The sequence below is a fragment of the Actinomyces sp. HMT897 genome (assembly GCF_016626125.1).
Taxonomy (GTDB): Bacteria; Actinomycetota; Actinomycetes; order Actinomycetales; family Actinomycetaceae; genus Actinomyces.
In genome coordinates, this window is the sequence record NZ_CP067336.1 from 343,652 (window position 1) to 458,994 (window position 115,343).

Annotated in this window: 90 protein-coding genes, 4 tRNA genes and 3 pseudogenes (2 of these 97 running past the window's edge); 42 read left to right on the forward strand and 55 right to left on the reverse strand. The window is 72.7% G+C overall.

Annotated elements, in window-relative coordinates:
• Window positions 1-1,109, forward strand: partial view of a chloride channel protein gene (locus tag JJJ15_RS01375; RefSeq protein ID WP_348641484.1) — the 3' portion only. The gene continues 823 nt to the left of window position 1, outside the view; 1,109 of the gene's 1,932 nt are visible here — the last part of the coding sequence; its start codon lies beyond the left edge, outside the window; it ends in the stop codon at window positions 1,107-1,109.
• 43 nt (window positions 1,110-1,152) lie between these two features.
• Here JJJ15_RS01375 and JJJ15_RS01380 read toward each other — a convergent pair whose 3' ends face one another.
• The gene (locus tag JJJ15_RS01380; RefSeq protein WP_200511188.1) at window positions 1,153-1,629 is read right to left on the reverse strand and encodes a hypothetical protein; all 477 of its coding nucleotides are present in this window, start codon (window positions 1,627-1,629) and stop codon (window positions 1,153-1,155) included.
• A gap of 25 nt (window positions 1,630-1,654) precedes the next feature.
• On the opposite strand from JJJ15_RS01380, the gene JJJ15_RS01385 reads away from it, so the two are divergent.
• The 3 genes from JJJ15_RS01385 to sucB all read left to right on the forward strand — a co-directional run bounded on the left by JJJ15_RS01385 (window position 1,655) and on the right by sucB (window position 6,253).
• Complete coding sequence (locus JJJ15_RS01385) at window positions 1,655-3,184, forward strand: leucyl aminopeptidase (protein ID WP_200512092.1); 1,530 nt, start codon at window positions 1,655-1,657, stop codon at window positions 3,182-3,184.
• 210 nt (window positions 3,185-3,394) lie between these two features.
• Window positions 3,395-4,768, forward strand: coding sequence for a dihydrolipoyl dehydrogenase (lpdA, locus tag JJJ15_RS01390; protein WP_200511874.1), 1,374 nt, complete (start codon window positions 3,395-3,397; stop codon window positions 4,766-4,768).
• A gap of 39 nt (window positions 4,769-4,807) precedes the next feature.
• On the forward strand, window positions 4,808-6,253 hold the full coding sequence (sucB, locus tag JJJ15_RS01395; RefSeq protein ID WP_200511189.1) for a 2-oxoglutarate dehydrogenase, E2 component, dihydrolipoamide succinyltransferase: 1,446 nt from the start codon (window positions 4,808-4,810) through the stop codon (window positions 6,251-6,253).
• 53 nt (window positions 6,254-6,306) lie between these two features.
• Here the strand turns inward: sucB and JJJ15_RS01400 are convergent, their stop codons facing one another.
• On the reverse strand, window positions 6,307-7,833 hold the full coding sequence (locus JJJ15_RS01400) for a protein kinase (protein ID WP_200511190.1): 1,527 nt from the start codon (window positions 7,831-7,833) through the stop codon (window positions 6,307-6,309).
• A gap of 128 nt (window positions 7,834-7,961) precedes the next feature.
• Here JJJ15_RS01400 and lipB point away from each other — a divergent pair, with 128 nt between their 5' ends.
• From lipB to JJJ15_RS01455, 10 genes are all read left to right on the forward strand, one after another.
• Window positions 7,962-8,750 carry a lipoyl(octanoyl) transferase LipB gene (gene lipB / locus JJJ15_RS01405; protein WP_200511191.1) on the forward strand — a complete coding sequence of 263 codons (789 nt, stop codon included), beginning with the start codon at window positions 7,962-7,964 and terminating at the stop codon, window positions 8,748-8,750.
• A 75-nt stretch (window positions 8,751-8,825) separates the two neighbouring features.
• Complete coding sequence (locus JJJ15_RS01410; protein WP_106109203.1) at window positions 8,826-9,851, forward strand: lipoyl synthase; 1,026 nt, start codon at window positions 8,826-8,828, stop codon at window positions 9,849-9,851.
• A gap of 43 nt (window positions 9,852-9,894) precedes the next feature.
• Window positions 9,895-10,695 (forward strand): DUF4191 domain-containing protein, encoded by an 801-nt coding sequence (locus JJJ15_RS01415; RefSeq protein WP_200511192.1) that lies wholly within the window; start codon window positions 9,895-9,897, stop codon window positions 10,693-10,695.
• Between the two features lie 615 nt (window positions 10,696-11,310).
• Complete coding sequence (locus JJJ15_RS01425; protein WP_200511194.1) at window positions 11,311-11,910, forward strand: hypothetical protein; 600 nt, start codon at window positions 11,311-11,313, stop codon at window positions 11,908-11,910.
• 527 nt (window positions 11,911-12,437) lie between these two features.
• Window positions 12,438-13,325 carry a hypothetical protein gene (locus JJJ15_RS01430; protein WP_200511195.1) on the forward strand — a complete coding sequence of 296 codons (888 nt, stop codon included), beginning with the start codon at window positions 12,438-12,440 and terminating at the stop codon, window positions 13,323-13,325.
• Entirely contained in the window at window positions 13,247-14,458 is a 1,212-nt protein-coding gene (locus JJJ15_RS01435; protein WP_200511196.1) for an RICIN domain-containing protein, read from the forward strand. The genes JJJ15_RS01430 and JJJ15_RS01435 overlap by 79 nt, the downstream gene beginning before the upstream one ends.
• 224 nt (window positions 14,459-14,682) lie before the next feature.
• A complete protein-coding gene (glnA, locus tag JJJ15_RS01440) occupies window positions 14,683-16,107 on the forward strand; it encodes a type I glutamate--ammonia ligase (protein ID WP_200511197.1) in 1,425 nt (474 codons plus the stop codon).
• Window positions 16,108-16,341: 234 nt separating this feature from the next.
• A complete protein-coding gene (locus tag JJJ15_RS01445; RefSeq protein ID WP_200511198.1) occupies window positions 16,342-17,274 on the forward strand; it encodes an ABC transporter substrate-binding protein in 933 nt (310 codons plus the stop codon).
• Window positions 17,275-17,276: 2 nt separating this feature from the next.
• Entirely contained in the window at window positions 17,277-18,242 is a 966-nt protein-coding gene (locus tag JJJ15_RS01450) for an amino acid ABC transporter permease (protein ID WP_200511199.1), read from the forward strand.
• A gap of 49 nt (window positions 18,243-18,291) precedes the next feature.
• Window positions 18,292-19,083 carry an amino acid ABC transporter ATP-binding protein gene (locus JJJ15_RS01455; RefSeq protein ID WP_106109209.1) on the forward strand — a complete coding sequence of 264 codons (792 nt, stop codon included), beginning with the start codon at window positions 18,292-18,294 and terminating at the stop codon, window positions 19,081-19,083.
• 84 nt (window positions 19,084-19,167) lie between these two features.
• On the opposite strand, the gene JJJ15_RS01460 is transcribed toward JJJ15_RS01455, so the two are convergent.
• The 6 genes from JJJ15_RS01460 to JJJ15_RS01485 all read right to left on the reverse strand — a co-directional run bounded on the left by JJJ15_RS01460 (window position 19,168) and on the right by JJJ15_RS01485 (window position 27,470).
• The gene (locus JJJ15_RS01460) at window positions 19,168-19,809 is read right to left on the reverse strand and encodes a histidine phosphatase family protein (RefSeq protein ID WP_106109210.1); all 642 of its coding nucleotides are present in this window, start codon (window positions 19,807-19,809) and stop codon (window positions 19,168-19,170) included.
• Between the two features lie 108 nt (window positions 19,810-19,917).
• A complete protein-coding gene (locus tag JJJ15_RS01465) occupies window positions 19,918-23,451 on the reverse strand; it encodes a bifunctional [glutamine synthetase] adenylyltransferase/[glutamine synthetase]-adenylyl-L-tyrosine phosphorylase (protein ID WP_200511200.1) in 3,534 nt (1,177 codons plus the stop codon).
• Window positions 23,452-23,473: 22 nt separating this feature from the next.
• Window positions 23,474-24,811, reverse strand: coding sequence for a type I glutamate--ammonia ligase (gene glnA, locus JJJ15_RS01470; protein WP_200511201.1), 1,338 nt, complete (start codon window positions 24,809-24,811; stop codon window positions 23,474-23,476).
• Between the two features lie 94 nt (window positions 24,812-24,905).
• Window positions 24,906-25,415, reverse strand: coding sequence for a zeta toxin family protein (locus JJJ15_RS01475; RefSeq protein WP_200511202.1), 510 nt, complete (start codon window positions 25,413-25,415; stop codon window positions 24,906-24,908).
• The gene (locus JJJ15_RS01480) at window positions 25,412-25,708 is read right to left on the reverse strand and encodes a hypothetical protein (protein ID WP_106109214.1); all 297 of its coding nucleotides are present in this window, start codon (window positions 25,706-25,708) and stop codon (window positions 25,412-25,414) included. The genes JJJ15_RS01475 and JJJ15_RS01480 overlap by 4 nt, the downstream gene beginning before the upstream one ends.
• Before the next feature lie 136 nt (window positions 25,709-25,844).
• A complete protein-coding gene (locus tag JJJ15_RS01485; RefSeq protein WP_200511203.1) occupies window positions 25,845-27,470 on the reverse strand; it encodes an ATP-binding cassette domain-containing protein in 1,626 nt (541 codons plus the stop codon).
• Between the two features lie 491 nt (window positions 27,471-27,961).
• Between JJJ15_RS01485 and JJJ15_RS01490 the strand changes: the two genes are divergently transcribed.
• The 4 genes from JJJ15_RS01490 (at window position 27,962) to JJJ15_RS01505 (ending at window position 32,359) form a co-directional block, all read left to right on the forward strand.
• Window positions 27,962-29,125 (forward strand): hypothetical protein, encoded by a 1,164-nt coding sequence (locus JJJ15_RS01490; protein WP_200511204.1) that lies wholly within the window; start codon window positions 27,962-27,964, stop codon window positions 29,123-29,125.
• The gene (locus tag JJJ15_RS01495; RefSeq protein WP_200511205.1) at window positions 29,118-29,822 is read left to right on the forward strand and encodes an ABC transporter ATP-binding protein; all 705 of its coding nucleotides are present in this window, start codon (window positions 29,118-29,120) and stop codon (window positions 29,820-29,822) included. The genes JJJ15_RS01490 and JJJ15_RS01495 overlap by 8 nt, the downstream gene beginning before the upstream one ends.
• 172 nt (window positions 29,823-29,994) lie before the next feature.
• Window positions 29,995-31,635, forward strand: coding sequence for a DUF349 domain-containing protein (locus JJJ15_RS01500; RefSeq protein WP_200511206.1), 1,641 nt, complete (start codon window positions 29,995-29,997; stop codon window positions 31,633-31,635).
• A 163-nt stretch (window positions 31,636-31,798) separates the two neighbouring features.
• The gene (locus tag JJJ15_RS01505) at window positions 31,799-32,359 is read left to right on the forward strand and encodes a hypothetical protein (protein ID WP_200511207.1); all 561 of its coding nucleotides are present in this window, start codon (window positions 31,799-31,801) and stop codon (window positions 32,357-32,359) included.
• Between the two features lie 52 nt (window positions 32,360-32,411).
• On the opposite strand, the gene JJJ15_RS01510 is transcribed toward JJJ15_RS01505, so the two are convergent.
• The 21 genes from JJJ15_RS01510 to hemH all read right to left on the reverse strand — a co-directional run bounded on the left by JJJ15_RS01510 (window position 32,412) and on the right by hemH (window position 55,547).
• A complete protein-coding gene (locus JJJ15_RS01510; RefSeq protein WP_200511208.1) occupies window positions 32,412-34,757 on the reverse strand; it encodes a bifunctional (p)ppGpp synthetase/guanosine-3',5'-bis(diphosphate) 3'-pyrophosphohydrolase in 2,346 nt (781 codons plus the stop codon).
• Between the two features lie 124 nt (window positions 34,758-34,881).
• A complete protein-coding gene (locus JJJ15_RS01515) occupies window positions 34,882-35,433 on the reverse strand; it encodes an adenine phosphoribosyltransferase (RefSeq protein WP_106109221.1) in 552 nt (183 codons plus the stop codon).
• Window positions 35,430-36,533: a protein translocase subunit SecF gene (gene secF / locus JJJ15_RS01520; RefSeq protein ID WP_200511209.1), complete on the reverse strand. Its 1,104-nt coding sequence runs from the start codon at window positions 36,531-36,533 to the stop codon at window positions 35,430-35,432. Before secF ends, JJJ15_RS01515 begins: the two co-directional genes overlap by 4 nt.
• Window positions 36,530-38,500, reverse strand: a complete 1,971-nt coding sequence (gene secD, locus JJJ15_RS01525) for a protein translocase subunit SecD (RefSeq protein ID WP_200511210.1) — start codon at window positions 38,498-38,500, stop codon at window positions 36,530-36,532. Before secD ends, secF begins: the two co-directional genes overlap by 4 nt.
• A gap of 87 nt (window positions 38,501-38,587) precedes the next feature.
• Complete coding sequence (locus JJJ15_RS01530; RefSeq protein WP_200511211.1) at window positions 38,588-39,016, reverse strand: preprotein translocase subunit YajC; 429 nt, start codon at window positions 39,014-39,016, stop codon at window positions 38,588-38,590.
• A gap of 124 nt (window positions 39,017-39,140) precedes the next feature.
• Window positions 39,141-40,145, reverse strand: a complete 1,005-nt coding sequence (ruvB, locus tag JJJ15_RS01535; RefSeq protein WP_200511875.1) for a Holliday junction branch migration DNA helicase RuvB — start codon at window positions 40,143-40,145, stop codon at window positions 39,141-39,143.
• A 13-nt stretch (window positions 40,146-40,158) separates the two neighbouring features.
• Window positions 40,159-40,791: a Holliday junction branch migration protein RuvA gene (ruvA, locus tag JJJ15_RS01540; protein WP_200511212.1), complete on the reverse strand. Its 633-nt coding sequence runs from the start codon at window positions 40,789-40,791 to the stop codon at window positions 40,159-40,161.
• A 130-nt stretch (window positions 40,792-40,921) separates the two neighbouring features.
• Window positions 40,922-41,533, reverse strand: a complete 612-nt coding sequence (locus JJJ15_RS01545; RefSeq protein ID WP_106110655.1) for a crossover junction endodeoxyribonuclease RuvC — start codon at window positions 41,531-41,533, stop codon at window positions 40,922-40,924.
• 90 nt (window positions 41,534-41,623) lie between these two features.
• Window positions 41,624-42,385, reverse strand: a complete 762-nt coding sequence (locus JJJ15_RS01550) for a YebC/PmpR family DNA-binding transcriptional regulator (protein WP_200511213.1) — start codon at window positions 42,383-42,385, stop codon at window positions 41,624-41,626.
• Window positions 42,386-42,464: 79 nt separating this feature from the next.
• The gene (gene pdxT / locus JJJ15_RS01555; RefSeq protein ID WP_200511876.1) at window positions 42,465-43,163 is read right to left on the reverse strand and encodes a pyridoxal 5'-phosphate synthase glutaminase subunit PdxT; all 699 of its coding nucleotides are present in this window, start codon (window positions 43,161-43,163) and stop codon (window positions 42,465-42,467) included.
• Window positions 43,164-43,216: 53 nt separating this feature from the next.
• On the reverse strand, window positions 43,217-43,840 hold the full coding sequence (locus JJJ15_RS01560; RefSeq protein ID WP_246742214.1) for an NUDIX domain-containing protein: 624 nt from the start codon (window positions 43,838-43,840) through the stop codon (window positions 43,217-43,219).
• A 146-nt stretch (window positions 43,841-43,986) separates the two neighbouring features.
• Window positions 43,987-44,883, reverse strand: a complete 897-nt coding sequence (gene pdxS, locus JJJ15_RS01565; RefSeq protein WP_200511214.1) for a pyridoxal 5'-phosphate synthase lyase subunit PdxS — start codon at window positions 44,881-44,883, stop codon at window positions 43,987-43,989.
• A 62-nt stretch (window positions 44,884-44,945) separates the two neighbouring features.
• Window positions 44,946-46,262, reverse strand: coding sequence for a PrsW family intramembrane metalloprotease (locus JJJ15_RS01570; protein WP_246742104.1), 1,317 nt, complete (start codon window positions 46,260-46,262; stop codon window positions 44,946-44,948).
• Between the two features lie 90 nt (window positions 46,263-46,352).
• Window positions 46,353-47,948 carry a hypothetical protein gene (locus tag JJJ15_RS01575; RefSeq protein ID WP_200511215.1) on the reverse strand — a complete coding sequence of 532 codons (1,596 nt, stop codon included), beginning with the start codon at window positions 47,946-47,948 and terminating at the stop codon, window positions 46,353-46,355.
• Between the two features lie 2 nt (window positions 47,949-47,950).
• The gene (locus tag JJJ15_RS01580; protein WP_106109229.1) at window positions 47,951-48,622 is read right to left on the reverse strand and encodes a hypothetical protein; all 672 of its coding nucleotides are present in this window, start codon (window positions 48,620-48,622) and stop codon (window positions 47,951-47,953) included.
• 1 nt (window position 48,623) lies between these two features.
• Window positions 48,624-49,805, reverse strand: coding sequence for a glycosyltransferase family 4 protein (locus tag JJJ15_RS01585; protein ID WP_200511216.1), 1,182 nt, complete (start codon window positions 49,803-49,805; stop codon window positions 48,624-48,626).
• Window positions 49,802-50,824, reverse strand: coding sequence for a phosphatidylinositol mannoside acyltransferase (locus JJJ15_RS01590; protein ID WP_200511217.1), 1,023 nt, complete (start codon window positions 50,822-50,824; stop codon window positions 49,802-49,804). Before JJJ15_RS01590 ends, JJJ15_RS01585 begins: the two co-directional genes overlap by 4 nt.
• On the reverse strand, window positions 50,821-51,495 hold the full coding sequence (pgsA, locus tag JJJ15_RS01595) for a phosphatidylinositol phosphate synthase (protein ID WP_200511218.1): 675 nt from the start codon (window positions 51,493-51,495) through the stop codon (window positions 50,821-50,823). The genes JJJ15_RS01590 and pgsA overlap by 4 nt, the downstream gene beginning before the upstream one ends.
• A 63-nt stretch (window positions 51,496-51,558) precedes the next feature.
• On the reverse strand, window positions 51,559-52,278 hold the full coding sequence (locus JJJ15_RS01600) for an HIT domain-containing protein (RefSeq protein ID WP_200511219.1): 720 nt from the start codon (window positions 52,276-52,278) through the stop codon (window positions 51,559-51,561).
• The gene (thrS, locus tag JJJ15_RS01605) at window positions 52,271-54,304 is read right to left on the reverse strand and encodes a threonine--tRNA ligase (protein WP_200511220.1); all 2,034 of its coding nucleotides are present in this window, start codon (window positions 54,302-54,304) and stop codon (window positions 52,271-52,273) included. Before thrS ends, JJJ15_RS01600 begins: the two co-directional genes overlap by 8 nt.
• A gap of 277 nt (window positions 54,305-54,581) precedes the next feature.
• The gene (hemH, locus tag JJJ15_RS01610) at window positions 54,582-55,547 is read right to left on the reverse strand and encodes a ferrochelatase (RefSeq protein WP_200511221.1); all 966 of its coding nucleotides are present in this window, start codon (window positions 55,545-55,547) and stop codon (window positions 54,582-54,584) included.
• 311 nt (window positions 55,548-55,858) lie between these two features.
• On the opposite strand from hemH, the gene JJJ15_RS01615 reads away from it, so the two are divergent.
• A complete protein-coding gene (locus JJJ15_RS01615; RefSeq protein WP_200511222.1) occupies window positions 55,859-57,430 on the forward strand; it encodes a plasmid pRiA4b ORF-3 family protein in 1,572 nt (523 codons plus the stop codon).
• A 93-nt stretch (window positions 57,431-57,523) separates the two neighbouring features.
• Window positions 57,524-58,300: a hypothetical protein gene (locus JJJ15_RS01620; protein ID WP_200511223.1), complete on the forward strand. Its 777-nt coding sequence runs from the start codon at window positions 57,524-57,526 to the stop codon at window positions 58,298-58,300.
• A gap of 359 nt (window positions 58,301-58,659) precedes the next feature.
• Here JJJ15_RS01620 and hemW read toward each other — a convergent pair whose 3' ends face one another.
• Complete coding sequence (gene hemW, locus JJJ15_RS01625; RefSeq protein WP_200511224.1) at window positions 58,660-60,177, reverse strand: radical SAM family heme chaperone HemW; 1,518 nt, start codon at window positions 60,175-60,177, stop codon at window positions 58,660-58,662.
• Window positions 60,178-60,734: 557 nt separating this feature from the next.
• Here hemW and JJJ15_RS01630 point away from each other — a divergent pair.
• The gene (locus JJJ15_RS01630) at window positions 60,735-61,466 is read left to right on the forward strand and encodes a YwaF family protein (protein WP_246742105.1); all 732 of its coding nucleotides are present in this window, start codon (window positions 60,735-60,737) and stop codon (window positions 61,464-61,466) included.
• Window positions 61,467-61,626: 160 nt separating this feature from the next.
• Here JJJ15_RS01630 and trmB read toward each other — a convergent pair whose 3' ends face one another.
• Both trmB and lepA read right to left on the reverse strand, forming a co-directional pair.
• Entirely contained in the window at window positions 61,627-62,583 is a 957-nt protein-coding gene (trmB, locus tag JJJ15_RS01635; RefSeq protein ID WP_200511225.1) for a tRNA (guanosine(46)-N7)-methyltransferase TrmB, read from the reverse strand.
• 37 nt (window positions 62,584-62,620) lie between these two features.
• Window positions 62,621-64,498 (reverse strand): translation elongation factor 4, encoded by a 1,878-nt coding sequence (gene lepA / locus JJJ15_RS01640; RefSeq protein ID WP_200511226.1) that lies wholly within the window; start codon window positions 64,496-64,498, stop codon window positions 62,621-62,623.
• Between the two features lie 190 nt (window positions 64,499-64,688).
• Here lepA and JJJ15_RS01645 point away from each other — a divergent pair, with 190 nt between their 5' ends.
• Both JJJ15_RS01645 and trpB (JJJ15_RS01650) read left to right on the forward strand, forming a co-directional pair.
• Window positions 64,689-65,474 (forward strand): hypothetical protein, encoded by a 786-nt coding sequence (locus JJJ15_RS01645; protein ID WP_200511227.1) that lies wholly within the window; start codon window positions 64,689-64,691, stop codon window positions 65,472-65,474.
• Window positions 65,475-65,827: 353 nt separating this feature from the next.
• Window positions 65,828-66,994, forward strand: a pseudogene (trpB, locus tag JJJ15_RS01650) (tryptophan synthase subunit beta); the annotation flags it as partial.
• Between the two features lie 38 nt (window positions 66,995-67,032).
• Here trpB (JJJ15_RS01650) and JJJ15_RS01655 read toward each other — a convergent pair.
• The gene (locus JJJ15_RS01655) at window positions 67,033-68,325 is read right to left on the reverse strand and encodes a type II toxin-antitoxin system HipA family toxin (RefSeq protein WP_246742106.1); all 1,293 of its coding nucleotides are present in this window, start codon (window positions 68,323-68,325) and stop codon (window positions 67,033-67,035) included.
• Window positions 68,322-68,591, reverse strand: a complete 270-nt coding sequence (locus JJJ15_RS01660) for a helix-turn-helix domain-containing protein (RefSeq protein ID WP_200511230.1) — start codon at window positions 68,589-68,591, stop codon at window positions 68,322-68,324. Before JJJ15_RS01660 ends, JJJ15_RS01655 begins: the two co-directional genes overlap by 4 nt.
• Before the next feature lie 302 nt (window positions 68,592-68,893).
• Here JJJ15_RS01660 and JJJ15_RS01665 point away from each other — a divergent pair.
• The 11 genes and pseudogenes from JJJ15_RS01665 to JJJ15_RS01715 all read left to right on the forward strand — a co-directional run.
• A pseudogene (locus tag JJJ15_RS01665) lies at window positions 68,894-70,591 on the forward strand (anthranilate synthase component 1); the annotation flags it as partial.
• Window positions 70,592-70,906: 315 nt separating this feature from the next.
• Entirely contained in the window at window positions 70,907-71,560 is a 654-nt protein-coding gene (locus JJJ15_RS01670) for a gamma-glutamyl-gamma-aminobutyrate hydrolase family protein (protein ID WP_200511880.1), read from the forward strand.
• A gap of 24 nt (window positions 71,561-71,584) precedes the next feature.
• Window positions 71,585-72,670: an anthranilate phosphoribosyltransferase gene (gene trpD / locus JJJ15_RS01675; protein ID WP_200511231.1), complete on the forward strand. Its 1,086-nt coding sequence runs from the start codon at window positions 71,585-71,587 to the stop codon at window positions 72,668-72,670.
• A gap of 11 nt (window positions 72,671-72,681) precedes the next feature.
• Complete coding sequence (gene trpB / locus JJJ15_RS01680; protein ID WP_200511232.1) at window positions 72,682-75,126, forward strand: tryptophan synthase subunit beta; 2,445 nt, start codon at window positions 72,682-72,684, stop codon at window positions 75,124-75,126.
• Window positions 75,126-75,983 (forward strand): tryptophan synthase subunit alpha, encoded by an 858-nt coding sequence (gene trpA / locus JJJ15_RS01685; RefSeq protein ID WP_200511233.1) that lies wholly within the window; start codon window positions 75,126-75,128, stop codon window positions 75,981-75,983. Before trpB (JJJ15_RS01680) ends, trpA begins: the two co-directional genes overlap by 1 nt.
• Before the next feature lie 185 nt (window positions 75,984-76,168).
• Window positions 76,169-77,698, forward strand: coding sequence for a hypothetical protein (locus tag JJJ15_RS01690; RefSeq protein ID WP_200511234.1), 1,530 nt, complete (start codon window positions 76,169-76,171; stop codon window positions 77,696-77,698).
• A 96-nt stretch (window positions 77,699-77,794) separates the two neighbouring features.
• The gene (locus JJJ15_RS01695) at window positions 77,795-78,496 is read left to right on the forward strand and encodes a type II toxin-antitoxin system PemK/MazF family toxin (RefSeq protein WP_200511235.1); all 702 of its coding nucleotides are present in this window, start codon (window positions 77,795-77,797) and stop codon (window positions 78,494-78,496) included.
• Window positions 78,497-78,946: 450 nt separating this feature from the next.
• Window positions 78,947-80,785, forward strand: a complete 1,839-nt coding sequence (locus JJJ15_RS01700; protein ID WP_246742107.1) for a hypothetical protein — start codon at window positions 78,947-78,949, stop codon at window positions 80,783-80,785.
• Window positions 80,778-81,482: an ABC transporter ATP-binding protein gene (locus tag JJJ15_RS01705; protein WP_200511237.1), complete on the forward strand. Its 705-nt coding sequence runs from the start codon at window positions 80,778-80,780 to the stop codon at window positions 81,480-81,482. The genes JJJ15_RS01700 and JJJ15_RS01705 overlap by 8 nt, the downstream gene beginning before the upstream one ends.
• A gap of 197 nt (window positions 81,483-81,679) precedes the next feature.
• Window positions 81,680-81,940, forward strand: coding sequence for a 30S ribosomal protein S20 (rpsT, locus tag JJJ15_RS01710; RefSeq protein ID WP_106109249.1), 261 nt, complete (start codon window positions 81,680-81,682; stop codon window positions 81,938-81,940).
• Between the two features lie 178 nt (window positions 81,941-82,118).
• Window positions 82,119-83,606, forward strand: coding sequence for a DUF1846 domain-containing protein (locus JJJ15_RS01715; protein ID WP_106109250.1), 1,488 nt, complete (start codon window positions 82,119-82,121; stop codon window positions 83,604-83,606).
• A 208-nt stretch (window positions 83,607-83,814) separates the two neighbouring features.
• Here the strand turns inward: JJJ15_RS01715 and holA are convergent, their stop codons facing one another.
• The 12 genes and pseudogenes from holA to JJJ15_RS01775 form a co-directional block, all read right to left on the reverse strand.
• Entirely contained in the window at window positions 83,815-84,849 is a 1,035-nt protein-coding gene (holA, locus tag JJJ15_RS01720; protein ID WP_200511238.1) for a DNA polymerase III subunit delta, read from the reverse strand.
• A gap of 126 nt (window positions 84,850-84,975) precedes the next feature.
• Window positions 84,976-86,760 (reverse strand): ComEC/Rec2 family competence protein, encoded by a 1,785-nt coding sequence (locus JJJ15_RS01725; protein WP_200511239.1) that lies wholly within the window; start codon window positions 86,758-86,760, stop codon window positions 84,976-84,978.
• Window positions 86,761-86,837: 77 nt separating this feature from the next.
• Window positions 86,838-87,611, reverse strand: a complete 774-nt coding sequence (locus JJJ15_RS01730; protein WP_246742108.1) for a ComEA family DNA-binding protein — start codon at window positions 87,609-87,611, stop codon at window positions 86,838-86,840.
• A 126-nt stretch (window positions 87,612-87,737) separates the two neighbouring features.
• Entirely contained in the window at window positions 87,738-88,580 is an 843-nt protein-coding gene (locus JJJ15_RS01735) for a DegV family protein (protein ID WP_200511240.1), read from the reverse strand.
• Between the two features lie 110 nt (window positions 88,581-88,690).
• Window positions 88,691-91,672 carry a class I tRNA ligase family protein gene (locus JJJ15_RS01740; RefSeq protein ID WP_200511241.1) on the reverse strand — a complete coding sequence of 994 codons (2,982 nt, stop codon included), beginning with the start codon at window positions 91,670-91,672 and terminating at the stop codon, window positions 88,691-88,693.
• A gap of 219 nt (window positions 91,673-91,891) precedes the next feature.
• Window positions 91,892-92,317 carry an HIT family protein gene (locus JJJ15_RS01745; RefSeq protein WP_200511242.1) on the reverse strand — a complete coding sequence of 142 codons (426 nt, stop codon included), beginning with the start codon at window positions 92,315-92,317 and terminating at the stop codon, window positions 91,892-91,894.
• 143 nt (window positions 92,318-92,460) lie between these two features.
• Window positions 92,461-93,201 (reverse strand): metal-dependent transcriptional regulator, encoded by a 741-nt coding sequence (locus JJJ15_RS01750; RefSeq protein ID WP_200511243.1) that lies wholly within the window; start codon window positions 93,199-93,201, stop codon window positions 92,461-92,463.
• Window positions 93,201-93,929, reverse strand: a complete 729-nt coding sequence (locus JJJ15_RS01755) for a vitamin K epoxide reductase family protein (RefSeq protein ID WP_200511244.1) — start codon at window positions 93,927-93,929, stop codon at window positions 93,201-93,203. The genes JJJ15_RS01750 and JJJ15_RS01755 overlap by 1 nt, the downstream gene beginning before the upstream one ends.
• Before the next feature lie 59 nt (window positions 93,930-93,988).
• Complete coding sequence (locus JJJ15_RS01760) at window positions 93,989-95,605, reverse strand: serine/threonine protein phosphatase (protein ID WP_246742109.1); 1,617 nt, start codon at window positions 95,603-95,605, stop codon at window positions 93,989-93,991.
• A 185-nt stretch (window positions 95,606-95,790) separates the two neighbouring features.
• A pseudogene (locus tag JJJ15_RS01765) lies at window positions 95,791-96,570 on the reverse strand (HAD-IIB family hydrolase); the annotation flags it as partial.
• A gap of 42 nt (window positions 96,571-96,612) precedes the next feature.
• Window positions 96,613-96,786, reverse strand: a complete 174-nt coding sequence (locus JJJ15_RS01770) for a methionine/alanine import family NSS transporter small subunit (RefSeq protein ID WP_106109258.1) — start codon at window positions 96,784-96,786, stop codon at window positions 96,613-96,615.
• 1 nt (window position 96,787) lies between these two features.
• On the reverse strand, window positions 96,788-98,401 hold the full coding sequence (locus JJJ15_RS01775) for a sodium-dependent transporter (protein ID WP_200511246.1): 1,614 nt from the start codon (window positions 98,399-98,401) through the stop codon (window positions 96,788-96,790).
• A 176-nt stretch (window positions 98,402-98,577) separates the two neighbouring features.
• Here JJJ15_RS01775 and JJJ15_RS01780 point away from each other — a divergent pair, with 176 nt between their 5' ends.
• Window positions 98,578-99,306: a purine-nucleoside phosphorylase gene (locus JJJ15_RS01780; protein WP_106109260.1), complete on the forward strand. Its 729-nt coding sequence runs from the start codon at window positions 98,578-98,580 to the stop codon at window positions 99,304-99,306.
• 81 nt (window positions 99,307-99,387) lie between these two features.
• On the opposite strand, the gene JJJ15_RS01785 is transcribed toward JJJ15_RS01780, so the two are convergent.
• Both JJJ15_RS01785 and def read right to left on the reverse strand, forming a co-directional pair.
• The gene (locus JJJ15_RS01785; RefSeq protein WP_106109261.1) at window positions 99,388-99,888 is read right to left on the reverse strand and encodes a DUF3145 domain-containing protein; all 501 of its coding nucleotides are present in this window, start codon (window positions 99,886-99,888) and stop codon (window positions 99,388-99,390) included.
• Between the two features lie 338 nt (window positions 99,889-100,226).
• On the reverse strand, window positions 100,227-100,718 hold the full coding sequence (def, locus tag JJJ15_RS01790) for a peptide deformylase (RefSeq protein ID WP_200511247.1): 492 nt from the start codon (window positions 100,716-100,718) through the stop codon (window positions 100,227-100,229).
• Window positions 100,719-101,017: 299 nt separating this feature from the next.
• On the opposite strand from def, the gene JJJ15_RS01795 reads away from it, so the two are divergent.
• The 3 genes from JJJ15_RS01795 to JJJ15_RS01805 all read left to right on the forward strand — a co-directional run bounded on the left by JJJ15_RS01795 (window position 101,018) and on the right by JJJ15_RS01805 (window position 102,448).
• Window positions 101,018-101,533 (forward strand): hypothetical protein, encoded by a 516-nt coding sequence (locus tag JJJ15_RS01795; protein ID WP_200511248.1) that lies wholly within the window; start codon window positions 101,018-101,020, stop codon window positions 101,531-101,533.
• A gap of 91 nt (window positions 101,534-101,624) precedes the next feature.
• A tRNA-Asn gene (locus tag JJJ15_RS01800) sits at window positions 101,625-101,699 on the forward strand.
• A 667-nt stretch (window positions 101,700-102,366) separates the two neighbouring features.
• Window positions 102,367-102,448: transfer RNA gene (locus JJJ15_RS01805), tRNA-Leu, on the forward strand.
• Window positions 102,449-102,523: 75 nt separating this feature from the next.
• On the opposite strand, the gene JJJ15_RS01810 is transcribed toward JJJ15_RS01805, so the two are convergent.
• From JJJ15_RS01810 to JJJ15_RS01825, 4 genes are all read right to left on the reverse strand, one after another.
• The gene (locus JJJ15_RS01810) at window positions 102,524-103,885 is read right to left on the reverse strand and encodes an MFS transporter (protein ID WP_200511249.1); all 1,362 of its coding nucleotides are present in this window, start codon (window positions 103,883-103,885) and stop codon (window positions 102,524-102,526) included.
• Between the two features lie 125 nt (window positions 103,886-104,010).
• Window positions 104,011-104,101, reverse strand: a tRNA-Ile gene (locus tag JJJ15_RS01815).
• A gap of 212 nt (window positions 104,102-104,313) precedes the next feature.
• Window positions 104,314-104,386 (reverse strand) — tRNA-Val (locus JJJ15_RS01820).
• A 176-nt stretch (window positions 104,387-104,562) separates the two neighbouring features.
• A complete protein-coding gene (locus JJJ15_RS01825; RefSeq protein ID WP_200511250.1) occupies window positions 104,563-104,967 on the reverse strand; it encodes a DUF3052 domain-containing protein in 405 nt (134 codons plus the stop codon).
• 345 nt (window positions 104,968-105,312) lie between these two features.
• Here JJJ15_RS01825 and aceE point away from each other — a divergent pair, with 345 nt between their 5' ends.
• Window positions 105,313-108,066, forward strand: coding sequence for a pyruvate dehydrogenase (acetyl-transferring), homodimeric type (aceE, locus tag JJJ15_RS01830; protein ID WP_200511251.1), 2,754 nt, complete (start codon window positions 105,313-105,315; stop codon window positions 108,064-108,066).
• Between the two features lie 57 nt (window positions 108,067-108,123).
• Here aceE and aspA read toward each other — a convergent pair whose 3' ends face one another.
• Entirely contained in the window at window positions 108,124-109,596 is a 1,473-nt protein-coding gene (gene aspA, locus JJJ15_RS01835; RefSeq protein WP_106109267.1) for an aspartate ammonia-lyase, read from the reverse strand.
• 170 nt (window positions 109,597-109,766) lie between these two features.
• On the opposite strand from aspA, the gene JJJ15_RS01840 reads away from it, so the two are divergent.
• The 3 genes from JJJ15_RS01840 to JJJ15_RS01850 all read left to right on the forward strand — a co-directional run bounded on the left by JJJ15_RS01840 (window position 109,767) and on the right by JJJ15_RS01850 (window position 112,609).
• Complete coding sequence (locus JJJ15_RS01840) at window positions 109,767-110,945, forward strand: helix-turn-helix domain-containing protein (RefSeq protein WP_200511252.1); 1,179 nt, start codon at window positions 109,767-109,769, stop codon at window positions 110,943-110,945.
• Between the two features lie 147 nt (window positions 110,946-111,092).
• Entirely contained in the window at window positions 111,093-111,338 is a 246-nt protein-coding gene (locus JJJ15_RS01845; protein ID WP_246742215.1) for an acyl carrier protein, read from the forward strand.
• Window positions 111,338-112,609, forward strand: a complete 1,272-nt coding sequence (locus tag JJJ15_RS01850; protein ID WP_200511254.1) for a beta-ketoacyl-[acyl-carrier-protein] synthase family protein — start codon at window positions 111,338-111,340, stop codon at window positions 112,607-112,609. The genes JJJ15_RS01845 and JJJ15_RS01850 overlap by 1 nt, the downstream gene beginning before the upstream one ends.
• 21 nt (window positions 112,610-112,630) lie before the next feature.
• On the opposite strand, the gene JJJ15_RS01855 is transcribed toward JJJ15_RS01850, so the two are convergent.
• The gene (locus tag JJJ15_RS01855; protein ID WP_200511255.1) at window positions 112,631-114,259 is read right to left on the reverse strand and encodes a hypothetical protein; all 1,629 of its coding nucleotides are present in this window, start codon (window positions 114,257-114,259) and stop codon (window positions 112,631-112,633) included.
• On the reverse strand, window positions 114,256-115,343 hold the 3' end of the coding sequence (locus tag JJJ15_RS01860; RefSeq protein WP_200511256.1) for a DUF5682 family protein. 2,287 nt of this gene lie beyond the right edge of the window; 1,088 of the gene's 3,375 nt are visible here — the last part of the coding sequence; its start codon lies off the right edge, out of view; its stop codon occupies window positions 114,256-114,258. The genes JJJ15_RS01855 and JJJ15_RS01860 overlap by 4 nt, the downstream gene beginning before the upstream one ends.

The following is a 115,343-nucleotide window of genomic DNA, read 5'->3' on the forward strand; positions in this document are numbered from 1 at the left end:
GGTGGGTGGGCCTGCTGGGCGTGGCCGGGGGCGTCGTCGGCGTGCTGTTCTCGCGGTGCCGCTTCCTGCTGGCCGACGCCGCCGCCCGTCTCCTGGCCCGGGTCCCGGTCTGGCTGCGTCCGGGGGTCGGGGGCCTGGGGGTGGGGCTCTTCCTGCTGCTCGTCCCCGAGGTCTACGGGGAGTCCTCGGCGGTCCTGGACCGGGCCCTGGACAACCGGTACACCGTCCTGATGCTCGTGGGGCTGACCGCGGCCAAGGTACTGGCCACCAGCCTGACCCTGGGGGTCGGCTTCGTGGGCGGGGTGTTCGCCCCCTCCCTGTTCGTCGGCGGGACCCTGGGGGCCGCCTTCGGCACGGCGGTCATGCCCGGGCTGCCCGCGGCACCGACGGTCTTCGGGGTCATCGGCATGGGGGCGGTCTTCGCCGGGGCGGCCCGGGCCCCGATCACCGGGGTCATCCTCATTATCGAGATGACCAGCCAGTACCGGCTCCTGCTGCCCCTCATGCTGGCCGTGGTCCTGGCCACCACGACGAGCCGGTTCCTGACCCGCACCACCATCTACACCGAGGAGCTGCGGCGTCGGGGCGAGGACGTGGACGACCCGGTGCGCGGGACGGTGGTGGGGCGCAGGACGGCCGGTGACCTCATGCAGGACCCCCCGGCCCTGCTGACCCCGGCCATGAGCCTGCGCCAGGCCGCCAACGTGCTGCGCTCCTCGGGCTCCTCGGTCCTGCCCCTGGTGGACCCCGACGAGGGCGGCCACGGGCGCCTGCGGGGCTGCGTGAGCGCCGTGGCGGTGGCCGAGGCGGTCCTCTCGCGCTCCCCGGAGGAGCCGGTCGGCGACCTGGAGGTGGTCACCGACCACCTGGACGTGCACGACGGCGCCACCGCGGTCCTGGGCGCCCTGGTGCGGACCCGGGCCGACGGGCTGCCCGTGACCCGTCGGCGGGACGACGGCTCGTCGGAGCTGGTGGGCTGGGTGGACCAGGAGGAGATGGTGCGGCGCCTGTACCGCCACCAGCACGCCGCCCTGGAGGCCGCCCAGACGCGCACGAGCCTGGGGGCCCGGACCCAGACCTGGTGGCGCGCCCGGCGCGCACGCCGCTAGGGCGCGGCCCCGCCGGCCCGCCAGCCGCCCCGCCGGTGGGCCCTCAGCGGTCCTGGCGCTCGGCGCGCACCACAATGCGCCGCGGGTCGCTCATCCACATCCACACCCCGGCGACCACGGGGGCCACCAGGGGCACGAACCACAGGTGGCGGCCGCCGTCGAGCCACACGGAGGACTCCAGGTCGGGGGCCAGCCCGGCGGCGGTGACGACGCCCAGGAGCACCGCGCCGGTGAGCAGGGCCGTCAGGCAGATCCAGCCCACAATGCGCATGCGTCGCCCGTTGTGGGCCACGCACACCGCCAGGAGCAGGTAGAGCAGGCCGGCCACGACGTTAATGACGCCCACCACCGGGTCCTGGGACGGCTCGCGGATGAGGGCGACGAGCGCGGGCACGAAGATGACCAGCCCGACCAGGGCGAAGAAGGCCACCAGGAGGCGGCCCCAGCCGTGGGCGGGACGACGGCGGTCCTCCACCCCCCGTACCTGGGGCCTGCTGGTCTGGTGCTCCTCTTTCCTCACCGGACCGACGTTACCATTGGGTCCCGTGACCACTCTCAGCCTCGCCCCGACCCCCTGCGACCCGGCCCCCCAGGTCCTGGTCCTGGCCGCCGTGCCCGCCGGCCCCGACGCCGTACACGTCCTGGCCGACGGCGCCCTGACCGACGGCCTGGACCTGCCCGCCCTGGAGGCCCTGCTGCCCACGCTCGGCTTCACCGGCGACCTCGACGCCGTGGTGCGCCTGCCCGCCTCCGCCGTGGCCCCCCGGCCCCCGGCCCCGACCCTGCTGGTGGTCGGTGCCGGCCGTGAGCTGGAGCGGGCCCAGGGCGACGCCGCGGCCCAGGGTGACGCCGTCGCCCTGGGCGGGGACGAGGCCGGTGTCCTGCGCCGCCTGGCCGGTCGGGCCGCCCGGGAGCTGGCTGGCGTCGACACGGCCGCCCTGGCCCTGCCGGCCGACACCCCGGCCCGCGCCGCCGCCCTGGCCCAGGGGGTCCTGCTGGGCGCCTACGCCTGGGCGGGCAAGGTCCCCGCCCCGACCCCGCCGCTGTCCCAGGCCACCGTGCTCACCGGCCTGGACGACGCCACCGGCGGGATCCGGGCCCGCGCCCAGGTGCTGGCCGAGGGCGTCGCCCTGGTGCGCGACCTGGTCAACGAGCCCCCGAACCGCCTGACCCCCGCCCGCCTGGCCGCCCAGGCCGCGTCCCGGGGGCGCCAGGAGGCCCTGGACGTGGAGGTCCTGGACGAGGCGGCCCTGGAGGAGGGCGGGTTCGGCGGCCTGCTGGGGGTGGGCCAGGGCTCGGTGAACCCGCCCCGCCTGGTGCGCCTGGAGTGGGCGCCCGACCACGCGGCCGCCCACGTGGCGCTGGTGGGCAAGGGCATCACCTTCGACTCCGGGGGCCTGAGCCTGAAGCCGGCCGCCTCCATGCCGGAGATGAAGTCCGACATGGCGGGCGCCGCCACGGTCCTGGCCGCCGTCACCGCCGCAGCGCGCCTGGGCCTGCCTGTGCGGGTGACCGCCTGGCTGGCCCTGGCCGAGAACCTGACCGGCGGCGGCGCCCAGAGGCCCAGCGACATCCTCACCATGTACGACGGCACCACCGTGGAGGTCACCAACACCGACGCCGAGGGCCGCCTGGTCATGGCCGACGCCCTGGCGCGCGCCGTCCAGGAGCACCCGGACACGGTCCTGGACGTGGCCACCCTCACCGGCGCCCAGCTCGTGGCCCTGGGCGAGCGCACCGCCGGGGTCATGGGCACCCCCGCCGTGCGTGACGCCGTCGTGGACGCCGCCCGGGCCGCCGGGGAGGCCTTCTGGCCCATGCCCCTGCCCGAGCACCTGGGCTCGGTCCTGGAGAGCCCCTACGCCACCCTGCGCAACGCCGCCACGGGCACGCGCTGGGGCGGGATGCTCACCGCGGGGCTGTTCCTGCGCGAGTTCACCGCCACCACCCCGTGGGCGCACCTGGACATCGCCGGGCCGGCCTTCAACGACGGCGCCCCGTGGGGCCACACCCCCACCGGGGGCACCGGCATGGGGGTGGCCACCCTCGTGGCCTTCCTGGAGGCCCAGGGCTGAGGCCACCGGACCCGCTGGTGGCGCGGGCGCCCCGACGGCGTATGCGGACGGGTGCGCACCCAGTAAGTGATAAGTATCATATCACTTCTGGGACTCTCGTCCCGCGCACCAGCCTCCTCACGGACGTGGACGGGGTGGCGGGATGGAAGAATGACCGGCGTGCCGCACCGCCCCGACCAGGCGGTGGACGTCGATCACAAGGAGTTTTTCGTGACAGACACCGTCTACGACATGGTCGTCCTGGGCGCCGGCTCAGGCGGCTACGCCGCCGCCCTGCGCGGTGCCCAGCTGGGTCTGAGCGTCGCCCTCATCGAGGCGGACAAGGTCGGGGGGACCTGCCTGCACCGGGGCTGCGTGCCCACCAAGGCGCTGCTGCACGCCGCCGAGACCGCCGACGCCGTGCGCGAGGCCGCCGCCGTCGGTGTCAGGGCCGCCTTCGAGGGCGTGGACATGCCCGGCGTCCAGGCCTACAAGAACGGCATCGTCTCGCGCATGTACAAGGGCCTGCAGGGCCTGGTCTCCTCCCGGGGCATCGACCTGGTCCGGGGCTGGGGCCGCCTGGTGGACGCGAGCACCGTCGAGGTCGACGGGCGCCGCGTCACCGGGCGCAACGTGGTGCTGGCCTCCGGCTCCTGCGCCAGGACCATGGGCCAGGAGATCTCCGGGGGCGTGATCACCTCCGAGCAGGCCCTGGAGATGGACCACGTGCCGGCCTCGGCCGTCGTGCTGGGCGGCGGGGTCATCGGCGTGGAGTTCGCCTCCGCGTGGGCCTCGATGGGCAGCCGGGTCACCATTATCGAGGGCCTGGACCACCTGGTGCCGGGTGAGGACGAGGCCGTCTCCAGGCAGCTCGAGCGCGCCTTCCGCAAGCGCAGGATCGCCTTCAGGACGGGCACGATGTTCGAGTCCGTGACGCGCCACGACGGCGGCGTGAGCGTGCGCACCGCCGACGGCAGGACCTACGACGCCGAGGTCCTCCTCATTGCCGTGGGCCGCGGTCCGGCCACCGCGAACCTGGGCTACGAGGAGGTCGGGGTCGCCATGGACCGCGGCTTCGTCCTGGCCGACGCTTACGGGCGCACCAACGTGCCGGGCGTGTGGGCCGTGGGCGACATCGTCCCCGGCGTCCAGCTGGCCCACCGCGGCTTCGCCCAGGGCATCGTGGTGGCCGAGACGATCGCGGGCCTGGACCCGCGCCCGGTGGACGACGCGCTGGTCCCCAGGGTCACCTTCTGCTCACCCGAGATCGCCTCGGTGGGGCTGAGCGAGGCCAGGGCCGTCGAGATCCACGGCCGGGAGAACGTCGTCACGGCGGAGTTCAACGTGGCGGGCAACGCCAGGAGCCAGATCCTGAGCACGCAGGGGTTCGTCAAGCTCGTCTCCCTCAAGGACGGCCCGATCCTCGGCTTCCACGCCATCGGCGCCCGTATGGGCGAGCAGGTGGGCGAGGGCCAGCTCATGGTCTCCTGGGAGGCCTGCGCCGACGACGTCGCCTCCCTGGTGCACGCCCACCCCACCCAGAACGAGACCCTCGGCGAGGCCGCCATGGCGCTCGCCGGCAAGCCGCTGCACAACCACGGCTGACCCAGTACACCAGGCAGACAGAGAGTAAGGGAGACAGCAATGTCCAAGTCCGTGAAGATGCCCGCCCTGGGCGAGTCCGTCACCGAGGGGACCGTCTCGTCCTGGCTCAAGGCCGTGGGGGACACCGTCGAGGCCGACGAGCCCCTGCTGGAGGTCGCCACCGACAAGGTGGACACGGAGGTCCCCTCCCCCGCCTCCGGGGTCCTGCTGGAGATCCGCGTGGCCGAGGACGAGACCGTCGAGGTCGGCACCGTCCTGGCCGTCATTGGCGACCCCTCCGAGGCCCCGGCCGCACCAGCGCCCACCCCGGCACCCGCACCGGCACCGGCGCCCGCCCCAGTACCGGCACCAGCACCTACGCCCACGCCGGCACCCGCGCCTGCTCGGGTGCCCGCCCCGGCACACGTGGTCCCCGCACCCGTGGCGACCACCCCCGTGGTCGCCGCGCCCTCGGCCCCGGCCAGGGCCGTGAGCGAGGCCCCGGCCCCCTCCGCCTCGGCGGTGGCCAGCGCCGCCTACGTCACCCCGATCGTGCGCAGGCTCGCCCGCGAGAAGGGCGTGGACCTGACCACGGTCACCGGTACCGGCGTGGGAGGCCGCATCCGCAGGCAGGACGTCGAGGCCGCCGCGAAGGCCCTTGAGGCGGCCCGCCGGGCCGAGGAGGCCGCGAAGGCCGAGAGGGAGGCGAAGGCCGCGAAGGCCGCTGCCGGCCCTGAGCCCGTCGCACCGGCGCCCGCCAAGGCGGCCAAGGTCGTGCCGGACACCACGCTGCGCGGCAGGACCGAGAAGATGAGCCGCCTGCGCCAGGTCATCGCCGAGCGCATGATCAACTCCCTGAGCACCTCCGCCCAGCTGACCACCGTGGTCGAGGTGGACGTCACCCGCGTGGCCGCCCTGCGGGCCCGGGCCAAGGACGACTTCCTGACCAGGAACGGCACCAGGCTCACTTTCCTGCCCTTCTTCGTGGCGGCGGCCACCGAGGCCCTCAAGGCCCACCCGAAGCTCAACGCCACCATTGACGGCAAAGACGTCACCTACCACGACGTCGAGCACGTGGGCATTGCGGTGGACACCCCCCGCGGCCTGCTGGTGCCGGTGGTCAGGAACGCCGGGGACCTCAATATCCCCGGCCTGGCCAGGCGCATTAACGACCTGGCGGCCCGCACCCGGGAGAACAAGGTCAACCCCGACGAGCTGTCCGGCTCCACCTTCACCATTACCAACACCGGCTCCGGCGGGGCCCTGTTCGACACCCCGATTATTAACCAGCCCGAGGTGGCCATCCTGGGCCTGGGCGCCATCCAGAAGCAGCCCAGGGTCGTCAAGGACGCCGACGGTGGCGACGTCATTGCCATCCGCTCGGTGTGCTACCTGTCCCTGTCCTACGACCACCGCCTGGTTGACGGAGCCGACGCCGCCCGCTACCTCATGGCCGTCAAGCGGCGCCTGGAGGAGGGCGACTTCGCCGGCGAGCTCGGCCTGTGAGACCGGGCCGCTAGGGGACGCGGTCGGGGTCACGCCACCGGAGCGGCCCCGGCTCAGGAGCCAGCGGCTCTCACGTCGGCCACCCGCCACGGCCCGGGGACGAGGACGAGGACCACGTCCCGGGCGCCCTGGGCCGGGACCGTGCGGGTCCCGTCCTGCGAGGTGCGGGTGGAGGGGTCCTGGGCCTGGGTGACCCGCACCGCGACCGCCCCGGGCCAGGTGGCCGCCGCGTCCGGCGGGACGGTGACGGCCTGGACCTGGGAGACGGAGGTATGCAGGTCCCCCACCTGCTCCCCCGCCTGGGTCAGGGCGTCGAGGAGCCCGGCGTCCGCCGCCGCGGCCGGGGAGCCGGGGACCGTGGTGGCGGCCAGGGCCTGGGCGTCCCCGGCCACCAGGGCGGCGTCACGGGCCGCGCACAGGGCCACGACGACGCCGCTCAGGGGCTCACCGGCCTCCGCGGAGGCGGTGGCCGGCACCTGCGGGACCGCCTCCGGTCCCGCCTGCCCCGGCCACCACAGGCCCCTGGTGGCCGCCAGCGCCAGGCCGGTGGCCACCACCGCCACCAGGACCGCCAGGACCGCGCGGCGCCTGCCCGGTCGGCTACGGCCCCCGTGGGCGGGCGCCACCGCCCCGGGGTCCTGGCGGTGCCCGCCGCGCCGCCCGCCGCGCCCCCGCCCCGTCTCAGGGCGCCGGGATCCTCCGGGGCGACGTCGGCTGGGCACCTCCCGCGTAGGCGTGGCGGCGGCGGCCCGCAGGGCCCCGGCAGCCAGGTGCGCGCCGTCGGGCAGCTCAATGGTCCCGACCTCGCCGACCTCCGGGGCGCGGGCGGCCAGGTCCCGTGCGCTGGGGCGGCGCTCCGGGTCGGGGTCCAGGGCGTCGGCCAGGATCCTCTCCAGCTGCTCGCCACCGGCCCCGGGCCCGGCGCAGTCGCGCACCAGGGCCGCCAGGGAGTACACGTCCGAGGCGGGTGTGGCCGGGCTACCGGCCAGGCGCTCGGGAGCGGCGAAGCCCTCGGTCCCGGTCTCCATGACCCCGCCCAGGAGGTCAATGAGCACGGGGTGCCCGTCCAGGGCGACGACCACGTTGCCCGGCGCCACGTCACCGTGGGTCAGGCCCTGCTCGGCCAGGTGGGCCAAGGCCGAGCCGACGACGTCCAGGAGCGTGGCGCACTCCTGGTCGCCCAGGCACCCCCGCGCCCCGAGCACCACGGCCAGATCCGCCCCCGCCACGAGCTCGACGCTGACCACCGCCCTCTCCCCGGGCAGGGCGATGACCTCGTGGACCGGGGCGATCCCCGGGTGCCGCAGGCGGCGCAGGGCGCTGAGCCGCTCCAGGACCCGGTTGCCGGCCGGGCCCCGGGGCAGGTCGAGGAGGTGGACGGACACGGCCCGGTCCCGGCGGTCCAGGCCCCTAACGGACGTGGGCCGCCCCGGACGCCTGCCGCCCAGGGGCTCTCCCAGGGTGAGCCCGGCGGCGGCGAGGATCCTCAGGGCGTCGGCGTCCAGGCCCAGGGACGGGTCCGGGGCGGGACGACGGCGTCGGGAACCTGAGGACGGACGGACGCGACGGTGCGTGCTCATGCCTCTATGATGACCCACCCTGAGTGCCGACGCCATCCTTTCAGCATGTTTGCCACTAGTCTCTGTCGCTGAATCCTCTCCCAGCCGGGCCCGGGCGGGCCTGACGTCCTACGGCGTAGCCTGCGGGCGTGGAACGTATGGAGGTCGGCCTGGGCCGACGGCTGGTGCCCTACCGGGAGGGCTGGGACCTCCAGCGCGCCGTCCACGCCCAGGTGGCGGCCGGGACGCGCCCCTCGACGCTCATCGCCCTGGAGCACGAGGACGTCTACACGGTGGGGCGGCGCACCCGCTCCTGGGAGCGCCCGGCCGGGGACTTCGTGGAGCCCGGCCACGTCCCGGTCATCGACGTGGACCGCGGAGGCAAGACCACCTGGCACGGCCCGGGCCAGCTCACCGTCTACCCCGTGGTGCGCCTGGCCCACCCCGTCGACGTCATCGCCTACGTGCGCGCCCTGGAGGCCGCGGTCATGGAGGTCTGCGCCGCCCACGGGGTGGGCACCACCCACGTGGAGGGGCGCTCGGGGGTGTGGGTGCCCCCTCCCGACGCCTCAGGCGCGCCCGGGCCGAACGCGGACCGGGGCACGCGGGCCAGCGGGGGCACCGACGTGGCGAGGGGGCGCGGAGAGAAGAAGATCTGCGCCCTGGGGGTGCGGGTGGCCCGGGGCGTGACCATGCACGGCATCGGTCTGAACGTGTGCCCGGACCTGGCCGTCTTCGACCTGGACCGGATCGTGCCCTGCGGCATCCGGGACGCCGGGGTCACCTCCCTGGCGGCGCAGGCCGGCCCCGCGGCGAGCTCCTGCCTGCGGGCGGCGGACCTGAGCGCGCAGGTGCTCACCGCCCTGGAGACCCACCTGGCGCCGCTGGTGGCGGACCCCACACCCCGGCCACCCAGCGACCTGGGCCTGAAGTCCTAGACCGGGTGCTGGCGGGCATAGACTCGACCCGTAAGCGTCGGCGCCCGCACCGCGGCCACCACCGAGGAGGACCGGATGACCAACACCGTGGCCCCTGAGGGGCGCAGGCTCCTGCGCGTCGAGGCCCGTAACGCGCAGACCCCCATTGAGCACAAGCCCGACTGGCTGCGCACCCGGGCGGTGGTCTCCTCCACCTACCAGGAGGTGCGCGGGCTGGTACGTCAGAAGCGGCTCCACACCGTGTGCGCGGAGGCCAACTGCCCCAACGTCTACGAGTGCTGGAACGACCGCGAGGCCACCTTCCTGGTGGGCGGGCAGACGTGCACGCGCCGCTGCGACTTCTGTGACATCGCCACCGGCCGGCCCACCGAGTTCGACGCCGACGAGCCCCGCCGCGTGGCCGTGTCCGTCCACGAGATGGGGCTGCGCTACGCCACCGTCACCGGCGTGGCCCGCGACGACCGGCCCGACGGCGCGGCCTGGCTCTACGCCGAGACCGCCCGCCAGATCCACAGCCTCTGCCCGGGCACCGGCGTGGAGCTCCTGATCCCCGACTTCAGGGGGGAGGAGTCGGCCCTGGCGGAGGTCTTCTCCTCCCGCCCCGAGGTGCTGGGCCACAACCTGGAGACGGTCCCGCGCGTCTTCAGGCGTATCCGTCCGGCCTTCTCCTACCGGGGCTCCCTGGAGGTCATCCGGGCGGCCAGCGAGGCGGGCCTGGTGACCAAGTCCAACCTCATCCTGGGCATGGGCGAGACCCGGGAGGAGGTCGAGCAGGCCCTGGCGGACCTGGTGGAGGCCCGCTGCGACATCCTGACCATCACCCAGTACCTGCGCCCCTCCAGGCTGCACCACCCCATTGACCGCTGGGTCAAGCCCCAGGAGTTCGTCGAGCTCAGCCGCCTGGCCGAGGACCTGGGGTTCGCCGCCGTCATGAGCGGGCCCATGGTGCGCTCCTCCTACCGCGCCGGCATGCTCTGGGGCCGGGCCATGGTCAGGCGCGGCCTGCCGGTCCCGCCCCACCTGGCCGCCCTGGCCGAGCCGGTCACGGCCCGCCAGGAGGCCTCCTCCCTCGTGGCCCGGGGGCTCGGGGGCTCGTCGTAGGGGGCGGGGAGAAGGGCGACGCCGTCGTCTATCCTTGGGGACCGTGAGCACCTCTCCCGCCTCCAAGCCCAAGAAGAAGCGCCGCCTGGCCACGTACCTCCAGAACATCAAGGACTCGTACACGATCTCACGGCGCACCTACCCCTGGGTGGGGTGGGCCATGCTCGGGGCCGTGGCCGCGGTCCTGGCCCTGGCGGTGCTGCTGACGTTCCTGACCAGCATGTCCCTGTGGTACTGGCTCTTCCTGGGCGTCCTGGTGGCGCCCGTGGCGGCCCTGGTCATCCTGTCCTGGACGGTCCGGCGCGCCTCCTACACCCAGATCGAGGGGGTGCCCGGGGCCGCCAAGGCCGTCCTGGACCAGATCAAGCGGGGCTGGTACATCGAGGAGCAGCCCGCGGCGGTCAACCCCAAGACCCAGGACGTGACCTGGCGCGCCATCGGGCGCCCCGGCGTGGTGCTCATTGTGGAGGGCCCGGCGGGACGCACCCAGAAGATGGTTACCGACGAGCGCAAGAAGGTCACCCGCGTCCTGCCCACCGTGCCGCTGCACGTCATTAACGTGGGCACCGCCCCGGGGCAGGTGCAGCTGATCGACCTGGAGAGGACCATGCGCAGGCTCGGCACCGGGCCCTCCCGGCTCACCCGCCTGCGCCGGACCCTGGTCTACATGGTCCGGCACCGTCGGCGCCCCGAGCGCACGCCCCGGCCCACCCGGCTCACCGACGCCGAGATCACCCAGGTCTCCAACCGCCTGTCCTCCCTGTCGGCCAAGGGCCTGCCCATCCCCAAGGGCGTGGACCCCGCCCGCGTCCGCCCCGACCGCCGCGCCCTGCGCGGGCGCTGAGGGCCGGCGCCCGGCGCCGTTGAGAAGTCAAGGTACTCGTAGCTACGCCAGAGGACGTGGACGACGATGACCGAGAAGGTAACCACCCTGATCCGGACCCGCACCACGACGTCCGGCACGCCCTTGCAGCCTCAGCCTTTTCCCATGCAGGGAAGTAGGCGCCAGCAGGCCCCCTCATCCTCAGCCTCGTCCCCGGTGACACGGCACGGTTGCTTGAGCCGTTCTGCGGCTCCGCAGCGGTCAGTATCGGTGCGCGAGCCCGTCGCCCCGGGCTCCCGGTGACCATCTCCGACACGAACCAGAGCATTACCAACCTGTGGGAGTCAATCGTCAGGTCACCCAACGCACTGGCAGACGGGTACGAGACGGTGTGGGAGGCCCAGTTCTCAGGGCCGGAAACGGATCCCGGCGCCTACTTCAGCATGGTACGAGCACGTTATGGCTGGAGTTATACAAGGTCAGTGTGTGGTTGGTGGGTGGTCGGGGGTGGTGGGGGTGAAGCACCCGTAGCGGGCGGTGCCGGTGGCCTTCACTTGATGTCGCAGAAAAATGGTCTGATAAAACAGGGAATAGAATAGTCGAAATAAATTTATCCACAAGTAAAAGGAGAGTGAGATGATAAACCAAGATCTGCGAGAGCACGCAATTAATATTGCAGTAAAGCTGCGCATGGGAGAGAATGTGGACTGTCAAGAGCATACTGCCCTAATAGACGAACTCGTGAGTGCAGGGCGTCTATGGAGAAAGACGCATCAGGTGGACCTAAAGACCGCACAGACGCTCGCTTCACTATATCCTTCAATGTACGGTGCGGCAGCTCTGTACGAAGAAGATAAAAATGAGGTTGAAGCAGCTGCCTATAAAATCCTTAAAACAATGATTCATGAAATGTCTGAACAATATGACTCCGAAATCTATAATACGTTCCTTACAGATTACGACATAAGAATAAAGACCGTACTGGATGAAACAATTGTGAGCATAAAAAAGCATCAGGGCGTTTCCCTCGAACGTCTGACAAATGAGATAAGACTGGCGTCAAGATACTGGAAAAAAGCGGGTTTCATAAACCCTTACATACTCTGTAAACTAATTTCTGTGTACCCTTTCCTGGTGCACAAGTATGTCTGTGACACAAAATTTACTGAGATTTTCCATGCCGAATCCGTGGAGAGACTTCAAGATCACATTGAAATTGCATTAGAGGCGAATTGATATCGTTTGAACAGAATAAGATCTGGTTGTGGGGTGAATCGGGGCGGGAAGGTGTCTCCCCCGTAAGGTACGGTCCCTGGTTCTCTTAAGTGTGGCTGCCTGAATGTTGCCTGTGTCCTTCTCGGCCCCGCCCCGGACATGTTCTACGGGGCCAGAGGCTTAGTGCGTAGGAGGACGTGCCTGACCGGGCGCACCCGGTGAGGGCCCAGGCCGGTCCTCCCGAGGTCCTCCTGGACCCCCTTGGACGTGTGCCAGCCTGCGACTGCCCGGACGCTCATTCCTCGGATTGTTCACCTGCTTTCCCGGTACTTTCCCCAGCCGACTTACACGACCACCTGTCATTTCCGTGAGCGGCCGCCTCCGCACCTGCTCGCAGATTCCTCGCCACGGCGGTGCACGTTCTCACAAACCGTCCAACACAGCCTATGGGGGAGCGTCTTCTGGCACCTCGCCACGATTTTGCCGGGAGCAGGTCAGGGGGCTAGCCTGGAGGACGCCGTTATCCTCCAATGACGTTAGGAAGCGCGATGTTCCCTCATCCCAGGCCCCTGCCTGCCTCCCGAGCCCGCAGACTGTGCGCCGCGGCCGCCGCCCTGGCCCTCGTCGGCACGGCGTACTCGCTTAGCACCCCCCTGCCCGCCCAGGCCGACCCCGCGGACGCCGCGACCTACACGGTGACCGTGGGCTCCGTGGGCGAGTGGACCCACCCGGACGACACCCCCGCCAGCATGATCATCGACGAGAAGGGCGACTTCCACATCCAGGGGGCTCACGCCCTCTACGGCAAGAACGACGAGCGTCGCTGGACGTTCTGGAAGGGCACCACGATCGACGACATCACCTGGGACCAGGAGGCCTCCTCGGCCGACGACAACTGGGACACCACCACCCGGTGCAACGAGGGCCCCACCGGGCGTGAGTCCACCAGGGCCCCGGGCGCCACCTCCCACTCCGAGGCCAACTACTGCGACCTGACCAATATGTGGGTGGACCCCGACACCGGCGACTGGTACGGGCTGGTGCACAACGAGTTCACCCCGCGCCCCTTTGACGACGGCCTCCACTACGACTCCATCGACTACGCCGTCTCCCACGACAAGGGCGTGACGTGGACCATTGTGGACCACGCCATTACCTCCCCCTACAGCACCAGGCGCGGGGACACGGACGCCTTCCCGGAGAAGACCTACTACTACGGCGACGGCGACCCCCGCCTCTACGTTGACTACGCCTCGGGCTACTTCTACGCCTTCTACGGCTCGCGCGTCGTGGACAAGGGCTACAGAGCTGGGTCGCCTTCTACCAGCACGTCGCCCGCGCCCCCATCTCCGGCAAGATGGCCGCCGGCACCTGGCAGAAGTGGTACAACGGCACGTGGACCGAGGCGGGGATCGGCGGCAGGGAGTCCAATATGACCCCGGTCACCGCCGACAGCCCCACGGGCTACACCGCACCCGAGAACGAGTACAAGCCGACCACGCCCGGCTGGGCCGGCCAGCAGGTCGCGAGCGGGGCTGCCCCCGCCACGTCCCCGCTCTTCGTCATGGACGTCACCTACAACGCCCACCTGGGCCTGTACATCGCCGAGCCGCAGAACCCCGACCAGTCAGGCAACGCCCCGCAGGAGATCTACGCCACTCGCGACCTGAGCACCCAGAAGTGGTTCAAGCTGGGTGACACGGGCACCTACACCAACGCCTCGTGGTACCGCTGGTTCCTCGACTCGGCGAACGGGACGAGCAGCGCCATCGTGGGCGGGTCCTTCCGCGCGTACTGCTCCTACGGGTGCAGCACCGAGCTCATGTCCTTCCAGTACGTCAACCTGACCATTGACACCGACTCCCCCGCCCAGGCGGTGGACACCTCCAAGCGGTACACGATCACCAACGCCGACGGGCTGCTCCTGTCAGCCGCCCCCGACGGCACGCTCAGCGGGGCCACGACGGTCACCGAGGACACCGGCGCCTGGACCTTCCACGCCACCGGCGACGGCTCCTACACGATCACCGGCGCGGACGGCAGGGCGCTGGGCGTGGACTCCTCGTCGACGGCGGGACGGGCCTGGGACGCCCCGCTCACCCTGGCCGCCGCGGACAGCACCGACGTGGGGCAGCAGTGGTTCGTCGTCCCCGCCACCGGGGACGCCGGTAGCGTCCGCCTGGTCAACCGCTACAGCGGCCTGGCGCTGGGCATGAACGGGACCGCCGCCCTGACCACGCCCCAGCGCACCTGGGACCGCGGCAGCGACGCCGGCGGGGTCAGCTCCGTCCTGACCACGGTGGCGGCCCAGACGCTGACCCTGGCCGAGTTCAGGCCGTCCCCGGCCACCCCCACAGCCGCCCCCACTCAGGCACCGACCACGGAGCCCACCCAGGCGGCTCCCACGCAGGCGGCCCCCACCCAGGCGGCGGACCCCACGGCCGCCCCCCGGGCCTCCCAGGGCCCGCTGGCGAGCACGGGCACCAACGTCCTCGTCCCGGTGCTGGTGGCGGTGGTCCTGACCGGGGTCGGTGCCCTGGCCCTCAGGCGCCGGGCCCGCAGGGGCTGACCCCGTAGGCGGGGACCGGGCCGGCGCTCCGGCCCTTCTCTCCCGGCTCCCCCGTCGGTGGCCGGCAGGATGCCTGCCGGCCACCGACGGGGGAGCCCGCCACGTCGGGGCGGGGGCCGAAACATCGGGGACACATCCACGGCACGCCCGTGTCACCGTAGGTCCCCTAGGCTGTCTTCCAGCCGCGGTGCGCGGACCCCTGTCGCGATAAGGAAAGACCCCGTATGTTCAAGGACGCTTCTGAGGCCCTGGCCTACATCGAGAAGGAGGACGTCGACCTCATTGACGTCCGCTTCTGTGACCTGCCCGGGGTGATGCAGCACTTCACCATCCCGGTGGCGGCCTTCAAGGACGACGCCCTGACCGACGGCCTCATGTTCGACGGCTCCTCGATCCGGGGCTTCCAGGCCATCCACGAGTCCGACATGAAGCTCGTCCCCGACGTGACCACCGCCTTCCTGGACCCCTTCCGCACCCACAGGACCCTGGTGGTCAACTTCGCGATCGTGGACCCCTTCACCGACGAGGTCTACTCCCGCGACCCCCGCTCCATCGCCGCCAAGGCCGAGGCCTACCTGCGCTCCACCGGCATCGCCGACACCTGCTACATCGGCGCCGAGGCCGAGTTCTACCTGTTCGACTCCGTGCGCTACGACTCCACGCCCGCCGGATCCGCCTACGCCGTGGACTCCACCGAGGCAGCCTGGAACACCGGGCGCGAGGAGGAGGGCGGCAACAAGGGCTACAAGACCGCCTTCAAGGGCGGCTACTTCCCGGTCTCCCCCAACGACCAGATGGCCGACGTCCGTGACGCCATGGTCGCCACCTGCCAGGCGGTCGGCCTGCAGATCGAGCGCGCCCACCACGAGGTGGGCACCGCCGGGCAGCAGGAGATCAACTACCGCTTCAACTCCCTGCTCGCCGCGGGCGACGACATGATGAAGTTCAAGTACGTGGTCAAGAACGAGGCCTGGAGGCAGGGCAAGACGGCGACCTTCATGCCCAAGCCGATCTTCGGGGACAACGGCTCGGGCATGCACTGCCACCACTCCCTGTGGAAGGACGGCAGGCCCCTGTTCTTCGACGAGCGCGGCTACGGCCAGCTCTCCGACCTGGCCCGCTGGTACATCGGCGGCATCCTGGCCCACGCCCCCAGCCTCCTGGCCTTCACCAACCCCTCGGTGAACTCCTTCCACCGCCTGGTCCCCGGCTTCGAGGCCCCGGTCAACCTGGTCTACTCCGCCCGCAACCGCTCGGCCTGCATCCGCATCCCCGTGACCGGCTCCTCGCCCAAGGCCAAGCGGGTGGAGTACCGCGTGCCCGACCCCTCGGCGAACCCCTACCTGTGCTTCTCCGCCGTCCTCATGGCCGGGATCGACGGCATCCGCGGACGTATTGAGCCCCGCGAGCCCATTGACAAGGACCTCTACGAGCTGGCGCCCGAGGAGTACTTCGACATCGACAAGCTCCCCTACAGCCTGGACCAGGCCCTGGACGCCCTGGAGGCGGACCACGACTACCTCACCGAGGGCGACGTCTTCACCCCCGACCTCATTGAGACCTGGGTCGACTACAAGCGCTCCAACGAGATCGAGCCGCTGCGGCTGCGCCCCCACCCCTACGAGTTCGCCCTCTACTACGACCTGTGACCTGCCAGCTGGCCCCGGGGCCAGCTGGCGACCGGGTCCCGGGGCCCTCCCGCCCCTCCCCGGGGGCGACGCCGCACGCTTCCTGTCAGGCGGGAGGCCCCGGATCCTTCCCCCCGGGGGCGACGCCGCACGGGCTAGGGCCGGAGTGTGTGGCACACCACGAATATAGGATTTCTATCCAGTTTTGTGTATGCATATGCTTGCGTCGTCCATTCCCCGACCCGAGGAGCCCCCATGAGGACGACCCCGTGGCGAGCCGGTGCCGTCGGCACCGCGCTCTGCCTGTGCCTGGCCGCCACCGCCTGCACCAACGCCGCCGACTGGCAGCCCTCGGGCAAGGCCAGCTCCTCCACCCAGGGCTACGACACCTCCACCATCGCCGTCCAGCCCGAGATAGCCGCCATGCTGCCCCCGGGGGCCCTGAGCGACGGGGTGCTCGACGTCGCCGCCTCCACCGACTACGCCCCCGCCGAGTTCCTCGACACCGGCGGCAGGCCCGTGGGCTACGACGTGGACCTGACCCGGGCCATCGCCGCCGTCCTGGGGGTCAGGGGCGAGGTCCACACCGCCGAGTTCGACTCCATTATGGCCTCCATCGGCAACAAGTACGACGCCGGCATCTCCTCGTTCACCGTCACCCGGGAGCGCGAGGCGGCCATGGACATGATCGCCTACGTCAACGTCGGCTCCCAGTTCACCGTCCAGGCCGGCAACCCCCAGGAGGTGGACCCCTCCGACCACCTGCACCTGTGCGGGCTGAGCGTGGGCGTCCAGGTGGGCACCAGCCAGGAGACCGCCATGCAGGACGACTCCCAGGCCTGCGTGGCCGCGGGCAGGGAGCCGATCTCCGTGCGCTCCTACTCCAAGCAATCCGAGGCCACCACCGCGCTGACCGGGGGCACCATCGACGCCGTCTACTCCGACTCCACGGTCGCCGGGTACGCCGTGGAGCAGACCGGCGGCCAGGTCGAGATCGTGGGCGCCCTGGAGGACGCCCTCCCCCAGGCGATCGTCATGTCCAAGAGCGACCCCCGCCTGACCGCCGCCGTCCAGGCCGCCATGCAGTACCTCATGGACTCCGGCATCTGGACCAGGATCCTGGAGACCTGGGGCATCCACGACGCCGCACTGACCACCGCCGCCCTCAACCCCGACGTGGAGGACTGACCATGGCGACCACCCCCGCCCCCCAGAGCCCCCTGCAGCTCAACCACCCCAAGCCCGTCCCCAGGCCCGGGACGTGGGTCAGCGCCGCGCTCGTGACGGTCCTGGGCGCCATGCTGGCCCACGCCCTGGTCACCAACGACAAGTTCCACTGGGACACGGTGTGGTTCTTCTTCCGCGAGGTCCACGTGGTGACCGCCGTGGGCTGGACGCTGCTGCTGACCTTCCTGGCCATGGCGATCGGCATTGTGCTGGCCGTCACCACCGCGATTATGCGCCAGTCCTCCAACCCGGTCCTGCGCTGGGTGGCCCTGGCCTACCTGTGGTTCTTCCGGGGCACCCCGATCTACACCCAGCTGGTGTTCTGGGGGGCGATCTCCGCCCTCTACCAGCACCTGAGCCTGGGGGTGCCCTTCGGCCCCGAGCTGCTCTCCTTCAAGACCACCGACGTGTTCACCCCGTTCGTGGCCGCGGTCCTGGGGCTGGGCATTAACGAGGGCGCCTACCTGTCCGAGATCGTCCGCAGCGGCCTGGCCAGCGTGGACCCGGGCCAGGCCGAGGCCGCCGGGGCCCTGGGCATGAGCCGGGGCCAGATTATGCGCCGCATTATCCTGCCCCAGGCCATGCGCGTCATCGTGCCCCCCACCGGCAACGAGACCATCTCCATGCTCAAGACCACCTCCCTGGTCCTGGCCGTGCCCTTCACCCTGGACCTGACCTTCGTGACCAACTCCTACGCCTCTCTGACCTACCAGACGATCCCCCTGCTCATTGTGGCCGCCATCTGGTACATCATTATCACCTCGGTCCTCATGGTGGGTCAGCACTACATTGAGCGCTACTACGGCAAGGGCTTCTCGGAGGCCCCGGCCAGGCCCGGTAAGGGCCGCCGGACGCTGTCACGGCGTCAGCAGGCGATCCTGGACTCCCACACCACCAGGGACGACCCCTTCATCGGGTACACGCCGTGACCGAGCCCGTCCCCCACCAGAGTGCCCCCACGCCCCCGACGGAGGAAGCATGACCGCCCCATCCACCACCCCGAAGGTGCAGGTCACCGGCCTGCACAAGCTCTTCGGCGAGCTCCACGTCCTCAAGGGCGTGGACCTGACCGTGCCCTGCGGCAGCGTCACCGTGCTCATCGGCCCCTCCGGCAGCGGCAAGTCCACCCTGCTGCGCTGCATTAACGAGCTGGAGACCATTGACGCCGGGAGGGTCTGGGTGGACGGCGAGCTCATTGGCATGCGTGAGGAGACCCGGCCCGACGGCTCCGTACGCCTGCACGCCCTGAGCGACAAGGCGCGCGCCGCCCAGAGGGCCAAGATCGGCATGGTCTTCCAGAAGTTCAACCTCTTCCCCCACATGACGGCCCTGGGCAACGTCATGGAGGCCCCCGTGCAGGTCAGGAAGACGCCCCCGTCAGTCGCCCGGGAGCGGGGGGTCGAGCTGCTGGAGCGGGTGGGGCTGGGCGACCGCCTCGACCACTACCCCGCCCAGCTCTCCGGCGGCCAGCAGCAGCGGGTGGCCATCGCCCGGGCCCTGGCCATGGACCCCGAGCTCATGCTCTTCGACGAGCCCACCTCCGCCCTGGATCCCGAGCTGGTCGGGGAGGTGCTCGCCGTCATGCGCGACCTGGCCCGGGACGGCATGACCATGGTGGTGGTCACCCACGAGATGGGCTTCGCCCGGGAGGTCGGCGACCAGCTGGTCTTTATGGCCGACGGCATCGTCTGCGAGTCCGGCGACCCCGCCCAGCTCCTGGACCACCCCCGCGGGGAGCGTCTGCGCGCTTTCCTGGCCAGCGTGCTGTAGCCCCCGCCCCGCTAGGAGGCGCGAGCCCCCTGGCCAGTGCTGGTGCCGCCCCCTGCCCCGCCCCAGGCGGCAGGGGCGGGGGCCTCAGGCCCGCCAGTCGCCCTCGTTCCAGTCCACCAGGCGCCAGCCCGCCCGGTCCCGGCGGACCACCGTGACACCGGCGTTGGACATGGGGTGCTCGGCGACCCACAGCGGGTCCGCCCCACCACCGGGGGCGGCCCTCAGCGCCGTCCACAGGCGCAGGACGGTGCCGTGGGCCACCAGCAGGCCGGCCGCCTTCCCGCGCTCGGCCGTGACGGCGGCGATCCGCTCCACGACGGCGTCGAAACGCGCCAGCGTGCTCACCCCGTCCTCCGGGCTCCCCGGCAGGCGGCAGGCCGTGCGCCCGGCCATCCAGGAGCGGGTGGTGTCCCTGTAGCAGGCCACCGAGCGCTCGTCGGTGGCCATCTCCAGGTCGCCTGCCAGGACCTCCCGCAGGCCGGAGTCCACCACCGCGCTCAGGCCCGTGGCCTGCTCGACGGGGGCGACGGTCTGGCGGGCCCGCAGGATCGGGGAGGTCCACAGGCCGCTCAGGCCCTCCAGGTGGCCGGCCCGCTCCAGGCGCTCCGGCAGGGTAGCGGCCTGGGTGAGGCCGGTGGCGTCCAGGGGCTGGCCGGGGAAGGCGGTGTCGAGCGCCCCCATGACATTAGCCATGGTGCGGGCGTGACGGACGAGGAGAAGCTTCACGGTACCTATCCTGCCAGGAACCCCGGGTTCCCACAGCCCTGACGCCCTGCCTTACGCCCACGTGCCAACCGGCCTACCGGCGCGGCTCCCACAGGCCGGCTGCCCCGCCTACCGGCGCCCGGGGCGGCGGGCGGGGCCACCGCGCCCCGGCTCCCCCCAGCCGCGCCGGGAGACCCCGGAGCGGGGAGTGGCCGGTGGCCGGCCGACGGGGTCAACCGGGTCGGGGCCGTAGACGACCTGCTCCATGACGGCCCGGGCGTGGCGGGCCCCCCGACGGTAGAGATCCTCCAGGTCGCGCCCGCCCCCCGACGACGCCCTCAGCAGCCACCCCACCACGCGCACGCCGCGTACGTCCGAGGGCAGCACGTCCACCCTGGCGCCGCTGTCCCGGCCGGTCCCCAGGACGTTGGCGGCCCGCACCCGGGTGGCCAGGATCCAGGCCCCCATGAGCTCACCGGCCTGGTCGGCGCTCAGCAGCCCCGCCTCGGAGGCCGCCCGCAGCGCCTCCGTCGTGGAGGTGGTCCGCAGCCCCGGGACCCGGCCCGCGTGCTGGAGCTGGAGGACCTGGGCCGCCCACTCCACGTCGCTGATCCCACCGGGCCCGAGCTTGAGGTGGCGGGCGGGCTCCACGCCCCGGGGCATGCGCTCCGCCTCCATACGCGCCTTGAGGCGGCGGATCTGGCGCAGGGCGTCGTCGTCCAGGCCCTCAGCGCTCCAGCGCAGCGGGTCAATGAGCTCCTCGAAACGCCGCCCCAGCCCCGGGTCGCCGGCGCAGGGACGCGCCCGCAGCAGGGCCTGACGCTCCCACACCGCCGACCACCTGCCGTAGTACTCGGCGCAGGAGGACAGGGAGCGGCTCATGGGGCCCTGACGGCCCTCAGGACGCAGGTCGGCGTCCACGTCCACCGGGTGGGGGAGGGCCCCCTTGAGCAGACGCTGGGTGGTGCGGGCCACCGCCTCCGCCTCCCGGGCGGCGTCCACCGCCTCCACCCCCGGACAGGCCTCGTGGACGAACATGACGTCGGCGTCCGAGGCGTAGCTCGTCTCCTCACCGCCCAGTCGCCCCATGGCGATGACCGCGTGACGGGCCAGGGCCCCCGGACAGGTGCCGGTGGCCCCGTCCTGCGTCCCGCCCCGTCCCGCCCCGCCCCGCCGGGCCACCACCAGGGCGGTAGCCACCTCCAGGGCGCCGCCGATGACGGCGTCGGTGGCGTCGGTGAGGATCCGGGCGGTCCGGTTGGGGTCCACCCCGTCCAGGGAGTCGGCCAGGGCGGCGCGCAGGAGCTCACGGGTCCTGACCCCCACCACCGCCTGCACCGCCTCCACCGCCCGACGCTCCAGCTCCTCAGCCCGGCCCCCGGCCCCACCACCCAGGTCACGGCGCCCCACGATCTGGGCGACCTCCTCGGTGAGGGCCTGCCGGCTGCGGGGACGCAGCTCGGCGTCGTCGTCCAGCCAGGCCGTGGCCTCAGGGTGCTCGGCCAGGCGGACGGCGGTCCAGCGCGCCCCGGACAGGACGTGGCACAGGCGCTGGGCGGCGTGGGGGGAGTCGCGCAGCATCCCCAGGTACCAGTGGGAGCCGCCGATCGCCTCGGAGAGCTGGCGGAAGGACAGCAGCCCGGAGTCGGGGTCGGGGCCGTCGGCGAGCCAGCCGATCATGACCGGCAGGAGCTGACGCTGGATGGAGGCACGACGGGTGACCCCCTCGGTGAGGGCCTGGATATGACGCAGGGCACCATCAGGGTCCAGGTACCCGAAGGCCGCCAGGCGCTCACGGGCGGCGTCCGGGCTCAGGGTCATCTCGTCGGCGGACAGGCCCGCGGCCGCCCCCAGCAGCGGACGGTAGTAGATCTCCTCGTGGAGGCCGCGGACCTGCCGCTTGAGATCCCTGAAGACGGCGACCAGTCGGGCGGGGTCGGCCAGGCGGTCCCGGTCGATCCCCCGCCCGATCCGCCTGAGGTCCTCCGGACGCTGCGGCAGGTCGTGGGTGCGGCGCAGGCGGGTCAGCTGGGCCCGGTGCTCCAGCAGGCGCAGGGCCCGGTAGCAGTCGGCCAGGGCCGCGGCGTCAGCCCGTGAGACGTAGCCCCCCGCGCTCAGGGCCGCCAGGGCCGCCAGGGTCGGACGCACCCGCAGGGCGGGGTCACCCCGGCCGTGGACGAGCTGGAGGAGCTGGACGGTGAACTCCACGTCCCGCAGCCCCCCCGGCCCGAGCTTGATCCGAGGGTCCTCCAGGGCGCGGACGACCCCGGCCTCCCAGGCGCGCCCCGGCGTCCGCCCTGCGCGTCCCGCCCTGGCCCGTCCCGCCCCGGGAGCAGGGGTACGCGGCCGGGGCCGGGACTCCTGCTCCACCCGACGGCGCATGGCCCGGGCGTCGTCCACGAAGTTCTCCCGCTGTGAGGCCCCCCACACCAGGGGCGCCACCGCCGCCTCGTAGGCCCGCCCCAGCTCCCGGTCCCCCGCGCAGGCCCGGGCCTTTAAGAGGGCCTGGAACTCCCAGGAGGAGGCCCAGCGCTCGTAGTAGGCCAGGTGCGAGGCCAGGGTGCGCACCAGGGCGCCGTCCTTGCCCTCGGGACGCAGACCGGTGTCCAGGGGCCACAGGGCCGGCTCCGCCCCGGTGGCACTGAGGACACGGGCCAGGGCGGTGGCGATCTCAGCCCCCGTGGCGACCAGCTCGTCCTCCTGCCCGGCCCGGCCGCCGGGCTCCCCCTCCCCGCCGGCCGGGGAGGCCGACGCGCCCCGGGCCGGGCCGCCGGGGCCGACGACGTAGACCACATCGACGTCGGAGACGTAGTTGAGCTCCTGGGCCCCGGTCTTGCCCATGGCGATGACGGCCAGGGCGACGTCGTCCGCGGCCGGCCCCACGGCGGCCCGGGCCACCAGGAGCCCGGCCTCCAGGGAGGCGTCGGCGAGCTCAGCCATCTGCCGACCGACCACGGCGACCTGCCCCGTAGGGGAGCCGCTGACCAGGTCCTCGGCCACGACCGCCACCAGCCGGTCCCGGTAGGCCACCCGCAGTGCCGCCGTGGCCGCCTCCACGGCCTGCGTGCCAGCTGGGGCGGTGGCACCGTCCTGCCCGTCCAGGGCGCTCCTGACGGCGTCAAGCAGCTGCTCGTCCGCCCCGGCCCCCGGCAGGCCGAAGGCGCGCTGCGGGGCGGCGGCGTCCAGGTGCCCGGGGTGGGCCACCAGGAAGTCCCCCAGGGCCTGGGAGGCCCCCAGGACCGCCAGGAGACGGGTGGCGTGGTCCCGGAGCCCCGGCTCGCTGGCGTCCTGCGGGGACACGACGGCGTCGAGCAGGTCGGCCAGGAGCCGGGCCGGCCCGCGGGTGCAGGACCCGCACAGGCGGATGAGGCTCAGCAGGGCCAGGTCCGGGTCCGCCGTACGCCCCAGGGCCTCCACGAGGGCGGCCTGGGCCCCGGTGAGCCGGGCCGTGACCAGGGAGTCCGTGCCGCGGGGACCTGGGGGGCCGGGGGCAGCGGGCCGCGGGACCGGCGCCCCGCCCGGGTCGGGGTCCGGGAGGTAGGGGCGCAGGGCGGGGTCCTGCAAGCACGACCAGGCCCGGCCGAGCCCGGTAAAACCCGCCCTGGCCAGCAGCGCCCGGGCGCTGCTGGCGTGACGCAGACCAGGAAGGTTGCGCTCGACCACGGCCCCTGCCCCCGTTCTCCCGTCAGCCGCGTGGGAGGAACTGGGAGAGCTCGAAGTCGGTGACCTGGGCGTCGTAGGCCAGGTACTCCCGGCGCTTGTTGCGCACAAAGTACTCGAAGGTGTCCTCCCCCAGGGTGTCGGCCACCAGGTCGGAGGCGCTCATGGCGCTCAGGGCCCGCTTGAGGGAGGTCGGCAGGGGGGTAATGCCCAGGGCGTCGCGCTCGCGGTCGGTCAGTGCCCACACGTCGTCCTCGGCCTCGGGCGGGAGCTCGTAGCCCTCCTCAATGCCCTTGAGGCCGGCGGCCAGGATGACGGCGTAGGCCAGGTAGGGGTTGGCGGCCGGGTCCAGGGAGCGGTACTCCACCCGCACCGACTGGGCCTTGCCGGGCTTGTGCATGGGCACCCGCACCAGGGCCGACCGGTTGTTGTGGCCCCAGGAGACGTAGCTGGGGGCCTCGTCCCCGCCCCACAGGCGCTTGTAGGAGTTGACGTACTGGTTGGTAATGGCCGTGATCTCCCTGGCGTGGTGCAGCAGGCCGGCGATGAAGGAGCGTCCGGTGGCGGAGAGCTGGTACTGCCCGCCGGCGTCGTAGAAGGCGTTGTGGTCCCCCTCGAAGAGGGAGAAGTGGGTGTGCATGCCGCTTCCGGGCTGGCCCACCAGCGGCTTGGGCATAAAGGTGGCGATGCAGCCCTCCTGGATCGCGACCTCCTCGATGACGGCCCTGAAGGTCATAATGCTGTCGGCCATGGACAGGGCGTCGGCGTAGCGCAGGTCGATCTCGTTCTGCCCGGGCCCGCCCTCGTGGTGGCTGAACTCCACCGAGATACCCATCTGCTCCAGCATGAGGATGGCCCGGCGACGGAAGTCGTGGGCGGTGCCCCCGGGGACGTGGTCGAAGTACCCGGCGCGGTCGGTGGGCAGGAGGCTGCCGTCCTCCCCCCGGCGCAGCAGGTAGAACTCGATCTCGGGGTGGATGTAGCAGGTGAAGCCGGCGTCGGCCACGCGCGCGAGCTGGCGCTCCAGGACGGCGCGGGGGTCGGTGCGGGCGGGCTGGCCGTCGGGGGTGAGCACGTCGCAGAACATGCGGGCCACCCGGTTGCCCGGCTCCTCCTCCCGCCAGGGCAGCATCTGGAAGGTCGAGGGGTCCGGGCTCAGGAGCATGTCGGACTCGAAGACGCGGGTCAGGCCCTCCACGGCGCTGCCGTCAAAGCCGATTCCCTCCTCGAAGGCGCTCTCGACCTCCGCGGGGGCTATGGCCACGGACTTCAGCTGCCCGATGACGTCGGTGAACCACAGGCGCACGAAGCGGATGTCGCGCTCCTCGATGGCGCGGAGCACGTACTCCTGCTGCTTGTCCATGGTGCCTCCTGCACGGTACGCGAGGTGCCCAGCGCCGGGCGTGGGCCGACGGCGCCTCACGGGCTGGTGGACAAAGCGTAGCCGCTTAAGTAGGTCAGGCAGGTTTCGGGGGCCTGGCCGAACCGGGGTGTCCGGTGGCCGAACCGGGCGCCCGCTCCTGGCCAGAGGACCACCGGCGGGGACCCGGGAGCGGCCGGGCCTGCGTGCCGGTCAGCGCGCGGGCGTGGTCGAGGCCGACCGTGACCTGGACCGGGGCGTGCAGGCGGCGGGCGAGCGCCCTGAGGGAGTCAATGCGCTCACTGACGTCGAGGGCCTGGCCCACCAGCCAGCCGGACAGGTCGGCGGTCGCCGCGGGCATGGCCTCGGGATCGGGGTCGGCCACCAGCCGCTCGTAGTCGGGGTGGTACTGGCGCAGGTCGTCGCCCAGGATCTCGACAAAGTCGTGGTCGGGGTAGAACATTCGGCGGGTGGAGGCAATGGCGCGGGTCTTGCCCGCACCCGGCTGAGCGCCGACTGACAGCAGCGTCGGGCTCGGGCCGGGCGGAGACGCGAACAGGTCGGCAAGGGCGTCCGCCCAGGCCTGCCTCTTGGTCTCGGTGGTCATGCTGCGGAGAGATAGGCACCTGCGCGCTCTGCCAGGTCGAGTTGGGAGACCATGCTCCCCCACCGCTCGATACGCTCGACCATAGCAGCGCGGTCATCGGGGTGGACGTCGGAGCGCTCGCGTCTGAGCGCGACAATCTGCTCCGTCCAGAACTTGACGGCGTCCTCGTCCCCTACCTCGCGGGCACGTGAGCGCAGCGAGTTGTAGGCGCCTCCCAAGCGCGTCCCCTTCTCGTAGAAGACGTCGTAAACGGTATTAATGTCCTTGCTCTCCCAGTCAATACTGCTGACCATAACAGCCTCCTTACGTCACGCTCCACAACCGTGCCACCGCACTACCGCCCTCCTGGCCGGCGGCGGTGCGCCGTGAGACCGGCCAGGGGCCGGGCACGGCCGCCTGTACCTGCCACAATAACGTGCCAGCTGGCCCTCAGGGACTGAGGACCAGGCGACGCCCCGCCCAGTGGTCAATGAGCCAGCGGTCGTGGCTGGCCACGAGCAGGGTGCCGCCCCAGGCGGCCAACGCCGCCTCCAGCGCCTCCATGGTGTCCAGGTCCAGGTAGTTGGTGGGCTCGTCAATAATGAGGATCTCGGGGGCGGCCGCGGCCGCCACGGCGAGCTGGACACGGCGCTGGTTGCCCGCGGAAAGGTCCCCCACCCGCCGGGACCAGTAGGCGGGGTGCAGGACGCCGGCCCCGACCTCGCCTATGCCCGACCCCCACGTCTCCTCCCCCAGGCCGGGGTCGCCGGGGCGCGGCAGGCGCTGGGGGACGACGGCGATGCGCCCGGAGACGCTCAGCGCCCCGGTGGAGTCGGCGGTGGGCGGCGCCCCGGTGGCCGCCCAGCGCAGCAGGGTGGTCTTGCCGCAGCCGTTGGGGCCGGTGACCAGCAGGTGCTCTCCGGCACCCAGGTCGAGGGTGACCGGGGCCAGGCGCCCTGGGACGTGAGCCTCGCGGGCCAGGACCGCCAGGCCGCCGTGGGCGGGGACCTGCGGCAGATCCAGGCTTAGGCGGTAGGAGCGGGGTCGGCGGACCTCGACGGCGGCCAGGGCGGCGAGCCGACGGTCGTCGTTACGCTGACGCCGCGTCGAGGTCGAGGCGGCGCGGTCCGCGTAGAACTTCCTGGCCATCCTGACCTCGGTGCGCTCGCCGTGGTGGTGTGCGGTGCCGTAGTGGCCGACGGTCTCGGACTCGCGGCGGTGGCGGGCCAGGGCGCGCTTGTCCTCCTGCTGGGAGGCGTGGACGCGCTCGTGGGAGGCGCGGGCGCGGGCCTTGGCCTCCAGGTAGTCGGTGTAGGTGCCGGCGCAGCGTTGGACGCCGGGCAGGCTCCCGCCCCCGGAGGCGGTCAGGAGCGCCTGCCAGGGGGCGGTGTCCAGGTCCAGGACACAGGTGGCGACGTCGTCAATGAAGGCGCGGTCGTGGCTGGCCAGCAGGACGGGGCCCTGCCAGCCGCGCAGGGTGGCGGCCAGGTAGGCGACAGCCTGGTCGTCCAGGTGGTTGGTGGGCTCGTCCAGGACCAGGGCGATGGGGCGGGTGAGCAGGGTGGCGGCCAGGGCGAGGCGGCCGCGCTGGCCCGGTGAGAGCGTGGCCAGAAGGCGAGTGCGCCCAGGATCCCCGGCCAGGGCCCCGAGCCCCAGGCCCGCGAGCGTCTGCCCGGTACGGGCCTCCAGGTCCCACACCTCGGCGGCGGTGGCGGCGGCCAGGAGCCCGTCGTAGTCGCGGGCCAGGGGGCTGTCGGGGCGGGTGGCCAGGGCGGTGGCGGCGGCCTCGAAGCGGGCGGCCAGGGAGCGCAGGGGCGCGGTGGCGGCGTCGAGGTAGTCGCCGACGCTCCCGGACGGGTCCGGCACGTCGGGGACTCCCCGGAGCGGCGGGGCCTTGACGGTGCCGGAGTCGGGGGTGAGGTCGCCGGCGACCAGGCGCAGCAAGGTGGTCTTGCCGCAGCCGTTGGGGCCCACCAGGCAGGCCCGCTCGCCGTCGGCGACGGTGAGGGTGATACCGGCGAGCAGGGGCTCGGCGGTGAAGGAGAAGCTGATGTCGGTCAGGGTGATCGCGGGCACGGGTACTCCTTGCGGATCCTGGGGGCGGTTCAGGAGCGGGGCAGGAGCTCAGGCGGTCACGACCATGCTAGCAGCCCCGCCGGTACCGTCTCCTGCACCGCCCTTCCGGGAAGGTCCGCCACCGGGACCCGCCGGTGCACCCACAGGGTGGCGGGCTCGCTGACCGCCCACCGGCCGGGACCCGGGTCGGTGGCCCCTCGGGAGCCGTCCACGAAGTGCCCTGTTGTCCACGAGCCGAGGTATACACAATAACCGCTGCAAACAATCTCACGTACTATTGATAAGTATCTTAAAATGCTTGACGCAGGAACGTGGCGTCCCTAGACTCTGAGCTGCCAGTATCACCCACTGGACCCATCTCATGAGAAAGGCGGTACCACCATGTTCTGGTGGCTCTTCTGGCCTATTTTGTGGCCTACCCCACCTGCGTACTGACCGGACTGGATAGTGGTGGCCCGGCCGTGAGGTCGGGCCACCACCTGGTGAGGAGGATGTCCTTGCTGCGTCCGCACCCTGACACGGTGGTCCTGGGGGCGCGCCTGGGTGCGCTGGGCGGGCGGTGCACCCTGGCGACCGCTGCACTCCTGGGGGCCGCCGCCCTCATGACCGTCTACGGCTCCTCCCCCCTGGAGCTGCACGGGACTGCCCTGGGGGGCGGCCTGCTCGTCCTGTCCGCCTCCACGGCGGCCGGGGCGGTACAGGCCTTCAGCTGGGACCTGCCCGCACCGGCACGCGCCTACCTGCGCTCCCGGGGCGTCGGGACGCCGACGCTGCTGGTCCTGCTCCTGGTGGGAACCAGCCCGGTCCACCTGTGCGCCGCGCTCCTGGTCCCCCGGGTCCTTGCCGCCAGGCCGTCCACCACCCTGGCGGCCACGGCGCTGCTGGCCCAGTACGTCCTGACCGCCGTCATCGGGGCCGCGTGGCTCACCAGGAGGAGGACGGGCAGGCTCCTGCCGTTCCCGTACCGGGCCGCCCGCCGTGCCGCGCCCTGCGCCCCGCCTCCCGCACCCGGTGCGGCCGTCACGGTCAGGCAGGCGCGTAGGATCCGCCCCCAGCCGGCCTGGTACGCGGCCCTGGGCCGGGGTGGGCGCCTCCCCCGCAGCCGGGTGGGGGCGACCCGCCTGCTCCTGCGTCGCACGGTGGGGGTGCCGGAGCTGGCGGTCCCGGTTATCGCGTGCCCCCTAGCCGGGGCCGCCCTGGCCGGGGCCGGCGTCCCGACCGCCACGGCCTGCTACGTGGTGGGCCTCCTGCCTGCCGCGGCGTTCTTCTCCACGCTGGCCCGCTACCAGACCGACCCCGCCTACCGGCTCCTGGCCACCCGCTACGCCCTGGATCCCACCGAGGTGGCCCGGGCGGGGGCGGCCCTGTCCCTGCCGGCGGCCGGGGCGGGCGCGGCCGCCGCCCTGCTGGCAGGGGCCTGGAGCCGGGCGGGACACCCCGCGGGGGTGCTCGACGTCGTCGGGGTCCTGGTGGTCGTGGTCCTGAGCCACCTCAGCCTGGGCCTGCTGACCACCCGTCACCTGCGTGGCCGCCGCCTGCCGCTGCTGATCGACGTCGAGGTCATGGTCCTGTGCCTGCTGGCGCCGCTGACGATCCTGCTGGCGCTGACCGTCCTGGTCAGGATGCACCGCTCAGGAGGTGCCCGCCGTGCTTGAGATCCGTGGCCTGACCATGCGCTACCGCGGTGGCGGCGGGGTCGGCCCGCTGGACCTGGTGGTGGAGGCCGGACAGGTCGCCGGCGTCGTCGGCCCCAACGGCGCGGGCAAGAGCACCCTGTTCAACCTACTGGCAGGGGTGAGCAGGCCGCAGGGCGGCACCGTCCGCGTCCGCACGGCGCAGGGCGCCGCCACGGGCGGGCGCGTCCCCGCCCACCTCCTGGGCTACCTGCCCCAGGACGTCCCCGACCTGGCCCGTCTGAGCGCGCTCGACCTGTGCGTCCTGGACTCCTGCATGCGCGGCCTGGACCTGGACGCCCAGGACCTGCGGGCCCACCTCCAGGCCTACGGCTGCGGCGCCCTGGTCCGGCGTCGGCTCGACTCGCTCTCCCGGGGCCAGGCCAGACGGGTCTACCTGGCGGCGGCCTTCCTGGGGGACCCGCCCGTCATCGTCCTGGACGAGCCCACCAACGACCTGGACGTGGAGACCACGCTCGCCCTGTCCACCTGGGTCACCCAGGCCGCCGGACGCGGCAGCGCGGTCCTGGTCTCCAGCCACGTCCTGGGGTTCCTGGACCGGATCTGCCACCACGTGACCCTGCTCAGGGACGGCCTGGCGGCCGCGACGCTGAGAGCCGGCCAGGAGGACACCGAGAGCGTCTACCGGAGGGTCTTCGCCCCGTGCCAGCTCCTCTAGGGGCGCGGCCCCGGGACGCCGCCCGCGTCCGGTGCGCGAGTCCCTGTCACGACAGGACGCGAAGCGCATAGACTCCCCCTGTCGTCTCCCACGACGACGCCACCCCGACCACCCGGCACCGCCGGGCGTGAACGGAAGCGGGGCGGGTCCCGCCGCCTCCACCCCGTCAACCATGAAGGAGCATTACGTGACCGAGCAGACGCAGCCCGAGACCGGGCTCGATCCCACCGCCACGTCCCAGACGGAGCCCGGCTCCGCCACCACCCTTGAGAACACGGAGAGCACCGTGAGCACTGAGACCTCCTCCGAGGCAAGCCCCCAGACCCCCACACCCCAGCCCACCGACACCACTAAGGCGCCGGCTGACAGCCTGCCAGCCAGCGACGCCGAGACCCCCGGTGACACCCAGGCCACCGCCGCCCAGGTGCCTGCCACCGACGCCGACGAGACCGCCCAGGCACCTGCTACCTCGGACCAGGCCACCCCGGACCAGGCCACCGGCCCGGCCGACAGCCCCAAGGACGGGCAGGCCAAGGCCTCCGCCCCTGCCACCCCCATCGACCCACAGGAGGCGATGGACGCCGCCAAGTGGGGCCGCGTGGACGGTGAGGGGCGCGTCTACGTCCAGGACGGCGGCACCGAGCGGGAGGTCGGCCAGTTCGCCGACGCCCCCATTGCCGAGGCCATGGCCTTCTACGTCCGCCGCTACCTGGACCTGAAGTCCACGGTGGTCCTCTTCGCCACCCGCCTGCCCCAGCTCTCCGTGCGTGAGATCGACTCCACGCTCAAGACCATTGAGGAGTCCCTGGTGGCCCCGGCCGCCGTGGGTGACCTGGACGGCCTGCGCGCCCGCTTCCACGCCCTCAAGGCCGTGGCCGCCGAGCGCCGTGAGGCCGTGGCCGCCGAGAGGGCCGCCGCCAAGGAGCAGGCCCTCAAGGAGCGCACCGCGATCGTGGAGCGCGCCGAGGCCATTAGCGCCCAGGACCCCGCCCGCACCCAGTGGAAGAACTCCGGGGCCGAGCTGCGCGAGCTCCTGGAGACGTGGAAGAGCGCCCAGCGCCGCGGACCGCGCCTGGACCGCCCCACCGAGGACGCCCTGTGGAAGCGCTTCAGCCACGCCCGCACCACCTTCGACCGCCACCGCCGCCAGTTCTTCAGCGAGCTCGACGCCAAGCAGGCCCAGGTCAAGGCCGCCAAGGAGGCCCTCATCAGGCGGGCCGAGGAGCTCCAGCACTCCACGGACTGGGCGGGCACGTCCGCGGCCTACCGCGGCCTCATGGAGGAGTGGAAGAAGGCCGGACGCGCCTCGCGCAAGGAGGACGACGCCCTGTGGGCCCGCTTCCGGGCCGCCCAGCAGGTCTTCTACGACGCCCGCCGGGCCAAGGACGAGGCCACCGACGCCGAGTTCGCCGAGAACCTGCGGGTCAAGGAGGCCCTGGTGGCCAAGGCCGAGGCGCTCCTGCCGGTCAGGAACGTCAAGGCCGCCAAGCGGGCCCTGCGTCCTATCCAGGACGCCTGGGAGGAGGCCGGGCGCGTGCCGCGCGGGGCCGTGCGCCGTATCGAGGGCCGCATGCGTGCCGTCGAGGACGCCATCCGCGAGGCGGAGAACGCCGAGTGGCGCCGCACCGACCCCGAGACCAAGGCCCGCGCCGAGGGCCTGGCCGGCCAGCTCCAGGACTCCATCGCCAGCCTGGAGAAGGACCTCGCGGCCGCGCAGGCCGCCGGGGACACCAAGAAGGTCGCCGAGGCCGAGGCCGCCCTGACGGCCCGCCGCGCCTGGCTCGACCAGGTCCTGCGCTCCGCCCGGGCCTGAGGCACGCTGGGAGGGCGGGGCAGCCGCCCCGTGGACGCCGCCACCCTAGGGTGGCGGCGTCCACGTCTGTCTCCGGCCCCGATCCGGCTGCACCACAGGCTACTATGGTCCATAATGGAACATGGTCAAAAGAAGTTCTACCAGGTCGTCAACTATTGACGAGTTGCTGTCAGCTCCCGGTCCTGAGCCGATCCTGCAGCCTCCCTCCACACGCGAGACCTGTCTGCTGCGCTGTGAGCACCTGGACGCCAGGCTGTTCATCGCGGTCCTGGGGCGGCGCTACCCGGCGGACACCGTCGCCACCCCCGGGCAGCGGGCACGGGTGGCCGCCCAGGGCCTGCCGGGCGTGCCCGTCCTGAGCGAGGCGACGGCGCTGTGGGTCCACACCGGCCTCAGGCCCCCGTGGCTGGCCGTCCTGGACGGCACCGGGGGCCTGCCCCGCTACCCGCGTGGCTCCTGGGGCCCGGGCTCCCCACGCCGCTCGTTCCGCAGCTCGGACCTGACGACCATCGAGGGGGTCAGGTGCTGCACCCTGGCACGCACCGCCGTCGACGCCGCCCGCCTGGCCCCGCCCGCCACGGCGGTCACCGCCGTGCTGGCGGCGCGCAGGGCCGACACGCCCCGGTGGGAGATGTACCTGGCCCTGAGCCACTGCCACGGCGACTCCAGCCGGGGTACCGCCCGGGCCCGGGAGCTCATTGAGAGCGTCTGGAACCTGGGCTGAGGTCCTGCGCCCCCGGGCCGGAGGCCCCGGCCGCCCCACCCGGGGTGGCCGCTCAGGCGCCCTGGGCGGTCTCGCGCGGACGCCTCACCGAGGCCGCGCAGCGCCGTGCCTCGTAGACGCCGTCGATCTTGCGCAGGGCGGCCAGCGTGTCGTCCAGGTGGCTGGCGGCCGCCAGCTCCACCACGAAGCGCCCGGTCATGACCCGGTCGCGCCCGGTGGAGACCCTGGCGCTCACGAGGTTGACGTGGTTGTCCGCCAGGGCGCGCGTCACGTCGGCCAGCAGGCCGCCCCGGTCCAGGGCCTCGACCTCCAGCTGGACCAGGTAGGCCACGGCGGCGTGGGAGGCCCAGGAGACATTGACCAGGCGCTCGGGCTCGTTGGCGAGCTGCTCGACGTTCTGGCAGTCGGAACGGTGGACGCTAATACCCGAGCCGCGGGTGATAAAGCCGATAATGGGGTCCCCGGGCATGGGGGTGCAGCAGCGCGCGAGCTTGACGTAGACGTCCCCCGCCTCCATGCCCTCCACCACGACGCCGGTCTCGGCGGTGGTGCGTCGGTGGCCCGGTGCGGTCTTGGTGGGCAGGACCGCCTCCGCCAGGGTCTCCTCGGCACCCGCCTCCCCGCCCATGGCGGACACCAGGGTGTCCACCACGTGCTGGGCGGAGACGTGGCCCTGCCCGACGGCGGCGTAGAGGCCGTCGATGTCGGACTTGTCCAGGGTCTTGGCCACGTCCATGAGGGACTCGTGGCTCATGAGGCGCTGAATGGGCAGGTTCTGCTTGCGCATGGCCCGCGCGATCGCGCCCCGGCCCTCCTCGATGGCCTCCTCACGGCGCTCCTTGGAGAACCACGCCCGGATCTTGTTGCGGGCCCGGGTGGAGCGGACGAAGGACAGCCAGTCCCGGCTGGGGCCCGCCCCCTGGGCCTTGGAGGTGAAGACCTCCACGGAGTCACCGTTCTCCAGGCGGGTGTCCAGGGGCACCAGGCGGCCGTTGACCCGTGCGCCCATGGTGCGGTGGCCTACCTCGGTGTGGACCGCGTAGGCGAAGTCCACCGGCGTCGACCCCTCCGGCAGGGCCATGACGTCGCCCTTGGGGGTAAAGACGTAGACCTGGCCACCGGACATCTCAAAACGCAGGGAGTCCAGGAAGTCGGCCGGGTCCTGGGTCTCCTTCTGCCAGTCCACGAGCTGGCGCAGCCAGCCCATCTCGGCCCCGGAGGACTCCCCCAAGGCCCCTGGCAGCGGGGAGGGGCCGGTGGCGTTGGGGTCCTCCTTGTACTTCCAGTGGGCGGCCACCCCGTACTCGGCCATACGGTGCATCTCGTGGGTGCGTATCTGGATCTCCACCGGGTTGCCGCCCGGTCCCACCACGGTGGTGTGGAGGGACTGGTAGAGGTTGAACTTGGGTACCGCGATATAGTCCTTGAAACGGCCCGACATAGGGGTCCAGCGCGAGTGGAGCGCGCCGAGCACGGCGTAGCAGTCCTGGACGGTGTCCACAATGACCCTCACCGCCACGAGGTCGTAGATGTCGGCGAAGTCCTTCCCCCGCACGATCATCTTCTGGTAGATCGAGTAGTAGTGCTTGGGGCGCCCGGTGACCATGCCCTTGATCTTGTTGGTGCGCAGCTCCTCCTCGATCTGGAGCCGTACCTGGCGCAGGTACTCCTCGCGTGCCGGGGAGCGCTCGGCCACCATGTGCTCGATCGTGTCGTAGACACCGGGGTAGAGGGCCTTGAAGGAGCGGTCCTCCAGCTCCCACTTAATGGTGTTCATGCCCAGGCGGTGGGCCAGGGGGGCGTAGATCTCCAGGGTCTCCTTGGCCTTGCGGGCGGCGTTCTCGGCCGGGACGTACTTCCAGGTGCGGGCGTTGTGGAGACGGTCGCTCAGCTTAATGAGCAGCACGCGGATGTCCTTGGACATGGCCACGATCATCTTGCGCACCGTCTCGGCCTGGGCCGCGTCCCCGTACTGGAGCTTGTCGAGCTTGGTGACCCCGTCCACCAGGAGGGTGATCTCGTCACCGAAGTCGGCCCGCAGGTCCTCCAGGGTGTAGTCGGTGTCCTCCACGGTGTCGTGCAGGAGGGCGGCCGCCAAGGTCTGGGAGGTCATGCCCAGCTCGGCCAAGATGGTGGCCACGGCGACCGGGTGGGTGATGTAGGGCTCCCCGGACTTGCGGAACTGCCCCGTGTGCGCCTTGCTGGCCACCTCGTAGGCGCGCACAATGAGGCTGGTGTCGGCCTTGGGGTGGTTGGCCCGCAGCGCCCGCAGGAGCGGCTCGATAGCAGGCGGTGTGGAGTGCCCTCGGGAGCCGAACCAGGCCAGGCGGCTACGAACCCGCGAACCGGGGACGACGGCGTCGCCACCGGTCTCCGGAAGGGTCTTCGTCTCCGTCATCCCTGTATTGTACCGGCGCCGTGGCCGACCCACCTCCCGGGGGGTGCAGGGCAGGGCCGGTGGCGCCCGGGCACGTCCCCACGGGGCCCGCGCCGGGCGCCGTCCCCGGCACCCGGGGCGCCGCTCAGAAGATGACGACGGACTCCACCTCGCGCCCCCTGAGCCTGTCCCGGCCGCCCAGACCGCTGAGCTCCATGAGCATGCAGACGGACTCCACCCGCCCACCGGCCTGCTCAATGAGGGCCACCGAGGCCGCGGCGGTGCCCCCGGTGGCCAGGACGTCGTCGATCACCAGGACACGGCTGCCCCCCACCACCGAGTCCGGGCGCAGCTCCATACGCGCCGTGCCGTACTCCAGGGCGTAGTCCATGCCGATGACCGGGCCGGGGAGCTTGCCGCCCTTGCGCACGGTGAGCATGCCGATCCCCAGGTTCACGGCCAGGGGGGCGGCCAGGACGAAGCCGCGTGACTCCAGCCCGGCCACGGCGTCAACACGCCCCCTGTAGTGGGCGGCGAGGCCGTCGATGAGGGCGGCGAAGGCCCGGCCGTCAGCCAGCAGCGGGGTGATGTCGCGAAAGAGGACCCCGGGCTCAGGGAAGTCCGGGATCTCCCGCAGGTGGTCCAGGACCAGCTCGGTCAGGCCCGCGGGGATACTGGGTGAGGACTGCGGGCTCATGAGCGCCTCCTCCTTCTCCTGGGCTGGGCTCCCTGGCCGAGGTGGTGCCCGGGTGTGCTGGGGGCGGCCGCGGGGGCGGCCAGGACGGCGGCGCGCGCCTCCTCGTCGTCCCCGGCCTCCTCCAGGCGGTCCTGCCGGGTCTCGGCCACGCGCCTGGCCTGCTCCCGTACCCCCTTCTCCCGGCTGCGCAGGTCGACGAGCATGGGGGTGGCCAGGAAGATGGAGGACAGCGTCCCGGCGATCATGCCGATGAACAGGGTCAGGGCGATGTCGCGCAGCGTGCCGGCGCCCAGGATGAAGGCGCCCACGAAGAGCAGGCTGGCCACGGGCAGGACGCCGACCACCGAGGTGTTGACCGAGCGGACAAAGGTCTGGTTGACGGCGAGGTTGGCCAGCTCGGCGTAGGTCGAACGGGTCTGGGACTCGTAGTTGGCGGTGTTCTCCCGGATCTTGTCGAAGACCACGACCGTGTCGTACAGGGAGTACCCCAGGATCGTGAGCACCCCGATAATGGTGGCCGGTGTGACCTCGAAACCGCTCAGGGCGTAGATGCCCACCGTCATAATAATGTCGTGGACCAGGGCCGCCAGGGCCGCCACCGCCATCTTCCAGGTCCTGAAGTAGGCCCAGATGAGGGCGCCCACCAGGAGGAAGAAGATGACCAGGCCGCGCAGCGCCTTGGCGGTGACGTCCGAGGACCAGGTCGGGCCGATGGTCGTGGCCGAGACGTCCGCGCCGTCCACCCCGTAGGCCTTGCCCAGCTCGGCGCTGAGGGTCTCCAGGTGGGTCTTGTCCAGCTCGGTGGTCTGCACCCGCACCGAGGAGGAGCCCATGGTGGTCACCGAGGCGCCGTCGGACAGGCCCTGCTCCTTGAGGACGTCGTTGGCCGGGCCCTCGGTGGGGTTCGCGACGCCGGTGACGGTCACCTCCGAGCCGCCCTTGAAGTCGATGCCCGGGTTGAGGCCGACCAGCCCCACCAGCAGCACGGAGACCACGATGGCCGCCCCCGCGACGCAGTACCACAGGCGCCGCCTGGGCACGAAGGGGATGGAGGCCCTTCCGGAGTAGAGCTCGTTACCGAGCACGGCGAGGGACTTCACCTCGTCTCACCGTCCTTTCCGCTCGTGGCGTCCTGGTCCGGGGCGTCCCCGGCCTCCTGGTCGACGTCGTCCTGCGGCTCGGCGTCGCGGCCGCGGGAGGCCTTGCGACGGGCCAGGGAGGCCATGGAGGTCTCGACGACCCTCTGGCGTCCCCGGCCGTAGGCGGCCAGGCTGCGGGCACCCAGGTGCTCGGGGTCCAGGCCCGAGAGCCGGTGGCCCTCGCCGAAGAAGCGGAAGCGCAGGATCCACACCATCATGGGATGGGTGAACAGGATAATGACCCCCAGGTCCACGATGGTGGTCACCCCCAGGGTGAAGGCGAATCCCTGCACCCCGCCGACCGCCAGGAAGTAGAGGACCACGGCGGCCACCAGGTTGACGGCGTCGGAGACCACGATGGTCTGCCGGGCGTGACGCCAGCCCTCGTCCACGGCGGCCACCAGGGTACGGCCGTGACGGACCTCGTCACGGACCCGCTCGAAGTAGATAATGAAGGAGTCCACCGTGATACCGATGGAGATAATGAGTCCGGCCACCCCGGCCAGGGACAGGCGGTACCCCATGGACCAGGACAGGGCCGCGATCACCAGGTAGGTCGCGGCGGCGGCTATGACCAGGGAGGCCACCGCCACGACCGACAGCCCCCGGTACTGCCAGGCCAGGTAGAGGATAATGAGCAGGAAGCCGACCATTCCGGCAATGAGACCGTTGCTCAGCTGCTCGGTCCCCAGGGTGGCCGAGATCTGCTGCTCGGACTGGACGGTGAAGCTCAGCGGCAGGGAGCCGAAGGAGAGCTGGTTGGCCAGGGTACGGGCCTGGGCCTGGGTGAAGCTGCCGGAGATCTGCACCCGTCCGTTGGTAATGGGGCTCTTGACGTCCGGGGAGAAGCCGGAGGCCATAATGGTCAGGCCGTCCAGGACGATGGCGAACTCGGCCTTCTGCTGGTTGACCTGGGCCTGCGGGTTGGCCTGGCCGGAGGAGCTCTTGGCGCCGGCGGCGTCGCGGTAGGCCAGGAGCCGCTTGGAGACGGCGGCGAACTGGCTGGTGCCCTCGGAGTCGAACTCCAGGCTGACCACCCACTTGTTGGTGGTGCTCCCCTGGCTCGTGGTCTCCAGGCCCGAGGTGGCGTTGGCGATGTTCGTGCCCGCGATGTCGGCCGGGCCCAGGAGGTAGACCGTGCCCGACCCGTCCTTGGCGCAGGAGATGACGGCCTTGGCGGGGTCCTGGGTGGAGCCGGTGAGGTTCTGCTCGGCGGTGCAGTCCGTCATGGCCGCGTCGTAGATCATCTGCTCGGTGATCCAGGAGTCCGAGGAGTTGTCCTCGCTGGTGGAGGGCAGGGGGTCGGAGGAGATCGTGCCGTCCTTGTTGACGTCCGCCAGGGAGGTGGCCACCTGCTCGGGGGTGACGGTGGCCGGGGTGGTGGGCTCATCAGCGGGCTCGGCCGGCTCGGTGGACTCGGCGTCAGGTGCCGGGGTGGTCGGCTCAGTGCTGGGCTCCGCGCTCGCCTCGGGGCTGGCGGAGGCCGCCGCCTTGGCCGCGGCCTGGTTACGGGCCTGGGCGATGGCGGAGGCCGAGCCGCGCAGGATGCGGATGACGGGACGGAAGTACAGGACCGCGGAGGTGCGTACGAGCTCCAGGGTCTCCTGGCTCGGGGTCCCCGGCAGGGAGACGACGATGTTCTGGCCGCCCTGGCGGGAGATCTGGGCCTCGGCCACGCCGGAGGCGTCCACGCGCTGGCGGATGATCTCAATAGCCTGGTCGACGTCCTGGTCCGTGATCTCCGAGCCGTCGGAGGTGGTGGGCGTCAGGATGATCTGGGTCCCTCCCTCCAGGTCCAGGGCCAGTCCCGGGGTCAGGGAGGCCCGGCCCGTCACGGAGCCGGCGACGAGGGCGCCGTAGCCCAGGGCGAGTAGGAGGAATATCGTCAGGAGCCTGCGTCCTGGGTGCTTGGTCTGTGGAGTGGCCACAAGGTCTCTTTCCTGAAGTGGCCCGGGTCCTCGTCGACATCGGGCGGTAGCGGTTAAGGGAGTGAGGGTACTGGCCTCGGGCAGGGGTCAGCGGTCGTGGTTCTCCTGCTCGGCGGTGGCGGCCTCCGCGGCGTCCGTGGCGGCCTGCCCGGCAGCAGTGGCGGCAGCGTCCGCGGCATCCGCGGCGTCCGGGGCGGCGGTGTCAGGCTCCGTGCTGTCCGGGACCTGGTCGTCCTGGGAGTCGGTGACGGCGAAGGGCGGCTCCTCGGCGCCGGCGATAGAGCGCCTGTTCCACAGGGACTCGTCGCCCAGCGGGGTGGCCAGGGTGACCACGTCGCCGTCGACCTCGACCACGGTGCCGTAGAAGCCGCCCACGGTACGCACCCAGTTGCCCGGTACCAGGGCCTCCTCGGTACGACGCTCCTGCTCCGCCTGCGCCTTGCGCTGCTGCCGCCTGAGGAGCACGGACATCCCCCACATGGCGAGGATCATGATGGCAAGGGTCATGAGCGTCATTGAAACGGTTCCTATCGTGGTCAGCGGGCCGGGGTCGGACAGTCCCCCCAGAGTCTAGCCATCGTGCTGGCCCACAGGAAAAACCTCCGTCACCCACCGCCCGCCCGTACCGACCGGCCCGGGCTCAGGTGAAGAGCACACCCTCGGCCGGGACCGCCAGCCCCAGGTGGGCGTAGGCGGCCGGGGTCGCCGCCCGGCCCCGGGGGGTACGGACCACCAGGCCCTCACGCACCAGGTAGGGCTCGGCCACGGTCTCCACGGTCTCCGGCTCCTCCCCCACGCTGACCGCCAGCGTGGTCAAACCCACAGGCCCGCCGCCGAACCGTGAGCACAGGGCGGTAAGGACCTGCCGGTCGAGACGGTCCAGCCCCAGGGCGTCCACCTCGAAGACCTCCAAGGCGCCGCGGGCGGCCTGAAGGTCCAGGCGCCCGGGGGTGCCGTGGACCTCGGCCCAGTCCTGGACCCGGCGCAGCAGGCGGTTGGCAATGCGCGGCGTGCCCCGCGAGCGGCTGGCGAGCTCGGCGGCCGCGTCGGCGTCCAGGCTCACCCCCAGCAGCCCGGCGCTGCGGGCCAGGATACGGGCCAGCTCCGCCGGGTCGTAGTAGTCCAGGTGCCCGGTGAAGCCGAAGCGGTCCCGCAGGGGCGCGGGCAGCAGCCCGGCCCGGGTGGTGGCCCCCACCACGGTGAAGGGCGGCAGCGCCAGGGGGATGGAGGTGGCCCCGGGGCCCTTGCCCACCACCACGTCCACCCGGTAGTCCTCCATGGCCAGGTAGAGCATCTCCTCGGCGGTGCGGGCCAGGCGGTGGATCTCGTCGATAAAGAGGACGTCGCCCTCCTCCAGGGAGGACAGGATGGCGGCCAGGTCCCCGGCGTGCTGGACCGCCGGCCCGGAGGTCAGGCGCAGGCTGCCCCCGACCTCGGCGGCGATAATCATGGCCAGGGTGGTCTTGCCCAGCCCGGGCGGTCCGGAGAGCAGGACGTGGTCGGGTGTGGCGCCCCGGGCCAGGGCCGCGCGCAGGACCACGGAGAGCTGGGTGCGCACGACCTCCTGGCCGGTGAAGTCCTCCAGGCGCCTGGGGCGCAGCGCGGCCTCGGCGGCCCGCTCGGTGGCGTCCGCCGCCCCGCCCATGAGGCGGGCGTCCTCAGCCACGGCGTCCCCCGCCGAGCCACCTCAGGGAGGCGCGCAGCAGCTCGGGGACAGAGGGCTCCTGGGCGGACGGCTCCTCCTGGTAGGCGGCCTCGACGGCGGCCACGGCCTGGGTGGCGGTGGCCTCGTTCCAGCCCAGCTGGACCAGGGCGGCCACGACGTCGGCGTTGGCCCCTGCAGGCGGGGGCGCCGCGGGCTCCTCGCTGCGGGCAGGGGCAGGGCCGGTGGCCGGACCGAGGCGGTCGCCGACGTCGATAATGACGCGCTGGGCGCCCTTGGGGCCCAGGCCCGGCACCCGGGTGAGGGCCGCCACGTCCTGGCTGGCGATGGCGCGGCGCAGGGCGTCGGGGGTGTGGACGGCGAGCATGGCCAGGGCCAGCTTGGCCCCCACGCCCTTGGCGGTCAGGAGCACGCGGAAGGCGTCACGCTCGTCGGCCTCGGAGAAGCCGTAGAGGGTCTGGGAGTCCTCCCGCACAATGAGCTCGGTGTGCAGCTGGGTCTCCTCCCCCACCCGTAGCGAGGCCAGGGTGGCCGGGGTGGCGAGGACCCGGTAGCCCACGCCCGCGCACTCCACGACGGCGTCGGTGAGGCTGAGGGTCAGGACGGTCCCGTGCAGGGAGGCGATCATGTCACTCCGATCGGTTCGAACGGCTGTTCGCCAGCCTAGCAGCAAGCCCGCTGTCACCCCACCCCGCCGCCCCCGCAGACGGGACGGGCGCCGGCATGGATGAGGCCAGCCCCTGACGCTCCTCGCGGGCTCAGGGGCGGGAGCGACGGGGGTCCACGGCGCCGGTCCGACGGGCGGCGGCCTGGGCCGCGGCCCACTGGCGCTGGGCGGGGGTACGGGCGCGGACCCGCACGGAGCCCCCGGCGGAGACCATCTCGGTGGCCCCGTCCACGCCCGTCCCGCCTCCGCGCCAGCCGTGGCAGATGGCCTGGGCCAGGGCGTCGGCGGCGTCGGCCGGGGAGGGGGGCGCCTTCAGGCCGAGGATGCGCGCCACCATGGCCCCCACCTGGGACTTGTCCGCGCTGCCCGAGCCGGTCACCGCCGCCTTGGCCTCACTGGGTGTGTGCTGTGCCACCTCCAGGCCCGCCCTGGCCCCGGCGACCATGGCCACGCCCATGACCTGGGCCACGGAGATGACCGAGCGCAGGTTGTCCTGGGCGAAGACCCGCTCGACGGACACCGAGGTGGGGCCCAGGCGGGCGATCCAGTCATCCAGGGCGCGGGCGATGGTCAGTAGTCGCAGCTCAGGGCTCTGGGAGGGCGGGGTGCGCACCACCCCGACCTCGACCAGGCGCACCCGTCGGCGCGGGTCAATGTCCACGCACCCCAGCCCGCAGCGTGTCAGCCCCGGATCCACCCCCATGACCCGCTGCTGGGCCACGAGGGCGTGCCCGGAGGCGGGGCTAGGCGGGACCACGCCGGGTACCGGCAGACGGGAGCGGGCGGGCGGGCCTCACTCGTCGGGCTCGAGCTGGGCGGCGACCTCGGCGGAGATGTCCACGGAGGTGAAGACGTTCTGGACGTCGTCGGAGTCCTCCAGGGCGTCCACCAGGCGCAGGACCCTGCGGGCGCCGTCGGCGTCGACCTCGACCTTGGTGCCGGCCACGAACTGGACCTCAGCGGACTCGTAGTCCATGCCCGCGTCGGTCAGGGCGGTGCGTACCGCCACCAGGTCGCCCGGATCGCAGTAGATCTCGAAGGACTCGGCGCCCTCCTCGACCTCCTCGGCACCGGCGTCCAGGACGGCCATGAGGACGGAGTCCTCGTCCACGCCGTCGGTCCTGGCCACCTCGACCACGCCCTTGCGGGTGAAGTTGTAGGCCACGGACCCGGGGTCGGCCAGGTTGCCGCCGTTACGGGAGAAGGCCACGCGCACGTCGGAGGCCGCGCGGTTGCGGTTGTCGGTCAGGCACTCCACCAGGAAGGCCACGCCCCCGGGCCCGTAGCCCTCGTACATAATGGTCTGCCAGTCCGCTCCCCCGGCCTCCTCGCCGCTGCCGCGCCTGACGGCGCGGGTGATGTTGTCGGCGGGTACGGAGTTCTTCTTGGCCTTCTGGATGGCGTCGTACAGGGTGGGGTTGCCGGTGGGGTCACCGCCGCCGGTGCGCGCGGCGACCTCGATGTTCTTGATCAGGCGCGCGAAGAGCTTGCCGCGCTTGGCGTCAATGGCGGCCTTCTTGTGCTTGGTGGTGGCCCACTTGGAGTGACCCGACATGTGTGCTCCTTGGGAGTCGGCGGTAGAGGGCGCCCCCGCGGCGGCCAGCGGGCCTGGCGGGTGCGCGTCCGGGCGCTGCTCAGGCCCGGTGCGTCACCATGGCGACGAAGACGTCGTGGACCCGGCTCTCGCCCCCGACCTCCGGGTGGAAGGAGGTGGCGAGCAGGGGACCCTGACGAACCGCGACAATCCTACCGCCCGCACCCCCCTGGCCCTCACCAGCGCGTCCGGCCCGGGTGGTGGCCAGGACCTCGACGTCCGCGCCCACGGACTCCACCCAGGGGGCGCGGATGAAGACCGCGTGCAGGGGACGGCTGGCGCTGGCACCCAGGGCGGGGGCGTCCAGGTCCTCCTCGTAAGAGTCCACCTGGCGTCCGAAGGCGTTGCGCCTCACGGTCATGTCAATGCCGCCGACGGTGGCCTGCCCCTCCTCCAGGCCCAGGGCGCGGTCGGCCAGCAGGATCATGCCGGCGCAGGAGCCGTAGGCGGGCAGTCCGGCGCGCAGGAGGGCCCGCAGGGGCTCGAGCATGCCGAAGCCGGTCAGCAGGGTGCTCATGGTGGTGGACTCCCCGCCGGGCAGGACAATGCCGTCAAGCCTCTGCCCCGGGGCGTCCCCCAGGTCGCGGGCGCGGCGCACGGTCACGGGGCGGGCGCCCGCGGCCTGGAGGGCCAGGGCGTGCTCGCGCACGTCCCCCTGGAGGGCCAGGACGCCGACGGTGGGCCGGGAGCCCGCCGGGGCGGGTGCGGGGAAGAGGGCGCGCGGGTTGAGCGCGTCCATGGTCTGGGCGGGGACACGGTCCACGGGTTCCTCCCGGTGCTCACGGTTACTGGTCACGACGTCGCCCGGCCCCCACCCGACCGCGTCCCGCCCGCGGCCACCTGGGCCAGGAGCTCGGCGTCCGGTGGCTCGGTGAGGTCCAGGGGCCTGCCGTCCCAGCCGGCACGCAGGGAGCCGACGAGCCCGGGGACGGCGCTGGGGTAGATCTCCCAGCCGGTCCTGCGGGCGGCGTCGAGCTCGGCGGGCGTCCACCAGGATATGGAGTCCACGGCGTCGCGCTCCAGCTGGGTCCACCCCGCCCGCTCCAGGGCCAGGGGGCCGCTCAGGCGCAGGAGGAAGAAGACCTCGTCCTGACGGCAGGTCACGGTGGCGAAGCGGAAGACGGCGTCGCGCCGGGCCACGGGCCCCTCCAGGTCCGCGGGGTCGACGACGATCCCGGACTCCTCGGCCAGCTCGCGGGCGGCGGCCTGGCGGTCCGTCTCCCCCGGCTGGATGCCGCCCCCGGGGGTGAAGACCCAGGAGTGGGCGGGGTCGGCCACGTCGTGGCCGGTCATGAGGAGGGCCAGGCCGTCGGCGGTGAGTACCAGGACGCGGGCGGCCCGCCGGAAGGGCAGGCCGCCGGGGCCGAGCCCCCACTCACCGGGGTCCACGTGCCGGTCCCAGTCCTTAGGGACCAGGGTGGGGTGGCGTCCGTCGGGGGTGAGCCCGGCCCCCGCTGCCGGACCCGTCGTCCCCGCAGCGGGGGTCGTGAGGCCGCCGGCCCCGCACGACGGGGTACCGCCCCCCGGCCCGGCCAGGCCGCCGGGCCCGGTGGCGCCGGGGCTCACCAGCCGCGCTCGGCCAGGCGGTGGGGCTCGGGGATCTCCTCGACGTTAATGCCCACCATGGCCTCCCCCAGGCCGCGGGAGACCTCGGCGACGACGTCGGGGTCGTCGAACTGGGCAGTGGCGCGCACAATGGCCGCGGCGCGCCTGGCGGGGTCGCCGGACTTGAAGATGCCCGAACCCACGAACACGCCCTCGGCGCCCATCTGCATCATCATGGCGGCGTCGGCCGGGGTGGCGATGCCGCCGGCGGTGAACAGGACCACGGGCAGGCTCCCGGTGCGGGCCACCTCGGCCACCAGCTCGTAGGGGGCGCCGAGCTCCTTGGCGGCCACGTACAGCTCGTCGGCGGGCAGGGAGGTCAGGCGGCGGATCTCGTCGCGGATGGTGCGCATGTGGGTCACCGCGTTGGAGACGTCGCCGGTGCCGGCCTCGCCCTTGGAGCGGATCATGGCCGCGCCCTCGGTAATGCGACGCAGCGCCTCGCCCAGGTTCGTGGCCCCGCACACGAAGGGCACGGTGAAGGCGTGCTTGTCAATGTGGTGGGAGTAGTCGGCCGGGGTGAGCACCTCGGACTCGTCAATGTAGTCCACGCCCAGGGACTGGAGGACCTGGGCCTCCACGAAGTGGCCGATACGGGCCTTGGCCATGACCGGGATGGAGACGGCCTCGATAATGCCGGTAATGAGGTCGGGGTCGCTCATACGGGCCACGCCCCCCTGGGCGCGGATGTCGGCGGGGACGCGCTCCAGGGCCATGACGGCCACGGCCCCGGCGTCCTGGGCGACACGCGCCTGCTCGGGGGTGACGACGTCCATAATGACGCCGCCCTTGAGCATGTCGGCCATGCCGCGCTTGACGGTCAGAGTTCCGGTGGCAGGGGGCGTGGTGGTCATATCTGTGTCCTCGGGGTCGGGGCGGCGCGCGGGGGCGACGCCGTCAGGAGCAGCCTAGTCCGTCAGGTGCGTGCGTCCAGGAAGGCACGTCGCGACCGGGCGAGCTCCTCCAGGAGCCTGTGCTCGGCGTCGGCGTAGTCGCTCTCGGCGTGCCCGTTCATGGCATGCTGGCGGAGCTGGGCCAGGTCCACGGCCGCCTTCTGGAACCTCTTCATGGCCCTGCCCGCCGCTGGCCCCCGGTTACGGGCCCACCGTCGGGCCTGACGGCGCCCCGTCCCGGTGGTGAGCATGGTGACCTCGGCGCCGGTGAGCCAGGAGGCCCGGGAGTAGTCGGCCAGGCGCGAGGCCATGGCCCTGCGCTCCATCTGGCGCAGGAGCACGATGCCGCCGATCCACATGAGGAAGACGGGGATCTCGACCGCCAGCAGGACCGGGGTCGACAGGCTGGCGATGACACCGTTCCAGAAGGCGTGCCCGCACACCGCCAGGGCGTAGCCCACCAGCGTCATCCACACCCAGGAGAAGCGTGAGCGCATGGTCGAGGCCAGCCCGACGGCAAACCCCGTGCAGGAGGTGAAGGTCAGGTGGGTGAAGGGTGTCATGATCCCACGGGCCAGGAAGGTCTCGAGGAGCTGGCTCCCGCCCGCGGACGGGTGGGTCTGGTCCAGCTGGTAGGCGCGGAAGAAGTACACGATGTTCTCGGAGAAGGCGAAGGCGCCGGCGATGACGCAGGCGTAGACGATGCCGTCCACCGGGCCGTTGAAGGTGCGTCTCCAGATAAAGAAGATGACCAGCACGCCCAGGCCCTTGGCCCCCTCCTCGAAGAGGGGTGCGGCAATGACCGCGCCGGCGGTCTCCCCCACCTCCGGGTCCCCCAGGGCCTCGGCCACGGTCCCCGACAGCCAGTCGTTGAGCAGCACGGCAATGACCACGCTCGTCCCGGCGCCCCACATAAAGGCCGTGACGAGCATGGCGGGGGGCTCAGGCTCCCACCGGTCGATCCACAGGACGGTCAGGAGCACGATCACCAGGGGGACCAGGGCCAGGGCGGCGGGCAGCACCAGCTGGCTGGCGTCCTTGACCGAGCGCACCATGTAGACCACGAAGCCCAGCAGTGCCAGCCCGCTGACGACCATGAGCAGGACCCCGACGACCTCGTTGCGGCGGCGCGCGCGCTGGGCCTGCGGGCTGGCCCAGCCCGGCACGCTCCCGCCGTACTGGTCGGGCGCGGTGCTGGTGCCGGTGGTGTAGGAGAAGTTGTAGGTACCGGCGGAGTAGCCCCAGCCATTGTCACGGCGCGTAAAGCGCGAGGAGGCGCCCGCTGGGGGCAGGTGGGGGTCCCGGGGGGTCAGCGGTGCTGCCCCAGGTGCTGTGGTCATGGGGATCTCCTGGTGGGTCGGGGGGCTTCTGGGTGACGGTACCGCGCAGACCGCCATTGTGTCTGCCCTGGGCAGCGTCTCCCCGGGGCCCTAGGGTCTGGGGCCCGGGGCGTACGGACCTGGGTCGGGATTGTAAGGGTCCAGGGTGTAGGAGTCCAGGGTGTAGGAGTCCAGGGCGTAAGGAACCGGGCCAGGGGCGTACGGGCCCGGGCCGGGCAGGCTCCCGGGGGCGTACAGGCCCAGGGCGTAAGAAACCGGTCCGGGGGCGTAGGGGCCCGCTAAGGGGACGTACGGGACCGGGACCGGGGCGTACGGGCCCGGGGCGTACGGACCTGGGCCCGGGATGTAGGGGACCGGGCCTCCCGGCGCTCCGCGAGGCACCACCCTCACGGGCGCCGCGCCGACCGGGCCAGGGGTCCTTGCGGGCACGCGGCCGGGCGGCACCGTCGTGGGCGGCACCGGGTTCGTGGGGGGAAGGAAGGGGACCAGGAGACCGCGGGCGGCGGCGAGCTCACCCAGGGCGCTCTCAAGACAGGCGCTGACCTCCTGGCTGAGGACGCCGTCGGGCGGGGTCCGCCTGCGCAGGAGGGCCAGGGCCATGACGGCCCGGCAGAAGCGGCCGCTGACCTCCGCGGCGTCGGGCCGGAGGCAGTTCCTGCGCAACCAGGCCCTTCCCGCGCCACTGGTCGCCATGCCCACCTCCAACGGCGTGAGGCGCCCGGCCCTGACGTCACCGGCCAGTGAGGCCCGGATCCGGGAGGGCTCCGTGAGCGAGACCACCAGGACGGTCACCCCCCAGGCCAGGGCGAGCAGCGCCAGGACCCCGAGGTAGACGCCCGGGTGGCCCCCGGAGAGCTGGTGCGTCATCCAGGACTCCAGGACCACCATGGCCAGGACCCCGCCCCCGAGCACCGCCACCTGTATGGCCTTAGAGCGCGTGCGGGCGGCCCGGCCCAGGGCCAGGGCCGGGCAGAAGGTGGAGACCACGGCCTGCACGGTCACCAGGACGGCAGCGACCCCGGGCATCTCCCTCGCCAGCAGGGAGACGCTGACGACCAGGGCCTGCCCGCAGGCCATGAAGCCCGTGTAGGTGACCGCGTCCAGGACGCCGCCGACGTCCTCGCGCCACAGGAGCAGGAGCAGGGCCAGCCCCGCCCCGGTGAGCAGGGCGTGGACCAGCGGGGTGCCCACCAGGCCGGGGGACACGGCGACCTGGGGCAGCAGGAAGGACAGGCGCACCTGCCCTACCACGTCCTCCAGGCCGTACTCCGCCAGCAACTCGGTGGTACCCCACAGGAAGGCCACGAGCACGAGGATCCGGTACCTGGCGGTCCTGGCGGCCCACAGCAGGTAGCCGACGGTCACCGCCACCGGGACGAGCGCCCCACCCAGAGCCCGGAGCACGTGCCCCAGGAGAGCGCCCCTGGTAGTGAGCAGGACCACGGAGCCGACCAGGGCCACCAGACCCAGGACGACCAGGACGGGGGCCGTGGACCGCCGGGCCCGGAACCTGGTGAGGCCCTCCGGCAGAACCGCCGCGTCCAGCTGCGGGGAGGACCAGTCCGGCTCGCCGTCGGGGTAGAGGGCGTTGACGGTCAGGGCGTCGGTACCCGCCCCCGCACCGGCCCCGGGCGCCGGCGGGTCCGGCTCCCAGGACGGGCGGGGGCCCGGAGGGAGGGCGGCCATGCTCAGGCTCCTGCGGCACCGGCGGGCCCGGTGTCGTCGTCCACGTCAAAGGTCTGGGGCATGGGGGCGCGCCCGGCCAGGTGCAGGAGACGGACCACCAGGTCGGCACGCAGGCGCTGGGCCTGGGCCACGCGGGTGTCGTGGAAGCGGCGGGCCAGGACCACCCGGTAGGCGGCCCTGTCCAGGCGGGCCAGGACCTCGGCGGAGCGGGGGTCGTCGGCCAGGAGCGCCCGGGTGCGCGCGTGCAGGACGGTCCGTATGACCCGGGACAGGTCGGACTCCACGCGGGCGCGCGGACGGTCCTCACCGTCCCCGGCCGCCGGGTCCGCCCCGGTGGGGGGCGTGGACGACGTCGGGCTCGGGGGCGCCCCGGCCCCCGGCGGGCGGTGCTCCAGGCCGTCGTCGACCAGGGGGCTCTCGCAGTCCAGGGACTCCCGGGCCGCCTGGGCCAGGAGGAGGCCGGAGGCGGGGTCGAGCAGCCCGGAGGTGGCCAGCTCCAGGGCCGCCTGGGCACGGTGGACGAGCTGGGCCTCCAGCGTGGCGCGCGCCCCCAGGACCTGGCGGTGGAGGCGGTCCACCCTGACCGCGCGGGCGTAGAGCAGCCAGCCGATGACCACCAGCAGCGTCACCAGGACGGTCCATCCCAGCAGGGTCTGGGGGTGGGGCACGCTCATCTCAGTCCTCCAGGGCGTCGCGCAGGCGGCTCATGACGGTACGCTGCCCGGGCGCCAGGCGTACCCGGGTGTGGGCGGTGGACAGCGCCATGTCGTAGACGTCCAGGACGGCGTCGGTCACGGTGGACCAGTCGTAGCGCCTCACCTCGGTGTCGGCGGCCCGGCGCCGGGCGTCGGCCGCGTCGGCGTCGGTCAGGGTGTCGACGATGACGCGGGCCAGATCCTGGCTGTCCCCGTTGCGGAAGAGGGCGCCGTAGCGTCCGGCGCCCAGCACGTCGGAGAAGGCCGTCAGGTCCGAGGCGATGACGTGGGTACCGGCCGCCATGGCCTCCACCAGGACGATCCCGAAGGACTCCCCCCCGGTCTGGGGGGCCACGTAGCAGGTGGCGGAGGCGAGCAGGGCGGCCTTGTCCTCGTCACTGACCCCGCCCAGGAAGGTCACCTGCTCCCCGAAGCGCGCCAGGGCGGCACGCTGCTCCCCGGCGTCCCCGCGCCCGGCCACCAGGAAGCGTGTCCCGGGGAGGGCCTCCAGGACGGCGGGGACGGCGTCGGCCAGGACCGTCAGGCCCTTGCGGGGCTCGTCCAGGCGCCCCAGGAAGGCCACGGTGGGGGCCTGGGGGGTCCCGGCGAAGCGCGGGTCGTGGTGGGAGGCCGTGGCGAAGGGCTCGACGTAGATCCCGTTGGGGATGACCACCGCGTCACCGCCGTGGTACTGGATGAGGGTGCGTCGGGCCTCCTCCGAGACCGCGATCATGGCGGAGATCCTCTCCATGAGGGGGGCGGTCATGGGTGAGAGGAGCTCGCGGGCCAGGGAGCGGTCCATGGCGGCGTGGAAGGTGGCTACCACCGGCCCGTCGGCGGCCTGGAGGGCGAGCATGCCTACCGAGGGGGTAATGGGCTCGTGAATATGAAGGAGGTCTAAATCACATTCCTCCAGCCACTTGCGGGCGCGGCGGGCCACGGCGGTACCGAAGTTGAGGCGCGCCACCGACCCGTTGTAGGGGATGGCCACGGTGTCCCCGGCGCTGGTGACCCACGGCGGCAGGTCCTCGGTCCGGGTGGCGGGGGCCAGGACACGTACGTCGTGCCCTCGACGACGCAGCTCATCGGCCAGGTCCATGACGTGTACCTGGACACCTCCGTGGGCGTCCAGGGAGTACGGGCAGACGATACCGACCCTCATGCGCTCCCCTCCTGCAGGTGACGGGACGCCGCAGGATCCGCGGTGGCGGCCCCGCCCTGGCGCGCGTGGGAACGCGCTAGCCGCTCCTGGTCCAGGTCGGCGTCGAAGACCGGCTGGAGCATGTGCCAGTCGGTGGCGTGGGCGGCCAGGTCCGGGGCCAGGGCGCTGACCCACCGCCGGGTCCAGGCCTCCACCTGCGCCCGGCCGTCCAGGCCCTCAGGCGCCGGGACGTGACGGGCACGTACGTACAGCCCCCAGCGGGACCCGGCCCGGCGGCGGCGCTCACCGGTCAGCGGCTCGTAGCCGACGGTGACCGCGTACAGCGGCAGGCCCAGCCGCTGGGCGATGGCGGCTGGCCCGGCGGCCACCCGGGCGCGGTGCCCGGCCAGGTCGGCCAGGACGCCCGAGGCGGACAGGTCCCGGTCGGCCAGCAGGGCGACGGCGTAGTGGCCCTGGCTGGCGGTACCCACCAGGTGCTCAAAGACCTTCTCCCCGGGGGCCTGGCCGATAATCCGCATGCCCTGGCCCTGACGGAAGCGGACGAACTGGTCGAACAGGTCCGCCGGCTCCAGCCTCTCGGCCACGGTGAGCACCTGGGCCAGCTCCTGACAGGCCCAGGTCCCCACCAGGTCCCAGTTGCCCATGTGGGGCAGGGCCAGGACCACCGAGCCGTCCCGGGCGTCCTGGCGCAGGCTCTCGGGGACGTCAGCGCGTACCCGGGCCATGACCTGCTCCAGGCTCATGGAGGGCAGGGCGAAGGCCTCGTAGAAGTAGCGCGTGTAGGAGCGCATGGCGGCCCGGGAGGCGCGGTGGAGGGTGCGGGCGGTGGTGTCGGCGGGCAGGAGGCGGGCGAGGTTCCTCTCCAGCTGGCCCACGCCCGTGCGGGTGGGGCGCAGTCGGTGGACCGTCCAGGCCACGTCGGCCCCGGCGTGGGCCAGGCCGTAGCCCAGCCAGGTGGGCAGGTAGCGGGTGCAGCGCCAGGCGGTCCGGTAGAGCGCCGCGGTGAGGCGGCCGCTCATGCCCGGCCCCCGGAGGTCCCGGCACCCAGTGCGGGCTCCTGCCGGACAGCGGCCCCGGGACCGATCTGCCCGCGGACGGTGAGCACCCGCTGGACGATGGTGACCAGACAGGCCGCGGCCACGTACCCCAGGGCACCGCTCAGGACCCACTGGGGGGCGCCCAGGCCCACGATAAAGGTTGCTACCAGGGACACCACGAGACGGTCGGTGCGCTCGGCGACCCCCACGGCGGCGGTGGCGCCCACGGACTCGGCCCGGGCCCGGGCGTAGGGGACGACGGCGCCCAGGACCACGCTGGCGGTGGCCAGGACCACGGTCACGGTGCGCAGGGTGCCGGGCTCCATGCGCAGGGCGGCCCAGACGGCCAGGGAGCCCATGACGGCGCCGTCGGCCAGCCGGTCCAGGGTGGAGTCCAGGAAGGCGCCGAAGACCGAGCTCTGTCCGGTGGCCCGGGCCAGGATCCCGTCAAAGGAGTCGGCGACGAGCAGGATCCCCAGGAGCGGCGGCCCCACGAGGAAGTGCCCCTGCGGCAGGGTGACCACGGCGGCGGTGACGGACAGGACGGTGCCGGTCACGGTGAGCGTGTTGGGGGTGATGCCGGCCCGCGCCATGGCGAGGGCCGGGCGGGTGAAGAGGGCCCTGGTCAGGCCCCGGCCGTGCTGTCCGAGCATAGGTTCCTCTGGTCGCTGTGGGAGGTGGGGCGGTAGCGGCGCCCCCGGGCGGTGCCGAGGCGGTCAGCCGGGGGCACCGGCAGGGGCGTCGCCCGAGGCGCCCTCGGCAGGGCCACCAGCCGGGGCGCCCCCTGCCGGGGAGTCCCCGGCGGGGCCCCCAACTGGGGCGTCCCCCACTGGAGCGTCCCCGCCCGGGGCCTCGTCCCAGGCGGCCGCCAGGACCTCGCGCTGGTCCCCCAGGAGCTGGGGGACGGGCTTGGTGCGGGCAATGAGGGGCATGAAGTTGGCGTCCCCCCTCCAGCGGGGCACCACGTGCTGGTGGAGGTGGGCGGCGATCCCCGCCCCGGCCACCTCTCCCTGGTTCACGCCCAGGTTGAAGCCCTGCGGGTGACTCACCGCCCGCAGGACCTCCATGGCCCGGGCCGTGAGCTCGCCGATCTCGACCCGCTCGGCGGCCGACGCCTGGGTCCAGTCCGAGACGTGCCGGTAGGGGCACACCAGCAGGTGGCCGGTGTTGTAGGGGTAGAGGTTCATGAGCACGTAGGCGCTCCGGCCCCGGTGGACAATGAGGGAGTCCTGGTCCGTCCGCCCGGGTGCCCGGCAGAAGGGGCACTGGTGGTGGCTGGAGTCCTTGGGCTTGTCCTGGCCGCCGATGTAGACCATGCGGTGGGGGGTCCACAGGCGCTGGAAGGCGTCGGGGGCGCCGGGGTGGTCCCAGGCCGCCTCCACGCGCACCCCGGCGGAGGACCCGTCCGGTACGACGCCGTCGGTAGTCTCAGCCACGGTTCAGCCTCTCCCCGGCCGGGTCGTTGACCCGGTTCGCGATCACCTGGCGGATGTGCTCCACGGCCTGGGCCACGGGCACACCGTTGGTCTGCTCCCCGTCACGGAAGCGGAAGGAGACGGCACCGGCCTGCTCGTCCTCTCCCCCGGCAATGAGGGTGAAGGGGATCCTGTCCTTGGAGGCGTTGCGGATCTTCTTGCCGAAGCGGTCGTCGGAGTGGTCCACCTCGACCCGCACGCCCACGGCGCGCAGGCGGGCGGCGACGTCGTCGACGTAGTCGTCGAAGACCTCGGCCACGGGCACGAGCCGCACCTGGACGGGTGCCAGCCAGGCCGGGAAGGCCCCCGCGTAGTGCTCGGTGAGCACGCCGATAAAGCGCTCCACGCTGCCCAGCTTGGCGGAGTGGATCATGACGGGGCGCTGGTGGGTGCCGTCGGGGGCGGTGTACTCCAGGTCGAAGCGCTCGGGCTGGTTGAAGTCGTACTGGATGGTGGACATCTGCCAGGTGCGGCCGATGGCGTCCTTGACCTGGACGGAGACCTTGGGCCCGTAGAAGGCGGCGCCGCCCGGGTCGGGGACCACCTGGAGTCCGGAGGCGTCGCAGGCCTCCTGGAGGGCGGCGGTGGCCGCGGCCCAGTCGGCGTCGGAGCCAATGAACTTGTCCTTCCTGGCCCCGTCGTCGCGGGTGGACAGCTCCAGGTAGAAGTCGGTCAGCCCGAAGTCGGAGAGGATGGACAGGAAGAACTGGATCTGGGCCTTGATCTCCTCACCGGCCTGCTCGGGGGTGCAGTAGGTGTGGGAGTCGTCCTGGGTGAAGCCGCGCATACGGGTCAGGCCGTGGACCACACCGGACTTCTCGTAGCGGTAGTCGCGGCCCATCTCGAAGAAGCGCAGCGGCATCTCACGGTAGGACCGGCCCCGGGAGCGGAAGATGAGGTTGTGCATGGGGCAGTTCATGGCCTTGAGGTAGTACTCCTGCCCGGCCTTGGTGATACTGCCCGCCGCGTCGCGCTCCTCGTCGGCGAGCATGGGCGGGAACATGGTGTCGGCGTAGTAGGGCAGGTGGCCCGAGGTGTGGAACAGGCCGCCCTTGGAGATCTCGGGGGTGTGGACGAAGTCGAAGCCGTACTCCATGTGGCGCGCCACCACGTGGCTCTCGACCTGGTGGCGCAGCATGGCCCCCTTGGGGTGGAAGACCACCAGGCCGGGGCCGATCTCCTCGGGGAAGGAGTACAGGTCGAGCTCGGCCCCCAGCCTGCGGTGGTCGCGGCGCTCGGCCTCCTTGATCCGGTCCTGGTAGGCCCGCAGATCCTCCTTGGAGGCCCAGGCGGTGCCGTAGATGCGCTGGAGGGAGTCCCCGGACTGGTCGCCCTTCCAGTAGGCCGAGGAGGACTTGGTCAGGGCGAACCCCTGGCCGATGAGGCGGGTGGAGGGCAGGTGGGGGCCGCGGCACAGGTCCTTCCAGGCCACGGTCCCGTCCCGGCGCACATTGTCGTACATGGTCAGGGTGGTGCCGCCGACCTCCACGGAGGCGGACTCGGCGCCCGCGCCCTTGGTGGTGATGAGCTCGAGCTTGTAGGGCTGGTCGGCCAGCTCAGCGCGTCCCTCGTCCTCGGTGATCTCACGGCGCACGAAGCGCTGGCCCTCCTTGACGATCCGCTTCATGCGCCTCTCGATCTCGCGCAGCAGCTCGGGGGTGACGGCGTCGATACCCCCGAAGTCGTAGTAGAAGCCGTCGATGATAAAGGGGCCGATACCCAGGTTGACGTCGGGGAAGAGCTCCTGGACGGCCTGGGCCATGACGTGGGTGGCGCTGTGGCGCAGGATGTCCAGGCCGTCCTGGCTGTCCAGGGTAATGGGCTCCACCACGGCGCCGTCGGGGAGGGGGCGCTCCAGGTCCCGGGGCTCGCCGTCCACGCGCACAGCCACTACCGACGTGTCGCCCCGGTAGAGGGACGCTCCCGTGGTCCCGGCCTCGATGACCCGGGGGGTGCCGTCGAGGGTAATGCTGAGCTGTTCGGTCACGGGGACTCCTTGGGTTGACGTCGAGGCGCTGTACGGGTGCGCCCTCGACGGCGAGTCTACTGCCTGCTCCTGGCACCGCCCACGTCAGCGCCCCACCCGCCCCCTCCCCCCTCGCGAGAACGGTACTTATTCGCCGTGAGAACGGTACTTATTGCTCGCGAGAACGGTACTTGTTTGTCGTGAGAACGGCAGGCCGGGGACGGCCCCGCCCCCGGGCCCGCGAGCGCCTCGACGGGTGGTTCAGGGGTACGCGCGGTGGCCCCGGGCCCGTGAGCGCCTAGAGGTAGGGGCGGAGCACCTCGGCCAGGGCGAGGCCGTGGGCGGGCGAGGCGTTGAGGGCCGGGACGTAGCGGAAGTCTCCGCCCCCGTGCTCGTGGTAGTGGCGTGCGGCCTCCCGGCCGATCTCGTCCACGGTCTCCAGGCAGTCCACGGCGAATCCGGGGCAGACCACGTCCACGCGCCCCAGGTCGCGGGAGGCGAGGTCGGCCAGGACGTCCACGGTGTAGGGGGGCAGCCACTGGGCGGGGCCGAAACGTGACTGGAAGGACAGGGTCCACTCCTCCCCCAGGCCCAGCGCGTCGGCCAGGAGGGTGGCGGTGTGCTCGCAGCGACTCCGGTAGGTGTCGCCGTTGTCGGCGTAGGACTGGGGGATGCCGTGGAAGGACAGGACCGTGTGGTCGGGGCGCCCGTGCCCGGCCCAGGAGGCGCGCACGTGCTCGGTCAGGGCCCTCAGGTAGGCGGGGTGGTCGTGGTAGTCGGACACGAAGGTGACGGTGGGCGGGTTGCGCCGGGAGGCGGTGACGGCGCCCACGGCGTCGGCCACGGAGGCGGTCGTGGCCCCGCAGGACTGGGGGAAGAGGGGCAGGACGACCAGGTGCTCGCAGCCGGCCTGCTCCAGGGCGTCCATGGCCTGGGCGATGCTGCCCGAGCCGTAACGCATGCCCGCCCGGACCACGACGTCGTCGTCCTGGGTGCGCAGGTGGCGTTCGAGCTCGGCGGCCAGGGTCTCGGTGTGGTAGCGCAGGGGCGAGCCCTCGGCGGTCCAGGTGCGCCGGTAGAGGGCGGCGGAGCGGGCGGGGCGCACCCGCAGGATGACGCCGTGCAGGACCGGCCACCAGATCCAGCGGGAGGTCTCGATAATGCGCGGGTCGGAGAGGAACTCCGCCAGGTAGCGGCGCACTGCCGCCGGGGTGGGGGCGTCTGGGGTGCCCGTGTTCGCCAGCAGGATCCCGGTGCGGGTCATCACGTGCCTCCGTGCCTCGTACGTCTGGACCGGGGTGAGTCTAGGCACGACGGCGCCCCGCACCTTACGACGCGGTGTCACCTTCCTGGCGGGGCGTCTGGGAGCGGGTCCCGGCCCTGGTGGCGGCCGGGTCGGGCGCGGGCGGGCGGGCCCGGGCCGGGCACCTGGCAGGCGTGCGGGGAGGGGGTGGTGGCGCCGTGCGGGGGGCGTAATATCTCAGGGGCGCCTGCCGTAAATGCCGGACGGGCCGGGGCGGCGCGCAGGAGGGGCATATAGGCGCCCTAAGGGGTGCCTTCTGCCAGACTGTCCGCATGGAAGCGCGCTCCGTCACTCTGCACATAGATCTCCGGGACGCCAGACCCAGCGTCACCCGGGACGTCCTGCTGCCCTGGGACGCGCCGCTGCCCCTGGTCAGCTCCGTCATCCAGCAGGTCATGGGCTGGGAGGACTACCACCTACACGGTTTCACCCGTGGTGGCGAGTTCTGGGGCGCGGCACCACGGTGGACCGCCGACCCCCGGGACGGTGACGAGGCCAGTGAGCAGGACGTCTCGCTCCGCACGCTCCTGCCCACCCAGGACGCCGTGGCCACCTACGTGTACGACTACGGTGACAGCTGGGAGCTGCGCCTGACCATTACCGAGACGCACGAGGAGGACTGCGCGGACCTGCGGATCCTGGCGGCCACGGGCGGCCACGTCCTGGAGGAGTGCGGTGGCATCCCGGGCTACGCGGCACTCGTGGAGGCCGCGCAGGCGACTGCCGACCAGCGTCCGCTGACCGAGGACCAGGCCCAGCTCCTGGAGTGGGCCCTGGAGGTCAGCGGCCTGGAGGGGACCTCGGCCCTGCACGAGTGGCTCACCAGGTTCGACGCCGCCGGGGCCCGGGCGCGTCTGGCGGCCCTGCCCGCCCCCGACCCGCCGGAGGCGGAGGGCTCCCCGGTGAGCGACCACCCGGGCGACCCCGCCCCAGCGAGGGCAGACGGCTCCCCGGTGGACGACCACCCGGGCGACCCCGTCCCAGCGGGGGCCGAGGAGGGCTCCCCAGACGGCTCCCTGGTCGGCGACCACCCGGGCGACCACCCGTTGGTCGTTAGACTCCCCCCGGGGGTCGTGCGCGACAGCCTGCGCAGGGCGTTCCTGACGGCCGTGCGTCGCCAGCCCACTCCCCTGGCCCAGATGGTGCTGGACGCACGCCTGGAGGACACGGAGGCCTTCACGCCGGAGGACTGCGCCGAGCTCACCGGGGGCCTGCGCCGCTACCTGGAGCACGTGGGCGACGGGCTGTCCCTGACGGCGTCGGGCTACCTCAGGCCCGCCGACGCCCTCGCGCTGGCGGCGGCCCTGGGCCTGGACGACGACTACCTGGGCAGGCTCAGGCGTGAGGCCGACACCCGTGCCCTGCTGGTGATCTGCCACGCCCTGACCCGGATGCGGATCCTGCGCAGGACCAAGGAGCGTCTGACGGTGACCGAGGCGGCGCGCACCGCCCTGTCCGACCCGCAGGCGCTGCTCGACCTGGTCGTCTCCCGGCTGCCGGTGGAGAGACAGGACATGGACCGGCTGATCGCGCTCACGACCGTACTGGACCTGGCCGGCCAGCCGGTGCAGGAGCGGGGCGTCCAGGAGCCCGATCCTGACGACTACCACGAGCAGCACCGACGCCGTAACGCGCGTCTGGCAGCGGCGGTGGTGTCACTGGGGATCACCACCACGGCCAGGCCGCTGACGGGCTGGGACGTCATGCGGGTCGCCGAGGAGACGCAGATGGTGCTGTGGGTCTGCCGCGTGTTCCCCGGCGACCTGTTCCGTACCGCCTGGGCGCCCACCCCGCTGGGGCGCGTGCTGCTCCTGCGGGTCCTGAACGCGCCCGACGGCCCCTGACGCCGCTGCGCCCTGGCGCGACCCTACCGACCCGCGTCACCCTTGACAGGCCTGCGTGGCCCTACCGTTGACAGATCCTGACAGGATGTCGTCGTGACTGCCGTTGAGTCAGAGTTCCAGGCCCTGGGGTTCGGCCCCGAACCCGGCCGGGCGCTCCTGGAGCACCTGTGCGACTCCGCCGTCTTCTGGGACGTGGACGGTACGGGGTTCGACGACGCCGGGCTCTTTACCGACCCCTCCGGGGCGGCGGTCGCCATAGGGTACGGGAAGGAGGGCACGTACATGAACGCGACCGTGGCGTACGTGCCCCGGCGCCGCGTGCCCGCCCGGGTGTGGAGGCTGACGGACACGCTCGCCCAGGTGGACGTCATCGACCCCGGGCAGGCCGGGGAGAACCAGGTCGTGGCACGTTTCCTGGCCTATCTCGACGACGCCCCGTGGTTCCCCCGCTACAGGCTCTCCGCCGTGGGGCGTCCCAGACAGGCCCGGGTGAGCGTGGGCGCCCTGGGGGTGGACTACGAGGTCCACGGCTCCGAGCGGTCCTACCTGCGGGCCAGGCGGGCGGCCAGCGGCGGACGCCCGGTCCTGGCCGCCCGCGGCCTCATCTCGCCGTGGCTCTTCAGCCTCGCCTCGGGCCAGGCGGACGCCGACCAGGCGAACTCGGCCGCCATGGTGTCCGCCGTCTGCCGCAGGGTGGGCAGGCGCCGGAACACGCTGACGGGCCAGGAGTTCTGGCTTATTGACGCCGACTGCGTCGTCCCCATGACGGTGGCCCTGCCCGTTGACGACGCCGCCCCGGCGCCCCGGCGCGGCAGCGTGCTCAGCGGCCGGTTCGTCCTGGTCGCCTCGGGCCACAGCCAGGAGCGGTAGGGGACAGCCGGGCCGACTGGTGGAGTTGCACATTCTTTTACAAACCGCGATCATAAAATGGCAAGATCTCGCGGATCCACCTGGCGGCCCGGGGCCCGGAGAGCAGGATGAATGTGCAACGGCGTCCGCGTTGCACATTCATCTTGTTCCTCTCCGCCTCCCAGGGCGGGAAATCGTTGGAATGACGCCACCAGCCCGACCAGGACCCCAGGATGAATGTGCAACCACCATCCCGGCCCCTGTAACCGGGCCTTGTCCTGCTCGCGTTATACCTAGAACGACGCCCTCGTCCTGACCCCGCCCCGCACCAGGCCCGCTCGACGCCGTCGCCCGGCAGCACCGCCACGGGCGCCCAGCGTCTACAGCCCGTCGGTCAGGGCCCGGGTGACGGCGTCGGCCATGAGGCGGCCGCGCAGGGTCAGGACCGCCCGGCCCCGCCCGGCCGCGCAGGCGTCGAGCAGGCCGTCAGCCACCAGCTGGCCCACCACCGGTGCCAGGTGCCCGGCCCCAGCGCCCTGACCCCCAGCGTCCGTCGCCCAGCCCGCCCCCGGGCCACCAGGCCTACCCGGGCCACTGCCCTCCCCAGGACCCGACCCGCCCTCCTCTCGCACGGCGGGCCCCGGGTGCCCGGCCCCGCCCGCCCCGGCGGCGTCAGCCTCCCCGGGGACGGCGCCCGGCAGGCCGTCCAGGGCTATGCCCTCACGCAGCCGGATGCCGAGCATGACCCGTTCCAGCTCGCGCGCGGCGGCGTCGACGACCTCGTGCCCGGCCACCGGCAGGCGCCCGTCGGCGACCTGGCGCGCCCAGGCCAGCGGGTGCTTGGTGTTCCAGGCGCGCACGTCCCCCAGGTGGGAGTGCGCCCCCGGCCCCGCGCCCCACCAGTCGGCGTCCTGCCAGTAGGCGCGGTTGTGGCGGCACTCCAGCAGCGCCCCGGGGCGCCCTGAGCGCCCGGTGGCGTCCCGGCGCGCCCAGTTGGAGATCTCGTACCACTCGTAGCCAGCCCGGGCCAGGACGGCGTCGGCCACCTCGTACTTGGTGGCCTCGTCGTCGTCCTGGGGCATGGGCAGCTCACCGCGGCGTACCTGCCCCCACATCCGGGTGCCCTCCTCAATGACCAGGGCGTAGGCGCTGAGGTGGTCCGGGCCCGTGCCCACCGCCGCCTCCAGGCTGCGGCGCCAGTCGTCCAGGGACTCCCCCGGCGTGCCGTAGATGAGGTCCAGGGAGGTCAGCAGCCCGGCCCGGCGCGCCCACCCCACCACCTGGGGCACCCGCTCGGGCCGGTGGATGCGCTCCAGGGTGGCCAGCACGTGCGGCACCGCCGACTGCATACCGAACGACACCCGGGTGATGCCCCCCTGGGCCAGCGCGGCCAGGTAGGCCTCGTCCACGGTCTCGGGGTTGGCCTCCGTGGTGACCTCCGCGCCGTCGGCCAGCCCGAACACCTCCCTCACAATGCCGACCATGCGCACCAGGTCCCCGGGTACCAGCATGGTCGGGGTCCCCCCGCCCACGAACACGGTCTGGGCCGGTCGCGCAGGCAGCCCGGCCCGGTCCATGGCGGCCCGGGCCAGGTGCAGCTCACGCTCCAGGGTGTCCACGTAGTCACCCACCGACGCCCCCGGGCCCATGGCGAGGTTGGTGTAGGTGTTGAAGTCGCAGTAGCCGCAGCGCACCCGGCAGTAGGGCACGTGCAGGTAGACGGAGAAGGGCCGGGGCGCGGCCCGGCTCCCGGTACCCGCCCCTGGGTCCCCGGCCCCCGGCGCAGGTACCGCCCCCGCCTCCGAGGTCCCTCGGGCCCCGAGGGCAGGGGCCCCTACCTGCGGGGGCAGGTCCCCCATGCCGGGCAGGGGGTCGCCCTCAGGCTGCCTCGGGCTCACCGTGCGCCCCCGGGGCGCCGGGGCGAGCAGGAGCGCCCCTCAAGGGTCACGCAGCCACGCCAGTACGAGCGCCCCCCGAGAACCACGCAGCCACACCAGCATGAGAGCCGGGAGGGGTCCGGGGAGCTCCGCATGGTGACCACCGCCTTCCTTACCGACCCGGAATGCTACCCGGACCGGCTGACAGGGCAGAGGCAACCGGCGTACTCCTCCCCACGCGGCCCGGACCGGCTCACCGCGCCAGCCGCACTGCCAGCCCCCTCCACACGGTCCGGGCCAGCGACGGGCTGAGGCGGTCACGAAGGTCGGCCTCGGCTCCTCCCCACACGTCCCCACGCGGCCCGGACCGGCGGCGGGGCCAGCACCCCCGACGACCTGTGGGAGCACGTCCCCACGTGGCCCGGACCGGCTCACCGCGCCAGCCGCACTGCCAGCCCCCTCCCCCAGCCTGGACCACCTGGGCCAGCCGGCAGGAGGGAGCCGGGGCCGCTGGCGACGTCGGACTCGCCACCTGGTGCTGGCGGGCGATGCCCGTCGGGCACGGTTAGCATGACCGGGTGAAGCACTTCCTTGACCCGATGCCGGGGTGGATACCTGTCGGCGGCCTGGACCACATGGCGTACGTCGGCTGCCTGGGGGCGGCCGCAGCCCTCCTCATTGGCCGACGCCGGTGGGTACGCAGGCACGCACGACGGGTACGTGCGGGGGTCCTCATCGCCTCCCTGGCCCAGCAGGCCACCTTGTACGGCATGTACGCGCTCACCGGGTGGGACTGGGGGGAGTCGCTGCCGCTGCACATCTCACGGGTCTCGGCGGTGCTGTGCGTGGCCTACCTGGCCACCGGCTCCAAGCGGGTCATGGACGTGCTGTTCTACTTCAGCCTGTGGGCCTGGTTCAGCTTCTCCTACCCGCAGGAGGTGTGGCCGTTCTGGAACCTGTTCGGCTGGACCTTCCTGGTCAACCACGTCGTGACCCTGCTCATGCCGGCGCTGGCGTGGGTGACCAGCGACTGGCGCCCGAGCCAGGAGGCGCTGTGGCGCGCCTTCGGGTGGATGGTCGCCTACTCCCTGGTGGCGGTGGTGGCCAACGTGCTGACGGACGGGAACTACTTCTACCAGAAGAGCATGCCGGTGCTGCCGTCCCTGGGACAGCCCCTGTACTACGTGGGCACGCTCACGGTGGGGCTGGGCCTGTTCTGGCTGGGCTACGGCGTCTCACGCCTGGTGCCCGACGCCGGTCGCGGCCTCCTGGGGCGGGGCGACGACGCCCTCTCCCCCACGACCGCCTAGACTCCCCCGCCCGCTCCCGCTCGCCCGCCTACTCCTCCCGCTCCCCCGTTCGTCGGGGACGTACCCTAGTCATTGGCGACGTACCCTTAACGTACGTCCCCGACGACTAAGGTACGTCCATAATGGCTAAGGTACGTCCCCGACACCTGCTCCCGGCAACTTAAGGTACGTCACCGACAGCCATCCCCGACGGCTGGCCCGGGGGCACCCACGCCTGGGAGGTACGTACCACGCACAGGTCGCGCACGGTACGCCCCTCCTTCAGGCCCCGGGCCTCGAAACGGGTCATGACCCGCCCGGTAAAGCGCTCCGACCAGCCGCCGCGCACTCCCGACGGCGAGCCCGGGTCCAGGCCGTTGCCCGGGTCCCCGTCCACCGCCGTGCCCGCCCCCAGGTCGGGGCGCGCCCCGGCGTCGTCGTGGCGGAAGCAGGGGCTGACGGCGCCCGCCCCCGGCCGGGTCGGGGGCAGGCCCTGACCAGGTCCCCGCCCCGCCCCGGGTGGTGAGGAGACCGCCTCGACCACGTCACGCATCTGCCAGGCGTAGTCAGCCCAGTCAGTGGCCAGTCTCCACACGCCCCCGGGACGCAGCACGCGCGCCACCGAGTCGGCGAAGGACTCGGTGACCAGGCGGCGCTTGCGGTGCCGGGCCTTGCGCCAGGGGTCGGGGAAGAACACCCACACCTCGCTGGCACTGCCCACCGGCAGGGCCGTGGCCAGCAGCTGGGCGGCGTCGGCTGGCACCACGCGCACATTGTCCAAGCCGGCTCTGGCGGCGTCGCGCACGATCCGGGCGATCGCCGTCTCCCACACCTCCACGGCCAGGTGGTCGGTCCCCGGGTGGGCGAGGGCGTGGGCCAGCAGCGCCTCACCGCCGCCCGAGCCGACCTCGACCACGAGCGGCCGGGCCCGCCCGGGGTGCCCGAAGGCGGCAGCCGGGTCCAGACGGAAGGAGGCGTCGACGGTGCGGATCGCGTCGGCGCGGGGCACGTCAATGACGTACCTGCCCCCGAAACGGGCCAGCGCCTCCTGCTGGGCGTCAGTCAGGCGCCCGCCGGCCCGGGAGAAGGAGCGCACACGCGAGCGGATGGCGTGGGAACGGGGCGGGTGCTGCTGCATCGTGCTCCTCGGCCAGTCGGCTGCCCGACGCGGGCCGTCACCTGTCCTTTCCCGTGGGGGTGTCCGCCCCCAGGGCCGCGATAAACGCCTCCTGGGGGACCTCCACGCGACCAATGGCCTTCATACGCTTCTTGCCCTCCTTCTGCTTCTCCAGCAGCTTGCGCTTACGGGTGATGTCACCACCGTAGCACTTGGCCAGCATGTCCTTGCGCAGGGCCCGGATGGTCTCCCGGGCAATGACCCGGGTACCGATAGCGGCCTGGACGGGCACCTCGAACTGCTGACGCGGGATGAGATCCTTCAGGCGCCTGGTCATCTTCACCCCGTAGGAGTAGGCGGCGTCCTTGTGGACAATGGCACTGAAGGCGTCCACCTTGTCACCGTTGAGGAGGATATCGACCTTGACCAGACTGGCCTCCTGGGACCCGTCCATCTCGTAGTCCAGGGAGGCGTAGCCGCGGGTGCGCGACTTCAGGGCGTCAAAGAAGTCGAAGACGATCTCCGCCAGGGGCAGCGTGTAGTGCATCTCCACGCGCGTCTCGCTCAGGTAGTCCATGCCCCCCATGGTCCCGCGGCGCGACTGGCACAGCTCCATGACGGTGCCCACGAACTCGCTGGGGGTCAGGATGGTGGCCCGCACCACCGGCTCGGAGACGCTGAGCACCTTCCCGGCGGGGAACTCGCTGGGGTTGGTCACCGTGTGGGAACTGCGGTCCTCCATGGTGACCTCGTAGACCACCGACGGCGCGGTGGAGATAATGTCCAGGCTGAACTCGCGCTCCAGGCGCTCGCGGATGATCTCCAGGTGCAGCAGCCCCAGGTAGCCGCAGCGGAAGCCGAAGCCGAGGGCCACGGAGGTCTCCGGCTCGTAGGTCAGGGCGGCGTCGTTGAGCTTGAGCTTGTCCAGGGCGTCACGCAGGGCCGGGAAGTCGGAGCCGTCCACGGGGAAGAGCCCGGAGAAGACCATGGGCTTGGGGTCCTGGTAGCCGCCCAGGGGCGTGGTGGCGGGGCTGACGGCCGCGGTGACGGTGTCACCCACCTTGGACTGGCGCACGTCCTTGACCCCGGTAATGAGGTAGCCGACCTCCCCCGCCCCCAGGCCCTGGGTGGGTGTCGGCTCAGGGCTGATGACGCCGATCTCCAGCAGGTCGTGGACGGCCCCGGTGGAGAGCATCTCAATGCGCTCGCGGGGGCGCAGGGCCCCGTCGACGACCCGCACGTAGGTGACCACGCCCCGGTAGGTGTCGTAGACGGAGTCGAAGATCATGGCGCGCGCCGGGGCGCCGGGGTCCCCGTGGGGGGCGGGGACGGTCCGGACGATCTGGTCCAGGAGCTCGGGCACGCCCTGCCCGGTCTTGCCCGAGACGTGGAGGATGTCGGTGGGCTGGCAGCCAATGAGGGAGGCGATCTCCTCGGCGTGCCGCTCGGGCTCGGCGGCGGGCAGGTCGATCTTGTTCAGGACCGGGATAATGGTCAGGTCCCCCTCAATGGCCATGTAGAGGTTGGCCAGGGTCTGGGCCTGGATGCCCTGGGCGGCGTCCACCAGGAGGACGGCGCCCTCGCAGGCGGCAAGTGACCGGTTGACCTCGTAGGAGAAGTCCACGTGCCCGGGGGTGTCGATCATGTTCAGGGCGTAGGCGTGCGTGGTGCCGTCAGGACCGGTGACGCCCCAGGGCATGCGTACGGCCTGGGACTTAATGGTGATGCCGCGCTCGCGCTCAATGTCCATGCGGTCCAGGTACTGGGCGCGCATGTCACGGGGGGCGACGACGCCGGTGGCCTGGAGCATGCGGTCGGCCAGGGTGGACTTGCCGTGGTCAATGTGCGCGATAATGCAGAAGTTGCGGATACGTGCGGGGTCGGTCGTGGCAGGAGTGACGCTCGCAGCCTGCTCGGGGGTGAGGATCGGTGACACGTGGGCCTTCCGGGTCCGGCGGGCCGCCCGAGGACGGGCGGGTCTGACTGGGGTCAGTGTCCCACGACCAGCGACGCGGGGGCGACGGGCCCGACGTCGGGTCTTCCCAGAAGCACCGACCCGGGGTAAGGTCGCTGCCATCCCCGCAGGCTCCCGCCTGCACCCGCTACCCCGTCCCGGAGGATGTCCCGTGTCCACTGCCGCTATCACCAAGCTGATTATCTTTGTGATCGTCGCGCTCATCAGCGGCCTCATCTCCCAGCTCTACCAGAAGAACAAGCGGGTGGAGGCCGGTCGGATAACACAGGCACCAGCCGCTCCCGGGGGCGTGGCCCAGACCGCTGACGTGGTCAGGCAGAGGCCGGCGGGCCTGGTCAAGGTCTTGTTCGTGTTCTTCCTGGTACTGGCTGGCATCCTGGTCCTCATTGGGATCGTCGTCCCGGACGTCGTCGCCAAGATCTTCATTGTGCTCCTGGGCCTGCTCTCGGCCGGCGTGAGCGTCTTCGTCCTGCAGTCCTACCGCAACTGCTCCCTGGTGGACGCCCCGCACGTCACTATCACCACCGACTGGCGGGGCCGGGAGACCCAGCTGCGCCACGACGAGATCGCCAGCTACCGGCGGGCGTACCGGCAGCGGACGGTCACGATCAAGGACGTGCACGGCAAGAAGCACAACATTAACCTCGCCTGGTTCTCCGCCCCCGTGCTGGCCCTCCAGGTGGCCCGTATGGAGGCCGAGGGCCGCTTCGCCGTCAAGAACCTGGGTAAGCCGGACAAGATCTCCGGGCGCCTGACGAACGTGGAGTGGTGCTTCTTCGTCAGCCTGCCCGACCAGCTCAAGGCAGTCCTGGCCCTGGGTCCGGGCTCCTACCCGACCATGTTCCAGCGCGACCCCGCGGCCCCCGAGGGCCAGGGCTGGGCCGGCCCGGGCTACGACCGCTGGCTGGCCGACCTGGACGCCGCCATGCACGCCTGAGAGGTCCTGCAGATCCCACGGGTTCCTGCTCCGCGCCCCACCTGACCACATACCCGCATGGTCCCGTAGGGCCGGGGGCGGCGACTCATCCTGGCAGGCCCGGCGGAAGAACTCGCACATGGTCCCGTAGGGCCGGGGCCCTGCAGGAAGTCGTGCAGTATGCAGGAACCAGTGGGATCCCGGGCCGCGCTGACTTGCGCCGGGGGCGACCCGTCCCTACCGTCCCAGGGGTGACGACAACGCTTCCGGGCTCCGCCCCCACCGCCAACCGCGCACCCACCGGCCCCCTGGGCCCCGACGCCCCCGGCTACACGCCCCCGGCCCCGGGTACCGACCTGCCCCGTGAGACCATCCTGCCGGCCTTCTTCGGTCGCTTCGGGGGCCAGGAGGTACCCGGTTTCCTCCTGCCCGCCCTGGACGAGCTCGAGGCCGCCTTCGTGGAGGCCGTCGCCGACCCCGCCTTCCACGCCGAGCTCGACGAGCTGCGCACCACCTACCTGGGCCGTCCCACCCCCGTCTACGAGTGCCGCAACCTGCCCCTGGGCGGCGGGGCCCGGATCCTGCTCAAGCGCGAGGACCTGGTCCACGGCGGGGCCCACAAGGGCAACAACACCCTGGGCCAGGCGCTCCTGGCCCGTCGCATGGGCAAGAGGCGTCTCATTGCCGAGACCGGCGCGGGCCAGCACGGGACGGCAACCGCCATGGTGGCCGCCCTGCTGGGCATGGAGTGCACCATCTACATGGGCGCCCACGACGTGGCCCGCCAGCGCCCCAACGTGGAGCGCATGGAGCTCATGGGCGCGCGGGTGGTTCCCGTGACCCAGGGCACGTCAGGTCTCAAGGACGCCATTGACGTGGCCCTGGGCCAGTGGTGCGAGCAGCTGGAGGACACCTTCTACGTCCTGGGCTCGGCCACCGGCCCGCACCCCTTCCCCACGATCGTGCGCTACTTCCAGTCCGTCATCTCCGCGGAGTCCCGCCAGCAGGTCACCGAGCGCCTGGGCCGCCTGCCCGACGCCGTCGTGGCCGCCGTGGGAGGCGGGAGCAACGCCATCGGCGCCTTCGCCTCCTACCTTGAGGACACCGAGGTGGCCCTGGTGGGTGTGGAGCCAGCCGGCAAGGGCCTGGACACCCCCTTCCACGGGGCCCCCATCTGCGCCGGGCGCACCGGGATCCTCCACGGCACCCGCTCCTACGTCATGCTCTCCGACTCCGGGGAGGTCCTGCCCTCGCACTCGGTCTCCGCGGGCCTGGACTACCCCTCGGTGGGCCCCGAGCACGCCCACCTGGCCGACACCGGGCGGGCCACCTACGTGGGGGTCACCGACGCCGAGGCCCTGGAGGCCTTTAGGCTGCTGAGCCGCCACGAGGGCATTATCCCCGCCATGGAGTCCGCCCACGCCGTCGCCCAGGCCCTGAGGATGGCCCGCGAGCACGCCGCCGGAGACGACGCGGGCTCCGAGCTTGCCCTCCTGGTCAACCTCTCCGGACGCGGCGACAAGGACATGGACGAGGTGCGCGACCACCTGTCCTGAGTGCTCCTGCCGGGCCCACCGCCTCACCGCAGGCGGCGGACCCGGCGGCAGTGCCGGGCGACGGCGTCAAGCAGCCTGCTGGGGATAATCGCGCCCACGAGCACAGGATTGTCTGCCTGCTCCCGGGCGATCACAGTGGCGAGAGCGTCCGGGAGCAGGCGGCTGAGCCTGTGCACTCGCTCCACGACGGCGTCCGCGTCCATGCGGGCACGGCGTTCCAGACGTGCCTGGGCAGCCAGACGCTCCCAGCAGCTGGCCCCGATCTGGTCAAGTCGACGAGCGCCCCCTACGGACATGGCAACAGTACGCCACGGAGTCTGTCCCTCCGTGACGTCACCGTCCTCGTTATAGGGCAGGCCAGAAGCGAGATCATACACAGGGGCGAGGACGTACTGGCCCGCCGCGTGGATAATGGAGTAGTTCTTGGCGTGCGCGTCCGGGGCTCCCAGGAGGACATTGAGTATGAGCGCGTCCACGAAGCGGCGGACGGAGGCGCCGCCGTCCTTGGCTACCTCGTCCAGGAGCGAGATGATCCGAAGAGCGCCAGGACCGCCGTGGGACTCGTACTTGCGGTGCGGGTAGGTGGACGTCGCCTGGCAGAGGTCTTCCTGGTGCACTCGCAGCACTGCCTGATGAACTCGCCGACGGTCATAACGCTCAATAACAAGGGCCTTCTGGCCGGCGATGCTCAGGTACTCGGTCCTTACAGCGGGAACACCGACCTGTCGCAGTGCTGCCAGGCACAAGTGCTCACAGAGAGCCTGCTCTCTCATCCCACTAATCCCAGGCTTGAGGATATGGGTGGTCGGCTCACTGCCCCGGGCCTCAAACCACTGTCCGCCCTCACGACGCAGGGCGATCTTGGACTGAGCCCCAGCCAGTGACCATCCCTCACCTGGTGCGATCCAGCCGGGCTCCCGACCACTTGCGACCATGGCAAGACGGTGACCGACATCTGCGTCGGTCACCGGCACAAGACCACTGGCGCCGTCGGCAGGGTCGGCGTCCTCGTCATCACGCAGGAAGCGCACAGCTCCCGCGCAGTCGTGCCCGATGTGCTCCAGGAGTGCGAAAGGATTGCGCGGAGAGACGTTGAAACGCCTGGCGACGGCCTCACGGACCCTGGTGCTGTCAGGTAGGAGTCCCTCGATGAAGGGCTCGACGACACGGTGGGTGTAACGGGTACGACGCACAGGCATCGAGACACTTATCGGCGTCTCCGCCCGGTCCACGTACGTGAACCGGCGCTCACCACCGTCAGTCTGCTCCAAGGTCCCGAGGCGGGACTCCCCCAGAAGTACGCGCAGTGTCCTCACAGCAGCCCCAGGCTTCGCAGATGACCTGTCTCAGCCCCTTCCTGGGCGGGTACCGACACCGGCCTGACCATGAGCTCAAGGCCGAGGGCCGTCAGGACCTTGAGCACGCCGCCCACCTCGATCCCCTGTCGGCTACCGAGCTCCACGATACTGAGCCACCGTCGGGAGACACCTGCCTGGTCGGCGAGCTGGGCCTGAGTCAGGCCAGCATCCTCTCGCGCGTCTCGGAGCGCAGCGCCCAGTCCACGTACAGTCTGAAACCCCATGACCTCACACTATCTGAGACCGGTAGGAAGTGCACATTTGTGCACATTCCCCCATGGGCACGTATGTTCTCTTCTCCTGTCACGGGGTCGCCCGGCGGCAGTGCCGGGCGTGCAGGCCCCCGGTGAGGTGTGGTTTAATCGCCGTCGTGACAGTCTCCCGTACCGCGCAGTGGTGGTGGCTCCCCAGCAGGCGAGCCACACTGTGCGCGTGACCGGAACGGACCACCCCCAAGAGCTCGCCGACCAGGCGGGCTCTTGACGTGTACGGGCACCTCCTGGCGGCACGAACAGGAGGAACCACCATGACACCAACGCCCCTGCCCCCTCCCCGGGTGGTCACCCGGGCGGTGGCCTACCCTCCTGACGCCGGACGGCTCCTGGAGCACCTGGCCCGCACCGGGCTGGTGGGCACCGTCGGCGTGCCGGGCGGGACCCGGCCCGTGGACGCGGTCCTGCTGGAGTCCGTCGACACCGCCACCAAGGCCTCACGTACCACCATCGCGGTCCTCCAGGCCTCCACCCGCCTGACCTGCGAGGGGGACGCCGTCACCGTCGAGGTCCTGCCACAGGCCCGGGCCGACGGCGCCGCGAGCCTGGAGGCCCTGGCCACCCGCCTGCCCGCCCACGTCACCGCCCGCACCCCCGAGCGCCTGACCCTGAGCGTCCCCCCTGCCCCTGACGACGGCAGCCTGGAGGAGCGTGAGCGGCTGACGGCACCCTCCACGATCGAGCCGCTGCGACTCCTGGCGGCGCGCGAGGTCGACCACCCCCACCTGCCCCTGGTAGCCGGGGTGTTCGCCTTCGACTACCTGGCCACCTTCGAGAGCCTGCCGGCGGTGCCCACGGGTGGGAACACCTGCCCGGACTACCTGTTCTACGAGGCCCGTATCATCCTGGTGGTGGACCACCCCACCCGGAGCGCGACCCTGGTGGGTGCCTCGGTGGACGGCGCCGACCTGGAGGCCCGCGTCGAGGAGCTGGCCGAGGCCGTCACGGCCTTCGCCTCCCTGCCCGGGCCAGCCACCTCCTCGGGCCGGGCACCCGCCCCGGAGCTGGCGCACTCAGGACCAGAGCGCCCGGAACCAGAGCACTCGGGACCAGAGCGCCCGGGGTGCGGGCCCGGGCGCCCCGCCCCGGTGCTGGAGGCCCGGCCCACCGTGGGGGAGGCCGACTTCGAGGCCGTGGTGCGCACCATGCAGGAGGCCATTAGCGCCGGGGAGGTCTACCAGGTGGTGCCCTCACGCGGCTTCACCCTGCCCTGTCCCGACGCCCTGGCCGCCTACCACGAGCTGCGTGAGGCCAACCCCAGCCCCTACATGTTCTACCTGGCCACGCCGGGGTTCGAGCTCCTGGGCGCCTCCCCCGAGTCCGCCCTGCTGCACTCGGCACGCACCGGCGAGGTCTCCATCCGCCCCATCGCCGGGACCCGCCCCCGGAGCCTGGGCCCTGAGGGGAGCGTGGACCACGAGCGTGACACGCGCCTGGAGCTGGAGCTGCGCACGGACGCCAAGGAGGTCGCCGAGCACGTCATGCTGGTGGACCTGGCCCGCAACGACGTCGCCCGGGTGAGCGTGCCCGGCACCCGCCGGGTGACCGACCTCATGCGTGTGGACCGTTACTCCCGGGTCATGCACCTGGTCAGCGAGGTCACCGGCACCCTGGCGCCGGACCTGGACGCCCTGGACGCCTTCCGCGCCTCCATGACCATGGGCACCCTCACCGGCGCCCCCAAGCTGCGTGCCGCCGAGCTGGTCCGCACCCTCGAGGGGGAACGACGCGGCTCCTACGGCGGGAGCGTGGGCTACCTCCGGGGCGACGGGGAGCTGGACACCTGCATCGTCATCCGCTCCGCCTTCGTCGCCGACGGCCGGGCCCTGGTGCAGGCCGGGGCCGGGGTGGTGGCGGACTCGGTACCTGCCGCCGAGGCCGCCGAGACGGTCCACAAGGCGCGGGCCGTGCTGGAGGCCGTGGCCCGCTCCCAGGGGGCCGCCCTCGGTATCGGCCACCGGGCCCCGTCAAAGGACCCTACCCCCGCCGGTGACGACGTCGTGGGACCGCCCACCGGGGCGGGGACCGGCTGCCACGAAGCGACCCCGGGCCCCCGGACCCCGCCTCCGACCGCGGACGCCCACGGGCTGCGCCCTGCGGCCCCACGCCCCGCCCCGCCGACCGCGGCTCCCACCACCTCCACCGCCTCTGCCGCCTCCACCGCCTCTACCGCTCCTGCGGTTCCCGTCGCCCCCGCGGCCCCCACCACCTCTGCCGCCCCGCGGCGGGCGGCGTCCGCCCCGGACCCCCGCGGGCTACGGACACGTGTGGTCCTGCTCGACAACCGCGACTCCTTCGTCTACAACCTGGTGGACCTCATTGCCACCCTGGGTATGCAGGTCGAGGTGTACCGCAGCTCCGCCCCCGCGGCCACGGTCCGCTCGGCCCTGGAGCCGACCCCGGCCGAGCGGGAGCGCGGCCAGCGCCCCGTGCTGTGCCTCTCCCCCGGTCCCGGCCACCCCCGGGACTCCGGCTGCCTCATGGAGCTGGTCAGGGCGGCCGTGGCCACCTCGTCCGTCCCCACGGTGGGGATCTGCCTGGGATTCCAGGCGATCGTGGAGGCCTGCGGGGGCAGGGTGGGACCGGTCGGCCCGGTGCACGGCCGCTCCACCCGTGTGGAGGTCACCGCAGCCGGGCGCGCCGACGCCGCCCTGGCCCCCCTGGCGGGCGGCCCCCTGGACGTGGCCCGCTACCACTCCCTGGGGACACGCGCCCTGCCCGCTGACCTGACGGCCCTGGCCGCCACCACCGACGGCGTGGTCATGGCCGCCCGGCACGTGGACGCCCCCGTGGTGGGCCTCCAGTTCCACCCCGAGTCCGTGCTCACCCCCCACGGTCCCGCCATCCTCAAGGCCCTGGTCACCGACCTCGCCGCACCCGTCAATGACGCCACGGCGCCCTCCACCCGCTCTACACTCTAAAGACCTTATTAGAAAGGAAAGACTATGTCTGAGAACCAGAACATTCCGAACGCAGATGACGCCCACGTGCTCCTGCGCTCCGTTATCCAGGGCCACCGGCTCACCCAGACCGAGGCCTCCACGGTCTTCGCCGCCCTGGGCGCCGGGGACCTGTCCGAGGCGGAGACCGCCGCCCTCCTGGCGGCCATGCACGCCCGCGGTGAGGAGGCCCAGGAGGTCGCCGGTGCCGCGACCGCCTTCCGCTCCGCCGCCCGCCCCTTCCCGGCAGTCACCTTCCCGCTGGTGGACGTGGTAGGGACCGGCGGCGACGGCGTGGGCACCATCAACATCTCCACGGCCGCCGGGATCGTGGCGGCCTCCATGGGGATCTCGGTGGCCAAGCACGGCAACCGGGCGGTCTCCTCCCTGGCGGGGGCCGCCGACGTCATTAGCGCCCTGGGACTGCCCCTGGACGCGGACCCGGTCACGGCGGTCGAGCTGCTGGCCCGGGACCACTTCTGCTTCCTGTTCGCCCAGGCCTACCACCCGGCCATGCGGCACGTGGCACCGATCCGCCGGGCGCTGGCCACGCCCACGATCTTCAACGTCCTGGGCCCCCTGCTCAACCCGGCCCACCTGACCTACCAGCTCATGGGCGTGTGGGACCCGGGCATGCTGGACATGATCGCCGAGGCCATGACCCACCTGGGACGCAAGCGCGCCCTGGTGGTGCACGGGGCCGGTACCGACGAGATCGCGGTCCACGGCACCACCCTGGTGCGGGAGGCCACGCCCCGGGGGGTCAAGGCCTACGAGGTCACCCCCGAGGAGCTGGGCGTGTCCAGGTGGACGCTCCAGGACATCCGGGGCGGCGACGCGGCCGGGAACGCGCACCTGCTGCGGGAGGTCTTCGCCGGACGCGGCCAGGCCGCCCACCGGGACGCGGTCGCGGTCAACGCCGGCGCCCTGCTGTACCTGGCGGGTCCGGCCGACAACCTGGCTGACGGCACCACCATGGCGCTGGAGCACATTGCCTCCGGGGCGGTGGCCCGGCACCTGGAGGGCATGACCACCGCCGCACAGCTCGCCGGGAGCGGGGCGGGCACGGCGTCCACCACCGGGCAGGACTGAGGAGAGCGACCATGACCACGACCAGCAGCCAGCGCCCGGTGGAGCGTGTCCCCGTCTCCGAGCGCCTGCGTACCACGGGCACGGTCCTGGACGCGATCCTGGCGGCACGCCGCGAGCGCCTGCCCGAGCTGCGAGCGGCCTGGGGGCACCTGCGGGCCGCCGACCTGCCCCGCTCACGGCGCTCCTTCGAGGAGGCGCTGCGTACCCGTTCCGGGGCCCGGTCCGCTCCCCAGCCAGCCCTCGTCATGGAGTGCAAGGCGGCGTCCCCCTCCCGGGGCACCATCCGCTCTAACTACGACCCGGCCGCCCTGGCGGCCGCCTACCGGCCCTACGCGGCCGCCGTCAGCGTGCTGACGGAGCCGGACCGCTTCGCAGGGTCCTACGAGGACCTGGCGGCGGTGCGTCAGGTGGTGGACTGCCCCGTGCTGTGCAAGGACTTCGTCGTGGACGAGGTCCAGGTCCTGGCGGCCCGCCACCTGGGGGCCGACGCCGTCCTGCTCATGCTCTCGGTGCTCCCCGACGACGCCTACCGCGAGCTGGCGGCCCTGGCCGGCTCCCTGGGCATGGGGGTCCTCACCGAGGTCTCCACCCCGGCCGAGATGCACCGGGCCGCGTCCCTGGGCGCCGCCGTCGTCGGCATCAACAACCGCGACCTGCGCACCCTGTCCACCCACCTGTCTCGGACCCGGGAGCTGGCCCCCCTGGCCCCGGCCGGGGTGGTACTCGTGGGGGAGTCAGGGGTGGGCTCACCGGCTGACGTGCGCGCCCTGGCGGGGCTGGTGGACGCCCTGCTGGTGGGCTCCTGCCTGTCCGGCGCCGACAACCCCGGCGCGGCGGCCCGTGCCCTGGCCCAGGCCGTGCCCCGGCACGAGGCCCAGGGCGCCGACGGGGGCCGGGCCGGGCGCCGGGCCGCCCTGGACCGGGCCGCTGGGCTCCTGGACCGGGCCGCCGAGACGCCCGCGCCGTCGGACGCGCCGTCGGGGCCGGGCGGCTCCCAGGCGACCGGTCACCACCCGCGCCTGCCGGCCTACTTCGGGCCCTACGGCGGGCAGTTCGTGCCCGAGCTGCTCATCCCGGCCCTGGACCAGCTGGAGGACGCCTTTATCGCCGCCCACGCCGACCCGGGCTTCCGCGCGGAGCTCGACGAGCTCATGACCCGCTACCTGGGGCGTCCTACGCCGGTGACCGAGCTGCGCAACCTGCCTCTGGACGGCAGGGCCCGGATCCTGCTCAAGCGCGAGGACCTGGTCCACGGCGGGGCCCACAAGGGCAACCAGGTGCTCGGGCAGGCCCTGCTGGCCCGGCGCATGGGCAAGAAGCGCGTGATCGCCGAGACCGGCGCGGGCCAGCACGGGACGGCCACGGCCATGGTCTGCGCCCTGCTGGGCCTGGAGTGCACCATCTACATGGGAGCCACCGACGTGGTGCGCCAGGCGGCGAACGTGGAGCGCATGGAGCTCATGGGGGCGCGGGTGGTGCCGGTGGCCAGCGGCGCGGGCACCCTCAAGGACGCCGTCAACGAGGCCCTGCGCGACTGGACCGCCTCCTTCCACGAGACCCACTACCTGCTGGGCACGGCCGCCGGCCCGCACCCCTTCCCCACGATCGTCCACGAGTACCACCGGGTCATCTCCGTGGAGGCCCGTGCCCAGGTGCTGGCCCTGACCGGCCGCCTGCCCGAGGAGGTGATCGCCTGCGTGGGCGGGGGCTCCAACGCCATCGGCGTCTTCTCGGAGTTCATTGACGACCCCGCGGTGCGCCTGACAGGCGTGGAGCCCGCCGGGGAGGGCCTGGACACGCCCCGGCACGGGGCGGCCATTAACGCCGGGAAGGTGGGGATCCTCCACGGGGCCCGCTCCTACCTCATGCGCACCTCCGAGGGGCAGGTCGAGGAGTCGTTCTCCGTGTCCGCGGGCCTGGACTACCCGGGTGTGGGCCCGGAGCACGCCTGGCTGGCGGACACCGGGCGGGCCACCTACGTGGGGGTCACCGACGTCGAGGCCCTGGAGGCCTTTAGACTGCTGAGCCGCCACGAGGGCATTGTCCCGGCCCTGGAGTCCGCCCACGCCCTGGCGCACGCCCTGCGCGTGGCCCGGAACGTGCCCGCCGACGCCGAGCCGCCGGTGCTGCTGGTGTGCCTGTCCGGACGCGGGGACAAGGACCTGGAGCAGGTCGCCCGCCTGGGCCCCTTCTGCGCCGACCCCGCCGTGGAGCGGGCCGCGCGTATGGTGGCCCAGATGGGCAAGCGCACCGAGTACGCCGGGCTGCGCCCCGCCAGGACCGGTGCGGCTGAACCCGCCCCAGCCGGGACCGGTGCGGCCCTCCCGGCTCATACGGCCGTCCCGGCAGGCGCAGCTGGCCCGGATGGCGCAGCTGGCCCGGACGGCCCGGCCAGCACCAGCCCGGACGGCGCCCCTGTGAGCACCCCGACCGCCGCGACCACGGAGGACCTGTAATGAGCCGTTACGCCGCAATGTTCGACCGCCTGGCCGGCGCCAGCCGGGGCGCCTTCGTGCCCTTCGTCATGGTGGGCGACCCCACCCCGGACCTTTCCGAGGCCGTCGTCGAGGCGCTCATCGACGGCGGTGCCGACGCCCTGGAGCTGGGCATCCCCTTCTCAGACCCGGTGGCCGACGGCCCCACCATCCAGCGCGCCCACATCCGGGCGCTCGCGGCGGGTGCCGGGTTCCACGACTGCCTGGAGGTGGTGGCGCGGGTGCGTCGGCGCCACCCGGAGCTGCCTATCGGCCTGCTCGTCTACGGCAACGTGCCCTTCTGCCTGGGCCTGGGGCGCTTCTACGCCGACTGCGCTCAGGCGGGGGTGGACTCGGTCCTGGTGCCTGACGTCCCCGTGCGCGAGTCCGCCCGCTTCAGCCGGGCGGCCCGGCAGGCGGGGGTGGATCCGGTCTACATCGCCCCGCCGTCGGCCTCGGCCCGGACCCTGGACGCGGTGGCGGCCTCCTCGCGCGGCTACGTCTACGCGGTCTCGCGCGTCGGCGTGACGGGCACCGAGCAGGCCTCCTCCACCGTCGGCCTGGCCGAGTCGGTGGCCCGCCTGCGCGACGACGCCGCCGCCCCGGTCATGCTGGGCTTCGGCATCTCCACCCCGGGGCAGGTGGCCGAGGCGGTCGCCGCCGGGGCCGACGGGGCGATCAGCGGCTCGGCCACGGTCAGGATCGTGGAGGCCCACGTCCCGGCCCTGGCTGCCGCCCACGACCAGGGCCGGGATCCCGGGCGGCAGCGTGAGCTGGAGGCCCTGCGCGACGACCTGGTGGCCTTCACCTCCGCCATGAAGGAGGCCACCCGCCGGTGAGAGCAGGCGCACGGGTACCTCCCGGGCCGGGTTGCGGGCAAAAGGGCCCCGGAACCCGGCCCGGGAGGTCCAGGGAGCCGGGAGGGGGCAATAGGGATACGCACGTCTTTACAGGATATATATCAAACAGTTATATTGGTGAGACCTTGGTTTCAGTCCCGGCGTCCTCCGGGGAAAGGACTCCCATGCACACTCCACGAGCTCAGGCAGCCCCACCGTGGCTCCGGCTTCTCGGCGTCGCCCTGACCCTCCCCCTGGTCCTCACCGCCCTCCTGCTAGCCCCGGCATACGCCGACGACTCCGCCCCCCAGGAAGCTGCCGATATCACCGCCACCGGCCGCTACTACCCGGGGGGTGAGGGCTGCTCCGGTGAGAACGACGCCGACGGCTGCCTGACCTGGGGTCTTCACGTCCCCTCCGCCGCCGTCGCCGGCAAGGACGTCACCCTCACGATCGAGGCCGACTCAGAGCCCGGGAAGTGGGCCTGGACCTGCCCCGGCGAGGACCATGTGGCCGGGACGGCCGCGTACTTCACCAGCCGTTACACCGACGCCCCTATTGAGCGTCTGGCCAGCTCCGACCTCCGTTTCTTCGCCAAGCTGTACTACACCTGGCACGGCGACAGCGTGGGTGAGGTCAAGGCCGTCACCTGCACCCCCGGGCACCTGAGCCTGACCTACCAGGTGGACTTCCAGGGCTGGGCCGCGGGCAGCTACCTCGACCTGACCATGGGGGCCACGGCCCTGGCCCCCGGTGCCGGTGCCCGCGACTACTCCTTCACCCCCACCGTCACGGTCTCGGACGGGACGTCCAGGACGCCGGTGGCCACCGTGCAGAAGCCGGCCGCTGACACCGCCCACGCGACCGTCACCATCGGTGCCGGCACGCAGGACGACACCGCGAAGGACGCGGGCCACTTCACCGCCACGGTGAGGAACGACTCGACCAGCCCCATGTCGGACTTCACGGTCACCACCTCCCGGACCCGGGGCCCGGCCTCGGTCACCAGCCTCAGCTGCGACCTGAGCGCCTACGGCGGTGAGGTCGTCACCGCCGTAGGCCCGGCCCCGTCCCTGACGGTCTCCAGCGGCAAGGCGTCGGTCCCCGGCGGCAAGGAGGTCACCTGCCAGGTGGACCTGAGCGGGGTCGTGGGACGCAACGCGGTGACCACGGGCGTGACCACGGGCGGCCAGACCTTCACCGGTGAGTACACGGACAACCGGGCAGTCACCCAGGTCGCGGTCACCGGCGAGCCGAGCACCACCGAGGTCCACGACCCGGACGTCTTCTTCAGCTCCCCCTACGTCCGCGTCGACTACACGGTGACCTTCACCAACCAGACCGACGCCGACGGCCGGACCTCCGGCATCGTCCTGCGGCCCCGTACCCCGGCCGGGTTCCAGCTGTCGTACGTGTCGCCGACCAGCGGCCCGTGGTGGTTCCGCGACGACTACCTCCCCGGGACTGACGGCAGCGTCCGGATGAACACGGCGGCGGAGCTGATCGCAGGCTCCTCCATGAGCTTCAAGTTCTCGGCCTACTACAAGGTCGACTCCGCCGCCATGACCAAGGAGGCCTGGGACGCGGCGGGAACCTGCGTGACCGGGGACACCTCCAAGGGCCTGAGCGCCGAGATCGACGTCGAGACCAACGGCTCCGGCGTGGACGCGACCACCTACCCCACCTGCACCGCCGTGACGCAGCCCAAGGGCTGACCACCACGGTCCTGACGTCCCCCCGCCACGCCGCTGTCGGGGGGACGTCAGCGTGTAGGCGCCCCGCGGGGCCGGGCCTACCCATAGGGTTGCGCCATGGCCTCTCTCCTCAAACAGGTCCTCACCCTGCTCGGGCACGCCGCTGGCGACGCCGCCGGTGACGCCCTGGACCGCGCCCTCAAGCCCGAGACCACCGTCGGCGGCCCCGGTACAGCGGCGGGCCCTGCCGAGGACCCCGCCCCCGATGCACCGAGGCGGTCCGCCGACGCCACGGCCAGGCAGGACGCGCACCGCACCACCCAGGCGGGCGGGCGGGGGGCGCCCCCGGGCCGCACCTCGCGGGGCGTAGGCACTCGGACCGGGGCCCACGAGGGCGTCACCGTCTACGACGTGGCCGCCCGGGGCCTGCCCGACTTCACCTACTCCCCCGACCCGGACGGCGAGGCCGACCCCGGTGAGGTGGTGTGGACCTGGGTGCCCTACGAGGAGGACGCCTCCCAGGGCAAGGACCGGCCGGTGCTGGTGCTGGCGCGCCAGGGTACGGGCCCGTCGGCCCGCCTGGTGGTGTCCCAGATGACGAGCCAGGACCACGACCTCGACGCCGCCCAGGAGGCGCACTGGGGCCGCTACTGGCACGACGTGGGCACCGGGGCCTGGGACTCCCAGGGGCGCCCCAGCGAGGTGCGCCTGGACCGCCTGCTCCTGGTGAACCCGGAGGCGGTACGGCGCGAGGGCGCCACCATGGACAGGCGCACCTTTGACAGTGTCGTGTCTGCTCTCAGAGAACACTGGGGCTGACCCGCCCTCAAACGGCCCTGACCTGGACAGTTGCCGTACAGTCGGCCTGTCAGTGTGTTGAGTGATCAATTCTGGGACTTAGGACCCCTTGTGTGACGCTCCTCAAGTCCCTATGTTTCCCTGTGCTGAGTACTGGAACGTGCTCAACACCTCTTCAGAATGACCACTCCAGCACTAGCACCGTATTGGAGGCCACCGTGTCCGCTCACCGGTTCTTCCTACCCCCGACCCTGCTCCCCGCCCTCGCGGTGAACAACTGATTCCACGCGGTAGGTGACGGAGTCTAAAGGAGCCGTCACCTACCGCGCCCCTCTTATGAAGAGCCTTCTCAGAACCACCTGGGCCCTCAATCTCGCTCTGTGCCTGGCAATAGTCCTCCTTGTCCCCCAGACGTTGGCCCCCCTGTTCCCGGCAGAGACCACCGGTTATGTCATTATTAGTGAGACCGGCGTGAGCCCCGAGCAGGTCCGGCAGGTCGCGGAGCGCACCGGCGTCGAGGTCGCCCAGGTCCGCCACACCACGGAGTACCTTGACATCATTGACAACTCGCTCTCAACGACCTTCGTGGAGATCCTGGGCCACGACGCCCACGACTACATTCGCCCGCCCCTGGACTCCCTGTTCCTGCCGGAGTCAATTGTCTACAGCGGCAGCACCGCCCAGGACGACGCCCTAGGTGGGTGGCACGTCATAGGGGACCAGGGCGGCGTCACCCAGTTCATTGACCAGGTCAGGGGCCAGTGGGGGAGGCAGGTATACAGGTCCGAGATCCTGACCGCGGGCCGGGTCCGCGCCGCCGCGCTCAGCTCCGTGCTCGGCGTGAGCCTGCTGCTGGCGCAGGCGTCCTTAGGGATTGTGCTCGCCCTCGCCGCCGCCTCCCAACTGGTCCCGTACAGGTGCGCCCGCCTGCTCGGGCGCTCCCACACGAGCCTGGCCCTTGACCTCCTCAAGGGCAACTTCCTGGCCGCGTGCCGGTGGGTCCTACTGCCCCTGGCGGCGCTCAGCCTCGTGGTGGCCTATGACGTCTACGCCTCGGCGGTACTGAGTATCCACCGCACGACCGCGGAGCTCATTGCCTGGTGCGCAGGGCTGGTCGTAGCGGCGACCACAGCCGGCACGCTCGCGGGCTGGGCGGTCCTGGCCGCCGGGAGCCGACGGCGCCCCGGGACCACGGCGCGCCCACGCTACGGGCTCGCCGTCCTGACCTGGGGGCTCGCCCTGGCCATGACCTGGTCCTTCTCGACGTCGAGCACCACCCTCGTGGTCGACGTCCTCGATGCACGGACCCTGCGCGACCAGGCCCAGGCCCAGCGCTCCCTGCCACGGGCCGTCTCGCTGGGCATCTGGTCCGTCAGCGAGAACACCTTTAACGCCCTCATGCCGCAGATCGCCTCGTTCGTGGCCCAGGCGAACAAGGACGGACGCCTCGTCCTGACGTGGGCCATCCCGGACGGCACCCCTGGAGACTCCAGCGGCCCGCCCACCCTCTACCTCAATAACACGGCCGCCGCCCACTACGGCCTGCCCACCGTCGCAGACAATGAGGTCGCCCTCTACCGACCGGCGGCACTGGCCGGCCAGGACGCCGCCCTCACCCAGATGCTGGTCGACCAGGCACGCTTCAACACCCAGTTCGGAGGGACCAGCGGCGACATTACCGTGGTCACCCACGACCAGACCGAGGCCACCGCGGTACTGCCCGCGGACCTGCCCGCCGTGAGCTACTTCCTCAGCAGCGAGGGCACCCGGACCAGTAGCTGCCTCATTGCCGTGGTCCCCGACGGCTACTTCGCACCGACCGACTACCTGTCCGCCATTACCCAGGGGGCGGCGGTCTTCACCGGCCAGACCGTCTACTCCCTGCGTGAGGAGCTGCGTGAGCACCACGTGGAGGGCCTCGTGGCACGCCTCGACTCCGTGGGCGCCGTCGGCACCGCCTTACGGGCGCAGACCACGCAGACGCTGGTACTCCACGCCCTCATCCTCCTGGCCTCGGCCGCAGGCACCGTGGTCAGCTGCGGGCTCGCGGCGCGCGCCTGGGCCCAGGCACGCAGACGCAGACGCGAGATCAGCCAGCTACTGGGCCAGCGCCGACTAACCGAGCACCTGGTCACCGCGGCCCTGGTTATCCCGCCCGCACTCGTCCTGATCTGGCCGCTCCTGACCCTCTCCGCCCCCGAGCTGGTCGTCACCCAGTCAGTGTGCGCCCTCGTGCTCGTAGGGGCCGTCGTCCTGGGAGCGCGGCCCACCCACAATCACCACGACAGAAGGACCACCCGCCATGGCTGACACGCTCACCGCGACGGGCCTGACCATTACCAGGGGCGGGCGCCTCCTCGTGGACGGCCTCGACCTGACCCTGGCAGGAGGTACCGTCACCGCGCTCACCGGCCCCAACGGCTGCGGGAAGACCACCACGGCGTGGTGCCTGGGCCTGTACGACCTCGACTTCACCGGCACCGTCACCTTTAACGGCCTCCCCTCCAGTCAGATGAGCCAGCGCGACGTCCGCCGGGCGCACCGCACCACGATCGTCCTCCAGCCCCAGGACCTCCTGCTGGAGGACTCGTGGACCGTGGCGCGCACCCTCCGCCACGCCGCGTGGGCGCTGGGCCTGCCCCGCCACCAGCGCCGGGAGCGGGCCGCCGACGTCCTGGCCAGGACCCGGATCAGCCACCTGGCCAGGACCCGGACGGGCCTGCTCAGCGGCGGGGAGCGTATGCGGGTGGCCCTGGCCCGCACCCTGCTCATGGCCGGCCCGAGGCTGGTCGTCCTGGACGAGCCCACCGCCGGGGCGGACGAGGAGCTCACCGAGATGGTGACCGGGTTCCTGGAGGAGTGGGTCTCCTCCGGGGCCGCGGTCCTCGTGGCCACCCACGACCCCGGGCTCGTCGAGCGCGCCGAGGAGCACATTAGCCTCCTCACCGGTACCGGCGAGGAGGCGGAGCGCGCTGGCGGCAACGAGCAGGGCGCAGCGGGCGACTAAGTTCACTCCAGCCCGCAGGAACAGCGCCGGGACTCAGGCCACCCCGGCTGGTAGAGTCCCCACTTGGACCTCTGGCCTGGCCGGCTGCGGGGTCCGGCGACCGGGTCGGGCAGGCGCCCCACCACACCTCACCGGCCTGTGGCGCGAACCCTCTCTCCGGCCAACGACCACCACAGACACAGAAAGCTTCACCCACAGTGGCTAACATTAAGTCCCAGATCAAGCGCATTAGGACCAATGAGAAGGCCCGGCTGCGCAACCAGTCCGTCAAGTCCGAGCTCAAGACCTACGTGCGCCGCGTCCGGGAGGCCATTGAGGCCGGCGACAAGGCCGCCGCCGAGGAGCACCTGCGCAAGGCCTGCCGCAAGCTGGACAAGGCCGCCTCCAAGGGCATTATCCACAGGAACCAGGCCGCCAACCGCAAGTCCAAGCTCGCCAGGCGCGTGGCCGCGCTCTGAAGGCCGGCACCGCAGTGAGAAGAAGGGCGTCTCCCCCAGGGAGGCGCCCTTACCTTTGTGCGGGCCAGCGCCTCTGTGCAGGCCGGCACCCGGGGTGGCGCCCTCACAGCGGGCCGCGCCCCGCCCCCGCCTACACCACTGCCGTCGCACGATAATCTACGATGATCGAGGAGAGTCCATGCGTACCGGATTCGACCGGGAGAAGTACCTGCGCCTGCAGTCCGAGCACATTGCGCGCCGCCGCGCCCAGTTCGGCGGCAAGCTCTACCTGGAGTTCGGCGGCAAGCTCGTGGACGACATGCACGCCTCCCGGGTCCTGCCCGGTTTCACCCCGGACAACAAGATCGTCATGCTGGCCTCCCTGGCCGAGGAGGTCGAGATCATTGTGGCGGTCAACGCCCGGGACTTCGCCCGCCACAAGGTGCGCGCGGACCTGGGGATCGGCTACGAGGACGACGTCCTGCGCCACATTGACGCCTTCCGTGACTACGGCCTGTACGTGAGCAGCGTGGTGGTCACCCAGTGGACCGAGGACAACCACCAGGCCCAGGCCTTCAAGCGCAAGCTCGAGGGGCTGGGTATCAGGGTCTACCGCCACTACCCCATTGCCGGGTACCCCGGTGACGTGACGCGCGTGGTCTCGGAGTCCGGCTACGGCCGTAACGAGTACGTGACCACCACCCGGGACCTGGTGGTGGTCACCGCCCCGGGCCCGGGAAGCGGCAAGATGGCCACCTGCCTGTCCCAGATCTACCACGACCACGTCCGGGGGGTGTCCTCGGGGTACGCCAAGTTCGAGACCTTCCCCATCTGGAACCTGCCCCTGGACCACCCGGTCAATATCGCCTACGAGGCCGCCACCGCGGACCTGGACGACGTCAATATGATCGACCCCTTCCACCTGGCCGCCCACGGGGTCCAGACCGTCAACTACAACCGGGACGTGGAGGTCTTCCCGGTCCTGAGCCGCCTGTTCGAGAAGATCCTGGGATCCTCCCCCTACGCCTCCCCCACCGACATGGGGGTCAATATGGCCGGCTACTGCATTAGCGACGACGAGGTCTGCCGCCAGGCCTCCAAGCAGGAGATTATCCGCCGCTACTACAAGGCGCTGGTGGCCGAGAAGCGCGACGGCGCCGAGCCGGTCCAGTCCGCGCACATCGCCCTGCTCATGGCCAAGGTAGGCGTCCGCCCCCAGGACCGGCCTGTGGTCTCCCCGACCCTGGGCCTGGCCGCCGCCACCCAGGCCCCCGCGGCCGCTATCGAGCTGCCCGACGGCCAGATCGTCCTGGGCAAGACCAGCCCCCTGCTGGGCTGCTCCTCGGCCATGCTGCTCAACGCCCTGAAGGTCCTGGCCGGGATCGACCCGGGCGTCGAGCTCCTGGCCCGGGAGTCCATCGAGCCCATCCAGCACCTCAAGACGGCGCACCTGGGCAGCCGCAACCCGCGCCTGCACACCGACGAGGTGCTCATCGCCTTGGCGGTCTCGGCCAACGGGGACCCCAACGCGGCGGCCGCCCTGGCCCAGCTGGACTCCCTGCGCGGCTGCGACGTGCACACCTCCACCATCCTGGGGAGCGTGGACGAGGGCATCTTCCGCTCCCTGGGGATCCAGGTGACCAACGAACCCGTCTACGCCACGAAGTCCCTGTACAAGAAGCGCTGAACGCGCCGGGCCGGGGCGGGCCGTGCGGTACCACGTGCCTACGCTGAGCGCACCAGGCCGGCACCCGGAGCCCGGGCGGGGCCGGGGTCCGGCCCAGCAGGTCCGCCTCGGGCACGGACACCACCGCTCAGAGTCCGGGCGGGGCCGGGGTCCGGCTGGCGCGCCGCCGGTGCGGGGGCTGCGGGGCTCGTAGTGCTCCGGCAGGGGCTCAGAGGCCGGGCAGGCGGCCTCGGCGGGCGTCGCAGATGGTCAGGACGCACCGCTCGACGGCGTGGACCGGGTCGCGGCTGGCACCCTTGACGTCCGCGTCCGCGCGCGCCACCGCCTGGATGGCCGCCGCCAGAGCGTCGTCGGACCAGCCCGACAGGGCCCGGCGGGCGTTGTCCACCTGCCAGGAGCTCATGCCCACGTCCCGGGGGCCCAGCCGACGCCCTCCCATGGCGGCCACGCGCGCCAGCTGGCGCGTCTTGGTGGCCAGCGCCGAGACAATGAGGACCGGGTCGGTACCGGTGTCCACCGCGTGCCGCAGGGCGGTGACGGCCCTGGCGACGTCACCGGCGACGGCGGCGTCGGCGACGGTGAAGCCGGTGGCCTCGAAACGTCCCGCGTAGTAGGTGTTGACGGCCTGGAGGGTGAGGGTGCCCTGGGTGTCGGCCAGGAGCTGCCCGACGGCGGCCAGGAGCTCACGCAGGTCGCTGCCCAGGGCGTCCACCAGGGCCCCGATGGCCTGGGGCTCCGCGCGCCTGCCCGCCTGACGGACCTCTGCCATGGCCAGTGCCGCCTTGTCCTTGGGGTACCTGACGGCCTCAATGGTCACCACCGGGTAGGGGGAGGCCGCCACGGCCTCCAGGAGCCGCTTGCCGCGCTGGCCCCCGTTGTGGCGCAGGATGACCACGACCTCGGGGTCGACCTGGCGGGTGTAGGTCAGGAGGTCGGTCAGGAGGGCGTCGTTCATCTGCTCCAGGTTGGGTACCAGGACGACCCTGGGCTCCCCGAAGAGGGAGGGGGAGACCAGCGTGTCCAGCTGGTGGGACTCGTAGGTGGCGGCCTCGACCCGGACGACCTCCGTGCTCGGGTCCTTTCCGCGTGCCTGGGCCAGGAGGCGCTCCACGGCCCGGTCCCCCAGCACCTCCTCGCCCACGCGCAGCAGGACCAGGGGCGCGAGCGCGACCTCCTGCCAGCTCGGACCGGCGGGGGCTCGACGTGACCCCCGTGCGGGGCGGGAGGATCGGGAGGCAGGCATGGGGCTAGCCTGCCACGGCACGCCGTCTCGCTCACGGGTGCCGGGCTCACTGCCGCGCGCCCTCTCCCTGAGGCCCGCCCCCTGGCGCCCGCCCTCCGGGACCCGCCCCCTGGCGTCCGCTCCCGGTCAGGGCCCTGGGGGCGACCGCCCCTGGGCACGGTGCGGGCGGGCCACCTCGTGGCGGCCCGGGGCACGCCGGGCAGCACGGACGTGCTCTAAGAGGACCAGACCGGCCCAGGTGAGCAGGACCGCGCCCCGGCGGCAGCCCCCACGGACCCTGCGGGAGCAGGCCACCAGGATGACGACCTCCAGCACGGCCAGCCCCAGCGCGCCGGCCACCCCCTGGGGCCAGGGGACGACGGCGCCGGGCAGGGACGCCAGGCAGCGGGAGACCAGCGCCAGCCAGGCGCAGGCGGCCAGCGCGGGCCAGGCGAGCACCCTCGCGCCCCACGGCCACCAGGGGGCCACCAGGGTGGCCAGGAGGCCGGACACGGTGGCCACGGGCACCGGCGGGGCGGCGACGACGTTGGCGGGCACGGCCCACACCCCCACGGCCGGACGCAGCATGACCAGGACCGGGGCGCAGGCGGCCTGGGCCACCAGGGGCAGCGCCACCAGGGCGGCCAGCCAGCGGGGCAGGTACCGGCCCAGGGCGGCCTGCGCCCCGCGCGCCCCCAGCAGGATCCCCCCGGTGGCCGCCACAGACAGGGCGAACCCGTAGTCCCGGGACTGGAAGGGGTCAACGAGGACCAGGAGGACGACGCTCACACCCAGGGCCGGCAGGGCGCTGGACCGCCTTCCCGCGGCCACCCCGACCAGGAGGACGGCGCCCATGACCGCCGCGCGCAGCACCGAGCCGCCCGGCCGGACCAGGACCACCAGGGCCGTCAGGACCAGCGCCCCCGCCCCTGCGCGCCACCGGCGCGGCAGCACCCCCAGGGCCGTCAGGACCAGCCCCAGCACCATGGCGACGTGCTCCCCGGAGACCGCCGTCAGGTGGGTCATGGACACGTCCCGCATGGCCTCACGCAGGTCGGTGGGCAGGGCGTGGTCGTCACCCAGGGCGAGCCCGGGCACCAGGGCCCGGGTCCCGCTCGGCCAGGGTTCGTCACCGCCCTGCGCCGCCCGGCCACGGTCCCTGACGTCCCCCGACCCGCCCGGCTCCTGGCCCGCGGCCCGGGCGAGCCCCGCGCGCAGGCCGGTCACCAGTCCCAGGACCCCGCTGGGAGGGGCCAGCACCCTGAAGGTGGTGGCCCGGACCAGCGCCCCCTCACGCTGCCCTGCCGGCAGGGCCCTGAGCGTGGCGTGGAGCCGCAGGCGGGAGCCCATGGGGACGTCCAGGAGAGCGTCCCGGCCCAGGAGCGTCACGCTCATGGTCGAGACACGCCCGTCCACGCTCCCCACCTCCAGGGTGGTCAGGACCGTCTCCCCCCGCGCCCCGGCTACGCGGGGCTGCCGGGAGACCGTGCCCACCAGTGTCACCGGCGTCCCGCGGGCCAGAGCCGTGCTCAGGGGGTCGTGACAGCGGGACCACTGGTGGGCCGCGGTGGTGCCCAGGACGGCGCCCCCTGCCAGGAGGGGCAGCAGGAGGCTGGCCGCCAGGGAGCCCGCGACCAGGTGGGCGGGCACGTCGGGGCTCTGGGAGCCGGGCCGGGGGTCGTCCCGGTGCCGGGCCGCGCGGAAGCGCAGGACGGGCCGCAGCAGGACCAGGGCCAGGAGCCCGGCCAGGGCCGCCAGGACGCTCAGGGACCTCCAGGACCCCGCGGGCCTGGCCACCGCCCAGGCCGCCACGCCCCAGGCGGTCAGGGCGGTGGGGGCCAGACGCAGGTCCAGGGGCTCGGGGGCCCTGTCGGCCAGCGCGGGATCCTTCCCGCGGCGGCGCCCACGGCCCGGGGCGGGCGCCGGGGGCACCCTTGCCGCCCGCCGGCCCCCGGGGAGCCGACCACCGCCTGCGGCTCCCGGCTCCCCGGAAGGCGGGCCCACCCGGCTCATACGGTCGCCACCTCCTTGAGGGCCCTGAGCTTGGCGGGCCCGATACCGGGGACGTCGGTGAGGTCCTCGACGGCCCCGAACCGGCCGTGCTCACGGCGGTAGTCCACGATCCGCTGGGCCAGGGCGGGTCCGATACCGGGCAGCCTCTCCAGCTCCCCCGCGTCAGCGGTATTGATATTGACCTGCCCCTGCCCCGGGCTGGCCCCCGGGGAGCCCGTGGCCGCGGTGGGGGCCCGGGCGTCCCAGGCGGAGGCGTCCTCACCGGCACGGGGCACCCGCACCTGCTCCCCGTCAGCCAGGGGGCGGGCCAGGTTGATCTGGCTGGTGTCCGCGTCGGCGCTGGGCCCCCCGGCGGCCGTCAGGGCGTCGGTGACCCGCGACCCGGCGGGCAGGTGCACCACCCCGGGCGAGACCACCGCACCGGTGACGTGGACCACGACATCCTGTCCCTCGGGGGCCGGGGAGGCGGAGGACGGGGCAGGGTCGGCGATACTGGGGACGGCCCCCGGCCGGGCACCGTCCGGCGTGGCAGCCGCGGAGGCACTCGTGGCGGGTGGTGCCGCGCCCTGGCCTCCGGAGGCGGCGCCCGTGACCGTGCGCAGCGCCAGGACCAGGGCCAGGGCCAGCAGGACGACGCCGAGCCCGAGCGCCGCCCGGGGCGCCAGCGCCAGGCGCCTGGGGTGCTCCTCGGCCTCCTGGGGGTCGGTGGAGCAGGCCAGGCGCACCAGGTCGTCCAGGGACCGCCGGGGCCGGAGGTGGAAACCGCTCATGGTACCGACGGTAGGAGGCGGTACCGGGCCGGTGCACGCCCTTGTCAGCCACCTGTGGACAACCCGGCCCCACAGGCGGTTGTCCACAGGCCCGGGCGCCGGATGACGCCGCGCGGTCCCGCGGTTTCAGGCCTGTAGCGGGTCGTCGACGGCCCCCAGGGCGGGGGCCACGACCACACCCAGGGCCCCGGGGCCCACGTGCGCCGCCAGGGCGGGGTCGGCGTGGGAGCGCAGGACGGAGGTCAGGACCGCCCCGGAGGCGGCCATGGCCTCAGCCAGCTCGTCCTCCAGCTCCTGGGCGGCGGCCGCGGCCCCGGCGTCGTGGACGGCCAGCCGCACGGGGACCGCGGGCGGGCGGGGACCGTTCAGGGCGGAGCCCCCCGCCGCCCGCACCGCACGGGCCATGAGGTGGCGCCGGGCCCGGGCCGCGCCGCGCACGGTCTCCGCGACCACGATGCGCCCGCCACGGACCTCCAGGATCGGGTGGATCCCCAGGGTCGCCCCCCGCAGGGCCGTCGTGCGGTCGATCCGCCCCCCGCGACGCAGGTGCGAGATGTCGGGGACCAGGAACAGGACCCGGGAGCGGGAGGCCGACTCCAGGGCCAGGGCCGCCCCGCGCCTGGCGTCCGGGGCGCCCGCGGCCGCCAGGGCGGCCAGGCCGACGCCGCCGGAGCAGGTGCCGGTGTCCACCACGGTCACCGGCCCGCCCGCCAGCGCCTCGTTGACCTCCTCGGCGGCCAGGCGCGCATTGTCCACCGTGCCCGACAGGCAGGCGGACAGGTGCACGGCGAGCACCTCGTCGGCCCTACCGGCGGCCCGCCGGTAGGCCCGGGCGAGCTCGGCGACGCTGGGGCGGGACGTCGTCCCGGTCTCCTTGTCGAGGTGGAGCGCGACGACCTCGATACCACGGGAGTCGGCCAGGGCCCGCGGCAGGCAGGCGGAGGAGTCGGTGACGACGGCCAGGGTCATGGGCCGACCCTAGCCCGTGCGCCCGTCACCCGGGCACCCGTGCCGCGCAGAGCCCTCCCTGGCGCGTCTACCAGCACGGCCGCGGAGCCCGGGCACCCGTGCCGCAGCGCTCACTGCGGCACGACCGAGACCAGCCCGGGGGCCCGCACGATCACCTTGCGCACGCCGCGTCCCGCCAGGGCACGCACCACGCCGGGGGCCGCCAGGGCCAGGGCCTCCAGCTCGGCCTCGCCGATCCCGGGGTCCACCTGGAGGCGGTCACGCACCTTCCCCTTGACCTGGACCACGCAGGTGACCTCCTCGGCGGCCAGCAGGGAGGGGTCAGCCACCTCCGGGAAGGGCTCGTGGGCCAGGGAGTCCTCGTGCCCCAGGCGGCTCCAGATCTCCTCGGCGATGTGGGGGGCCACGGGGGCGGTCATGAGGACCAGGGCCTCGACGGCCTCACGCGGCACCGCCGCCAGCCCCGTGAGATGGTTGTTGAGCACGATCAGCTTGGCGATGGCCGTGTTCAGGCGCATGCCCTCGTAGTCCTCACGGACCCCCACGACCGTGCGGGCCACCAGGCGGGCCGTGGCCTGGTCGGCCGGGTCGTCCACCACCGTGACCTCGCCGGTGGCCTCATCGACCACGTTGCGCCACAGGCGCTGCAGGAAGCGCTGGGCCCCGGCCACGGCGCGGGTGTCCCAGGGGCGGTCGGCGTCGAGCGGCCCCATGCTCATCTCGTAGACGCGGAAGGTGTCCGCGCCGTAGGCGGAGTACATGTCGTCGGGGGTGACGATGTTCTTCAGGGACTTGCCCATCTTGCCGTACTCGCGCCGGACCACCTGCCCCCTCCAGGTGAAGACCGGCTCGCCGTCGTCCCCGGCCGGGCCCTCCTGGACCTCGTCGGCGGGCACGTACTGGCCGCGGGAGTCGGTGTAGGCGTAGGCCTGGATGTAGCCCTGGTTGAACAGGCGGTGGTAGGGCTCGGAGGAGGACACCACGCCCAGGTCGAACAGGACCTTGTGCCAGAACCGGGAGTAGAGCAGGTGCAGCACGGCGTGCTCGACGCCGCCCACGTACAGGTCCGTGCCCCCGGAGGTGTTGCCGGCCTCGGGCCGCGGCCCCATCCAGTAGGCCTCGTTGACCGGGTCGACGAGGTGCTCTGGGTCGGTAGGGTCGATGTAGCGCATCTCGTACCAGCACGACCCCGCCCAGTTGGGCATGGTGTTGGTCTCCCGGCGGTACCTCCTGGGCCCGTCGCCCAGGTCCAGCTCGACCTCCACCCAGTCGACCGCCTTGCCCAGGGGCGGCTCGGGGTCGGAGGCCGCGTCGTCGGGGTCGTAGGAGCGCGGCGAGTAGTCGGTGACCTCGGGCAGCTCGACCGGCAGCATGGACTCCGGCAGCGCGTGGACGCCCCCGGCCTCGTCCCACACCACGGGGAAGGGCTCGCCCCAGTAGCGCTGGCGGCTGAAGAGCCAGTCGCGCAGGCGGTAGGTGACCGCACCGCGCCCGGCGCCCCGGGCCTCCAGCCAGGCGGTCACGACGGCCTTGGCCTCGTCCTTGCCCATGCCGTTGACGTCCAGGTCGCCGGCCGCGGAGTTCACCACGACGCCGTCGCCCGTGTAGGCGCCCCGGGACAGGTCGGTGCCCAGGGGGTCGTCGGCCGGGCCGATCGTCTGGACAATGTCCAGGTCGTAGGCGGTGGCGAAGGCCCAGTCGCGCTCGTCGTGGGCGGGCACGGCCATAATGGCGCCGGTGCCGTAGCCCATGAGCACATAGTCGGCCACGAACACCGGTACCAGTGCGCCATTGACGGGGTTGACGCCGAAGAAGCCGGTGAAGACGCCGGTCTTGTCCCGCCCCTCGTCGGTGCGGTCGGTCTCGGAGGTGGCGGCGGCCTGGGCGCGGTAGGCGGCCACGGCCTGGGCGGGGGTGGCGTGGCCGCCAGTCCAGGCCTCGCGGGTACCCTCGGGCCAGGCGGCGGGGACGGTCAGCGCCGCGGCGTCGGCGTCAACCTGGTCCCGGGAGCGCACCGAGGCCGAGGAGTCCAGGCCCCCCAGGAGCGGGTGCTCGGGGGAGACCACCATGAAGGTGGCCCCGAAGAGGGTGTCGGGGCGGGTGGTGTAGACCTCCAGGGAGTCCTGGCAGGCGCCGGCCGCGGCGGCCCCGGGCAGGGCGAAGGTGACCTGGGCCCCCTCGGAGCGGCCGATCCAGTTGCGCTGCATGAGCCTGACCTTCTCGGGCCAGTCCACCGTGTCCAGGTCCTCGGCCAGGCGGTCGGCGTAGGCGGTGATACGCATCATCCACTGACGCAGGTTGCGCCTGAAGACCGGGTAGTTGCCCCTCTCGGAGCGTCCCTCGGCGGTGACCTCCTCGTTGGCCAGGACCGTGCCCAGGCCCGGGCACCAGTTCACCGGCGCGTTGGAGACGTAGGCCAGGCGGAAGCCGTCCACGACGGCGTCCTTCTCCTGCGCGCTGAGATCCGCCCAGGCGCGGCCGGAGGGGACCGCGACCTCACCGCGCTCCAGCTTGGCGCGCAGCTCGCTGATAGGCCGGGCCGCCCCTGTTCCCCGCCCGTCACGGCGCGGGGCGGTGGGGTCGAACCAGGAGCCGAAGATCTTGAGGAAGATCCACTGGGTCCAGCGCACGTAGCCCGGGTCGATGGTGGCCAGGGAGCGGCGCGGGTCGTGGGACAGGCCCAGGCGCCGCAGCTGGCGGCGCATGGTGGCGATATTGGCCTCGGTGGAGGTGCGCGGGTGCTGGCCGGTGGTCACCGCGTACTGCTCCGCGGGCAGGCCGAAGGCGTCGTAGCCCATGGTGTACAGCACGTTCCGCCCGGTCATGCGGGTGAAGCGGGCCACCACGTCGGTGGCGATGTAGCCCAGGGGGTGGCCCACGTGCAGGCCCTTGCCGCTGGGGTAGGGGAACATGTCCAGGACGAAGAACTTGTCCCTGCGCGCCCCCTCCCCCGCGAGCGCGCCGACCGGGTTGTCGGCGTGGAAGGTGCCCCGGGCCTCCCAGCGGTCCTGCCAGGTGGTCTCGATCTCCTGCGCCAGGGCCGCCGTGTAGCGGTAGGGGGTGGTGCTGGCGCCGGTGGGCACGTCGCTCATCGCTCAAGCCTCTCTTCAGTCCGCGGGCGGGCCGCGTCACGCACGGGTGTCCGGCGCACAGCCTATCCCCGGCCCGACGGCGTCGCTCACCGGGGTGCCCGCCACAGGCCACGTACCGGGCCGGCCCGGGCCCCACCGTGAGCGTAGGCAGTCCCCGTTCTCACGACGAACAAGTACCGTTCTCACGACGAACAAGTACCGTTCTCGCGCAGGGGGAGGCTACCTGGTGACGAACTCCCCCCAGCCGTCCTCGGTCAGCCCGGCGCGCAGGCGCTCCATGGCGGCCCCGATCTCCTGGGCGGGGACGTCGTGGCGGGCGGAGGACGGGCAGACGTCCGCCTCGGACCAGATGGGCAGGACGTGGACGTGGAGGTGGTCCACCCCGTAGCCGACCACCATGACCCCGGCCCGGGGGGCGCCGAAGACCCGGGTCTGGGCGGCACCGACACGCCTGGCGACGACGGCCAGGTGGGCCACGACGTCCTCGGGCGCGTCCACGTAGGAGCCGATCTCGGCGCGGGGGACCACCAGGACGTGGCCGTCGGTGTGCGGCTCGATGGTGGCCAGGACGACGCAGACCTCGTCGGCCCACACGAGGTGCCCGGGGAGCTCGCCGTTCATGATCTTGGTGAAGACGGTACTCATGGGCCTATTGTGCCCCGGCCCGGGCGCGCCCTGCCGGCAGGGCGCCGGACGGCAGGACCCGGGCCCCGTGCAGGCCCCGGCCCCGTGCAGGGCACCGGGGCCGGCCCGCCCTGCTGGCCCGGGACCTGGGAGGCGTGGGCGCCTCAGTCCACCACCCACAGGGTCCCGGCGGGCAGGACGGCGTCGGCCCCCTGGGCCGCGGGCGCCCCGGGGGGCCGGACGGCACGGACCACGGTGGCCAGGTGCCGGGGTCCCTCACCCTCCGAGGCGTCCGGGGCGCCGGGCCGGACCCGTTCCACCACGATCACGCGCGTGTCCAGGCCGATCCCGGCACGTGTGAGGTGGCGCAGGGTGACGGACTCGTCCTTAATACGGCCCACCACCCCGGTCTGGCCCACGCGCAGGGTGTCGATACTGCGCAGGCGCGGTACCACGACCTCGCCGTCGGGACCGGGGATCGGGTCCCCGTGGGGGTCGCGGACGGGGTGGCCCAGGGCGGCGTCAATACGGTCAATGAGGCGGTCGGACACGGCGTGCTCCAGCTCCTCGGCCTCGACGTGGACCTCGTCCCAGGTGAACCCCAGGTTGGCCACCAGGTAGGTCTCCAGGAGGCGGTGGCGTCGGATAATGGCCGTGGCCCGACGCCACCCCTCCGAGCTGAGGGTGACCGCCCGGTAGGGCTCGTGCACCAGCAGGCCCGCGTCCACGAGCCTGGCCACGTTCTCGCTGGCGGTGGAGACGGCCACCCCCATGCGCCTGGACAGGCCGGTGATGGAGGCCCCGGCGTCCCCCCACTCGCAGACCGACCAGACCGCCTTGAGGTAGTCCTGGGTGACGGTGGAGTCCTCCGAGGCCGAGGACGCGGACCGGGGTGAGGCAGGCATCAGAGCACCAGCATCCAGCTGTCCCACAGGCCGACCACGACGGTGAGCACGACCGCCAGGTAGGCGGCTGCGGTGAGCCACCAGCGCAGGGCCCACAGGCGCCGCGCCGCCCCTTCTCCCAGTCCCAGGTGGCCGCCCAGGGCCGCCTGGCCCCAGGTGTGCGCGGCCACCGGCAGGGTCACCGCCCAGATGAGCATGCAGAAGGGGCACAGCCTGCCGAGGGTGAGTACCGAGACCCCCAGGAACCAGGCCACGAACAGCACCCCTGCGACGGTCCCGGCCGTCAGGCCCCACCACACCCAGCGGGGCAGGCGGTGGCCGGAGGCCAGCAGCAGCCCCACCACCAGCAGCACTGCGAAGGCCATGGCCCCGACGAAGGAGTTCGGCACGCCCAGGAGGTTGCCCTGCCACACGTTCAGGGAGGCGCCGCAGGAGACCAGGGGGTTAATGTCACAGGAGAGCTCGGCCAGGGGCTCACGCAGCTGCCTGAGCTCGGAGACCATGAGCTCCCAGCAGGCCGCGACACCGATGACGGAGGCCACCACCAGCAGCCAGGCGTAGGTGCGCGGGGCGCCGCTGGTGGCCTGCCAGCCCCCGGGCGCGACGGCGGGGCGCAGGGCGGCATCCCCCTGGGGCCCGCCACCAGGATCCTGGCCACCGGAGAGGAAGGCCTCGAGCTCGTCCTCGCTCATTGCCTCGATCTCGGCCTCGGTGGGTACACGCGCCATAGCGCCTCCTTTCCGTCGGGCCTACCCTACCTAAGCCCGTACTGGTCGCGTGCCCGCCCTCAGGAGGGGGTAGGGACGTCCTGCCAGGTGGTGACCGTCACAGAGGCGTCGGGGTGGAGGACCACGGTCCTCCAGGCCAGCAGGGTGCCGTCACGGGAGAAGGACAGGACGTGGGCGTAGGAGTCCTCGGTCACGGCGCCGATGGAGGTCCCGCCCTTGCCGGCCCCGGCCACGAGCTCCAGGACGGTGCCGCGCCCGCCCGCGGTCGCGCTCAGACCCTGCTCGCTGTGGAGGTGGCCGCCGATGAGCAGGGGCGCGCACCCGGTGGCGGCCAGGGGGCCGAAGGCGGCGGGCTGGTGGACGAGGACCACGTCGGTGGGGACGCGGCAGGAGGTGGCCGCGAGCCTGGCCCCCAGGGCCTGGACGTCCTCCTGCCCGCGCGCCGTGGTGCCGGTGGCCGTGGTCCGGTCCGGGTCGGTGTCGCCCAGGACGCGCAGTCCCCCGACCTGGTGGACGGTGCCGTCGGTGACGGTCCAGCCCTGGGCGGTCAGGCGTGCGGCGGTCGCGGCCGAGTCGTGGTTGCCGATCGTGGCCACCCGGGAGACGCCGTCGGGCACGGCCTGGCTCAGGGCGTCCACGCAGACCTGCTCGGGGTCGGAGCCGGTCATGGTCAGGTCGCCGTCGTCCATGTGGACGGTGGCGCCGGCGACCTCGTCCAGAACCCCCACCAGGTCAATGACGTCGAGGTTGCAGTGCAGGTCGGTGGTCAGCACGGCGGTGACCGGTCCCAGGCGGGGGCCGGGTGAGGCGGGGGACCCGGTGGGCGACGGGCTGGCGGTGTCCCCGTCCGGGGCACGCACCGGCTCGGCGGCGTCGGCCTGGGCCCAGGCCGAGCGCAGGCTGTCGGCGGCCTGGGCGTAGAAGGTCCGGGTGCTGGTCAGGTAGCTGGTCAGCTGGGGCCCGTAGGCGGCGACCACGTCGGCGAGTCTGCCGGAGAAGCGGGCCCGGGAGGCGCTGGTGCCCGCCAGGACCTCCAGGGTCCGGCTCTGCACCGAGGTGGCGGGCGACACCGCGGGCACCACCACGGCGACGACGGCGGCCAGCGCGGTTGCCGTCCCCAGGACGCTGGCCCCCCGGTGGGTGCGGGCGGCGGCGGCCAGGGCGGCCACGGCGTCACGCAGGTGGCCGCGGGTGAGCAGGCGTGCGGCGGCCACGGCGCACAGGACCAGGGACTCCAGCAGGCCGGCGCGGCGCAGGGCGTCGTCCCTCAGGGCCCGCAGCCCCTGGCGGACGGTGAGGTCGGGGTGGGCGGCGAGGGAGGAGTAGGAGCCCAGGTCCCCGGTCAGGAGGGCGGCCAGGTCGTCGGTGCCCGGGGTGGCGGCGTCGGAGGGGATCTCCCCCAGGAGCACCCGCACCCCCAGCGACCCGGCGGGCGAGTCCAGGCTGGCGCTGCCCAGCGGCCCCAGGTCCACGGTGAGCGTGGAGTCCAGGGTGGTGGACCAGCGGGCCTGGTGGGGGCCGACCGGGGAGGAGGCGGTGGCCGTGACCGCCCCGGCCCCCAGGCAGACCAGGGTGCTGGCCAGCAGCAGGACCAGGGTGCGCACAATCCTGCGGAAGCCGACACTGCGATCCCGCCACCAGGTGCCCAGGGCCCTGCGCAGGGGGTGCCCGGGCACGGCTACGCCTGGTCGTCGGGGCCCGCCCCGGACCCCGGGGAGCTGGCCGCGCCGGGAGCGCCGGCACCGGCAGGGGAGCCAGCCTCAGCAGGGGAGCCAGCACCGGCGGGAGCGCCGGCAGGGGCGTCGGCCGCACCAGGCGCGCCGTCGGGAGCGCTGGCCCCGGGCGCGCCGTCGGGGGCACTGGCGGCAATACGGGCGGCGAGGTCGGTGACGTAGGCGGCGGTGTCCTGCCAGCCCTCCACGGCGTGGGTGGGCACGCCCAGGGCCTTGACGGGGTAGTCATTGCCCTCGGGGTCCAGGCGGTCGCCCACGAAGAGCATGTCGTCCAGGGCGATACCGGTGACCTCGGCGAGCCTACGCATGCCGTAGGCCTTGTCCACGCCCTTGAGGGTGACGTCCACGCTGGTGGAGCCCCCGGAGCGGACCTCCAGGTCGGGCAGGTGGGGGGCGACGGCGTCGCGCAGGCGCCCCTTCCTCTCACCGGTGGGGTCCCAGGCCTTCTTGACCTCCAGGGGCGCCTCCTGGCCCAGGGCCGAGAAGGTGATCTGGGAGCCCCGGTCCTCCAGGATGGGGCCCCAGGTGCGCTCCTCCCACAGGCCCAGGCGGCGCGCCTGGGCCTCGATGACGGCGAACCCCTCGGCGACCTGGGCGGGGGTGAGGTTGTTGGCGTAGACCAGCTCCCAGCCCTCCCCCGCGTGCCTGTAGTAGCGGGTGCCGCAGGTGGGCATGAGGTGGAGCCGGGCGAGCTGGGGCTCGGAGGCGCCCAGGTGGGCCAGGACCTGGTTCTGGAACTGGCTGATCTGGCCCCCGGAGATGACGCAGACCGGCACCACGTCCAGCAGGGCCCGCAGGGCGGCGGCCATGGGGGCGGGCATGGGGGACTTGGAGGGGGCCAGGGTGTCGTCCAGGTCGAAGGCGACCAGTCGGGGCAGGGGCCGGGCGGGCGCGACGGTGTCAGTCATGCTCATATTGTCTCGCAGGCGTGTGGCAGGGCGCAGGACCGCTCAGCCCTGCGTCCCGGCGTTGCCCAGGTGCTCGCGGGCGGCCGCCACGGCGGCCCGCCGGGCGTCCCGGGCCTCACGACGCCCCCGGGAGACGAGGGCGGTGACGGAGACGGCCAGGCCGCCCCAGATAATGACGATAGCCACCAGCATGAGGGCGATAGCGGTTCCGGTCACGTCAGTTCACCTCCTCGTCCTCGGCAGCGGCCAGGGCCTGGAGGTCCAGGGGCCTGAAGTCGTCCCCGGGCTGGGTGTCCTCGCCCGAGCGCCTGCGGCGCACCAGCCGGGTGGCTCCCGGGAGCCCCACCGCGAACACGATCACGGCGCCCAGCACCCCCCAGCCGAAGACGGCCTCGAAGCCGTGGGCGTAGGAGTAGCCCTTGGTGGCGTAGGACCAGAAGGTCTGCACGAACATAAAGCCCAGCAGCCCGGGCACCACCAGGGCGATGAGCAGACGCCACCACAGGCCCACCACGCGGGACTCCGAGACCAGGTTGAGGTGGCGCTGGAGCTCGGGCAGGCGGCGCAGCACCAGGCCCACGATGACGCACATGAGGATGGCCGAGCCCACCACCCCGATATTGTTGACGTAGGCGTCCACGACGTCGAGGTTGTACAGGCCCGTGGAGGTGCCGAACAGGACGAAGGACAGGGCCGCGGCGGGCAGGCCCACCACGAGGGTGGCCCGGGGCGTGCTCAGGGAGTACTTCTCCGCCACCGAGGAGGCCACCATCTGGATAATGGAGATGAAGGAGGTCAGCCCCGCCATGGAGAAGGAGGAGAAGAAGAGGACCCCGAACAGGGCCCCTCCGGGCATCTGGGAGATGACCGTGGGAAAGGTCACGAAGGACAGGTTGACGCCGCTTATCCCCTTGAGGTCGGCCACGCTCGAGCCCTGGACGTGGGCCATGAACCCCAGGGTCGCGAACACGCCGATACCCGCCAGGATCTCGAAGGAGGAGTTGGCGAAGGCCGCCACCATGCCCGTGCCCACCAGGTTGGAGCGGCGCCTGAGGTAGGAGGCGTAGGTGAGCATAATGCCGAACCCCACCGACAGGGAGAAGAAGATCTGCCCGAAGGCGGCGATCCACACCCGTGACTCCCCCAGCGCCGACCAGTCGGGGGTGAACAGGGCGTTGAGCCCGGTGGTGGCCCCGGGCAGGAGCAGGGCGCGCCCCACCAGGGCGATGAACATGACCACCAGCAGCGGCAGGAAGACCCGGTTGGCCTTCTCCACCCCGTCGGACACCCCCCGGGCAATGGTCACGATACCGAGGGCCCACACAACGAGCAGGGGGATAACCACCCCGGCCACCGGCTGGGCGGAGAAGCCCGGCGCACCGGAGTCGGGCAGGTCTCTGACGCCGATGTAGCGGGTGAAGAAGGCGCCGGCGTCGCTCCCCCAGGCCCTGTTGACCGAGAACAGCGTGTAACGCAGGGACCAGGCCACAATGACGGCGTAGTAGGCCATGATAATGAAGCAGATACCCACCTGGAACCAGCCCAGCCACTCCAGCCTGCGCGACAGGCGCCTGAAGACGGTCGCGGCACCGCCCCGGAACCGGTGCCCCAGGGCGTAGTCCAGGAGCAGGACGGGGGTGCCCACGCACAGGAGGGCCACCACGTAGGGCACCACGAAGGCGCCCCCGCCGTTCTGGTAGGCGACGCCGGGGAAGCGCCAGATATTGCCCAGCCCGATGGCCGAGCCGATAGCGGCCAGGAGGAAGCCGACCTGACCGCTCCACTGCTCGCGTGGCGGCACGTCAGGGGTGGATGAGGGGGTGAAGGCCATGGTGACCTCTCCAGGGTTGCGGACGGACGCCGTCGGTCCCGCGCGGGATAATGGCGTCATGACGCCGAAACGGTAGCCCGTACCACGTTGCGGATCGAGTGGTGTCCAGCATGTGGGACACTGGGGTGACGACGTCGCGGTGTCCGGCCCGCGGCGCACCAGGAGAGAGGACCGCTATGTCCACCGTCCACATTGACGCCTCCCCGGGGGACTTCGCCCCCGCCGTGCTCATGCCCGGCGACCCGCGTCGCGCCCTGCGCATCGCCCAGGCCCTCATGCCTGACGCCCGCCTGGTCACCGACGTGCGCGGGATGCTGGGACTGACCGGGACCGTGGACGGGCGCCCCCTGTCGGTCATGGGCTCGGGTATGGGACAGCCCTCGATCACCATCTACGCCACCGAGCTGTTCAGCCAGTTTGGGGTGGAGCGCATTGTGCGCGTAGGGACCGCCGGGGGGATCGCCCCGGGTGTGCGGGTCGGGGACGTGGTCATCGCCACCGGCGCCCACACCGACTCGGCCATGAACGACGCCCGTATCCCGGGGGTGCGCTTCAGCGCGGTCGCGGACTTCCACCTGGCCCGGGCCGCCTGGGAGGAGTCCCGGCGGGCAGCGGGCAGCGGGGAGCTGGAGGGGGCGGTCCACACCGGCACCATTGTCTCGCGCGACCACTTCTACCTCACCCCCCAGGGGCAGACCGAGCAGCTGGCCGCCTACGGGGTGCTGGCGGTGGAGATGGAGGCCGCGGCCCTGTACGCCGTGGCCGCCCAGACGGGCAGGCGGGCCCTGGCGGTGCTCACGGTCTCCGACCACCTCCTGGACCACCGCGAGGACATGGACCCCGCCCAGCGCGAGACCCGCTTCGCCGGGGCGCTGCGACTGGCGGCCGCCGCCGCCCTGAGCTGACCCGGACACGGCCGCCGCCCCAGGACCCGGTGGGTCCTGGGGCGGCAGTGGCGGGCCGGAGGACGGGCCCGCGGCTGGTCCTCAGGCGACTCGGTGGAGCCAGCGGATGGGCGCCCCCGCGCCCGCGTAGCGGAAGGGCTCGAGCTCGTCGTCCCAGGCCTGGCCGAGGGCCAGGTCCAGCTCACGGCGCATGCGCGCGGGGTCGGCGGAGTGGGACAGGGCGGCGCGGATACGGTCCTCGGGGATGACGACGTTGCCGTGGACGTCGGTCTGGGCGTGGAAGATACCTAGATCCGGGGTGTGGGACCAGCGCCCGCCGTCGGAGCCGGGGCTGGCCTCCTCGGTGACCTCGTAGCGTAGGTTGGCCCAGCCGCGTAGGGCGCTGGCCAGCTGGGGGCCGGTGCCCACGCGCCCGACCCAGCTGGTCTCGGCGCGCACCATACCCGGGGCGGCGGCCTGCTCGGTCCAGTCCAGGTGGACACGCGCACCTAGCACCTCGGCGGCGGCCCACTCAATGTGGGGGCACAGCGCACGGGGCGCGGAGTGCACGAAAAGGACACCGCGGGTGTAAGCACCGTTCACGGGTATCTCCTCCTGGTCGGTTCGAGAGTCGTCTTCCCCTACGTTCTCGGACCGGACCGGGCGATCACGTGACGCACGCGGCGTGCAGGAACAGGCTACCATCCGTCGGCGACCGCTATCACGGCAGATGGCAGGTTCTCTCCTGCTCGGGCGCGACAGGTCCAGCGGCCCGCCGTGCGGGGGCCGGGCCGCAGGCCGCGGACGGGCGCGAAAGCCCCTGGTCCAGGGCGAGTACCCCGTGGGCCGCACCCGGGAGCGGGGCGTCGCCCGCCCCTGCCGCGGCCGTCACGCGCCTGACGCGGGAGCCGGCCCCGGCCCACGGGCCAGCGGACAGGGGCTCACAGGCCCCTCTTGCGCAGCTCCCTCATGGCCTCGACACGGTGCCTGCGGGAGAGGCGGTCCAGGTAGAGGTGGCCGTCGAGGTGGTCGCACTCGTGCTGGATGCAGCGGCCCATGAGCCCCTCGCCCTCGACGACGACCTTCCTGCCGTCCAGGTCGGTCCCCTCGGCGCGGGCGTACCAGGCGCGCTCGGTGGGGTACCACAGGCCGGGGACGGACAGGCAGCCCTCCTCGCCGTCCTGGTACTCGTCCTCGGAGATCTCAACCAGCCGGGGGTTGAGGACGTAGCCGATCTCGCCGTCAATGTTCCAGGAGAAGGCGCGCAGGCTCACACCGATCTGGTTGGCGGCCAGCCCCGCGCGACCGTCCTCGTCAACGGTCTCCAGCAGGTCCTCCACGAGCGCCTTGACGGTGGCGTCGACGCTGGTGATGGGGTCGCACGCGGTACGCAGGACCGGGTCGCCGATAATACGGATGTCACGGTAAGCCATGGGCCCATCTTCGCACGCACCGGGTGACCCCCGGCCCCACGGCGTACCGCTCCGCGCCCCCGCGGGCGGGAGGACGGAGTCGCACGCGCCCGGCTACCCCGGCTCGAGCTGGCGGGCCGAGCGTGCTGGCGGGGCCCACGCCCCCAGGCACCCCCAGGTAGCCGGCCCGGCCCCGGGACAGGGGGGCGGGGCCGCACGCGCCCGGGTACCCGCAGGCTTGTGACCGAAGGCACTCTGCTCGGCCCGCCCCACGCCGTCGTGGGATGCCCGGCCAGGGGACGCCGCGTACCGTTGGGGCCATGCGCCTGCCCCTCCCCCGTCGTAGCCCCCTGCCCGCGCAGGCCGCCAGCCTCCTGCCCACCGGGGAGCGGGCGGTGGCCTGGGTGCCGCTGGCCGACGGCGGCTGGGCGGTGGCCGGCCCCGCGCACCTGGCCCTGACAGGCCCCGAGGGCGAGGTGACCCGGGTGGCGTGGGACGACGTCGAGCGCGGGGCGTGGGAGGCCGGGACCCGGACCTTCACGGTCCACCTGGGCTCCCCCGCCCCGTTGCACCTGGTCGTCGGCACCGACGTGCCGGGGCGGGACGTGGACGGCTTCGCCCGGGTGCTGCGGCAGCGGGTGGAGGCCTCCGTGGTCCACCTGGTGCGGCGCACGCTGCCGGACGGCACCCGGGTGAGCGCGAGCGTGCGGCGCGACGCCGAGGGCGGGCTGTACGTGCGGACCAGCCCAGGCGCCCCCGGCTCCCCCGCCCAGGCGGCGGTCCTGGAGGAGGTCCTCCGGGAGGCGCGCGACGCTGTGGGACTGCCCACAGCATGAGCTTGCTCTGGAACGACGCCGAATCGGCGCCGGTAGCCGATTCGACTCCCCCGCCCAGGCCTGCTAGGGTTCATCCCGCGTCAGGCGCGTTTCCCGCGTAGCTCAATGGCAGAGCATCCGACTGTTAATCGGACGGTTATTGGTTCGAGTCCAATCGCGGGAGCCACCACCAGCCCCGGCCCCACCGGCCGGGGCGCTGTCGTCCCAGTCGTGCTGGCGCCCGGTGGCCAGGTGCGCGAGGAGCCCGGCGACGTCGAGGGCGCACATGGCGGCCATGACCCAGGTGGCCCAGGTGGGGCCGCTGACGGCGTCGGCGGCGGCCATGACCGCGGTGCCGCCCGCTGCCGGGCCGCCGTGCGGTAGAGCGTGACTGCTGCTACCATGGACGCAGGAAGAGCTACCAGGATTCCGATGATGTTGAGGATCATCGAACTCCCTCCTTCCGCGCCTTCCCACTATGCGCCCCCCGGCTGGTCCGGGGGGCTTCTTGTTGTCCTCGAGGGCGTCCGCCCCCTCCGACACCACCAACGGTACGCACAGGATGGCGTAATGTTGCAAGGGCACGCACGGAGGTGGTCGTCCGCACACCGGCGAGGACCCGGGGCCCACGGCAGCGGCGCCTGCCTCCCCCTGCCGCACCCGGCCGGCGGTGGTAGGCTGGGCCCTGTCGGCCCCCCTGACCAGCGCGATCGTATAACCGGGCAGTTAGTGGGCTAAGTCCACTCGTGGGAGCCGTCTCAACTCCCTGCCCGACGCAGGGGTGTCGTTGTAAGATACACAGTAGAATGCGGCGATACCACCCTGCGCACCGAGGCGCACCGTCGGTGGCATCAGCCCCCGTGGTGGAACTGGTAGACACAGCGGCCTTAAAAGCCGATGCCGAGAGGCGTACGGGTTCGAGCCCCGTCGGGGGCACCCTGGGTGGGGGTGCCCTGTGAGACCGGTTCGACGAGGACCACCGGATCGCCGGACGCGGCTCCCGCCTCGGGGCTACCCGCCGGCCTCGCCGTCCGCACGGCGCCGTCCCCTGGTGGTGTGGTGCAGCCAGTGCCTTGTGAGGCCGCCGGAGGCCGTCCACGTCACCAGGGCGAGCAGGCCCAGGCCCGCGAGGAGCGCGAGGAGGGCGTGGGTGGCGGCTGAGCCCATGGCCGTGCCCAGGACCGCGACGACCACGCCCGGTACGAGGAGGTCGTCGACCTGGATGACGACCGGCAGGGCCGTGGAGCTCTCCGGCGCCCGCTGGCTGAACAGCGCCGAGCTGATAATCGGCTCGACGACGCCGACGAACGCCCCGGCGGCGGCGGTGCAGGCACACAGGGAGAGGATCTTGACGTCCGTGCCGCCAAGGAGGACGGCGGATGTGAACGCGGCCACGCTCACGACCGGCAGCAGGCCCACCGCGAACCCGTTGCGTATGACCCAGGACCTGAGGGCGTCCCGTGACTGGGCCCAGGACGCCGCCGCCCAGACGCAGGCCCCGGTCGTGACCACCAGGAAGGTCGCACCCGGGCGGATCCCGTGGACGTACCACGCGCCCGCGCCCTCCGCGCCGCCGTACAGCGCCTGGGCGACCCCGCGGCACAGCAGCGGCGTCGCGAGGGTGCGGACCGGGGTGCCGGGCACCGGGACCGGTCTGACGAGCGTGAAGGCCCTGTAGATGAGGACCAGGCCGGTGAGCGTCACCAGGGCGACGAGCACGACGGCCACCGGGCCGCGGCCCGCGAACGGCGCGGTGGCCACGGAGAGAGCACCGACCGTCATGAGGACCACCCGGGTCCCCAGCGGGAGGGCCGAGGTGGTCCCCTCCCCCGGCTGCGAGGCCCGTGCCAGGAGGGCGGCGCAGGCGGCCGCCACGACGGCGGTCACCAGGAACAGCGCCCGCCAGGACCACGCCACCATGACCAGCTGCGCCAGGCCCGGGCCTATGATCGAGGGCACCACCCACACCGAGGCCAGGACGGCGAACACCACGGGGCGGTCGCCCTCGTCGACGTCGCGGTCGATCGAGGCGTAGACGCCCCCCACGGCGAGACCGCCGCCCACCCCCTGCACGAAGCGCGCGCAGACGAGACACAGGGCCGTGGGGCTCACGGCGCAGCCTGCCGCGCCCAGGCAGAAGAGGGCCGCCCCCAGCGGCAGTGCCGAGCGGACCCGCCCGTAGACGAACAGCGCGCCGAAGAGCTGGGCGAGCGCGTAGACGGCCGTGAAGGCGCCGTAGAGACCGCCCAGGTGGAGGTCGACGGCGATCTGGGGTACCAGCGTGGACAGGGCCAGGCCGTCAAAGGCGGTCACGAACACGACCGCAACGAGGGAGACGACCCTCAGCCGGCCGGCTACCCGCACTCTTCCCATGGGACACTCCTACCAGCCGCCGGGGAGCCCGGCCCGCACCCGGGGCGAGGGCGGGGCGCGCCCCGCACCAGGCGCGCAGGTTCGCGCCCACTATCCGCTGGAGCCCTCCCTGGGCCGTGCCGCTGTACCCCCACTGGGATTCGAACCCAGGACCATGTGCTTATCAGGCACGGACGAGGTATAAGCTCGCTGCTCTAACCACTGAGCTATGGGGGCCTGCTCGCGTTGGAGCAGCACGCGCACCCCCGAGCCGGAGCCGCGAGCCGACGCCGGCACGAGCACCCAGAGAATACCTCACAGCGAGCGATCAAGCACGCACGACCGACCACGCCCCGACACCCTGGCCACCAGACCGCACGACTACCACAGGGGGCTGACCGCCCTCCCCTGCCACCGACCTCACGGCAGTGAGGCCGCCAGGGGCCAGGTGGACCCGGCCGGACTCGAACCGACGACCGACGCGGTGTAAACGCGTTGCTCTACCAACTGAGCTACAGGTCCCTGCCTCCCCGACGCGGGGGCAGGCCACGGCTGCAGGTTACGCCGTCAGGGCACCGCGGCGCCAGCACGGCCACCTGCTCAGCGCGCAGGCCGTCGGCAGGCCCCGCGCGGCCGTCAGGCGCACGCTCATGCCGCAGTCGGCGGCCCCGGGTACGGCCCGTCCCCGGGCCAGCCGCTCAGCGCCGTCGGCTGGAGACGCGGATACCGCTCCAGTGCTCCCCCATGGAGGCGGCGCTGGTCGCGTGCATGCCGGCGGTCCGCACGGCCTCCTCGATCTCGGAGGTCGGCACGGCGCCGGTGGTGCGCGCCTTGGGGGTCAGTACCCAGATGAGGCCGTCACCGTCCAGGTTGGCCTGGGCGTCCACCAGCAGGTCGGTGAGGTCGTCCACGTCGCCGTCGTCAGCACGCCACCACACGATCGCGGAGTCAGCCACGTCCTCGTAGTCCTCGTCTACCAGCTCGGTGCCCGTCAGGGTCTCGGCGGCCTCGCGCAGGGCCGGGTCGACGTCGTCGTCGTAGCCGAACTCCTGGACGATGGTCCCTGAGGTGAAGCCGAACGCCCCACCTACTGTACTCACCACGGTTGCGACCGTCCTTCCGGGGCAGCGCCCCATGCTCGTCGGTAACGAGGCCCCGTGGGCGGGGACCTCAACCCCTAGCCCACCGCACCACCCCCGCCTGACGCAAGCGCGGCACACTATCTGGATACCTCCGGCTGCCGCCGTACCGTCGGAGGTCGCCTGCAACCCAAAGAAAAGTGTCTAACCTCATACACAATATGGGACCTTGTGCCCTCTGAGGTGTGTCGGTCCGTGGTGCCGGGTCGTAGATTTGGTTCCCGTCAAGCCCAGCGGCGCCAGCCGGGACCGCCCTTGAGCGCAGGGCGACCGAGCCGTCTACCGCACCGACGCGAGAAAGAGGATCCCGTGAGCCCCACCAGTGACTCCACCCCGCTGATTGACGGCCTCCTGACCAAGGTCACCGACAACGACCCCGAGGAGACCCGCGAGTGGCGTGACTCGCTGGACGCCCTCATCGCCGAGAAGGGGGCTCCCCGCACCCGGTACATCCTCCTGTCCATGCTCGCCCAGGCCCGCCAGAGGAACGTCAACGTCCCCACCCAGACCACGACCCCCTACGTCAACACCATCGCAGTCGAGGACGAGCCCTACTTCCCCGGCGACGAGGGCGCCGAGCGCACCTACCGCCGCTGGCTGCGCTGGAACGCCGCGGTCATGGTCACCCGCGCCCAGCGTCCCGGGGTGGGCGTGGGCGGGCACATCTCCTCCTACGCCTCCACCGCCACCCTCTACGAGGTCGGCTTCAACCACTTCTTCCGCGGCAAGGACCACCCCGGTGGCGGCGACCACGTCCTCTTCCAGGGCCACGCCTCCCCCGGCAACTACGCGCGGGCCTTTATCGAGGGCCGCCTGAGCGAGGCCGACCTGGACGGCTTCCGCCAGGAGTACTCCCACCCCGCAGGCGGGCGCGGCCTGCCCTCCTACCCCCACCCGCGCCGTATGGAGGACTTCTGGGAGTTCCCCACCGTCTCCATGGGGCTGGGCCCGGCCGAGGCCATCTACCAGGCGTGGTTCGACCGCTACCTGGCGGGCGCGGGCATTAAGGACACCTCCGCCCAGCGCACCTGGGCGTTCCTGGGCGACGGCGAGATGGACGAGCCCGAGTCCCGCGGCATGCTCCAGCTGGCCGCCAACCAGCAGCTGGACAACCTGACCTTCGTCGTCAACTGCAACCTCCAGCGCCTGGACGGCCCGGTGCGCGGCAACGGCAAGATCGTCCAGGAGCTGGAGGGCTTCTTCAAGGGGGCGGGGTGGAACGTCATCAAGGTGATGTGGGGCCGCGGCTGGGACCAGCTGCTGGCCGCGGACAAGGACCACGCCCTGGAGCACCTCATGATGGAGACCCTCGACGGGGACTACCAGACCTTCTCCGCCAACGACGGCGCCTACGTGCGCGAGCACTTCTTCGGCCGCGACCCGCGCACCGCCGAGCTGGTCAGGGACTGGACCGACGAGGAGATCTGGGCCCTCCAGCGCGGGGGCAACGACTACCGCAAGGTCTACGCCGCCTACAAGGCCGCCACCGAGCACAGGGGACAGCCCACCGTCATCCTGGCCCACACCGTCAAGGGCTACATGCTCGGGAGCCACTTCACGGGGCGCAACGCCACCCACCAGATGAAGAAGCTGACCCTGGACGACCTCAAGGGCCTGCGTGACCGCCTTCACATCCCGATCACGGACGCCCAGCTGGAGGCGGACCCCTACCGGCCCCCCTACTACCGGCCGGCCCCCGACGACCCGGCCCTGCTCTACATGCTGGAGCGCCGCCGTCAGCTGGGGGGCTTCCTGCCTGAGCGCCGTGACGCCCCCAGGGCCCTGGAGCTGCCCGGGGACAAGGCCTACGCCGGTCTCAGGAGCGGGTCCGGCAGGCGCGAGGTGGCCTCGACCATGGCCTTCGTCCAGCTGCTCAAGGAGCTCATTAAGGACAAGGGCATCGGGCGCCGTATCGTGCCGATCGTCCCGGACGAGTCGCGCACCTTCGGCCTGGAGTCCCTGTTCCCCACCAGGAAGATCTTCAACACCCTGGGCCAGAGCTACACCCCGGTGGACGCCGAGATGATGCTGTCCTACCGGGAGTCCGCCTCCGGGCAGATTATGCACACCGGTATTAACGAGGCCGGCTCGGCCGCGCTGTTCCAGGTGGCCGGCACCAGCTACGCCACCCACGGCGAGCCCATGATCCCGGTGTACATCCTGTACTCCATGTTCGGCTTCCAGCGCACCGCGGACCAGTTCTGGGCCGCCGGCGACCAGCTGGCCCGCGGCTTCATTATCGGCGCCACCGCCGGACGCACCACCCTGACCGGTGAGGGCACCCAGCACATGGACGGCCACTCCCCGCTCATCTCCGGAACCAACGAGGCGGTGGTCACCTACGACCCCGGCTACGCCTACGAGATCCGCCACATTGTGCGTGACGCCCTGGAGCGCTGGTACGGGCCGGACTCCGGGCGCAACCGGGACGTCATGTACTACCTGACCGTCTACAACGAGCCGATCCGCCAGCCCGCCGAGCCCGAGGACGTGGACGTGGAGGGGATCGTCAGGGGCATCCACCGCCTCGCGGCCGCCCCCGTCGGCAGCGGCCCGCAGGTGACCCTCATGGCCTCCGGGGTGGCCCTGCCCTGGATCGAGCAGGCCCGCCGCCTGCTGGCCGAGGACTGGGGCGTACGCGCCTCCACCTGGTCGGTCACCAGCTGGGTGGAGCTGCGCCGTCAGGCCCTGGAGGCGGAGAGGGAGAACTTCCTGGACCCCGTCGGCCGGCCGCGCGTGCCCTACCTGACCGCCAGGCTCTCGGGCGAGCCCGGGCCCTTCGTGGCCACCAGCGACTTCGACCACCTGGTGGCCGACCAGATCCGCGCCTGGGTGCCGGGCCGCTACCACACGCTGGGTGCCGACGGCTTCGGCTTCTCCGACACCCGCGCCGCCGCGAGGCGCCACTACCTCATTGACGCCCACTGCGTGGTGGTCAAGGCCCTGCAGGCCCTGGCCGAGGAGGGGGTGCTGGACCGCTCCGTGGTGGCCCAGGCCGTCAGGCGCTACGACCTGCGCAACGTCCACGCCGGGGCCTCCGGCGCCCAGGGCGGTGACGCCTGAGGACGCCTCGGGCCGCCTCGGGTCAGCCCCACGGCCCGAGGCGGCGCTACGACGTCGTCAGTCGGCCTCCTCCGGGTCCTGGAGCACCTCGACCGAGGGGTCGGAGCCGGAGTAGACGTTGGCGTCACGGTACCGGGGCTGGAGGAGGTTGGCGGGGCTGAGGAGCTCGTCGAGCACGTCCTCGTCCAGCAGCCCCATCTCCAGGACCACCTCGCGCACGTTGCGACCGGACCGGGCGCACTCACGCCCCACCAGGTCGCCGTTGTGGTGGCCGATGACCTCGTTGAGGTAGGTGACGATGCCGATGGAGTTCAGCACGTTGCGGCGGCAGACCTCCTCGTTGGCCTCGATACCGCAGACGCACAGCTCCCGCAGGGTCCGCATGGCGTGGGTGAGCAGGGAGATCGACTCGAAGATGGCCTGCCCGATCACCGGCTCCATGACGTTGAGCTGGAGCTGGCCCGCCTCCGCGGCGAAGGTGACGGTGACGTCGTTGCCAATGACCTTGAAGCAGACCTGGTTGACCACCTCGGGGATCACCGGGTTGACCTTGGCCGGCATGATCGAGGAGCCCGCCTGGCGCTCGGGCAGGCGGATCTCCCCCAGGCCCGCGCGAGGCCCGGAGGAGAGCAGGCGCAGGTCGTTGCAGATCTTGGAGAGCTTGACCGCGACACGCTTGAGGGTGGCGTGCATGGACACGTAGGCGCCGGTGTCGCTGGTGGCCTCCAGGAGGTTCTGCGCCCCCACGATCGGCAGCCCGGTGATCGCCCGCAGGTGGCGCAGCACCGTCTGCTGGTAGCCGGGGGGCGTGTTCAGCCCGGTGCCGATGGCCGTGGCACCCAGGTTGACCTCCAGCAGCAGGGCGCTGTTGTGCATGAGGCGGGTAATCTCCTCGTCCAGGAGCACCGCGAAGGCCTTGAACTCCTGACCCAGGCTCATGGGGACGGCGTCCTGGAGCTGGGTGCGCCCCATCTTGAGCACGCCGGAGAAGTCCCGGCCCTTACGCACGATCGCGTCCACCAGGTCGCACAGCTCCACCTCCACGCCGTTGATCGCCTGGTAGAGGCCCAGGCGGAACCCCGTGGGGTAGGCGTCATTGGTGGACTGGGACTTGTTGACGTGGTCATTGGGGTTGACAATGTCGTAGCGCCCCTTGGCATAGCCCATGTGCTCCAGGGCGAGGTTGGCCACGACCTCGTTGGTGTTCATATTGACGCTGGTCCCCGCCCCTCCCTGGAACTGGTCCACGGGGAACTGGTCCATGCAGCGCCCCTGGTCCAGGATCTGGTCGCAGGCCCACACAATGGCGTCGGCGACCTGGGGGGACAGGGTCCCCAGGTCCCGGTTGGCCAGGGCCGAGGCCTTCTTGACCTGCACCATGCCGCGCACGAAGGTGGGCTCCTGACCCACGGTGCTCCCGGAGATCCGGAAGTTCTCCACAGCACGCAGGGTGTGGATACCCCAGTAGACGTCCAGGGGGACCTCGCGCGGCCCCAGCAGGTCGGTCTCAGTGCGGGTAGCGGCTAGCATCACGGAGTCTCCCTCTCGCCCGGCTCCGGGCATCGCGACCGTGCCCGCCCCACTCGGCGGGCGTACAGGGCGTATGCTACGCCGGTCTCCTCCCCGGCGCGTCAGCTCCCTGACACCACGACCGGTGCGGGCTGCGCGGGACCTGCGGGCGGGCTGGGTACGATCGGCCCATGGACGAGCTGAGCACTCCTGGGATCACGGCCCTGCGTCACCGTCAGGACAACCTGGTCGAGCACTCCCTGGACCGCGTCAGCGCCACCTACACCTGGTACCGCGGCCTCCCGCAGGACGCCCGCACGCAGATCGCCTCCGTGGCACGCCTGGGCGTGGAGATGTTCGTGGACTGGGTGGAGAACCGGTCAGCCGCCGCCAGCCCCACCCGCATCTTCTCCGTGGCACCCGCCACGCTGACGGGCGTGGTCACCCTGGACCAGACCCTGGGGCTGGTACGCACCGTCCTGGACGTGGTCCTGGAGGAGGCGCCCCTGCTGGTCCCCGAGGACGAGCACGACACCGTCCGGATCCTGGTCCTGACCTTCGGGCGGGACGTCGGGTTCGCCGCCGCCGAGGTCTACGCCCGGGCCGCCGAGGCCCGCGGCGCCTGGGGTGCGCGCCTGGAGTCCGTGGCGGTGGACGCCATGCTCCACGACTCCTCCCAGGACGTCGCCACCCGCGCCGCCGCCGCCGGGTGGCGCAGCGCCGGGCCGGTGGTGGCCGTGGCCGGACGCGCCCAGCTCGACGCCCTGGCGGTCTCCCGCCTGCGCCACCAGTGCCGGGGCATGGTCTCCGACTCCCTCATCTCGGTGCGGGGGGACTCCGTCATTATCGTCCTGGGCGGGGACACCGCGGGCGGGGCGCACGACGAGGAGACACCGGGCACCAGGGTGGACCAGGCCGCCACCCGGGTGGCCCAGGAGCTGGGCGGGGCCGCCGTCGTGGGGCCGGTGGCGGCCGACGTCGCCCGGGCCGGAGGCTCCCTGCGCTCGGCCCTGTCGGGCCTGCGCGCCCTGCCCGGCTGGACGGAGGCCCCCAGCCCGGTCCACGCCGACGAGCTCCTCCCCGAGCGGCTGCTGGGCGGCGACCCCCTGGCCACCGAGCAGATCCTCGCCCGCGTCTACTCCCCCCTCCACCTCATGGGCGACCCCTTCGAGGAGACGGTGGCCACCTACCTGGCCCTGGGCGGGTCCCTGGAGGCCACCGCACGCACGCTGTTCGTCCACGCCAACACGGTGCGCTACCGCCTGGGCCGGGTCAGTGAGCAGGTCGGCTGGGACCCCACCGACTCCCGTGACGCCCTCATGCTCCACGTGGCCATTATCGTGGCCCGCCTGGTGGGGGCGGACGCCTAGCCACCACGCCGGACCGTCCTTCGCCGTCGGCCCAAACCCGGCTACCTAAGGGCGTCCAGGGTACAAGGTCCCACCCTCATGGGGCACAATGCCCCTGCCCCCACCGACGACGGCGCCCCCGGCCCGTCCCAGCCCAAGGAGAGAGCAGTGGCCGACACCGCCGAGATCCTGTCCGTCATCACCCAGATCGTCGCCGAGGAGGCCGCCCTCGCCCCCGAGGCGGTGACCCGCGACTCCCGCTTCGCCCAGGACCTCGACATTGACTCCCTGGGCCTGCTCACCATCGCCACCCAGGTCGAGGAGCGCCTCGACGTGACCCTGGACGACTCCCTCATCCCCACCCTGCCCACCGTCGGCGCCCTGGTGGACCTGGTGGCCGCCCAGCGGGCCTGATGGCGCCTCCCGCCCAGCAGGCCGGAGGCGACCCGCCGCGCGCCGTCGTGGTCACCGGCCTGGGCACCACCAACCCGCTGGCCGGGGACGTGGCCGGCACCTGGCAGGCCCTGGGCGCCGGACGCTGCGCCGTACGCACCCTGCCCCGGGAGGTGACGCAGGTCGGCGGGCACGAGCTGCCGGTGCGCATCGGGGCGCCGCTGGCCGTCGAGCCCTCCCACGTCCTGGCCCCCCGGCAGGTGCGCCGCCTGGACCGCGCCAGCCAGTGCGCCCTGGTCGCCGCCCGCGAGGCCTGGCAGCAGGCGGGGGCCCCACAGGTTAACGCCGAGCGCCTGGCGGTCGTGGTCTCCCCCGGCATGGGACCGGTCCTGTCCGTCATTCAGGCCTGGGACACCCTGCGGGAGCGGGGCCCGCGCCGGGTGGCGCCCACGGCCGTGCCCGCCCTCATGCCCAACGCCCCGGCCGTGGCCGTGGGACTGGACCTGGGGGCCCGGGCCGGGATCCACGCCCCGGTCGCCGCCTGCGCCTCGGGGGCCGAGGCCCTCGCCGCCGCGGCCGACCTCATCTCCCTGGGGCGGGCCGACGTCGTCGTGGCCGGGGGGACCGACGCCGCCCTGCACCCCATGACGGTGGCGGCCTTCGCCGCCATGAGGGCCCTGTCCACCCGCAACGAGGACCCGGCGGCGGCCTCACGCCCCTTCGCGCCGGACCGTGACGGCTTCGTGCTGGGCGAGGGGGCGGGGATCCTGGTGCTGGAGGCGGCCGAGCACGCGGCCCGACGGGGCGCCCCGGCCCTGGCGGTCCTGGCCGGGGCCGCGGTGACCAACGACGCCTACGACGTGGCCCGCCCCGAGGACAGCGGGAGGGCCCAGGAGCGGGCCCTGCGCCTGGCCCTGGGGCGCGCCGGGGTGGCCCCGCAGGCGGTGGGGCACGTCAACGCCCACGCCACCTCCACCCCCGTCGGCGACGTGGTCGAGGCCCGGGTGCTGGCCCGGGTCCTTAGCGCAGCGAGGGTGAGCGCCACCAAGTCCTCCACCGGGCACCTCCTGGGAGGCGCCGGGGGCCTGGAGGCGGTCCTGACGGTCATGGCACTGGTCACGGGCCAGCTGCCCCCCACCCTGCTGCCCGGCGGGGTAGACCCCCAGGTGAGCGCCACCGGGCTGGACGTGGTGGGGCCGGCAGGACGATCGGCGCCCGGGCTGCGGGCCGCGGTCAGCACGTCCTTCGGCTTCGGCGGGCACAACGTGGCCCTGGTGCTCACCCGCGGCTAGGGCACCGACCCGGCACCGGCGTCAGTACTCGGCCAGCGCCAGCCAGGCCCGCACCAGGGCCACCGGGTCACTGACCCAGGCGCCGTCAAAACGACGGCTGCCCTCCTGGCTCGCCCGGGCCAGGCCATCCAGGAGCTCAGCGGCGAAGGGCGCCCCGGCCGCGCGCAGCCACGCCACGTCCCGCCCCAGGTAGTCCGAGGCCAGGACCACGGCCCCGGCCTCCAGGACCCGGCTGAGCCAGCGGCCGGTCACCTGGGTCACGGAGGGCACCTCCTGGTCCCAGTCCCGGGTCCCCTCCCCGGTGCCCGCGGGCTCAGGGGGCCCCAGCTCCCCCACGACCCAGCCGCGGCCCACCCGGTCCAGGCCCGGCCACCACACCCCGCCCAGCTCCTCAGGCAGGACGATCGGCGGCCTGGCACCCATACCCAGCAGCTCCAGGCCGGCCTGCCCCTGACGGCACAGGCAGCGCACCCGCGCGTCCCGGACCCGCCCGAAGAGCTCCGTGGCCGGGCCCGCCCCCAGGGCGCGGGCGGCACGCCCCAGACCCAGCCGGACGCCGTCGACCTCCAACCCGGCCCGGTCGCCCCCGGTGGGGTGCCCCTCCACGACCACCAGGCCCGGTACGCCCACCCGCCCCCACCCCTGCCAGGGCCCCTGGACGGCGACCCGCACCGAGGCGCCCCCGCCCAGGCGCCCCTCCGCGCTGGCCCGCGCCCCACCGACCACCAGCACGTGCCGGGACAGGACCGCCAGGGACTCCTCGACCCCGCCCCAGTCCTCCCCAGCCCGGTACCGCCGGGCCACCGTGTCCGCCCCGCCGGGCCGCACCCGGCTCAGGGTCCAGGACCGGCTGGCAGCGTCCACGTAGGTGACCTCGGCACCGGCGAAGCCCGAGGCCGTCAGGACCGGCTCAGCAGCCAGGGGGCTCAGGACCAGGCCCCCGACCTCGTGGTAGGCGGCCCGGGCCCGCCCCAGCAGGTCGGGGCCCACCTGACCGGCCTTATCGGCCCGCCCGAGCCGGTAGAGGTTGCCCAGGAGGGCGCCCAGGGCCTCCACCCGCTCCTGGGAGGGGTCCGACAGGCCTGTCAGGAAGGCGGTCAGGGCCCTCTCGGCCACCAGCAGGCGGTGGACCCGCGCCGCGTGCAGGTCGCTGGCCAGGGCCGAGCGCAGGGAGGCAGGGACCCTGACCACACCGACCTGGAGGACCTGGGCCAGGTGGCCCAGCAGGCAGGCGCGCACCTCCCGCTGCCCCTGGCTGAGCCCGCCCCCGGCTGTTCCCCGCCCCTCCCCGCGGCCCCGCCCCCCACGGGCCGCCTCCCCGGCACCGGGCTGGCCCAAAGGGACCGCCCCCGGCCCGGCCCGACCGGTCTGGCTGGGCTGGCCGGCCTGGTTGGGCTGGCCGGCCTCGGCGAGCGGGAGCAGCAGGGCCACGACGGCGCGGTGGGCGCAGGCGGGCGCCAGGAGGCAGTCGCAGGCGATCTGCCCGGGCTCACTGACCACCTCCGCCTGCGCCACCCTCACCGTGGCGCTCCCCAGACGCACCACCTCCCCCAGCTCAGGGGGGTCGGCCAGGAGGGCGTCCACACGACGCCGGACCCGGGGGGCCAGGGCGTCCACCGTGGCCGCCTGGAGGGCCGGGTCGATCCTCATCCGCGTACCACCTCACCCACCCACCGGGCCAGGTCCAGGGGCGAGAGGACCGCCACCCGCATGCCGGCCGCGGCAAGCTGCCGGGCCGTGCCGACGTTGTAGGCCGCCACCCCGGCGTCGTCCAGGGCCGCGCACCCCGCCAGGTGCACCCCGGCGGCGTGCATGGCCTCGACCTGCTCCAGCAGCGGCGCCACCGACCCGCCCTCCTCAAAGTCCGAGACGAGCACGCACAGGGTGCGGCCGGGCACCCGCACCCGCGAACGCGCCACCTCCATGGCCCCGGCAATGTCGGTACCGCCCCCGACACGGACCTCCAGCAGCAGCGCCAGGGGGTCGTCCACGTACCCGGAGAAGTCGATCACCTCCGTGGAGAAGGCCAGGAAGGTCACCTCCAGGCAGGGCACGCCGGTCAGGACGGCGGCGGTCAGGGCGGAGAAGACCACGGAGCGGGACATGGACCCGGAGGCGTCCACCACCACAATGAGGTGCCAGTCCGCCTCCTTGGCCACCGGCTGGCGGAACACCGGGTGGACGGGGACCACCTGCGCCCGCCCGTCCAGGGGCACCACGTGGCGCAGGTTGGCCCTCAGCGTGCGGGGCAGGTCGAGCCGCCCCACGTGGCGGCGCGTGGGGCGGGCCCCGGACAGGCCCGTCAGCGCGGGCCGCAGACGGACGGCCAGCGTCTGGGTCAGCTCCCTCACGAGGCGCGCCACCAGGGGACGCAGGCGGGCCAGACGGGCCTCGGGCAGGGAGCCGACCAGGGACAGGGCGGTGGTGAGCAGCTCCACGGAGGGACGTACCTCGGCCGGGTCCAGGGACTCCAGGACGTCAGCCCGGCCCGCCTGCGCCGCCTGGGTCAGGATCTCCTCGACGGCGTCGTGGCCGAAGAGCACCTCGATCTCCTCGCGCCACTGGCGCGCACCCAGCTGGGAGGGGCCCCGGCACTCAGACCGGTGCCCGGGGTCCAGGTCCTCAGAGCGGCGCCCGGGGTCCAGGCCCTCAGGACGGCGCCCGTAGAGCTCGTCCAGGGCGGAGGCCATACGCCGCCCCCGGGAGGGGAGCCGGTGCTGCTGCGTGCCGAGCA

Excerpts from the sequence above, each read along its gene's own strand:
- JJJ15_RS01530 (WP_200511211.1), bottom strand. The coding sequence starts at position 39,016 with ATGACGCTCATGACCCTTGCCATCATGATCCTCGCCATGTGGGGGATG.
- aspA (WP_106109267.1), bottom strand. The coding sequence starts at position 109,596 with ATGCTAGCCGCTACCCGCACTGAGACCGACCTGCTGGGGCCGCGCGAG.
- glnA (WP_200511197.1), top strand. The coding sequence starts at position 14,683 with ATGTTCAAGGACGCTTCTGAGGCCCTGGCCTACATCGAGAAGGAGGAC.
- JJJ15_RS01425 (WP_200511194.1), top strand. The coding sequence starts at position 11,311 with ATGATAAACCAAGATCTGCGAGAGCACGCAATTAATATTGCAGTAAAG.
- JJJ15_RS01575 (WP_200511215.1), bottom strand. The coding sequence starts at position 47,948 with ATGGCCGCCCTCCCTCCGGGCCCCCGCCCGTCCTGGGAGCCGGACCCG.
- hemH (WP_200511221.1), bottom strand. The coding sequence starts at position 55,547 with ATGACCCGCACCGGGATCCTGCTGGCGAACACGGGCACCCCAGACGCC.
- JJJ15_RS01780 (WP_106109260.1), top strand. The coding sequence starts at position 98,578 with ATGTCCACCGTCCACATTGACGCCTCCCCGGGGGACTTCGCCCCCGCC.
- JJJ15_RS01730 (WP_246742108.1), bottom strand. The coding sequence starts at position 87,611 with ATGAGCGGTTTCCACCTCCGGCCCCGGCGGTCCCTGGACGACCTGGTG.
- JJJ15_RS01510 (WP_200511208.1), bottom strand. The coding sequence starts at position 34,757 with ATGACGGAGACGAAGACCCTTCCGGAGACCGGTGGCGACGCCGTCGTC.
- JJJ15_RS01840 (WP_200511252.1), top strand. The coding sequence starts at position 109,767 with ATGGACGAGCTGAGCACTCCTGGGATCACGGCCCTGCGTCACCGTCAG.
- JJJ15_RS01545 (WP_106110655.1), bottom strand. The coding sequence starts at position 41,533 with ATGGGGGTGGATCCGGGGCTGACACGCTGCGGGCTGGGGTGCGTGGAC.
- JJJ15_RS01435 (WP_200511196.1), top strand. The coding sequence starts at position 13,247 with ATGGCCGCCGGCACCTGGCAGAAGTGGTACAACGGCACGTGGACCGAG.
- pgsA (WP_200511218.1), bottom strand. The coding sequence starts at position 51,495 with ATGCTCGGACAGCACGGCCGGGGCCTGACCAGGGCCCTCTTCACCCGC.
- trpD (WP_200511231.1), top strand. The coding sequence starts at position 71,585 with ATGTCTGAGAACCAGAACATTCCGAACGCAGATGACGCCCACGTGCTC.
- JJJ15_RS01795 (WP_200511248.1), top strand. The coding sequence starts at position 101,018 with ATGCGCCTGCCCCTCCCCCGTCGTAGCCCCCTGCCCGCGCAGGCCGCC.
- JJJ15_RS01590 (WP_200511217.1), bottom strand. The coding sequence starts at position 50,824 with ATGAGCGGCCGCCTCACCGCGGCGCTCTACCGGACCGCCTGGCGCTGC.
- JJJ15_RS01660 (WP_200511230.1), bottom strand. The coding sequence starts at position 68,591 with ATGGGGTTTCAGACTGTACGTGGACTGGGCGCTGCGCTCCGAGACGCG.
- JJJ15_RS01810 (WP_200511249.1), bottom strand. The coding sequence starts at position 103,885 with ATGGGAAGAGTGCGGGTAGCCGGCCGGCTGAGGGTCGTCTCCCTCGTT.
- JJJ15_RS01445 (WP_200511198.1), top strand. The coding sequence starts at position 16,342 with ATGAGGACGACCCCGTGGCGAGCCGGTGCCGTCGGCACCGCGCTCTGC.
- trpB (WP_200511232.1), top strand. The coding sequence starts at position 72,682 with ATGACCACGACCAGCAGCCAGCGCCCGGTGGAGCGTGTCCCCGTCTCC.
- trpA (WP_200511233.1), top strand. The coding sequence starts at position 75,126 with ATGAGCCGTTACGCCGCAATGTTCGACCGCCTGGCCGGCGCCAGCCGG.
- JJJ15_RS01570 (WP_246742104.1), bottom strand. The coding sequence starts at position 46,262 with ATGACCACAGCACCTGGGGCAGCACCGCTGACCCCCCGGGACCCCCAC.
- JJJ15_RS01585 (WP_200511216.1), bottom strand. The coding sequence starts at position 49,805 with ATGAGGGTCGGTATCGTCTGCCCGTACTCCCTGGACGCCCACGGAGGT.
- ruvB (WP_200511875.1), bottom strand. The coding sequence starts at position 40,145 with ATGGGCGGGGCGGCGGACGCCACCGAGCGGGCCGCCGAGGCCGCGCTG.
- sucB (WP_200511189.1), top strand. The coding sequence starts at position 4,808 with ATGTCCAAGTCCGTGAAGATGCCCGCCCTGGGCGAGTCCGTCACCGAG.
- JJJ15_RS01775 (WP_200511246.1), bottom strand. The coding sequence starts at position 98,401 with ATGGCCTTCACCCCCTCATCCACCCCTGACGTGCCGCCACGCGAGCAG.
- JJJ15_RS01740 (WP_200511241.1), bottom strand. The coding sequence starts at position 91,672 with ATGAGCGACGTGCCCACCGGCGCCAGCACCACCCCCTACCGCTACACG.
- JJJ15_RS01695 (WP_200511235.1), top strand. The coding sequence starts at position 77,795 with ATGGCCTCTCTCCTCAAACAGGTCCTCACCCTGCTCGGGCACGCCGCT.
- ruvA (WP_200511212.1), bottom strand. The coding sequence starts at position 40,791 with ATGATCGCCTCCCTGCACGGGACCGTCCTGACCCTCAGCCTCACCGAC.
- JJJ15_RS01400 (WP_200511190.1), bottom strand. The coding sequence starts at position 7,833 with ATGAGCACGCACCGTCGCGTCCGTCCGTCCTCAGGTTCCCGACGCCGT.
- JJJ15_RS01755 (WP_200511244.1), bottom strand. The coding sequence starts at position 93,929 with ATGGCGCGTGTACCCACCGAGGCCGAGATCGAGGCAATGAGCGAGGAC.
- JJJ15_RS01410 (WP_106109203.1), top strand. The coding sequence starts at position 8,826 with ATGACCAACACCGTGGCCCCTGAGGGGCGCAGGCTCCTGCGCGTCGAG.
- JJJ15_RS01745 (WP_200511242.1), bottom strand. The coding sequence starts at position 92,317 with ATGAGTACCGTCTTCACCAAGATCATGAACGGCGAGCTCCCCGGGCAC.
- JJJ15_RS01500 (WP_200511206.1), top strand. The coding sequence starts at position 29,995 with ATGAAGGAGCATTACGTGACCGAGCAGACGCAGCCCGAGACCGGGCTC.
- JJJ15_RS01480 (WP_106109214.1), bottom strand. The coding sequence starts at position 25,708 with ATGGTCAGCAGTATTGACTGGGAGAGCAAGGACATTAATACCGTTTAC.
- trmB (WP_200511225.1), bottom strand. The coding sequence starts at position 62,583 with ATGCAGCAGCACCCGCCCCGTTCCCACGCCATCCGCTCGCGTGTGCGC.
- JJJ15_RS01580 (WP_106109229.1), bottom strand. The coding sequence starts at position 48,622 with ATGAGCGTGCCCCACCCCCAGACCCTGCTGGGATGGACCGTCCTGGTG.
- JJJ15_RS01550 (WP_200511213.1), bottom strand. The coding sequence starts at position 42,385 with ATGTCGGGTCACTCCAAGTGGGCCACCACCAAGCACAAGAAGGCCGCC.
- JJJ15_RS01855 (WP_200511255.1), bottom strand. The coding sequence starts at position 114,259 with ATGAGGATCGACCCGGCCCTCCAGGCGGCCACGGTGGACGCCCTGGCC.
- JJJ15_RS01475 (WP_200511202.1), bottom strand. The coding sequence starts at position 25,415 with ATGACCACCGAGACCAAGAGGCAGGCCTGGGCGGACGCCCTTGCCGAC.
- JJJ15_RS01705 (WP_200511237.1), top strand. The coding sequence starts at position 80,778 with ATGGCTGACACGCTCACCGCGACGGGCCTGACCATTACCAGGGGCGGG.
- holA (WP_200511238.1), bottom strand. The coding sequence starts at position 84,849 with ATGCCTGCCTCCCGATCCTCCCGCCCCGCACGGGGGTCACGTCGAGCC.
- JJJ15_RS01715 (WP_106109250.1), top strand. The coding sequence starts at position 82,119 with ATGCGTACCGGATTCGACCGGGAGAAGTACCTGCGCCTGCAGTCCGAG.
- JJJ15_RS01850 (WP_200511254.1), top strand. The coding sequence starts at position 111,338 with ATGGCGCCTCCCGCCCAGCAGGCCGGAGGCGACCCGCCGCGCGCCGTC.
- JJJ15_RS01615 (WP_200511222.1), top strand. The coding sequence starts at position 55,859 with ATGGAAGCGCGCTCCGTCACTCTGCACATAGATCTCCGGGACGCCAGA.
- JJJ15_RS01690 (WP_200511234.1), top strand. The coding sequence starts at position 76,169 with ATGCACACTCCACGAGCTCAGGCAGCCCCACCGTGGCTCCGGCTTCTC.
- JJJ15_RS01515 (WP_106109221.1), bottom strand. The coding sequence starts at position 35,433 with ATGAGCCCGCAGTCCTCACCCAGTATCCCCGCGGGCCTGACCGAGCTG.
- pdxS (WP_200511214.1), bottom strand. The coding sequence starts at position 44,883 with ATGACCACCACGCCCCCTGCCACCGGAACTCTGACCGTCAAGCGCGGC.
- pdxT (WP_200511876.1), bottom strand. The coding sequence starts at position 43,163 with ATGGACGCGCTCAACCCGCGCGCCCTCTTCCCCGCACCCGCCCCGGCG.
- glnA (WP_200511201.1), bottom strand. The coding sequence starts at position 24,811 with ATGGACAAGCAGCAGGAGTACGTGCTCCGCGCCATCGAGGAGCGCGAC.
- JJJ15_RS01450 (WP_200511199.1), top strand. The coding sequence starts at position 17,277 with ATGGCGACCACCCCCGCCCCCCAGAGCCCCCTGCAGCTCAACCACCCC.
- def (WP_200511247.1), bottom strand. The coding sequence starts at position 100,718 with ATGGCTTACCGTGACATCCGTATTATCGGCGACCCGGTCCTGCGTACC.
- JJJ15_RS01490 (WP_200511204.1), top strand. The coding sequence starts at position 27,962 with ATGTCCTTGCTGCGTCCGCACCCTGACACGGTGGTCCTGGGGGCGCGC.
- JJJ15_RS01455 (WP_106109209.1), top strand. The coding sequence starts at position 18,292 with ATGACCGCCCCATCCACCACCCCGAAGGTGCAGGTCACCGGCCTGCAC.
- JJJ15_RS01430 (WP_200511195.1), top strand. The coding sequence starts at position 12,438 with ATGTTCCCTCATCCCAGGCCCCTGCCTGCCTCCCGAGCCCGCAGACTG.
- JJJ15_RS01735 (WP_200511240.1), bottom strand. The coding sequence starts at position 88,580 with ATGACCCTGGCCGTCGTCACCGACTCCTCCGCCTGCCTGCCGCGGGCC.
- JJJ15_RS01750 (WP_200511243.1), bottom strand. The coding sequence starts at position 93,201 with ATGCCTGCCTCACCCCGGTCCGCGTCCTCGGCCTCGGAGGACTCCACC.